General features: G+C 70.8%; 111 protein-coding genes and 1 pseudogene (1 of these 112 running past the window's edge). 53 read left to right on the top strand and 59 right to left on the bottom strand.

Features of this window, described 5'->3' with window-relative positions:
- The 3 genes in view from sdhA to sdhC are tightly spaced (at most 16 nt apart) and all read right to left on the bottom strand, a layout consistent with a single transcriptional unit that may run on beyond the window.
- A protein-coding gene (gene sdhA / locus CSR00_RS00555; RefSeq protein WP_099020439.1) for a succinate dehydrogenase flavoprotein subunit crosses the window boundary here: on the bottom strand, positions 1–597 show its beginning. 1,158 nt of this gene lie to the left of the window's left edge; only the first 597 of its 1,755 coding nucleotides appear in the window; its start codon is at positions 595–597; the stop codon falls past the left edge of the window.
- 16 nt (positions 598–613) lie between these two features.
- Positions 614–1,078, bottom strand: coding sequence for a succinate dehydrogenase hydrophobic membrane anchor subunit (locus CSR00_RS00550; RefSeq protein ID WP_099020438.1), 465 nt, complete (start codon positions 1,076–1,078; stop codon positions 614–616).
- Positions 1,075–1,491: a succinate dehydrogenase, cytochrome b556 subunit gene (gene sdhC / locus CSR00_RS00545; protein ID WP_099020505.1), complete on the bottom strand. Its 417-nt coding sequence runs from the start codon at positions 1,489–1,491 to the stop codon at positions 1,075–1,077. The genes CSR00_RS00550 and sdhC overlap by 4 nt, the downstream gene beginning before the upstream one ends.
- Before the next feature lie 277 nt (positions 1,492–1,768).
- Between sdhC and CSR00_RS00540 the strand changes: the two genes are divergently transcribed.
- The 3 genes from CSR00_RS00540 to CSR00_RS00530 are packed head-to-tail and all read left to right on the top strand — an operon-like array spanning position 1,769 to position 4,604.
- Positions 1,769–2,194 (top strand): cytidine deaminase, encoded by a 426-nt coding sequence (locus CSR00_RS00540; protein WP_176561834.1) that lies wholly within the window; start codon positions 1,769–1,771, stop codon positions 2,192–2,194.
- A complete protein-coding gene (locus tag CSR00_RS00535; protein WP_099020437.1) occupies positions 2,191–3,501 on the top strand; it encodes a thymidine phosphorylase in 1,311 nt (436 codons plus the stop codon). The genes CSR00_RS00540 and CSR00_RS00535 overlap by 4 nt, the downstream gene beginning before the upstream one ends.
- Positions 3,498–4,604, top strand: a complete 1,107-nt coding sequence (locus CSR00_RS00530; RefSeq protein WP_099020436.1) for an adenosine deaminase — start codon at positions 3,498–3,500, stop codon at positions 4,602–4,604. Before CSR00_RS00535 ends, CSR00_RS00530 begins: the two co-directional genes overlap by 4 nt.
- Before the next feature lie 114 nt (positions 4,605–4,718).
- Here the strand turns inward: CSR00_RS00530 and satS are convergent, their stop codons facing one another.
- The gene (gene satS / locus CSR00_RS00525; RefSeq protein ID WP_099020435.1) at positions 4,719–6,002 is read right to left on the bottom strand and encodes a protein export chaperone SatS; all 1,284 of its coding nucleotides are present in this window, start codon (positions 6,000–6,002) and stop codon (positions 4,719–4,721) included.
- Positions 6,003–6,101: 99 nt separating this feature from the next.
- Between satS and upp the strand changes: the two genes are divergently transcribed.
- Complete coding sequence (upp, locus tag CSR00_RS00520) at positions 6,102–6,725, top strand: uracil phosphoribosyltransferase (RefSeq protein ID WP_099020434.1); 624 nt, start codon at positions 6,102–6,104, stop codon at positions 6,723–6,725.
- Here the strand turns inward: upp and CSR00_RS00515 are convergent.
- Positions 6,707–8,287: a phospho-sugar mutase gene (locus CSR00_RS00515; protein ID WP_407662384.1), complete on the bottom strand. Its 1,581-nt coding sequence runs from the start codon at positions 8,285–8,287 to the stop codon at positions 6,707–6,709. The two genes, upp and CSR00_RS00515, sit on opposite strands and share 19 nt — an antisense overlap.
- Positions 8,288–8,350: 63 nt before the next feature.
- On the opposite strand from CSR00_RS00515, the gene CSR00_RS00510 reads away from it, so the two are divergent.
- On the top strand, positions 8,351–9,469 hold the full coding sequence (locus CSR00_RS00510; RefSeq protein WP_099020502.1) for an AbrB family protein: 1,119 nt from the start codon (positions 8,351–8,353) through the stop codon (positions 9,467–9,469).
- Here the strand turns inward: CSR00_RS00510 and CSR00_RS00505 are convergent.
- Complete coding sequence (locus tag CSR00_RS00505; RefSeq protein WP_245905763.1) at positions 9,419–10,171, bottom strand: purine-nucleoside phosphorylase; 753 nt, start codon at positions 10,169–10,171, stop codon at positions 9,419–9,421. The two genes, CSR00_RS00510 and CSR00_RS00505, sit on opposite strands and share 51 nt — an antisense overlap.
- A 190-nt stretch (positions 10,172–10,361) precedes the next feature.
- Here CSR00_RS00505 and CSR00_RS00500 point away from each other — a divergent pair, with 190 nt between their 5' ends.
- The 3 genes from CSR00_RS00500 to galE are packed head-to-tail and all read left to right on the top strand — an operon-like array spanning position 10,362 to position 13,718.
- The gene (locus CSR00_RS00500; RefSeq protein ID WP_099020432.1) at positions 10,362–11,546 is read left to right on the top strand and encodes a M20 family metallopeptidase; all 1,185 of its coding nucleotides are present in this window, start codon (positions 10,362–10,364) and stop codon (positions 11,544–11,546) included.
- Positions 11,543–12,712 carry a M20 family metallopeptidase gene (locus CSR00_RS00495; protein ID WP_099020431.1) on the top strand — a complete coding sequence of 390 codons (1,170 nt, stop codon included), beginning with the start codon at positions 11,543–11,545 and terminating at the stop codon, positions 12,710–12,712. The genes CSR00_RS00500 and CSR00_RS00495 overlap by 4 nt, the downstream gene beginning before the upstream one ends.
- Before the next feature lie 49 nt (positions 12,713–12,761).
- Positions 12,762–13,718 (top strand): UDP-glucose 4-epimerase GalE, encoded by a 957-nt coding sequence (gene galE / locus CSR00_RS00490; protein WP_099020430.1) that lies wholly within the window; start codon positions 12,762–12,764, stop codon positions 13,716–13,718.
- Between the two features lie 40 nt (positions 13,719–13,758).
- Here the strand turns inward: galE and CSR00_RS00485 are convergent, their stop codons facing one another.
- Entirely contained in the window at positions 13,759–14,232 is a 474-nt protein-coding gene (locus tag CSR00_RS00485) for a gamma-glutamylcyclotransferase family protein (RefSeq protein WP_099020429.1), read from the bottom strand.
- An 88-nt stretch (positions 14,233–14,320) separates the two neighbouring features.
- Between CSR00_RS00485 and CSR00_RS00480 the strand changes: the two genes are divergently transcribed.
- The 3 genes from CSR00_RS00480 to CSR00_RS00470 all read left to right on the top strand — a co-directional run bounded on the left by CSR00_RS00480 (position 14,321) and on the right by CSR00_RS00470 (position 18,522).
- Entirely contained in the window at positions 14,321–15,736 is a 1,416-nt protein-coding gene (locus CSR00_RS00480; RefSeq protein ID WP_099020428.1) for an NAD(P)H-quinone dehydrogenase, read from the top strand.
- Between the two features lie 92 nt (positions 15,737–15,828).
- The gene (locus tag CSR00_RS00475) at positions 15,829–17,559 is read left to right on the top strand and encodes a glycerol-3-phosphate dehydrogenase/oxidase (RefSeq protein ID WP_176561833.1); all 1,731 of its coding nucleotides are present in this window, start codon (positions 15,829–15,831) and stop codon (positions 17,557–17,559) included.
- 93 nt (positions 17,560–17,652) lie between these two features.
- A complete protein-coding gene (locus tag CSR00_RS00470) occupies positions 17,653–18,522 on the top strand; it encodes a pseudouridine synthase (RefSeq protein ID WP_099020426.1) in 870 nt (289 codons plus the stop codon).
- Here CSR00_RS00470 and CSR00_RS00465 read toward each other — a convergent pair.
- A complete protein-coding gene (locus tag CSR00_RS00465) occupies positions 18,509–19,012 on the bottom strand; it encodes a DUF2834 domain-containing protein (RefSeq protein ID WP_099020425.1) in 504 nt (167 codons plus the stop codon). The two genes, CSR00_RS00470 and CSR00_RS00465, sit on opposite strands and share 14 nt — an antisense overlap.
- 198 nt (positions 19,013–19,210) lie before the next feature.
- Here CSR00_RS00465 and CSR00_RS00460 point away from each other — a divergent pair, with 198 nt between their 5' ends.
- Complete coding sequence (locus CSR00_RS00460) at positions 19,211–19,570, top strand: RNA-binding protein (RefSeq protein ID WP_099020424.1); 360 nt, start codon at positions 19,211–19,213, stop codon at positions 19,568–19,570.
- Positions 19,571–19,598: 28 nt separating this feature from the next.
- Here CSR00_RS00460 and sigC read toward each other — a convergent pair whose 3' ends face one another.
- Entirely contained in the window at positions 19,599–20,159 is a 561-nt protein-coding gene (gene sigC, locus CSR00_RS00455; RefSeq protein WP_099020423.1) for an RNA polymerase sigma factor SigC, read from the bottom strand.
- A 139-nt stretch (positions 20,160–20,298) separates the two neighbouring features.
- Between sigC and CSR00_RS00450 the strand changes: the two genes are divergently transcribed.
- Positions 20,299–22,668 carry a heavy metal translocating P-type ATPase gene (locus CSR00_RS00450; RefSeq protein ID WP_099020422.1) on the top strand — a complete coding sequence of 790 codons (2,370 nt, stop codon included), beginning with the start codon at positions 20,299–20,301 and terminating at the stop codon, positions 22,666–22,668.
- On the opposite strand, the gene CSR00_RS00445 is transcribed toward CSR00_RS00450, so the two are convergent.
- The 5 genes from CSR00_RS00445 to CSR00_RS00425 all read right to left on the bottom strand — a co-directional run bounded on the left by CSR00_RS00445 (position 22,665) and on the right by CSR00_RS00425 (position 31,704).
- Positions 22,665–23,174, bottom strand: coding sequence for a hypothetical protein (locus CSR00_RS00445; RefSeq protein WP_099020421.1), 510 nt, complete (start codon positions 23,172–23,174; stop codon positions 22,665–22,667). The two genes, CSR00_RS00450 and CSR00_RS00445, sit on opposite strands and share 4 nt — an antisense overlap.
- A gap of 212 nt (positions 23,175–23,386) precedes the next feature.
- A complete protein-coding gene (locus CSR00_RS00440) occupies positions 23,387–25,351 on the bottom strand; it encodes a cytochrome c oxidase assembly protein (RefSeq protein ID WP_099020420.1) in 1,965 nt (654 codons plus the stop codon).
- Between the two features lie 123 nt (positions 25,352–25,474).
- A complete protein-coding gene (locus CSR00_RS00435; RefSeq protein WP_176561832.1) occupies positions 25,475–26,227 on the bottom strand; it encodes a zf-HC2 domain-containing protein in 753 nt (250 codons plus the stop codon).
- 61 nt (positions 26,228–26,288) lie between these two features.
- Positions 26,289–27,047, bottom strand: coding sequence for an endonuclease VIII Nei2 (gene nei2 / locus CSR00_RS00430; RefSeq protein ID WP_099020501.1), 759 nt, complete (start codon positions 27,045–27,047; stop codon positions 26,289–26,291).
- Between the two features lie 22 nt (positions 27,048–27,069).
- Entirely contained in the window at positions 27,070–31,704 is a 4,635-nt protein-coding gene (locus CSR00_RS00425) for an ATP-dependent helicase (RefSeq protein WP_099020418.1), read from the bottom strand.
- 149 nt (positions 31,705–31,853) lie between these two features.
- On the opposite strand from CSR00_RS00425, the gene CSR00_RS00420 reads away from it, so the two are divergent.
- A complete protein-coding gene (locus CSR00_RS00420; RefSeq protein WP_099020500.1) occupies positions 31,854–32,219 on the top strand; it encodes a heme-binding protein in 366 nt (121 codons plus the stop codon).
- A gap of 46 nt (positions 32,220–32,265) precedes the next feature.
- On the opposite strand, the gene CSR00_RS00415 is transcribed toward CSR00_RS00420, so the two are convergent.
- Positions 32,266–32,937 carry a TetR/AcrR family transcriptional regulator gene (locus CSR00_RS00415; protein WP_099020417.1) on the bottom strand — a complete coding sequence of 224 codons (672 nt, stop codon included), beginning with the start codon at positions 32,935–32,937 and terminating at the stop codon, positions 32,266–32,268.
- Between the two features lie 52 nt (positions 32,938–32,989).
- Between CSR00_RS00415 and CSR00_RS00410 the strand changes: the two genes are divergently transcribed.
- Complete coding sequence (locus CSR00_RS00410) at positions 32,990–34,468, top strand: cytochrome P450 (protein ID WP_099020416.1); 1,479 nt, start codon at positions 32,990–32,992, stop codon at positions 34,466–34,468.
- Positions 34,469–34,480: 12 nt separating this feature from the next.
- Here the strand turns inward: CSR00_RS00410 and CSR00_RS00405 are convergent, their stop codons facing one another.
- The 4 genes from CSR00_RS00405 to hglS form a co-directional block, all read right to left on the bottom strand.
- The gene (locus CSR00_RS00405) at positions 34,481–35,470 is read right to left on the bottom strand and encodes a zinc-dependent alcohol dehydrogenase family protein (protein ID WP_099020415.1); all 990 of its coding nucleotides are present in this window, start codon (positions 35,468–35,470) and stop codon (positions 34,481–34,483) included.
- Positions 35,471–35,587: 117 nt separating this feature from the next.
- Positions 35,588–36,391, bottom strand: a complete 804-nt coding sequence (locus tag CSR00_RS00400) for an SDR family NAD(P)-dependent oxidoreductase (RefSeq protein WP_099020414.1) — start codon at positions 36,389–36,391, stop codon at positions 35,588–35,590.
- Between the two features lie 50 nt (positions 36,392–36,441).
- Positions 36,442–38,028: an L-piperidine-6-carboxylate dehydrogenase gene (gene amaB, locus CSR00_RS00395; protein ID WP_245905753.1), complete on the bottom strand. Its 1,587-nt coding sequence runs from the start codon at positions 38,026–38,028 to the stop codon at positions 36,442–36,444.
- The gene (gene hglS, locus CSR00_RS00390; protein ID WP_407662383.1) at positions 38,025–39,272 is read right to left on the bottom strand and encodes a 2-oxoadipate dioxygenase/decarboxylase; all 1,248 of its coding nucleotides are present in this window, start codon (positions 39,270–39,272) and stop codon (positions 38,025–38,027) included. The genes amaB and hglS overlap by 4 nt, the downstream gene beginning before the upstream one ends.
- A gap of 96 nt (positions 39,273–39,368) precedes the next feature.
- Here hglS and CSR00_RS00385 point away from each other — a divergent pair, with 96 nt between their 5' ends.
- Positions 39,369–39,830 carry an Lrp/AsnC family transcriptional regulator gene (locus CSR00_RS00385; RefSeq protein WP_099020412.1) on the top strand — a complete coding sequence of 154 codons (462 nt, stop codon included), beginning with the start codon at positions 39,369–39,371 and terminating at the stop codon, positions 39,828–39,830.
- A gap of 246 nt (positions 39,831–40,076) precedes the next feature.
- Here the strand turns inward: CSR00_RS00385 and CSR00_RS30485 are convergent, their stop codons facing one another.
- Positions 40,077–40,493 (bottom strand): hypothetical protein, encoded by a 417-nt coding sequence (locus tag CSR00_RS30485; protein WP_176561831.1) that lies wholly within the window; start codon positions 40,491–40,493, stop codon positions 40,077–40,079.
- 75 nt (positions 40,494–40,568) lie between these two features.
- On the opposite strand from CSR00_RS30485, the gene CSR00_RS31700 reads away from it, so the two are divergent.
- Positions 40,569–40,685, top strand: a complete 117-nt coding sequence (locus CSR00_RS31700) for an Rv1535 domain-containing protein (RefSeq protein WP_407662382.1) — start codon at positions 40,569–40,571, stop codon at positions 40,683–40,685.
- Between the two features lie 63 nt (positions 40,686–40,748).
- Here the strand turns inward: CSR00_RS31700 and CSR00_RS31695 are convergent.
- From CSR00_RS31695 to CSR00_RS00355, 4 genes and pseudogenes are all read right to left on the bottom strand, one after another.
- Positions 40,749–42,950: pseudogene (locus tag CSR00_RS31695) on the bottom strand (cation-translocating P-type ATPase); the annotation flags it as partial.
- Positions 42,951–45,113: 2,163 nt separating this feature from the next.
- A complete protein-coding gene (locus CSR00_RS00365) occupies positions 45,114–45,611 on the bottom strand; it encodes a NifU family protein (protein WP_245905762.1) in 498 nt (165 codons plus the stop codon).
- Positions 45,608–47,545: a ferrous iron transport protein B gene (gene feoB / locus CSR00_RS00360; RefSeq protein WP_099020409.1), complete on the bottom strand. Its 1,938-nt coding sequence runs from the start codon at positions 47,543–47,545 to the stop codon at positions 45,608–45,610. Before feoB ends, CSR00_RS00365 begins: the two co-directional genes overlap by 4 nt.
- Entirely contained in the window at positions 47,542–47,802 is a 261-nt protein-coding gene (locus tag CSR00_RS00355; protein ID WP_099020497.1) for a FeoA family protein, read from the bottom strand. The genes feoB and CSR00_RS00355 overlap by 4 nt, the downstream gene beginning before the upstream one ends.
- A 164-nt stretch (positions 47,803–47,966) precedes the next feature.
- Here CSR00_RS00355 and lat point away from each other — a divergent pair, with 164 nt between their 5' ends.
- Positions 47,967–49,334 carry an L-lysine 6-transaminase gene (gene lat / locus CSR00_RS00350; RefSeq protein ID WP_099020408.1) on the top strand — a complete coding sequence of 456 codons (1,368 nt, stop codon included), beginning with the start codon at positions 47,967–47,969 and terminating at the stop codon, positions 49,332–49,334.
- Here lat and CSR00_RS00345 read toward each other — a convergent pair.
- Positions 49,327–49,890 (bottom strand): restriction endonuclease, encoded by a 564-nt coding sequence (locus CSR00_RS00345; protein ID WP_099020407.1) that lies wholly within the window; start codon positions 49,888–49,890, stop codon positions 49,327–49,329. The two genes, lat and CSR00_RS00345, sit on opposite strands and share 8 nt — an antisense overlap.
- 71 nt (positions 49,891–49,961) lie before the next feature.
- The gene (locus CSR00_RS00340; RefSeq protein WP_099020406.1) at positions 49,962–50,855 is read right to left on the bottom strand and encodes a type IV toxin-antitoxin system AbiEi family antitoxin; all 894 of its coding nucleotides are present in this window, start codon (positions 50,853–50,855) and stop codon (positions 49,962–49,964) included.
- Between the two features lie 161 nt (positions 50,856–51,016).
- Between CSR00_RS00340 and CSR00_RS00335 the strand changes: the two genes are divergently transcribed.
- Positions 51,017–51,649 carry a TIGR03085 family metal-binding protein gene (locus tag CSR00_RS00335; protein WP_099020496.1) on the top strand — a complete coding sequence of 211 codons (633 nt, stop codon included), beginning with the start codon at positions 51,017–51,019 and terminating at the stop codon, positions 51,647–51,649.
- On the opposite strand, the gene CSR00_RS00330 is transcribed toward CSR00_RS00335, so the two are convergent.
- Complete coding sequence (locus CSR00_RS00330) at positions 51,633–54,344, bottom strand: molybdopterin-dependent oxidoreductase (RefSeq protein WP_099020405.1); 2,712 nt, start codon at positions 54,342–54,344, stop codon at positions 51,633–51,635. The two genes, CSR00_RS00335 and CSR00_RS00330, sit on opposite strands and share 17 nt — an antisense overlap.
- Entirely contained in the window at positions 54,341–55,174 is an 834-nt protein-coding gene (locus CSR00_RS00325; protein ID WP_099020495.1) for an FAD binding domain-containing protein, read from the bottom strand. Before CSR00_RS00325 ends, CSR00_RS00330 begins: the two co-directional genes overlap by 4 nt.
- A gap of 136 nt (positions 55,175–55,310) precedes the next feature.
- On the opposite strand from CSR00_RS00325, the gene CSR00_RS00320 reads away from it, so the two are divergent.
- From CSR00_RS00320 to CSR00_RS00305, 4 genes are all read left to right on the top strand, one after another.
- The gene (locus tag CSR00_RS00320; RefSeq protein ID WP_099020404.1) at positions 55,311–55,748 is read left to right on the top strand and encodes an SRPBCC family protein; all 438 of its coding nucleotides are present in this window, start codon (positions 55,311–55,313) and stop codon (positions 55,746–55,748) included.
- The gene (locus CSR00_RS00315; RefSeq protein WP_245905752.1) at positions 55,745–56,083 is read left to right on the top strand and encodes an ArsR/SmtB family transcription factor; all 339 of its coding nucleotides are present in this window, start codon (positions 55,745–55,747) and stop codon (positions 56,081–56,083) included. The genes CSR00_RS00320 and CSR00_RS00315 overlap by 4 nt, the downstream gene beginning before the upstream one ends.
- 86 nt (positions 56,084–56,169) lie before the next feature.
- The gene (locus CSR00_RS00310) at positions 56,170–56,556 is read left to right on the top strand and encodes a hypothetical protein (protein WP_099020402.1); all 387 of its coding nucleotides are present in this window, start codon (positions 56,170–56,172) and stop codon (positions 56,554–56,556) included.
- A 230-nt stretch (positions 56,557–56,786) separates the two neighbouring features.
- The gene (locus tag CSR00_RS00305; RefSeq protein ID WP_099020401.1) at positions 56,787–57,755 is read left to right on the top strand and encodes a ribosomal RNA small subunit methyltransferase A; all 969 of its coding nucleotides are present in this window, start codon (positions 56,787–56,789) and stop codon (positions 57,753–57,755) included.
- A 78-nt stretch (positions 57,756–57,833) separates the two neighbouring features.
- On the opposite strand, the gene mbp1 is transcribed toward CSR00_RS00305, so the two are convergent.
- Together mbp1 and CSR00_RS00295 are read right to left on the bottom strand one after the other, a co-directional pair.
- Positions 57,834–58,073 (bottom strand): microaggregate-binding protein 1, encoded by a 240-nt coding sequence (gene mbp1, locus CSR00_RS00300; protein ID WP_099020494.1) that lies wholly within the window; start codon positions 58,071–58,073, stop codon positions 57,834–57,836.
- Positions 58,074–58,436: 363 nt separating this feature from the next.
- Entirely contained in the window at positions 58,437–58,637 is a 201-nt protein-coding gene (locus CSR00_RS00295; RefSeq protein WP_141564206.1) for a hypothetical protein, read from the bottom strand.
- A gap of 320 nt (positions 58,638–58,957) precedes the next feature.
- Between CSR00_RS00295 and CSR00_RS00290 the strand changes: the two genes are divergently transcribed.
- Both CSR00_RS00290 and CSR00_RS00285 read left to right on the top strand, forming a co-directional pair.
- On the top strand, positions 58,958–59,395 hold the full coding sequence (locus CSR00_RS00290) for an ATP-binding protein (protein WP_099020399.1): 438 nt from the start codon (positions 58,958–58,960) through the stop codon (positions 59,393–59,395).
- Positions 59,392–60,180, top strand: a complete 789-nt coding sequence (locus CSR00_RS00285; RefSeq protein WP_099020398.1) for an RNA polymerase sigma factor SigF — start codon at positions 59,392–59,394, stop codon at positions 60,178–60,180. Before CSR00_RS00290 ends, CSR00_RS00285 begins: the two co-directional genes overlap by 4 nt.
- On the opposite strand, the gene CSR00_RS00280 is transcribed toward CSR00_RS00285, so the two are convergent.
- The 4 genes from CSR00_RS00280 to CSR00_RS00265 all read right to left on the bottom strand — a co-directional run bounded on the left by CSR00_RS00280 (position 60,136) and on the right by CSR00_RS00265 (position 63,579).
- Positions 60,136–60,606: an STAS domain-containing protein gene (locus CSR00_RS00280; protein ID WP_141564205.1), complete on the bottom strand. Its 471-nt coding sequence runs from the start codon at positions 60,604–60,606 to the stop codon at positions 60,136–60,138. The two genes, CSR00_RS00285 and CSR00_RS00280, sit on opposite strands and share 45 nt — an antisense overlap.
- A 208-nt stretch (positions 60,607–60,814) precedes the next feature.
- Positions 60,815–61,138 (bottom strand): hydroxyisourate hydrolase, encoded by a 324-nt coding sequence (gene uraH, locus CSR00_RS00275; protein WP_099020396.1) that lies wholly within the window; start codon positions 61,136–61,138, stop codon positions 60,815–60,817.
- A 30-nt stretch (positions 61,139–61,168) separates the two neighbouring features.
- Positions 61,169–61,684: a 2-oxo-4-hydroxy-4-carboxy-5-ureidoimidazoline decarboxylase gene (uraD, locus tag CSR00_RS00270; RefSeq protein ID WP_099020395.1), complete on the bottom strand. Its 516-nt coding sequence runs from the start codon at positions 61,682–61,684 to the stop codon at positions 61,169–61,171.
- Complete coding sequence (locus tag CSR00_RS00265; protein ID WP_099020394.1) at positions 61,681–63,579, bottom strand: PbuX/PucJ/PucK family nucleobase permease; 1,899 nt, start codon at positions 63,577–63,579, stop codon at positions 61,681–61,683. Before CSR00_RS00265 ends, uraD begins: the two co-directional genes overlap by 4 nt.
- Before the next feature lie 34 nt (positions 63,580–63,613).
- Here CSR00_RS00265 and CSR00_RS00260 point away from each other — a divergent pair, with 34 nt between their 5' ends.
- Positions 63,614–64,165: a nucleotidyltransferase family protein gene (locus CSR00_RS00260; RefSeq protein ID WP_099020393.1), complete on the top strand. Its 552-nt coding sequence runs from the start codon at positions 63,614–63,616 to the stop codon at positions 64,163–64,165.
- 11 nt (positions 64,166–64,176) lie between these two features.
- Here the strand turns inward: CSR00_RS00260 and CSR00_RS00255 are convergent, their stop codons facing one another.
- From CSR00_RS00255 to CSR00_RS00205, 12 genes are all read right to left on the bottom strand, one after another.
- The gene (locus CSR00_RS00255) at positions 64,177–64,506 is read right to left on the bottom strand and encodes a PASTA domain-containing protein (RefSeq protein WP_141564204.1); all 330 of its coding nucleotides are present in this window, start codon (positions 64,504–64,506) and stop codon (positions 64,177–64,179) included.
- Between the two features lie 102 nt (positions 64,507–64,608).
- Complete coding sequence (locus CSR00_RS00250; protein WP_141564203.1) at positions 64,609–64,947, bottom strand: PASTA domain-containing protein; 339 nt, start codon at positions 64,945–64,947, stop codon at positions 64,609–64,611.
- A gap of 261 nt (positions 64,948–65,208) precedes the next feature.
- Positions 65,209–66,198, bottom strand: coding sequence for a malate dehydrogenase (locus tag CSR00_RS00245; protein ID WP_099020390.1), 990 nt, complete (start codon positions 66,196–66,198; stop codon positions 65,209–65,211).
- 19 nt (positions 66,199–66,217) lie between these two features.
- The gene (locus tag CSR00_RS00240; RefSeq protein ID WP_099020389.1) at positions 66,218–66,535 is read right to left on the bottom strand and encodes a hypothetical protein; all 318 of its coding nucleotides are present in this window, start codon (positions 66,533–66,535) and stop codon (positions 66,218–66,220) included.
- 24 nt (positions 66,536–66,559) lie between these two features.
- On the bottom strand, positions 66,560–68,356 hold the full coding sequence (locus tag CSR00_RS00235) for an acetyl/propionyl/methylcrotonyl-CoA carboxylase subunit alpha (RefSeq protein WP_099020388.1): 1,797 nt from the start codon (positions 68,354–68,356) through the stop codon (positions 66,560–66,562).
- Between the two features lie 209 nt (positions 68,357–68,565).
- The gene (locus tag CSR00_RS00230) at positions 68,566–68,823 is read right to left on the bottom strand and encodes a hypothetical protein (protein WP_245905751.1); all 258 of its coding nucleotides are present in this window, start codon (positions 68,821–68,823) and stop codon (positions 68,566–68,568) included.
- Positions 68,824–69,327: 504 nt separating this feature from the next.
- Positions 69,328–69,678, bottom strand: a complete 351-nt coding sequence (locus CSR00_RS29915; protein ID WP_141564202.1) for a hypothetical protein — start codon at positions 69,676–69,678, stop codon at positions 69,328–69,330.
- 296 nt (positions 69,679–69,974) lie between these two features.
- Positions 69,975–70,385, bottom strand: a complete 411-nt coding sequence (locus CSR00_RS00225) for a SufE family protein (protein ID WP_099020386.1) — start codon at positions 70,383–70,385, stop codon at positions 69,975–69,977.
- Positions 70,385–71,293 carry a sulfurtransferase gene (locus CSR00_RS00220; protein ID WP_099020385.1) on the bottom strand — a complete coding sequence of 303 codons (909 nt, stop codon included), beginning with the start codon at positions 71,291–71,293 and terminating at the stop codon, positions 70,385–70,387. Before CSR00_RS00220 ends, CSR00_RS00225 begins: the two co-directional genes overlap by 1 nt.
- Positions 71,294–71,348: 55 nt before the next feature.
- Positions 71,349–71,978 carry a Maf family protein gene (locus CSR00_RS00215; protein WP_099020384.1) on the bottom strand — a complete coding sequence of 210 codons (630 nt, stop codon included), beginning with the start codon at positions 71,976–71,978 and terminating at the stop codon, positions 71,349–71,351.
- Complete coding sequence (locus tag CSR00_RS00210; RefSeq protein ID WP_099020383.1) at positions 71,975–72,253, bottom strand: acyl-CoA carboxylase epsilon subunit; 279 nt, start codon at positions 72,251–72,253, stop codon at positions 71,975–71,977. Before CSR00_RS00210 ends, CSR00_RS00215 begins: the two co-directional genes overlap by 4 nt.
- A 57-nt stretch (positions 72,254–72,310) precedes the next feature.
- Entirely contained in the window at positions 72,311–73,948 is a 1,638-nt protein-coding gene (locus CSR00_RS00205; RefSeq protein WP_099020382.1) for an acyl-CoA carboxylase subunit beta, read from the bottom strand.
- 104 nt (positions 73,949–74,052) lie between these two features.
- Here CSR00_RS00205 and CSR00_RS00200 point away from each other — a divergent pair, with 104 nt between their 5' ends.
- On the top strand, positions 74,053–74,571 hold the full coding sequence (locus CSR00_RS00200; protein WP_099020381.1) for a PH domain-containing protein: 519 nt from the start codon (positions 74,053–74,055) through the stop codon (positions 74,569–74,571).
- Between the two features lie 12 nt (positions 74,572–74,583).
- Here CSR00_RS00200 and CSR00_RS00195 read toward each other — a convergent pair whose 3' ends face one another.
- On the bottom strand, positions 74,584–75,285 hold the full coding sequence (locus tag CSR00_RS00195; protein WP_099020380.1) for a GtrA family protein: 702 nt from the start codon (positions 75,283–75,285) through the stop codon (positions 74,584–74,586).
- 95 nt (positions 75,286–75,380) lie between these two features.
- On the opposite strand from CSR00_RS00195, the gene CSR00_RS00190 reads away from it, so the two are divergent.
- Together CSR00_RS00190 and purE are read left to right on the top strand one after the other, a co-directional pair.
- A complete protein-coding gene (locus tag CSR00_RS00190) occupies positions 75,381–76,592 on the top strand; it encodes a 5-(carboxyamino)imidazole ribonucleotide synthase (RefSeq protein ID WP_099020379.1) in 1,212 nt (403 codons plus the stop codon).
- A complete protein-coding gene (purE, locus tag CSR00_RS00185) occupies positions 76,589–77,110 on the top strand; it encodes a 5-(carboxyamino)imidazole ribonucleotide mutase (protein ID WP_099020378.1) in 522 nt (173 codons plus the stop codon). The genes CSR00_RS00190 and purE overlap by 4 nt, the downstream gene beginning before the upstream one ends.
- Before the next feature lie 20 nt (positions 77,111–77,130).
- On the opposite strand, the gene CSR00_RS00180 is transcribed toward purE, so the two are convergent.
- Positions 77,131–77,325, bottom strand: a complete 195-nt coding sequence (locus tag CSR00_RS00180) for a hypothetical protein (protein WP_099020377.1) — start codon at positions 77,323–77,325, stop codon at positions 77,131–77,133.
- Between the two features lie 204 nt (positions 77,326–77,529).
- Between CSR00_RS00180 and CSR00_RS00175 the strand changes: the two genes are divergently transcribed.
- Positions 77,530–78,699: an acyl-CoA dehydrogenase gene (locus CSR00_RS00175; RefSeq protein ID WP_099020493.1), complete on the top strand. Its 1,170-nt coding sequence runs from the start codon at positions 77,530–77,532 to the stop codon at positions 78,697–78,699.
- A 37-nt stretch (positions 78,700–78,736) separates the two neighbouring features.
- Here CSR00_RS00175 and CSR00_RS00170 read toward each other — a convergent pair whose 3' ends face one another.
- From CSR00_RS00170 to CSR00_RS00155, 4 genes are all read right to left on the bottom strand, one after another.
- Positions 78,737–79,558 carry a biotin--[acetyl-CoA-carboxylase] ligase gene (locus tag CSR00_RS00170; protein ID WP_099020376.1) on the bottom strand — a complete coding sequence of 274 codons (822 nt, stop codon included), beginning with the start codon at positions 79,556–79,558 and terminating at the stop codon, positions 78,737–78,739.
- A 77-nt stretch (positions 79,559–79,635) separates the two neighbouring features.
- Positions 79,636–79,965 carry a hypothetical protein gene (locus tag CSR00_RS00165; RefSeq protein WP_099020375.1) on the bottom strand — a complete coding sequence of 110 codons (330 nt, stop codon included), beginning with the start codon at positions 79,963–79,965 and terminating at the stop codon, positions 79,636–79,638.
- A 164-nt stretch (positions 79,966–80,129) separates the two neighbouring features.
- Entirely contained in the window at positions 80,130–80,852 is a 723-nt protein-coding gene (locus CSR00_RS00160; protein ID WP_099020374.1) for a TIGR03089 family protein, read from the bottom strand.
- A 129-nt stretch (positions 80,853–80,981) separates the two neighbouring features.
- The gene (locus CSR00_RS00155; RefSeq protein ID WP_099020373.1) at positions 80,982–82,454 is read right to left on the bottom strand and encodes an LCP family protein; all 1,473 of its coding nucleotides are present in this window, start codon (positions 82,452–82,454) and stop codon (positions 80,982–80,984) included.
- A gap of 67 nt (positions 82,455–82,521) precedes the next feature.
- Here CSR00_RS00155 and rfbD point away from each other — a divergent pair, with 67 nt between their 5' ends.
- From rfbD to manB, 3 genes are read left to right on the top strand one after another with little or no spacing between them, the layout of a single operon-like run.
- Entirely contained in the window at positions 82,522–83,442 is a 921-nt protein-coding gene (gene rfbD / locus CSR00_RS00150) for a dTDP-4-dehydrorhamnose reductase (RefSeq protein ID WP_099020372.1), read from the top strand.
- Positions 83,439–84,326 carry a glycosyltransferase family 2 protein gene (locus tag CSR00_RS00145; RefSeq protein ID WP_099020371.1) on the top strand — a complete coding sequence of 296 codons (888 nt, stop codon included), beginning with the start codon at positions 83,439–83,441 and terminating at the stop codon, positions 84,324–84,326. Before rfbD ends, CSR00_RS00145 begins: the two co-directional genes overlap by 4 nt.
- Positions 84,323–85,456 carry a mannose-1-phosphate guanylyltransferase ManB gene (gene manB / locus CSR00_RS00140; RefSeq protein WP_099020370.1) on the top strand — a complete coding sequence of 378 codons (1,134 nt, stop codon included), beginning with the start codon at positions 84,323–84,325 and terminating at the stop codon, positions 85,454–85,456. The genes CSR00_RS00145 and manB overlap by 4 nt, the downstream gene beginning before the upstream one ends.
- Here manB and CSR00_RS00135 read toward each other — a convergent pair.
- From CSR00_RS00135 to cofD, 3 genes are read right to left on the bottom strand one after another with little or no spacing between them, the layout of a single operon-like run.
- The gene (locus CSR00_RS00135) at positions 85,438–85,980 is read right to left on the bottom strand and encodes an NUDIX hydrolase (protein WP_099020369.1); all 543 of its coding nucleotides are present in this window, start codon (positions 85,978–85,980) and stop codon (positions 85,438–85,440) included. The two genes, manB and CSR00_RS00135, sit on opposite strands and share 19 nt — an antisense overlap.
- Complete coding sequence (locus CSR00_RS00130) at positions 85,977–87,341, bottom strand: coenzyme F420-0:L-glutamate ligase (RefSeq protein ID WP_099020368.1); 1,365 nt, start codon at positions 87,339–87,341, stop codon at positions 85,977–85,979. The genes CSR00_RS00135 and CSR00_RS00130 overlap by 4 nt, the downstream gene beginning before the upstream one ends.
- Entirely contained in the window at positions 87,338–88,333 is a 996-nt protein-coding gene (gene cofD / locus CSR00_RS00125; protein WP_099020367.1) for a 2-phospho-L-lactate transferase, read from the bottom strand. Before cofD ends, CSR00_RS00130 begins: the two co-directional genes overlap by 4 nt.
- Before the next feature lie 382 nt (positions 88,334–88,715).
- Here cofD and CSR00_RS00120 point away from each other — a divergent pair, with 382 nt between their 5' ends.
- Positions 88,716–89,054, top strand: coding sequence for a WhiB family transcriptional regulator (locus tag CSR00_RS00120; RefSeq protein ID WP_245905759.1), 339 nt, complete (start codon positions 88,716–88,718; stop codon positions 89,052–89,054).
- Between the two features lie 135 nt (positions 89,055–89,189).
- Here the strand turns inward: CSR00_RS00120 and CSR00_RS00115 are convergent, their stop codons facing one another.
- Positions 89,190–89,609: a metallopeptidase family protein gene (locus CSR00_RS00115; RefSeq protein WP_099020492.1), complete on the bottom strand. Its 420-nt coding sequence runs from the start codon at positions 89,607–89,609 to the stop codon at positions 89,190–89,192.
- 398 nt (positions 89,610–90,007) lie between these two features.
- Between CSR00_RS00115 and CSR00_RS00110 the strand changes: the two genes are divergently transcribed.
- The 4 genes from CSR00_RS00110 (at position 90,008) to manA (ending at position 94,347) form a co-directional block, all read left to right on the top strand.
- Positions 90,008–90,445 (top strand): DUF3499 domain-containing protein, encoded by a 438-nt coding sequence (locus tag CSR00_RS00110; RefSeq protein WP_099020365.1) that lies wholly within the window; start codon positions 90,008–90,010, stop codon positions 90,443–90,445.
- 132 nt (positions 90,446–90,577) lie between these two features.
- Positions 90,578–91,978 (top strand): phosphomannomutase/phosphoglucomutase, encoded by a 1,401-nt coding sequence (locus tag CSR00_RS00105; RefSeq protein ID WP_099020364.1) that lies wholly within the window; start codon positions 90,578–90,580, stop codon positions 91,976–91,978.
- On the top strand, positions 91,975–93,096 hold the full coding sequence (locus tag CSR00_RS00100; RefSeq protein WP_099020363.1) for a TobH protein: 1,122 nt from the start codon (positions 91,975–91,977) through the stop codon (positions 93,094–93,096). Before CSR00_RS00105 ends, CSR00_RS00100 begins: the two co-directional genes overlap by 4 nt.
- Before the next feature lie 24 nt (positions 93,097–93,120).
- Positions 93,121–94,347 (top strand): mannose-6-phosphate isomerase, class I, encoded by a 1,227-nt coding sequence (gene manA, locus CSR00_RS00095; RefSeq protein WP_099020362.1) that lies wholly within the window; start codon positions 93,121–93,123, stop codon positions 94,345–94,347.
- A gap of 14 nt (positions 94,348–94,361) precedes the next feature.
- Here manA and CSR00_RS00090 read toward each other — a convergent pair whose 3' ends face one another.
- A complete protein-coding gene (locus CSR00_RS00090; RefSeq protein ID WP_099020361.1) occupies positions 94,362–94,562 on the bottom strand; it encodes a hypothetical protein in 201 nt (66 codons plus the stop codon).
- 206 nt (positions 94,563–94,768) lie between these two features.
- Between CSR00_RS00090 and CSR00_RS00085 the strand changes: the two genes are divergently transcribed.
- From CSR00_RS00085 to CSR00_RS00035, 11 genes are all read left to right on the top strand, one after another.
- Positions 94,769–96,025 carry an alkane 1-monooxygenase gene (locus tag CSR00_RS00085; protein ID WP_099020360.1) on the top strand — a complete coding sequence of 419 codons (1,257 nt, stop codon included), beginning with the start codon at positions 94,769–94,771 and terminating at the stop codon, positions 96,023–96,025.
- Entirely contained in the window at positions 96,022–96,183 is a 162-nt protein-coding gene (locus tag CSR00_RS00080; protein ID WP_099020359.1) for a rubredoxin, read from the top strand. Before CSR00_RS00085 ends, CSR00_RS00080 begins: the two co-directional genes overlap by 4 nt.
- A 12-nt stretch (positions 96,184–96,195) precedes the next feature.
- Entirely contained in the window at positions 96,196–96,384 is a 189-nt protein-coding gene (locus CSR00_RS00075) for a rubredoxin (RefSeq protein ID WP_099020358.1), read from the top strand.
- Positions 96,385–96,494: 110 nt separating this feature from the next.
- Positions 96,495–97,067 (top strand): TetR/AcrR family transcriptional regulator, encoded by a 573-nt coding sequence (locus tag CSR00_RS00070; RefSeq protein ID WP_407662381.1) that lies wholly within the window; start codon positions 96,495–96,497, stop codon positions 97,065–97,067.
- A gap of 128 nt (positions 97,068–97,195) precedes the next feature.
- Positions 97,196–98,650 (top strand): adenosylhomocysteinase, encoded by a 1,455-nt coding sequence (gene ahcY / locus CSR00_RS00065; RefSeq protein WP_099020356.1) that lies wholly within the window; start codon positions 97,196–97,198, stop codon positions 98,648–98,650.
- 139 nt (positions 98,651–98,789) lie between these two features.
- Positions 98,790–100,115: a lipase family protein gene (locus CSR00_RS00060; RefSeq protein WP_099020355.1), complete on the top strand. Its 1,326-nt coding sequence runs from the start codon at positions 98,790–98,792 to the stop codon at positions 100,113–100,115.
- Positions 100,116–100,143: 28 nt separating this feature from the next.
- Positions 100,144–100,773: a dTMP kinase gene (locus CSR00_RS00055; protein ID WP_099020491.1), complete on the top strand. Its 630-nt coding sequence runs from the start codon at positions 100,144–100,146 to the stop codon at positions 100,771–100,773.
- A gap of 91 nt (positions 100,774–100,864) precedes the next feature.
- Positions 100,865–101,551, top strand: coding sequence for a two-component system response regulator MtrA (mtrA, locus tag CSR00_RS00050; RefSeq protein ID WP_099020354.1), 687 nt, complete (start codon positions 100,865–100,867; stop codon positions 101,549–101,551).
- A gap of 46 nt (positions 101,552–101,597) precedes the next feature.
- Positions 101,598–103,271 carry an MtrAB system histidine kinase MtrB gene (mtrB, locus tag CSR00_RS00045; protein WP_099020353.1) on the top strand — a complete coding sequence of 558 codons (1,674 nt, stop codon included), beginning with the start codon at positions 101,598–101,600 and terminating at the stop codon, positions 103,269–103,271.
- On the top strand, positions 103,268–105,031 hold the full coding sequence (lpqB, locus tag CSR00_RS00040; RefSeq protein ID WP_099020352.1) for an MtrAB system accessory lipoprotein LpqB: 1,764 nt from the start codon (positions 103,268–103,270) through the stop codon (positions 105,029–105,031). The genes mtrB and lpqB overlap by 4 nt, the downstream gene beginning before the upstream one ends.
- Before the next feature lie 282 nt (positions 105,032–105,313).
- Positions 105,314–106,408, top strand: coding sequence for a GGDEF domain-containing protein (locus CSR00_RS00035; RefSeq protein ID WP_099020351.1), 1,095 nt, complete (start codon positions 105,314–105,316; stop codon positions 106,406–106,408).
- 79 nt (positions 106,409–106,487) lie between these two features.
- On the opposite strand, the gene CSR00_RS00030 is transcribed toward CSR00_RS00035, so the two are convergent.
- Positions 106,488–107,138 (bottom strand): MerR family transcriptional regulator, encoded by a 651-nt coding sequence (locus CSR00_RS00030; protein WP_176561830.1) that lies wholly within the window; start codon positions 107,136–107,138, stop codon positions 106,488–106,490.
- 88 nt (positions 107,139–107,226) lie between these two features.
- Here CSR00_RS00030 and CSR00_RS00025 point away from each other — a divergent pair, with 88 nt between their 5' ends.
- From CSR00_RS00025 to secA, 4 genes are all read left to right on the top strand, one after another.
- Positions 107,227–107,877, top strand: a complete 651-nt coding sequence (locus CSR00_RS00025) for an NAD(P)-dependent oxidoreductase (protein ID WP_176561829.1) — start codon at positions 107,227–107,229, stop codon at positions 107,875–107,877.
- A 58-nt stretch (positions 107,878–107,935) separates the two neighbouring features.
- Entirely contained in the window at positions 107,936–108,568 is a 633-nt protein-coding gene (locus tag CSR00_RS00020) for a ComF family protein (RefSeq protein WP_099020349.1), read from the top strand.
- 355 nt (positions 108,569–108,923) lie between these two features.
- On the top strand, positions 108,924–109,604 hold the full coding sequence (gene hpf, locus CSR00_RS00015; RefSeq protein ID WP_099020348.1) for a ribosome hibernation-promoting factor, HPF/YfiA family: 681 nt from the start codon (positions 108,924–108,926) through the stop codon (positions 109,602–109,604).
- Positions 109,605–109,764: 160 nt separating this feature from the next.
- Positions 109,765–112,650 (top strand): preprotein translocase subunit SecA, encoded by a 2,886-nt coding sequence (secA, locus tag CSR00_RS00010; RefSeq protein ID WP_099020347.1) that lies wholly within the window; start codon positions 109,765–109,767, stop codon positions 112,648–112,650.
- A 60-nt stretch (positions 112,651–112,710) separates the two neighbouring features.
- Here secA and CSR00_RS00005 read toward each other — a convergent pair.
- Positions 112,711–113,114: Rv3235 family protein (locus tag CSR00_RS00005; RefSeq protein WP_099020346.1), on the bottom strand; the 404-nt coding region annotated here is incomplete at its 5' end.

The raw sequence follows: 113,114 nt of genomic DNA, 5'->3' as shown, positions 1-113,114 counted from the left end.
CACCGCCTTGGCGTGGAACACGTGGATGTCGCCGGTGGCCAGCTCGTAGGCGATCACCCCGGTGGCCACCGGGCCGTTGGGGGTGTCGGTCAGCGCGACATCCAGCGCGTAGAACTCGTTGAAGAACTGGACGTCGTGCTTGACGCAGCTCTGGTACAGCGTCTGCAGGATCATGTGGCCGGTGCGGTCGGCGGCGTAGCAGGCCCGCCGGACCGGCGCCTTGCCGTGGTCGCGGGTGTGCCCGCCGAAGCGACGCTGGTCGATGCGGCCCTCGGGGGTCCGGTTGAACGGCATCCCCATCTTCTCCAGGTCGAGCACCGCGTCGATGGCCTCCTTGGCCATGATCTCCACGGCGTCCTGGTCGGCCAGGTAGTCACCACCCTTGACGGTGTCGAAGGTGTGCCACTCCCAGTTGTCCTCTTCGACGTTGGCCAGCGCGGCGCACATGCCACCCTGGGCGGCGCCGGTGTGGCTACGGGTGGGGTAGAGCTTGGTCAGCACGGCGGTGCGCACACGGGGGCCGGCCTCGACGGCCGCGCGCATCCCGGCGCCGCCCGCGCCGACGATGACGACGTCGTAGCGATGTTCATGGATCATTTCGAGCGTTCTCCCGTCACGCGATGTTGGCGTCGAACGTCAACAGCACATAGGTACCCAGCACCAGGGTGAACACCATGGACAGCGCCAGCAGGGTGTTCAGCCAGAATCGGGTGGAGTCTTTGCGGCTGTAGTCGGCGATGATCGTGCGCATCCCGTTGCCGCCGTGCAATTGGGCCAGCCACAGCAGCAGCAGGTCCCAGGTCTGCCAGAACGGTGACGCCCAACGCTGCGCCACGTAGTTGAAGTCGATGCGGTACACGCCGTCGGACCACATCAGCATGATGAACAGGTGCCCCAGCGCCAGGAACACCAGGACGACGCCGGAGAACCGCATGAACAGCCAGGCGTACTTCTCGAAGTTGGGCATCCCGGCGGCGCGGCGCGGGGCGCGGGGGTTGTCCAGGCCGGCCGGCCGGTCGTAGCTGGTCTCCAGCACCGGGGCGACGGGACGTTCGCGGGGCAAGTCGGGGGCGCTCACAGGAACCTCTCCGCCATGTGCATACCGATCACGGTCAGCGCCGGCACCATCACCAGCAGCCAGATGACGGCGACGCCGACCAGCATCTTCTTCTGATGCCGCGGGCCCTCCGACCAGAAGTCCACCAGGATCACCCGGATGCCGTTGAGGGCGTGATAGAGCACCGCGGCGACCAGGCCGATCTCCATGAGCCCGATGATGGGCGTCTTGTAGGTGGCGATGACCTCGTTGTAGGCCTGCGGGCTGACCCGGACCAGCGCCGTGTCGAGCACGTGCACGAACAGAAAGAAGAAGATCGTCGCCCCGGTGATCCGGTGCAGAACCCAGGACCACATTCCCGGATCGCCTCGGTACAGGGTGCGGCGGCGCGGCTTATCCTGTTTGGCCGGCTGTGCCGGTGCCGCTGTGCTCATCAGCGCCTCCAACGCCATCGGTGGACGCCGGGGATCCGTCGCGCGGACCCCGGCGTGGCGGTTGTCCTGATGTCACCCATCTCATCTGCGCAAGTTACGGACACAAGTTCAATGGGGAACCGTCGGGTGGACTCTAATCCCATTTGCGGGTTCGAACGAATTGCCCGACGGTCTGTGCAGGGCGTTGCACCGGACTACTTAGGTTCACCTAATCGAGTTGGGCGAGATGGGCGGGAGCATGGTGAATGCATTCAGAACGGATCGATGCGGGGGTGTCATGTCAGCCGAGGTGAACTGGATTTCCTTGCGGGACAAGGCAGTAGAGGTTTCTGTTCGGGCCTATGCGCCGTATTCGAACTTTCCGGTGGGTGCCGCGGCCCTCGTCGACGACGGACGCGTCGTGGTGGGCTGCAATGTGGAGAATGTCTCATATGGCCTGGGTCTCTGTGCCGAGTGCGCTGTGGTCTGCGCCCTGGTCTCCGGCGGTGGCGGGCGGCTGGTCGCGCTGGCCTGCGTGGCCGCCGACGGCGCACCCCTGATGCCGTGCGGGCGTTGCCGCCAGGTGCTGTTCGAACACGGCGGGCCCGGGCTGCTGATCGACCACCCGGCGGGTCCGGTACCGCTGGCCGAGCTGTTGCCGCACGCGTTCGGCCCCGCCGACCTGCGGCGCGGGTCCGGTTCCGACGAGGGGCAAAGTCAGTGACGCAGTTCACATTCGACGCCCCGACGGTCATCCGGACCAAACGCGACGGGCACCGGCTCTCCGGCGCCGCGATCGACTGGGTCATCGACGCCTACACCCGTGGCGCGGTCGGCGACGAGCAGATGGCCGCCCTGCTGATGGCGATCTTCCTGCGCGGCATGGACCGCGAAGAGATCGCCCGGTGGACGGCCGCGATGATCGACTCGGGTGAGCGGCTGGACTTCTCCGACCTGCGCCGCGGCGACGGCTCGGGCCGGCCGCTGGCACTGGTGGACAAGCACTCCACCGGCGGGGTGGGGGACAAGATCACCATTCCGCTGGTGCCCGTCGTCGCGGCCTGCGGGGCCGCGGTGCCGCAGGCGGCCGGGCGGGGGCTCGGGCACACCGGCGGCACCCTGGACAAACTCGAGGCCATTCCGGGGTTCACCGCCGAGATCTCCAAAGAGCAGGTGCGCCAACAGCTCTGCGATACCGGTGCGGCCATCTTCGCCGCCGGTCAGCTCGCTCCGGCCGACCGCAAGCTCTACGCGCTGCGCGACATCACCGCCACCACCGAATCCCTGCCGCTGATCGCCAGCTCGATCATGAGCAAGAAGCTCGCCGAGGGCGCCAACGGTCTGGTCCTCGACGTCAAGGTCGGCGCCGGGGCCTTCCTCAAGGACCCCGCCGAGTCGGTGGAACTGGCCCGCACGATGGTCGAGCTGGGCGCCGCGCACGGCGTGCCGACCCGGGCGCTGCTCACCGACATGGCGGTCCCGCTGGGCCGCGCGGTCGGCAACGCCGTCGAGGTCGCCGAATCCCTGGACGTGCTCGCCGGCGGCGGACCTCCCGATGTCGTGGAGCTGACCCTGGCCCTGGCGCGGGAGATGCTCGCGCTGGCCGGGCTCGACGGGCGCGACCCCGCCGAGACGCTGCGCGACGGCAGCGCCATGGACAGTTTCCGCGCGATCGTGGCGGCCCAGGGTGGCGACCTGTCGGCACCGTTGCCGATCGGTGCTCACAGTGAGACCGTCACCGCACCCGTGAGCGGCACAATGGGAGACATCGACGCATTGGCGGTGGGCATGGCGGTATGGCGACTGGGGGCGGGGCGTACCCAACCCGGCGAACGGGTGCAGCCCGGCGCCGGCCTGCGCATCCACCGCCGCCCGGGGGAGCCCGTGGCCGCCGGCGAGGCACTGTTCACCGCCTACACCGACACCGCCGAGCGGCTGGCGCCCGCGCTGGCCGAACTCGAGGGTGCATGGCAGATTGCGGACGTGGCGCCCCGGCCACGGCCCCTGATCATCGATCGGATCGCGACATGACTGCACTGACCGCCCCCGCCGGCCCGTTGGACCCCGCCCTGATCCACCAGGCCCCCAAGGCCCTGCTGCACGACCACCTCGACGGCGGCCTGCGGCCGGCCACCGTCCTGGACATCGCCGGGCAGGTCGGCTACGAGGACCTGCCCGCCACCGACGTCGAGTCGCTGGCCACCTTCTTTCGCACCGCCGCCCACAGCGGGTCGCTGGAGCGCTACCTGGAGCCCTTCGCTCACACCGTGGCCGTCATGCAGACCGCCGAATCGCTGCACCGGGTCGCCTTCGAGTGCGTCGAGGATCTGGCCGCCGACTCGGTGGTCTACGCCGAGATCCGCTTCGCGCCCGAACTGCACATCGACACCGGGCTGACGCTGGACGAGGTCGTCGAGGCGGTGCTGGCCGGCTTCGCCGACGGGGAGAAGGCGGCCTCGGCCGACGGCAAGACGATCGTGGTGCGCTGCCTGGTCACCGCGATGCGGCACGCGGCGCGCTCCCGTGAGATCGCCGAGCTGGCGGTCCGGTGGCGTGACCGCGGGGTGGTCGGCTTCGACATCGCCGGTGCCGAGGCCGGCTACCCGCCCACCCGTCACCTCGACGCGTTCGAGTACATGCGCAACCACAACGCCCGGTTCACCATCCACGCCGGTGAGGCGTTCGGTCTGCCCTCGATCCACGAGGCCATCGCGTTCTGCGGGGCCGACCGGCTCGGGCACGGGGTGCGCATCGTCGACGACATCGAGCGGCGCCCCGACGGCACCTACCACCTGGGCCGGGTCGCCTCACTCGTCCGTGACAAACGCATCCCGCTGGAGCTGTGCCCCAGCTCCAACGTGCAGACCGGGGCGGTCAAATCGATCGCCGAGCATCCCTTCGACCTGCTGGCCCGGCTGCGTTTCCGGGTCACCGTCAACACCGACAACCGGCTGATGAGCGACACCACCATGACCCAGGAGATGGCCCGCCTGGTGGAGGCGTTCGGCTACGGGTGGAGCGATCTGGAACGCTTCACCATCAACGCGATGAAGTCGGCGTTCATCCCGTTCGACCAGCGCCTGGCACTGATCGACGAGGTGATCAAACCCCGCTACGCGGTGCTCATCGGCTGATCCCCGGGCATTGACCCGGTACTCAGTGCGCCGCCGACCGTGGATCTTCGCTCTGGTTACCGGATCAATCCCGACGGGTGGGTGCCGCTCGACGGGTGGGTGCCGGGCGGCGGGTCACTCGCGCCGCAGCCGCGATTCCAGGAACCGTTCGAGGCGCTCGAACTCCTCCACCACCTCGGCGTAGGGGGGCCGCGGCCGCCGCCGGGAATCGGGGTCGCCGACGTAGCCGATGAACGTCGCCAGCGGGCTGTCGGCGGCCAGCGCGTCGTCCACGACGTCCTCCTCGGAGTAGTCGCCGACATCCTGGAGCAGTTCGACCGCCAGGCCCAGCTGCTCGCGGTCGACCGCCTCGGGCCCGTCGGCCAGGTCGTCGGCCAGTCCGGTCAACACGTAGACGTTCTCGTCGGCGACCGAGACGTCCAGCGAGCCGTCGGTGGCCGCGGTGCGGATGTCGTCGTAGGTCGACAGGTCCGACAGGTCGTGATCGTGTTCGTCGGCCAGGTAGCGGGCCAGCGCCCGTTCCGAGCCGAACACGCTGATCCGGCCATTGCGGCCGAGGAAGATCGGCCGGTCGTCGAGATAGCAGCGCAGCGTGAACAGCGTGCCCGAGGCGGTCATGATCCGGATCGGGTCGATACCGACCTTGAGCCAGAAGTCCTCGTCCCCGCCGAGCACCATGCCCCCGACGGCCCCGACTTCCTCGGCGGCCTCCTCGGTGGCGTCCTCGTCGGTGTCGGCCCCGGCCAGCGACTCCTCGCCGGCGAGGAGATCCTCGTCCAGATCGTCGGGGTCCACCGGAGCCGGCTCGTCGAGCTCGGCCTGCGCCTTGGCCGACTCGGCCCGGTCCACCTCGGGGGTGCTGACGACCTCGTCGATGGCCCCGACCACGTTGTCCCAGCTGCGGCCGACGGTGGCGGCGATACCGTTCCAGCGTTTGAGCCCCGCCTTGCCCTTGAACTCCTCGAGCCCGCCGTTGACCGTCGACAGCGACGGGTTGCCGTTGAAGAACTTCGTCACCGCGGGCAGCTCGCACACCGAACCGATCGACGACGCGATGGCCAACGCCCCGGCCAGGGCGGCCACCGACTCCTCGGTCGGCTTCTCGGCCAGCAGCTCCTCGACGGCCACGAGGTCGAAGCGGTGCTGCTCGTCGGGATCCAGCCGGTGCGCGTTGACCCCGGTGGTCGCCTCCCACGCCGGGTGGTCGGTCAGATCGTTGTCCCGGTCGGTGCGCACGAACGCCGCCAGGTCGGCGACGCTGTGGAAGGCGTAGACGTCCTCGTCCCTGCCCAGCAGCGCCTCCCATTCGTCGCCGGCGTCGCGCCAGCGCGGAGCCCACAGCGTGTAGAGATCTCCGGCGGTCAGTCCGAGGCGGATCGGCACAAGCTCAGCAGCCATGCGGCACAGAATAACGACGCCGGCTGGAGCGCCGGCCCGCACGTCGGTCCCCGCGCCGAAGATGTGCCACCCGCACCGGCCGCATTAGGGTCGTCGGCTATGGACGTCCGCGTCGTCGATCACCCGCTGGCCGCCAGCCGGCTGACCACCCTGCGCGACGAGCGCACCGACAATGCCGCCTTCCGCGCCGCGCTGCGGGACCTGACCCTGATGCTGGTCTACGAGGCCACCCGGGACGCGGCCCGCCGGCCCGTCACCGTGCGCACGCCGCTGGCCCAGACCCAGGGCTGTGCGCTGGCGCGGCCGCCGCTGCTGGTGCCGGTGCTGCGCGCCGGGCTGGGCATGGTCGACCAGGCGCACGCGCTGATCCCGGAGGCCCGGGTGGGGTTCGTCGGCGTGGCGCGCAACGAGGAGACCCACCAGCCCACCCCGTACCTGGAGTCGCTGCCCGCCGACCTCAGCGACCAGCCGGTGCTGGTGCTCGACCCGATGCTGGCCACCGGCGGTTCCATGGCCCACACCCTGCGGCTGCTGGCGGCCCGGGGCGCCGCCGACGTGACGATGGTGTGCGTGGTCTGCGCCCCGGAGGGCATCGCCGCCGTCGGCGAGGTGGCCCCGCACGCCAGGCTGTTCACCGCCACCGTCGACGAGGGGCTCAACGAGATCGCCTACATCGTGCCGGGTCTCGGCGACGCCGGGGACCGTCAGTTCGGTCCCCGCTGAAGCAGCGCGGCCACCTCGGCCCCGGCCGCCGCGGCGATCTCCTGCGCGCGGGCCCGGGCCGGCGCGACGTCGTTGCCGGGGCGGCCTTCGGGCTCCAGGTGCACCTCGAGGTAGCCCTTGATCTTCGGTTCGGTGCCCGACGGGCGGATCGCCACCCGCACCGGCCCGCCGGTGAAGATCAGCGCGTCGGTGTGCAGCGGGCCGGGCGCGGAGAGCAGGTCGACGGTGGCCCCGGCGAACCCCGCGACCGTGGCCGGCGGATCGGCGCGCAACCCCGCCATCACCGCGGAGGCGTCGGCCACCCGTGCGTTGAGCGCCGTGCTCAGGTGGACGCCGTGCCGGCGGGCCAGGACGTCCAGCGCCGCCGGCACCGAACCACCCTGCGCGCCCAGGGTCGCCACCAGGTCGCACGCCAGCACCGCGGCGCTGATGCCGTCCTTGTCGCGCACCGCCGCGGGGTCCACGCAGTGGCCGATGGCCTCCTCGTAGGCGTAGCGCAGCGTGTGCCCGGGCAGATCCGCGTCCGCGCGGGCCAGCCACTTGAAGCCGGTGAGGGTCTGTACATGGCGGACGCCGTAGCCGGCCGCGATGGCCGCCAGCATCCGCGAGGACACCACCGTGCTGGCCACCACGCTGGCCGCCGCCACGTCGGGGTCCAGCTGCGAGAGCAGATAGTCGCCGAGCAGCCAGCCGGTTTCGTCGCCGGAGAGCATGCGCCAGCCGTGCGGGCCGGGCACGCCGACGGCGCAGCGGTCGGCGTCGGGGTCCAGGGCCACGGCGATGTCGGCGCCGACCTCCTCGGCCAGGGCCAGCACCGCGTCGGCGGCACCGGGCTCCTCGGGGTTCGGGAACGCCACGGTCGGGAAGTCCGGGTCGGGGCTGAACTGCTGCGGCACCACGTGGATGTCGTCGAAGCCGGCGCGCCGCAGTGTCGCCACGGCGACCTCGCCGCCCACCCCGTGCAGCGCCGTCAGCGCCACCCGGGGCCCCGCGGCGTGCCCGATGCGGGTCTCGGCGGCCCGCTCGATGTAGTGATGGACCAGGTCGGTGCCGGTGGCGGTGACGGGGCGGCGGGGTATCCGGGCGGCCGGTGGCGCGGCGGCCATCGCGGACTCCACGGCGGCGTCGCTGGGCGGGATGATCTGCATCCCGCCGTCCAGGTACAGCTTGTAGCCGTTGTCGGTCGCCGGGTTGTGCGACGCGGTGATCTGCACCCCGGCCGCCGCGCCCAGCCGGCGCACCGAGAAGGCCAGCACCGGCGTCGGCAGCGCGTCGGGCAGCAGCACCACCGAGAACCCCTGGGCGGCGAACACCTCGGCGGCGGCGAGGGCGAACTCCGCGGAGTGGTGGCGGGCATCGTGGCCGACGACGACCGTCGCGCCGGCCCGGCCGGCGTCGGTCAGCGTGGTGGCCACGGCCCAGCTGGCGGTGGTCACCGTCGTCACGTTCATCCCGCCGGGGCCCTCCCGCATCGGCCCGCGGAGCCCGGCCGTGCCGAAGGTCAGGGGTTTCTCGGCGCTCACGGGGTTCGATTGTGCCGCCCCCGCGCGCGGTTCGGCCAGCGCCGGCCGGGGCGGCGATACTGGTCGGCGGAAGCCGCGACGACCCGGAGGTGAGCCACCGTGCTGCGCACCGTCCGCCGATGGCTCGGGCTGACGGCGGTCACCGTGGCCGCCACCGCGGGTCTCGGGGCGCTCGGGGTGCCGTCGGCGGGATTGTTCGCCGCGCTGGTCGTGGGCATCGCGCTGGCGCTGGCCGGCCTCGCCCCGGCCCGGGTGCCGCGGCCCGCCGGGCTGGCCGCGCAGGGGGTGCTGGGGGTCTACATCGGGACCATGGTGCGGCCCGATTCGCTGGCCAGCGTCGGCGCGCACTGGCCGATCGTGACCGCGGTGGTGCTGGCCACCCTGGCCGTCAGCGTGGCCGGGGGCGCGCTGCTGGGGCTGCACCGCGATGTCACGCCGCTGACCGGGGCGTTGGCGCTGACCGCGGGCGGGGCCTCGGGCCTGGTGGCCATCGCCCGCGAACTCGGTGGCGACGTGCGCATGGTCGCCGTGGTGCAGTACGTGCGGGTCGGGCTGATCACCGCCAGCATGCCGGTGGTGGTCACCCTGGTCTTTCGCCCCGACCTGGGACACCCGGCCGACCAGCCGGACGCGGCGCCGGACGGGGCCGCGCCGGCCTGGTTCGTCAGCCTCGCGCTGGTGGCGCTGCTCGCGGCCGTCGGGATCGCGCTGGGCCGGCTGGTGCGGTTGCCCGGGGCGGGGCTGCTGGGCCCGCTGGCGGTGACGGTCGGCCTCGAACTGGCCGGGCTGTCGATGGGGGTGTGGGTGCCCGCACTGGCCGTGCAGGTCGCCTATGTGGTGATCGGCTGGCAGGCCGGGCTGGCGTTCACCCGCGAATCCCTGCGCGCGGTCGGCCGGGCCCTGCCGTTGGCGCTGACCCTGATCGTGGGGCTGTCGGTGGCCGCCGCGGGCCTCGGGGTGCTGCTGGCGCGCGTCAGCGGCTGCACGCTGCTGGAGGGCTACCTGGCCACCAGCCCCGGCGGCATCTACGCCGTGCTGGCCACCGCCGTGGACACCGGCTCGAACGTCACGTTCATCGTCGGGGCGCAGGTTCTGCGGGTGCTGGCGATGCTGTTCGCGGCCCCGGTGATCGCCCGGGTGGTGGTCGCGGTCACCGGCGGCCGGCGGGCCTCACAGCCGGGCGATCACCGCGGCGAGCAGCTGGCCCATCGCGGCCGCTGACCGGCGGCCCGCCTCCAGCACCTCGTCGTGGCTCAGCGGCGCCCCGGTCATCCCGGCGGCCAGGTTGGTCACCAGCGACACCGCCAGCACCTCGGCGCCGGCGGCCCGCGCGGCGATCGTCTCGTGCACGGTCGACATGCCCACCAGGTCGGCGCCCAGGGTGCGCAGCATCCGGATCTCGGCGGGCGTCTCGTAGTGCGGGCCGGGCAGCCCCGCGTACACCCCTTCGGCCAGGGTCGGGTCGATCTGGCGGGCCAGCGTGCGCAGCCGCGGCGAGTAGGCGTCCACCAGGTCGACGAACTGGGCCCCGACCAGCGGCGAACGGGCGGTGAGGTTGAGGTGGTCGCTGATCAGCACCGGCTGGCCCACGCGGTACTCCGCGCGCAGCCCGCCCGCGGCGTTGGTCAGCACCACCGTGCCGGCCCCGGCCGCGCAGGCGGTCCGCACCGGATGCACCACCCGCGCCAGGTCGTGTCCCTCGTAGGCGTGGATGCGGCCGAGCAGGATCAGCGCCCGCCGCGGGCCCACCTGCACCGACAGCACCCGGCCGCCGTGGCCGGCCGCCGCCGGTGCGCTGAAACCGGGCAGCTCGGCCATCGGGACGGCCGCGGCCGGCTCACCCAGGGCGTCGACGGCCGGTGCCCATCCCGAGCCCAGCACGACGGCGACGTCATGGTGATCGACACCGGTGCGCGCGGCGATGGCGGCGGCGGCGTCGGCCGCCCACCGGGCCGGTTCAGGGACCGTCTCCGAGCCCGGTTCGGGGGCCGTCTCCGAGCCCGGTTCGGGGGCCGTCTCAGGGGCGTCTGCGCTCACAGCAAGGCAGCGTAGCCGCGTCGCCGGCCCCCGGTCCGGACCCGTGCGGCACAGGCGGCGGTGCGATACTGCTGTGATGCCCGCTGTCTCCGCGTCGTCGACGGTGTCCGATGTCGTCACCCGCCGTGGCAGTGATCTGCTCGAGCTGTCGCACTCGATCCACGCCGAACCCGAGCTGGCGTTCGCCGAACACCGCAGCTGCGCCAAGACCACGGCGCTGGTCGCCGAGCGGGGCTTCGAGATCACCGCGGCCGCCGGCGGCCTGGACACCGCGTTCCGCGCCCGGTTCGGCGACGGCCCGCTGGTGGTCGGGGTGTGCGCCGAGTACGACGCGCTGCCCGGCATGGGCCACGCCTGCGGGCACAACATCATCGCGGCCTCCGCGGTCGGGGCCGCGCTGGCGCTGGCCGAGGTCGCCGAGGAGCTGGGGCTGACGGTGGTGCTGGTGGGCACGCCCGCCGAGGAGGCCGGGGGCGGCAAGGCGCTGCTGCTGGCCGCCGGTGTGTTCGACGACATCGCCACCACCGTCATGTGCCATCCGGGTCCCGCCGACATCGCCGGCGCCCGTTCCCTGGCCCTCTCCGAGGTGGCGGTCACCTACCGCGGCCGGGAATCGCACGCCGCGGTCGCCCCGCACCTGGGGCGCAACGCCGCCGACGCGGTGACCGTCGCCCAGGTCGCCATCGGGCTGCTGCGCCAGCACCTGGCCCCCGGCCAGATGATGCACGGCATCACCACCGACGGCGGGCAGGCCCCCAACGTCATCCCCGCCCACACCGCCATGAAGTACTACATGCGGGCCACCGACTCGGCGTCCCTTCAGGCCCTGGAACAGCGGATGGCGGACTGTTTCACGGCCGGCGCGCTGGCCACCGGCTGCGAGCACGACGTCGTCGAGTCGGCCCCGGTGTACCGCGAACTGGCACCCGACCCGTGGCTGGCCGATGTGTTCCGGGAGGAGATGCGCACGTTGGGTCGTGATCCGGTTCCCGCCGACCTTGAGGCGTCGCTGCCGCTGGGCAGCACCGACATGGGCAACGTGACCCAGGTGATGCCCGGCATCCATCCGGTGATCGGCGTCGACGCCGGCGGCGCCTCGGTGCACCAGCCCGAGTTCGCCGCGGCCGCCGCGGGCCCGTCCGGGGACCGGGCGGTGCTGGAGGGGGCGGCAATGCTGGCGCGCACCGTGGTGCGGCTGGCCGAGACCCCCACCGAACGCGACCGGATTCTGGCCGCCGCCGAGCGCAGGGCGGCCTCATGAGTGTGGTCGACGCCGCCGAGTCCTGGCTGGCCACCCACTGCGACGACCTCGTCGAGTGGCGCCGGCACCTGCACCGTCACCCCGAACTGAGCCGCCAGGAGTTCGCCACCACCCAGTTCGTCGCCGAGCGGCTGGCCGACGCCGGGCTCAACCCGAAGGTGCTGCCCGCGGGCACCGGGTTGACCTGCGACATCGGCCCCGAGCACCGGCCCCGCATCGCGCTGCGCGCCGACATGGACGCGCTGCCGATGGCCGAGCGGACCGGCGCCCCGTACGCCTCCGGCGTGCCCAACGTCATGCACGCCTGCGGCCACGACGCGCACACCGCGATCCTGCTGGGCACCGCCCTGGCCCTGGCCCAGGCGCCGGAGCTGCCGGTGGGCGTGCGGCTGGTGTTCCAGGCGGCCGAGGAGATGATGCCAGGCGGCGCGGTCGACGCGATCGCCGCCGGTGTGCTCACCGGGGTGTCGCGGATCTTCGCGCTGCACTGCGATCCCCGCCTGGCGGCCGGGCGGGTGGCCACCACCGTCGGGCCGATCACCTCGGCGGCCGACCACATCGAGATCACGCTGCACTCGGCGGGCGGGCACACCTCCCGCCCGCACCTGACCTCCGACCTGGTCTACGGGCTGGGCACCCTGATCACCGGGCTGCCCGGGGTGCTGTCGCGCCGGGTCGACCCGCGGCACAGCACGGTGATGGTCTGGGGCGCGGTCAACGCCGGCGTCGCGGCCAATGCCATCCCGCAGACCGGGTCGCTGGCGGGCACCATCCGCACCGCCAGCCGGCAGACCTGGCTGGAGCTGGAAGCTATTGTGACCGAAACGGTTTCGTCGCTGCTGGCGCCGCTGGGCATCGAGCACTCGCTGCAGTACCGCCGGGGCGTCCCGCCGGTGGTCAACGAGGAGGTCTCCACCCACATCATGATCCACGCGATCGAGGCGATGGGTCCCGACGTACTGGCCGAGACGGTGCAGTCCGGCGGTGGCGAGGACTTCTCCTGGTACCTGGAGGAGGTGCCCGGGGCGATGGGCCGGCTCGGGGTCTGGAGCGGCGCCGGGCCGCAGCTGGACCTGCACCAGCCGACCTTCGACCTCGACGAGCGGGCGCTGGCCGTCGGGGTGCGCACGATGGTCAACATCGTCGACCAGTGCGCGGCGTTCTGACCCGCCGACACCACTCGCCGTCACCCGCCGGCCGGACCAGGAAGGACCCATGAAGCTTCTCGTCACCGGGGGAGCCGGCTACGTCGGCAGCGTCTGCGCCGCCGTGCTGCTCGAGCACGGCCACGAGGTGGTGGTGCTCGACGACCTGTCGACCGGTCACGCCGACGCGGTGCCCGCCGGGGCCGCCTTCGTCGAAGGTGACATCGCCGAGGACGCCGCGGGTGTGCTGACCGGTGGCGGCTTCGACGGCGTCCTGCATTTCGCGGCCAAATCGCTTGTGGGGGAGTCGGTTTCGGCGCCCGAGCGGTACTGGCACGGCAATGTCGTCAAGACGCTGGAGCTGCTGGAGGCCATCCGCACCGCGGGAGTGCCCCGGCTGGTGTTCTCCTCGACCGCGGCCACCTACGGCGAGCCCGAGTCCGTGCCGATCACCGAGACCAGCCCGACCCGCCCCACCAACGCCTACGGGGCCACCAAGCTGGCCATCGACCACGCCATCACCTCCTACGCGGTCGCGCACGGCCTGGCCGCGACCAGCCTGCGCTACTTCAACGTCGCAGGCGCCTACGCCGGTCTCGGGGAGCGGCACACCACCGAGACGCACCTCATTCCGCTGGTGCTGCAGGTGGCCGCGGGCCGCCGCGAGGAGATCCTGGTGTTCGGCACCGACTGGCCCACCGCCGACGGCACCGCGGTCCGGGACTACATCCACGTGCGTGACCTGGCCGACGCGCACGTGCTGGCGCTGCAGTGCGCGCGGCCGTCGGCGCACGGGATCTACAACCTGGGCAACGGGACCGGGTTCTCGGTGCGTGAGGTGATCGACTGCTGCCGACGGGTGACCGGGCGGCCGATCCCGTCGCGTGACGTCGAACGCCGCGCCGGTGACCCGGCGGTGTTGATCGCCTCCAGCGCGGCGGCGACGGCCGAGCTGGGCTGGCGGCCCCGGCACACCACGCTCGAGGAGATCGTCGCCGACGCCTGGGAGTTCACCCGCACCCGGTGAGCTCAGGCGCCGACTGCGGCGCTTAGGCTGGCGCGGGGGCTCAGGTGCCGGGACCGATGTTGCGCGCCGGCCGGGTCCGCAGCTGGTGGACGTAGTCGTCGGGGGCCCCGGCGATCTCTGCGGCCTCGGCCATCACCCCGAGGTAGCGCGCCGAGGGCATACCGCCCTCCCAGGCGTCGAGCACATACAGCCAGGCCAGCACCGGGTCGGTGTCGGTGTCGGAGGTCTCGCGGTCCACGCGGCAGCGGATCTTCTTGTGGACGCCGAACTCGGAGCCCTCCCAGCGGTCGAGGTTCTCCTCGTCCTCCCTGGTCATGTCGTAGAGCACCACGAACACCCGCGAGGCCGGGTCCTGGACCACCGTGGCCAGCGCACCCTCCCAGCCGATGTCCTCGCCGCCGAACGTCAGCCGCCAGCCGTGCAGCCATCCGGTACCGGCCATCGGCGAGTGCGGCGCGCGCTGCAGCATCTGCTCTGGATGCATGTTGGACCCGTAGGCGGCGTAGAGCGGCACGGACGAAAGCTTAGACAACAGGTTGCCAGTCGGCGGACAACCGGGAGTCATCGCTCACCGCCGGATGCGGTGGCCTAGGTTTTAAGGCGTGCCAACGCGGATTGTGATCATCGGTGGAGGCCCCGCAGGTTACGAGGCCGCGCTGGTGGCGGCCGGGTTCGGGGCCGACGTCGCGCAGGTGACCGTCATCGAGGACGACGCCATCGGCGGCGCCTGCGTGCTCTACGACTGCGTGCCGTCCAAGGCGTTCATCGCCTCGACCGGGGTGCGCACCGAGCTGCGCCGGGCCGCCGGGCTGGGCTACGAGATCGGTATCGACGCCGCCAAGATCACCCTTCCGGAGATCAACAACCGGGCCATGACGCTGGCCCGGTCGCAGTCCGCCGACATCGGCACCCAGCTGCTGCGCGCGGGCGTGACGGTGGTGCACGGGCGCGCCGAGCTGGTCGACGACGTCGCCGGGATGGCCCATCACCGGATCCGGGTCACCACCAACGCCGGCCAGGTCGGTGTGCTCAAGGCCGACGTGGTGCTGATCGCCACCGGGGCCACCCCCCGGATCCTGCCCAGGGCGGTGCCCGACGGGGAGCGCATCCTGACCTGGCGGCAGGTCTACGACCTGCCCGAACTGCCCGAGCACCTGGTGATCGTCGGCTCGGGGGTCACCGGTGCGGAGTTCTGCAACGCCTACACCGAGCTCGGCGTGGACGTCACCGTGGTGGCCAGCCGGGATCAGATCCTGCCGCACGAGGACAGCGACGCCGCCGCCGCGCTGGAGCAGGTGTTCGCCGAGCGCGGGGTGACGCTGGTCAAGAACGGTCGCGCCGACGCGGTGGTGCGCACCGAGACCGGTGTACGCGTCGAGCTGGCCGATGGCCGGGTGGTCGAGGGCAGCCACGCGCTGATGAGCATCGGCTCGGTGCCCAACACCACCGGGCTGGGGCTGGAGCGGGTCGGCATCGAACTCAAACCCAGCGGCCACATCCCGGTGGACCGGGTCTCGCGCACCACCGCCTCGGGCATCTACGCCGCCGGCGACTGCACCGGCCTGTTCCCGTTGGCCTCGGTGGCCGCCATGCAGGGCCGCATCGCGATGTATCACGCACTGGGCGAAGGGGTCTCGCCGCTGCGGCTGCGCACGGTGGCCTCGGCGACGTTCACCCGGCCCGAGATCGGCGCCGTGGGCATTCCGCAGGCCGCGATCGACGACGGCAGCGTGCCCGCGCGCACCCTGATGCTGCCGCTGTCCACCAACGCCCGCGCGAAGATGTCGCTGCTGCGCCACGGCTTCGTCAAGATCTTCTGCCGGCCCGCCACCGGCGTGGTCATCGGCGGGGTGGTGGTGGCCCCGATCGCCTCCGAGCTGATCCTGCCCATCGCGCTGGCGGTGCAGAACCGGATCTCGGTCACCGACCTGGCCCAGACGCTGTCGGTGTATCCGTCGCTGTCCGGGTCGATCATCGAGGCCGCGCGGCGGCTGATGGCCCACGACGATCTCGACTGAGCGATCCGGACCGGGCGATCCGGACCGGGCCCGCGGCCGCCCCGGCAACCACGTAGCCTGGTGCGCGTACTGACGAGTAACGAGGAGTGCGCGTGAGCGAGCCGGCACCGGATTCGTTCCTGAGCCCCGCTGCCAGGAAGCACGCCTGGGAGCGCCTGGGATCCGAGCAGTTCGACGTCGTCGTCGTCGGCGGGGGCGTGGTCGGGGCGGGCAGTGCGCTCGACGCCGCCACCCGCGGCCTCAAGGTCGCGCTGGTCGAGGCGCGCGATTTCGCCGCCGGCACCTCGAGCCGATCCTCGAAGATGTTCCACGGCGGCCTGCGTTACCTGGAGCAGCTGGAGTTCGGGCTGGTGCGCGAGGCCCTGCACGAGCGGGAACTGTCGTTGACGACGCTGGCCCCGCACCTGGTCAAGCCGCTGCCGTTCCTGTTCCCGCTGACCAAGCGCTGGTGGGAGCGGCCGTACGTGGCCGCCGGCATCTTCCTCTACGACCAGCTGGGCGGTTCGAAATCGGTTCCGCCGCAGAAGCACCTGTTCAAGGCGGGCGCGCTGCGGCTGGCGCCGGGGCTCAAGCGCAGCTCGCTGATCGGCGGGATCCGCTACTACGACACCGTCGTCGACGACGCCCGCCACACCATGACGGTGGCGCGCACCGCGGCGCACTACGGGGCGGTGGTGCGGTCGTCGACCCAGGTGGTCGCCCTGCTGCGGGAGGGTGACCGGGTGGTCGGCGTGCGCGTCCGCGACTCCGAGGACGGGTCGGTGCGTGAGGTGCGCGGCCACGTCGTCATCAACGCCACCGGGGTGTGGACCGACGAGATCCAGGCCCTGTCGCACCAGCGCGGCCGGTTCCGGGTGCGGGCCTCCAAGGGGGTGCACGTCGTGGTGCCCCGCGACCGCGTCGTCAGCGAGGTGGCCATCATCCTGCGCACCGAGAAGTCGGTGCTGTTCGTCATCCCGTGGGGCACCCACTGGATCATCGGCACCACCGACACCGACTGGAACCTCGATCTGGCCCACCCGGCGGCCACCAAGGCCGACATCGACTACATCCTCGACCACGTCAACACGGTGCTGGCCACCCCGCTGACCCACGACGACATCGACGGCGTCTATGCGGGCCTGCGCCCGCTGCTGGAGGGGGAGAGCGACGACACCTCCAAGCTGTCGCGTGAACACGCCGTGGCGGTGCCCTCCCCGGGGCTGGTGGCCATCGCCGGCGGCAAATACACCACCTACCGGGTGATGGCCGCCGACGCCGTCGACGCCGCCGCGGAGTTCATCCCGACCCGGGTGGCCACCACGATCACCGAGAAGGTGCCGCTGGTCGGCGCCGACGGCTACTTCGCGCTGATCAACCAGACCGAGCACGTCGGCGAGCGCTACGGCCTGCACCCCTACCGGGTGCGGCACCTGCTGGACCGCTACGGCTCGCTGATCGACGAGGTGCTGGAACTGGCGGCCGACGACCCCGAGCTGCTCACCCCGATCACCGAGGCGCCGGTGTATCTGAAGGTCGAGGCCGCCTACGCCGCCGCGGCCGAGGGCGCGCTGCACCTGGAGGACCTGCTGGCCCGGCGGATGCGGATCTCGATCGAATACCCGCACCGCGGGGTCGACTGCGCCTGCGAGGTCGCCGAGGTGGTGGCGCCGATCCTGGGCTGGTCGGACGCCGACGTCGACCGCGAGGTGGCCACCTACACCGCGCGGGTGGAGGCCGAGGTGCAGTCCCAGGCGCAGCCCGACGACGCCTCGGCCGACGCGCTGCGCGCCGCCGCCCCCGAGGCGCGCGCCGAGATCCTCGAGCCGGTGCCACTCAACTAGCAGGACCGACCCGCGAGCGTGCGCATCCGTACGGCCTGCCGCCAGAAACCGTATGGAAGCGCACATCCGCGGAGCGGGGAGACCATCGAGACCATGACGCGACGACCCCCACCGCTTCCGGTGCGCGACGGCCTGGGCCCGGCGCGGCTGCGGGTGCGCTGCGGATCGGTGCTGGCCGAGTTCGAGGAGCGGTTCGGGCCCGCGGGCGCGGCGAAGGTGCTCACCGGGCAGGTGGTGTGCGCCGACGGCTCCGTCGTGGACGCGACGACAATCCTGCCGGCGGGGGCGCACGTCTATCTGTACCGGGAGCTGCCCGACGAGCCCGTCGTGCCGTTCGCCGTCCCGGTGCTGCACCGTGACGAGAACCTCGTGGTGGTGGACAAGCCGCACTTCCTGGCGACCATGCCGCGCGGCCGCCACGTCGCCCAGACCGCGCTGGTGCGGCTGCGCCGCGAACTGGAGTTGCCCGAGCTGAGCCCGGCGCACCGGCTGGACCGGTTGACCGCCGGGGTGCTGGTGTTCACCACCCGTCGCGACGTGCGCGGTGCCTACCAGACGCTGTTCGCCCGTGGCCTGGTGGACAAGGTGTATCTGGCGGTGTCGCAGGCGCCCGAACACCTGGCCGCCCCCGTGGTGGTGCGCAACCGGGTGGTCAAGCGGCGCGGGCAGCTGCAGGCGCGCGTCGAGGACGGCGAACCCAACGCCGAGACGCTGATCGAGCCGTGGGGCCGGGGTCTGTACCGGCTGCACCCGCGCACCGGGCGCACCCACCAGCTGCGCGTGCACATGGCCGGCCTCGGGCTGCCGATCGCCGGGGATCCGCTCTACCCCGACGTCCGCGACGTCGCGCCCGACGACTTCTCGAACCCGCTGCAGCTGCTGGCGCACAGCCTGGCGTTCGACGATCCGCTCACCGGGCGGCCGCGCCGGTTCGAGACGATGCGGCGCCTCAGGCCCGGCTGAGATGTCCCGGGGTGCCGGCCTTCTGGTGACGGCGCTGGCGCTCGATGGTGGCGAAGTAGAACGCGTAGGCGAACGCGCAGCTGGTGAACAGGCTGGAGACGAAGAACAACCAGGGGTGGCGGATGCCGCGCCGCAGTCCGTCGACGATGGTGAACAACGGCAGCAGGATCACGTTGATGATCGTGTAGTCCTGGCTGGCCGAGGCGGCGGCGGGATTGACGTAGCCCAGCTGGATGAACTGCTGCCAGCTGCCGGGGCCCCAGATCGGGTTGCCGCCCTCCACGGCGTAGTCGGCGACGAACTGGTGGTTGAAGTAGTAGCCGAGCGCGATCGAGGCGATGCCGACCAGGTAGAAGACGATCTCCAGCGGCGAGAACAGCGGCTGGTGCCCGCTCCCGGTGCTGACCCGGGAGAAGATCTGCGGGTTGGCGCGCAGGATCCAGGCGATGACGGCGACGCCGAGGACGGCGTGAACGATCAGCGAAACCATGGTCGGAGTATGCCGGGATCGACACCAGGTTTTGTCAATTTTGACATTTCTGGCGCGGGTCCCCGGGCCCGTCCCCGGGGCCGGTGTCCGGCGGTGGGACCCAACGGCTCGCGCCCGGTGGGTGCGGCGGTCATCATGGACACACCACGCAGCGCCGGCACTCCGCCGGGCTGCGTTTCTCAACCCGAAGGAGAGCGGATGGGGAGCAGATCGCGGCGCATCGCGGCCGTGTGGGCGGTGGCCGTCGTCGGCGGGGCCGGCCTCGCGGTGACCGGCGCCCCCACCAGCGAGGCGATCTGCGGCTCGATCGGCGGCCGGCACGTCGACGTCAGCGGCTGTTCGGACCCGCTGTGGGAGATGAACTACGTCGACCCACCACCACCACCTCCTCCGCCGCCCCCGCCGCCGACGAGCACGACGGCGCCGGCCTCGACATCCACGACGCCACCCCCGCCGCCGCCACCCCCGCCACCACCGGTCTATGTGCCGCCGCCGGCACCCAATGTGGCGGTGTGCGCCGATGTCGGTCGACGGATCAGCGTCGGCGGCTGTATCTGAGGGCCGGCGGACCCGAGATCCCCGGCGCTCAGCCGGTCAGGTCGTCGCGCCGCCGGTCATTCACGGCGTCGAGCAGGTCCTCGCGCGCCCGCGCCACCCGGGAGCGGATGGTGCCCACCGGGCACCCGCACACCTCGGCGGCCTCGGCGTAGGACAGTCCCAGCACCTGCGTCAACAGCAGGGCGTGCCGGCGATCGGAGTCCAGTGAGTCCAGCAGCAACCGGATCTCGACGATGTGCTCGAAGCCCCCGACCGGCCGCGCCGACTCCAGCACCTTCTCCATGTCGACCACGAACTGTGCGCGGGGCCGGCTGTTGCGGCGGCGGATGGAGTCGACCACGACCCGGCGGGCGATCGACAACAGCCAGGTGCGCGCCGAGGAGCGGCCGGAGAACCGGGGCAGCGCCGAGATGACCCGCAGGAACGTTTCCTGGGTCAGGTCGTCGGCCGAACCCGGATCACCCAGGTAGGCAACGGTGCGCCAGACGTCGCGCTGGGTGGCCCGAATGAAGTCCTCCAGGGCGGCGGCGTCACCGCGGCCGGCCGCCAGCGCTAGCAGGGTAATTTGGTCCTCGCCGCCCGTTGTCACAAGAATTGACAGTAAGCGATGCCGACCGGGAACTCACCCGGGGGCCCGGACGACCAATAAGGACGGGCGCGGCGTGCGCGTCCGGGAAATCGTCCCGGGCGGCCGCGCCGGCACACGAAGTACGAGGAATGGCCGGAACATGACGCAAACCGTGGCGGTCGCTGCGGAGGACGGGAACGGCGTCCGCCGGATACGGCTCGACGTGACCGGCATGACATGCGGGTCATGCGCCGCCCGGGTCGAGAACAAACTCAACAAGGTCGACGGCGTGCGGGCCTCGGTCAACTACGCCACCCGGGTGGCCACCATCGACGCCGCGTCCGGCGTGGGTGTCCCCGAGCTGTGTGAGGTGGTCCAGCGCGCCGGCTACGAGGCCGAGCAGCGCCCCGACGCGGTGATCGCCTCCGAGGACGATCCCGACGCCCGGCAGGCCCGCAACCTGCTGCTGCGCCTGTCGGTGGCGGCGGTGCTGTTCATCCCGCTCGCCGACCTGTCGGTGATGTTCGCGTTCGTCCCCTCCACCCGGTTCACCGGCTGGGAGTGGATCCTGACGGCGTTGGCGGCGCCGATCGTCACCTGGGCGGCGTGGCCCTTCCACCGGGTGGCGCTGCGCAATCTGCGGCACGGCAACGCGTCGATGGAAACGCTGATCTCGATCGGCGTCACCGCGGCCACCGGCTGGTCGATCTACACGATCTTCTTCGACAACCACGTCCGTGTGACCACCGGTGTCTGGCAGGCCCTGCTCAGCAGCGACGCCATCTACCTGGAGGTCGCGGCCGGGGTGACCGTGTTCGTGCTGGCCGGGCGCTACTTCGAGGCCAAGGCCAAGTCCCGGGCCGGGGGAGCGCTGCGGGCGCTGGCCGCGCTCGGCGCCAAGAACGCCACCGTGCTGCTCGCCGACGGCACCGAGATGGTGATCCCGGCGGCCGAGCTCAAGGAGGGCCAGCGGTTCGCGGTGCGGCCCGGCGAGTCGGTGGCTGCCGACGGGCTGGTCATCGAGGGGCGGGCCGCCGTCGACGTGAGCGCCATGACCGGCGAGTCCAAACCCGTCGACGTCGAACCGGGCGCCACGGTGGTCGGTGGCACGGTGGTCCTCGACGGCCGGCTGGTCATCGAGGCCGCGGCGGTCGGACCCGACACCCGCTTCGCCGGGATGGTGCGCCTGGTCGAAGAGGCTCAGGTGCACAAGGCCGAGGCGCAACGCATCGCCGACCGGATCGCTTCGGTGTTCGTGCCGGTGGTGCTGGTCATCGCCGCGCTGACGGTGGCCGGCTGGCTGTGGGCCGCCGGGGACACCGACGGAGGGCTGGACAAGGCCATCTCCGCCGGGCTGGCGGTGCTGGTGATCGCCTGCCCCTGCGCGCTCGGCCTGGCGACCCCGACGGCGCTGATGGTCGCCTCCGGTCGCGGCGCCCAGCTGGGCATCTTCCTGAAGGGTCACCGCGCGCTGGAGGCCATCCGCGCGGTGGACATCGTGGTGTTCGACAAGACCGGGACGCTGACCACCGGGCGGGCCGCGGTGACCGGCGTCGAGGCTGCCGCCGGCTGGGATCCCGACGAGGTGCTGGCCGTCGCCGCGGCCGCCGAGTCCGGCTCCGAGCATGTGCTGGCATCGGCCATCCTGGAGGCCGCCCCGGAGGCCATCCCGGAGGTCGACGTGGAGCGCTCCGGCGTGGTCGAGGAGTTCCAGGCGTTCTCCGGCAACGGGGTCACCGCCCGCGTGGACGGGCAACACGTCGCCGTCGGGCGGCCGGCGTGGGTGGCCCGCGGCCGGGTCGTTCCCGCGACCGTGGCCGCCGCCCGCAAGTCGGGTGAGGCGCGCAGCGAGACGGTGGTCTTCGTGGCCGTCGACGACCAGGTGTGCGGAGCCATCTCGGTGGCCGACAAGGTCAAGGACTCCGCGCCCGGGGCGGTGACCGCGCTGCACCGCGCCGGACTGAAGACGATGCTGCTCACCGGCGACAACACCGCCACCGCGGAGGCGATCGCCGCCGCCGTCGGGATCGACGACGTGATCGCCGAGGTGCTTCCCGAAGGCAAGGTGGACGCCATCGAGCGACTGCGCGAGCGGGGGCATGTGGTGGCCATGGTCGGCGACGGGATCAACGACGGACCCGCCCTGGCGCGCGCGGACCTGGGCCTGGCGATCGGGCGGGGCACCGACGTGGCCATCGGTGCGGCCGACATCATCCTGGTCCGCGAGAGCCTGGACTCGGTGCCGACCGCGCTGGGGCTGGCCCGCGCCACGATGCGCACCATTCGCACCAACATGGCCTGGGCGTTCGGCTACAACATCGCGGCCATCCCGATCGCGGCCGCCGGGCTGCTCAACCCGCTGATCGCCGGGGCCGCCATGGCGTTGTCGTCGTTCCTGGTGGTGTCCAACAGCCTGCGGCTGCGCAGCTTCGCGGCCGGACCCGCCGACACCCCCGGATCCGGCGCCGGCGAGCACAGCGCGGCGCCCGCAGCCGGAACCGATTCGGTCCTGGAGCCGGCCCGGTCCTAGAGCTGGCCGCGGCGGGAGTGCGTTGCGGTGGCGGCCCGCATGTCGGGCTGAGAATCGTCGATCGGCGTCAGCACGAGCCGCAGCCAGCCGACCGTGAGCACCGTGGCCGCCAGCCATCCCGCCGCCGCCCACCATCCCGCGACGGTCATCGGGCCGGTGTGATGCCACCAGAACGACCCGCCGCCGGCGACCGCGGCGATGCCGCACACGTAGACCGCCGCGCAGCTCCAGCGGAACCGCCTGCGCAGCAGCGCCGTCGCGGTGGTCAACCCGGCGAGGGTGAACAGCGCCGCGGTGATGGCCGCGATACCGCGCCCGCTCTGCGAGGGATCCGACCGGTCGGGCGTCACCAGCCACAGTGCGGCCGCGGCGGCAACCAGCAGCGCGGCCACCGCCAGGCCGGCGATCCGCTGCACCGCGCCGACGTGGATGTCCTCGAGCACGCGCTGCTCGATGTCGCGCAGGGCGCGTCGGGTGTCCGGGTCGTCGCAACGGTGTTGCGTCATGACTCGATTCTCGCACGTCGACCGGGTGTGGTACTCCCGCCGCGGTCCCCGTCCCCGGATTCGGCGAACGCCGCGGGACCCATTCCGCCCCGGTGTCGGACACGCTGATGCCGCTGCATCGGTGCACCGTCCTTCTCTCGGTAATCCCTTACCGGGATACTGTCGGCGGGCGGCGCCGACGAGTTCCCGGGCGAGTTTCCCGGGGCGGGTCGTCATCGGCGGTCGCGGGCCAGCTCGGCGAGCATCCGGTTGTAGGCATCGAGGTCGTCCTCGTAGCCGCGGTCACTGTGCCGGTCGTGGCGGGCGCCCGCCCGCCGGTCCTGCCGGGCCCACTGCGCGACCAGCGCCACCACCACGATGATGACCGGCAGTTCGCTGGAGCCCCAGGCGATCGCGCCGCCGAGGTGCTGGTCGTCGGTCAGGCTGGTCACCCAGGGCACGTCGAGGCTTCGGTAGAAGTAGTCGCCGAGGTTGGTGTCCATGGTCATCGTGGCAATGCCGAAGAAGGCGTGGAACGGCATCACGGCGAACATCAGACCCAGCCGCCCCAGGAACGGCAGCCGTTTGGGGCCGGGGTCGATGCCGATGATGCCCCAGAAGAACAGGTAGCCGCTGAGCAGGAAGTGCACGCTCATGAACTCGTGGCCCCAGTGGTAGCGCACCAGGGTGTCGAACAGCGGGGTGAAGTACACGGCATAGAGCGATCCGACGAAGATCGCGAACGCGGTGACCGGGTGGGACAGGAAACGGGTGAACCAGGAGTGCACGAACCACAGCACCCATTCCCGGGGCCCGGGCGGCTGACCGGTGGTGGCGGCCGGCAGCGCACGCAGCGCCAGGGTGACCGGGGCGCCCAGCACCAGCAGCACCGGGATGAACATGTTCAGCGCCATGTGCTCACCCATGTGCACGCTGAACATCGCCGAACCGTAGGCCCGCACCCCGGAACTGGTGGCCAGTAGCAGTGCCACGCAGCCGGTGACCCAGGCCACGGTCCGGCCGGTCCGCCACTGGTCGCCGCGGCGGCGCAGCCGGAAGACCGCGAACAGGTAGACGCCGGCCAGGGCGATCGCGGCGGTGCCCAGCAGCGGGTCGAACCGCCACTGGGTGGCCAGGGTGACGGGCCCGGGCGGCTCGGTGAGCGTGTAGCCCAGGAAGACGTCCCACGAGGTGAACGGGTGGATCAGGAACCGGGGCGGAGCCTGCACCGCCATCGCCGCGAGGGCGCCGATGACGGCCGACATCGCCAGGCATGCGCCCGCCGCGGCCGGTGGGCCCGCCTGCCGCCCGCGCAGCAGCATCACCAGATCGGTCAGCCACACCGCGGCCAGCAACACGCCGGCGACGACGGCGAGGCGGCCGTAGTCGGTGGCCCACAGTGCGGTGCCCTTGATCGCCAGCGGCAGCAGGATCGCCCCGTAGATCAGCGCCACGGCCCCGGCGGTCACCTGCAGCAACAGCACCCGGCGGCGCTGGGCCTCGGCGGCGGGGCTCAGCAGCGCGGCGGCCTTGGTTCCGGCCAGCACCGCGACCGCGACGGTGAAGACGATGGCGGCGCTGGTGGCCACGTCGTGATCGGGGCCCTGGCCCTCGTTGCCGGTGACCGGGACGGCGATCAGAGCCGTGGCCGCCGGGATCACCAGCAGCAGCTGGCCGACCCAGCGCACGCTGAACCGCACGCCGACGGCGACCACCGCGGCGAACACCGCCGCCGCGCACCAGCCGCGGGCCGATTCCGACGCCGCGACGGCGTCGGAGAGCATCGAACTGGTGAGCAGTCTGGTTGCCGGTGCCCCGGCGCGGGCGGCCGCCTCCACGACCGTCATCCCGAGGGCCAGCACCAGCCAGACGGGGGCGACGCGCTCGACGAACAGGTGCACGCGATATGCGACGGGATCGAGGCGGCCGTCGTCGTCGGGCCGGGCGACCACCACGATGTAGACGAGCGCCCCCAGGCACAGGGCGCCGGCCAGCATGGCCCCGAAGTGGCCGATCAGCTGTGCCGCGCTGGTCGCGGCGCCGGGATAGGTGTCGCCGGTCTCGGTGAAGCGCCGCGGCCCGGAGACCAGCGCGTAGCCCAGCAGCGCGAGCGCGACGGCGCCCGCTCCCGCCGGTACGGCCAGCGCCGCGAGCCGGGCGGGTCGCGGGGTCGTGTGCTGCGTGGTGCTTGCGGTCATTCGTAGGTTCTTCTCGCGGTCGGCGGTGCGGTGGCCGTCGGCCCGTCCTGGGTACCGGCCTTCGCCGCGAGAGTCCGCGGTCGGTTCGAGTCTACGACCGGTCGTCGTATCAGCGGCCGGGGGTCAGGCGGCGGAGTCGCCGCGCGGCCACGGTTGCGCGCGCCGGTCGCCGTGCTTGTCGTTGGCGCGCGCGGCGGCCGGAGCACCCGGAGTGGGCACGCGGTGTTCGCGTCGCCACACCAGCCCGGCGAGCAGGGCCGCGGCGAGCACGGGCAGGTGACTGGCGATCCGCCCCGCGGTGACCTGGCCGCTGAGCTGGTCGGCGACCACGAAGTAGCCCAGCACGACCACGTAGACCGCCAGCACGCAGGCCAGACCGGGGATCAGCCGGGCGCGGAACGCCGCGGCCAGCGTCACGGCACACACGGCCGCCGACCAGGCGGTGGACTCGTGCAGCAGATGCAGGCCCGAGGCGGCGCCGTGCTGGACGCCGCCGACCATGCCGAAATCGGTGCCGGCGGCCTGCGCGGCGACCAGCCCGAGCTGCAGGATCCCGATCCCCGCCAACGCCCAGTTCAGCCAGCCGCCGGGCCGGTCCCGTGCCGCCGCGCTCGCCGGTGGGGGTGTCGAGACGGTGGCGCGGACGGCGCGCGGGCGCCCCGGTACCGGGGGTGCAGGGGCTGCCGGGGATGCCGCGATCGGGTCGTCGGCGCCGGCCAGGTGGCGCAGCTCGACGGTGAACCGGCGCGCGTGCTCATACCAGGCGCGGCAGCGGGGGCAGTTCTGCAGGTGCTCCTCGACGCGCGCGGAAGGCACGGGTTCCCGCTCGCCGTCGATGCGGGCCGACAGCGCCTCCCTGGCCACATCGCAGTCCACGTGTCCATCCTCGCGCATCGGGCCTGCGATGTCGCGCACCTGGTGGCCGGCGACCCGGCGCTCACCGCTGGCAGTGCGGGCACCAGTAGGTGACCCGGTCACCGGAGAGGTCGGCGTCGACGAGGGTGCCGCAGCGCCGGCACGGCCGGCCCGCGCGGCCGTAGACCCACAGCTCCCGGTTGCGCCGGGTGTCGCCGGTGGTGGTCCTGCTGATCCGCATCCGGTTCAGCCACAGCATCTGCTGGGCGCGGGTGACCAGCCGCAGCGGGTCGGCGAGCTGGCCCACCGGCGTACCCGGCCGCAGTCCCGCCAGGAAACACAGTTCGTTGGCGTAGACGTTGCCGACCCCGGCCAGCACCCGCTGATCCAGCAGCGTCTCGGCCACCGGCCGGTCGGGGTCTGCGGCGAGATTGGCCGCGGCGGCCGGGGCGTCCCAGTCGGCGCCGAGCGGGTCGGGGCCCAGATGGGCCACGGTGTCGGTGTCGGTGCCGCGGTCCAGGATCTCCAGCACCCCCAGGTCGACGCCGAATGCCCGGGCGGGCGGCGTCTCGGCCTCCAGGACGATCCGGATCCGGTGGGCGGCGGCCCGGGGTGCGCCGATCTGCCAGCTGCCGTCCATCTTGAGGTGCGAGTGGATGCTGGCCGGACCGACCCTGATGAACAGATGCTTGCCCCGGCTGACCACCTCGTCGACGGTGTGGCCGCTCAGATCGGCGGCGGCGAAACGCGGCACCCGCACGTCGCAACGGGTCAGGGTCTTGCCGGCCAGCGCCTCGCGCAGTACGGCCGCGGTGCGAAAGACCGTGTCTCCCTCGGGCATCATCGAACCTCGCCGTCAGACTTCACCGCAGCCGCAGCCCGCGCGGTGTGCGGCTGAACCCGGCCCTCACCAGCGCCGAGGCCACCGCGGCATGCTCCCGGGACGGCTCGGGGTCCAGCACGGCCGCACCGTCGATCCGTTCGACCAGCAGTGCCGGCAGCCGCCGGTCGCCGACCAGACCGGCCAGCGCGGAGGCGGCGGCGTCGAGTCGGGCCGGGTCGTCGGTGAAGTTCAGCAGCGACCGGCCGCCGCGCTCGACGAACCACGCCAGCGCCCCGTCGACGAGCACCACCAGCGCGCCGGCCTTGCGGCCCGGCCGGTGCGCCGGGGCGGCCGACTCGTCGGTGTCCCGGCCGCGGCCCGGCCAGGGCAGCGCCGCCCCGAACGGGTTGGCGGGGTCGCAGGCGGCCAGCACCACCGCGGTGGGGGCCCGCTGATCGTCGTCGATGCTGTCGGCGAAGGTGCGCAACCGGTCGACGGTGGCGGCCATCGCGAACTGTGCCCCGCCGAGGGACTCGACGAAATAGCCGCGCTGGCAGCGCCCGGCCTCTTCGAGTGCCGCGAGCACCTTGTAGAGGGTGGCGAATCCGCCGGTGACGTTCTCGGTGGCCACCGGTCCCTTGGTGAGCACCCCGTAGCGGGCCAGCAGCAGGTCGGCCTGAAAATGAGCGCGCACCGTCGAATCGGGCTCGATCTCGGGCAGCAGCGAGAAGCGCCCGGCCACTGTGGGGTCGACCCGGCCGCCCTGCGGGGTTCCGGCCCGCGACACCGCGTAGCGGCTCAGCCGCGGGGCGCGCCGGTGCCGGTGGGCCGGGGTCGCCGGCCGGCGGGAACCGGGCCGCGCGCCGCCGGACAGCACCGCCCGCACCGGTGCGAAGGTGTCACCGGTGACGTACCCGGACCAGATCAGTTGCCACAGGGCCGTTTTGACCGCCTCGGTGTCGCCGGCCGCGACACCGGACCCGGCGTCGGTGCCAGCGCACAGTTGCCGGAAGAAGTAGGCCCCGCCCCCGGACAGGGCGTCGAGGATGGCGTGATGGCGCTCGGTGAGTTCCAGATCGTCCGGGGCCGCCAGGGACAGGGGGGCGGTGTCGGCGAGATGGAACACGACCCAGCCGTCACCGCCCGAGAGTGGGCCGGCGCCCGACCAGATCACCTCGCCGGAGGCCAGCAGTTCGTCGAGCATGGCGGGCTGGTAGTCGCGCACCCGCTGACCGAACACCAGCGGTTCGACCGCCGAGGCGGGCAGCGGCACGCCGGCGAGCTGGTCGATCACCGCCGCCAGGCCGTCGATCCCCGCCGCCAGGCCGTCGATCCCCGAGGTGGCCGCCGGCCCGACCAGTTGCCAGGAGGGCAGAAAACGGGCATAGGCGTCGGTACTCACGGGCTCGACCTGCGCGCGCAGGGCCGCCAGGGAACGGCGCCGCAGGATGCGCAGCACCTCCACGTCGCACCACTGTTCGCTGCCCACCGCCGCGGCGGGCACGTCGGTGAACTCGCCGCGCACCAGTCGGCCGTCGGCGACCAGGCGGCCCAGCACGTCGGCGGCCACCCGCAACCCCAGGCCGAACCGGGCGGCCGCGTCGGCGGTGGTGAACGGCCCGCGGGTGCGCGCGAACCGGCCCATCAGCTCGCCCAGCGGATCGGGCACCGATTCGGTGAAGGCGGCCGGCACGCCGACGGGCACGGCCGCGCCGACCCCGTCGCGCAGCCGGCCGATGTCCTCGGCGGCCACCCACCACTGGCCACCGGCGAAGGACACCGTGAGTGCCCGGCGGGCCTCGCGCAGACCCTCCAGCCAGGCGCCGACGTCGTCGGCGCGGCTGCGTTCGGTGATCTCGTCGAGCGTCAGTGGGCCCAGCAGCCGCAGCAGGTCGGCGACCCCCTCGGCGTCACGGGCCGCGCGTTCGGAGGTCAGGTGCTGCAGCTGCCGGCGGGTCGACTCGATCACGTCGGCGTCAAGCAGCTCGCGCAGTTCGACGCGGCCGAGCAGTTCGGCCAGCAGCGTCGTGTCCAGCGACAGGGCCGCGGCCCGGCGTTCGGCCAGCGGGCTGTCGCCCTCGTACATGAACGCACCGACGTAGCCGAACAGCAGCGACGCCGCGAAAGGCGAGGGGGTGGCGGTCTCGACCTCCACCAGCCGGACCCGACGCTGGGCCACCCCGGCCATCAGCGCGGTCAGCGCCGGCACGTCGTAGACGTCCTGCAGGCACTCGCGGACGGCCTCGAGAACGACCGGGAAGTCGGGGTAGCGGCGGGCCACGTCTAGCAGCTGCGCGGCGCGCTGGCGCTGATGCCACAGCGGGGAGCGTTTCCCGGGATGGCGCCGCGGCAGCAGCAACGCCCGCGCGGCGCACTCACGGAAGCGGGCGGCGAACAGTGCCGAGCCGCCGACCTCCGCGGTGACGACGGCCTCGATCTCGTCGGGGTCGAAGACGAACAGATCGGCGCCGGGTGCGGTGGCCGGGTCCCCGGTGGTGTCGGGCAGTCGCACGATGATGCCGTCGTCGGAGGCGGTGGGTTTCTCGTCGATGCCGTACCGCTCGAAAAGGCGCTTACCGATCGCCAGCGCCAACGGTCCGTGTACCCGAAGACCGTAGGGGGAGTGCAGGATCACCCGCCAATCGCCCAGCTCGTCGCGGAACCGCTCCACCACCAAAGTGGTGTCGGTGGGAACCGCGCCGGTGGCCTCGCCCTGCTCGTCGAGCAGACGGTGCAGGTTCTCGGTCGCGAACGCATCGAAACCGATCTCGGCGCACCGCCTCTCGAACTGCTCGGGCCCCAGCCGGGCCAGTTCCCCGGTGAACGCACCGACGGCCGCCCCCAGCTCGGCGGGCCGGCCCACGCTGTCGCCGCGCCAGAACGGCAGCCGCGCCGGCTCGCCGGGGGCGGGTACCACCAATACCCGGTCGTGGGTGATCTCGGTGATGCGCCAGCTGGTGGCGCCCAGGGAGATCACGTCACCGGGACGGGACTCGTAGACCATCTCCTCGTCGAGTTCGCCCACCCGCGAGGGTTTCCCGGACTCGGCGCTGCCGGCCAGGTACACGGTGAACAGGCCGCGGTCGGGGATGGCGCCGCCGGAGGTGACGGCCAGCCGCTGGGCGCCGGGACGGGCGGTCAGGGTCCCGGTGTCGCGGTCGTAGACCACCCGGGGCCGCAGTTCGGCGAACTCGGTCGACGGGTACTTGCCCGACAGCAGATCCAGCGTCGCCTCGAACGCGCTGCGCGGCAGGGCGGCGAAGGGGGCGCTGCGGCGGACGGTGTCGAACCACACGTCGGCGCTCAGCGGTTCCAGCGCGCACGCGGCGACCGTCTGCTGGGCCAGCACGTCGAGCGGATTGGCGGGCACGCTCATGGTCTCGATCTGACCGGCCAGCATCCGTTGCACGCTGACCGCGCAGCCGATCAGGTCGGTGCGGTGCTTGGGGAACAGCACGCCCTGCGAGATCTCACCGACCTGGTGCCCGGCGCGTCCGATGCGCTGCAGTCCGCTGGCCACCGATGGGGGGGCCTCGACCTGGATGACCAGATCCACCGCCCCCATGTCGATGCCCAGCTCCAGGCTGGAGGTGGCGACCACGGCCTTGAGCCGGCCGGACTTGAGCGCCTCCTCGACCTCGGCGCGGGCCTCCTTGGACACCGAGCCGTGATGCGCGCGGGCCAGCACCGGTTCGGCGCCGTGGGTCTGCCCGCTGGCCATGATGTGGGCGGGGGCGCCGCCGGCGACACCGGGGTTGTGGCCGCCCAGCTCGGCCCCCAGCCGTTCGGCGTGAATCTCGTTGAGCCGCGCGGTGAGCCGCTCGGCCAGTCGCCGGGAGTTGGCGAAGACGATCGAGCTGCGGTGGGATTCGACCAGGTCGACGATGCGTTCCTCGACGTCGGGCCAGATGGAGTTGTTCTCCAGGTTGGCCATGTCCGGGACCGGCACCTGCACCGTCAGATCGAAGGTCTTGGCGGCCGGCGGCGCCACCACCGACGTCGGCGCCGAACCCGACAGGAACCGGGCCACCTCCTCGGCGGGGCGGACCGTCGCCGACAGCCCGATCCGCTGTGCCGGGGCCGGCAGCAGGGCATCCAACCGCTCCAGCGACAGCGCCAGGTGTGCGCCGCGTTTGGTGCCGGCAACGGCGTGCACCTCGTCGACGATGACGGTCTGGACGTGGGTCAGGGCGTCGCGTGCCGCCGAGGTCAACATCAGGAACAGCGACTCCGGCGTGGTGATGAGGATGTCCGGCGGTGAGGTGATCAGGTGGCGGCGCTGCGCGGGCGGGGTGTCGCCCGAGCGCACGCCGACGGAGATGTCCGGCGGCGGCAGGCCGTGGCGCTGGGCCACCCGGGCGATGCCGGTCAGCGGGGTGCGCAGGTTGCGTTCGACGTCGACGGCCAGCGCCTTCAGCGGCGACACGTAGAGCACCCGGGTGCGGGCCGCGGGCGCGGGGGCCGGATCGTTGGCACTGGTCAGCCCGTCGATGGCCCACAGGAACGCCGCCAGCGTCTTACCCGACCCGGTCGGGGCGATGACCAGCGTGTTCTCGCCGTCTGCGATGGCCCGCCACGCCTGCGCCTGGGCGGGGGTGGGCTCGACGAAGGTGCCCGCGAACCATTCCCGCGTCAGTGCACTGAAGCGGTCGAGCGGATCGGAGGCGCGGGCCACCTGTTCATGGTGCCAAGAGGCACCGACAGGCGGGGCGCCAAGTGGCACCGACAGGCGGGGTGCCAGGCGCCGAGATGGCAGCCGCGCGGCCGTGGCCGCCGTCGCGGATAAGCTGTGCGCTGCACAGCTGGTCTGACGAAGGAGTGATCATGTCGTTCACCGTCCGGGGCGTTTCCGCCGGAGTGGTCGGGGCTGCGGCCGCGGCGCTCTTCCTGGGTTCGGCGGGGACGGCGGTCGCCGAGCCGCCACTGCCGCCCAACTGCACAGCGGCCGACGCCGCCGGCATCATGACCGGCGTGTCCGCGGCGACGTCGGCGTACCTGTTCACCCATCCCGACGTCAACGCGTTCTTCACCGGGCTGCGGGGGCAGTCGCGTGACGACCTGCGCGAGGAGGTGGTGGCCTACATGGACGCCCATCCGCAGGTGCACAACGAGCTGCGGGCCATCCGGCAGCCGATCACCGACTTCCGCAACCGGTGCGACGAACCGCTGCTGGAAGCCGCCGCGTACTGACCGACCGGGGCCGGGCCGGTTCGCGCCGGCCCGCTGCAGCGGTGCGCTACCGCGCCTCGGGTGCCACCGCGACGGCCAGGCTCTGCGGGATCCCGGGGACCCGCATCACGGCGTCGAGCAGGGCGTGTGCGCAGGAGTCGGCGACCCCGCCGGCCTGCAGCGACGGGTCCAGGATGCGCTGGCGGCACATCTCCAACGTGAACGCCAGCCACCCGTAGACGATCACCCGAAGGTCGCGTTCGACCTTCGAGTCCAGATCCGGTGTGACCGTGGCGATCGCGTCCATGATGCGCTGCATCTGGCGGGTGTTGTCGACGTCGTCGATGCCCAGCAGGATCGGATCGGTACGGCCCATCCCGACATGCGCCGCCCAGGACCCGTGCGGATGGGCCTCGTGGTACTCCACGTAGGCGAGCACGCCGGCGCGCAGCCGCTCGAACAGGCTCTGGCCGGGCTGCGCCTGGGTGCTGGTGGCGGCGAACAGCCGTTCCCCCTCGGCGCGGACCACCTCGGCGAAGAAGGCGCGCTTGTCCGGGAAGTAGTGGTACATCAGGGCGCGCGAGACGCCGGCGCGTTCGGCGATCTCGTCGATGCGGACGTCGTCGTAGGGGCGTTCGCCGAACACCTGGGCGCCCAACGCCAGCAGTTCGTTGCGGCGGTCGTCGGGGGACAGGCGCCGCCGCGAGGGCCGCGAGGGCCGGGCCCCGGATGCGGACATGCCTGCCATCCTACTACTTGACACATGTACAACAACGACGCAGGCTGGATTCATGAGAGCCCCCGTCGACGTCGCGGGTGGCAGGGCAGCCGGCGGGGCCGGCGGCAGGCCCCTGCAGGATCCGCGCATCCCACACCCGCCGCGGCGGGTGCCGCTGATCGGCGACATCCTGGCCGTCCGCGCCGACGAGCCCACCCAGTCGGTGGTCGGGCTCTCCGGCAGGCTCGGGCCGATCTACGAGTTCAGGTTCCTCGGCGCGCGGTATGTGGTGGCCTCCGGCGCCGAGGTGGTCACCGACCTCAACGACGAGAAGCGTTTCTGCAAGCACCTGGGTCCCGAGATCGTGGCCCTGCGGGTGATGGGCGGGGACGGGCTGTTCACCGCCTACAACGACGAACCCAACTGGCGCGCCGCACACACCCTGCTGATGCCGGCCTTCACCCAGGCGGCCATGCGCGGCTACCACCCGGTGATGCTCGACGTCGCCGCTGAACTCACCGCCAGCTGGGACGCCGCGGCGTCGTCGGGCCGGACGGTCGACGTGTCGGCCGACACCACCCGCACCACCCTGGAGACCATCGGGCGCTGCGCCGCGGGCTACTCGTTCGGGGTGTTCGACACCAACGCCGGCTCGGCGCCGCACCCCTTCGTCGAGCACATGGTGGCCGCGCTGCGCGGCGCCGACCGGCTCGGGTTGCTGCGGGCGACCTTCCTGCCGCGGTTCCTGGCCGATCGCTACGAACGCGTGGTCGGCCGGCATGCCGCCTACCTGCACGCGGTGGCCGACGAGATCGTGGCGCGCCGGCGCGCGGAGGGCCTGGGCCACCACGGCGACCTGCTGGAGATCATGCTCGCCCCCGACGCGCGGGGCCGGCCCGCGCTGGACGAGGCCAACATCCGCTACCAGCTGATCAACTTCCTGGTGGCCGGCCACGAAACCACCTCGGGTGCTTTGTCGTTCGCCCTGTACTACCTGTCGAGAAACCCCGACGTGTTCGCGCGGGCGCGGGCCGAGGTGGACCGGGTCTGGGCAGACGGCGAACCGGACTTCGACCACATCGCCAAGCTGCGCTACGTCCGCCGGGTGCTCGACGAGGCGCTGCGGCTGCAGCCCACCGTCCCCGGCTACTACCGCGCCGCCCGCGAGGACACGCTACTGGCCGGGACCTACCCGATGCGCAAGGGCGAGTTCGTGCTCGCGCTGGTCGGCACGTTGCACCGTGACCCGCACTGGAGCGGGCCCGGACTGAAGCCGGTCGACGAGTTCGACCCGGACCGCTTTGCCCCCGAGCACGTCAGGGCGCGCCCCGCGCATCTGTACAAGCCGTTCGGCACCGGTGAACGTTCGTGCATCGGTCGCCAGTTCGCCCTGCACGAGGCGGTGCTCATTCTGGGTACCTTGATCCGCCGCTACGACCTGATCGCCGACCCGGACTACGACCTGGTGATCTCCGAGCGCCTGACGATGATGCCCAGCGGCTTCCGGCTGGGGTTGCGCCGGCGATCCGGGCCGCCCCGAGCGCAACCGTAGCCGCCGGCCCGCCTAGCCGCGCCCCACCTGCACCACCACCTTGCCTGCCGCACCGTGGTTCTCGACGAGGTCGAGGGCCTCCTCCGCGGTGTCGAGGGTGAACACCCGAGGATCGATACGCGGTGTCAGCCGCGCGGCGTCGGCCAGTGCGCCCGCCTGTCGGACGATCTCGCCGTGGTGCTCGCGGTGGCGGCCGGTGAGCAGGGGCAGCAGGGTGAACACCCCCGAGTAGCTGGCACCGCGAAACGACAACGGAGCCAGACTGTGCGTCCCCCATCCCAGTGAACTCACCACCCGGCCGGTGTAGTGCCTGACCGCGAGGAACGAGGCGTCCAGCGTAGCGCCCCCGACGTTGTCGAACACCACGTCGAATCCCTCACCGCCGGTGTGGCTGCCCACGTAGTCCTCCACGGTGGTCGACGTGTAGTCGATGGGTGTCGCGCCGATCTGCCGGATCACCTCCTGGCTCGCCGGGCCACCGGTGGCGAAGACCTCCGCGCCCCGGGCCAGCGCCAGCTGCACCGCGAGGTAGCCGACTCCGCCGGAGCCACCGTGGATCAGCACCCGTTCGCCCTCCGCCACAGCGGCGCGGTCGGCCAGGGCCTCCCACGCGGTGGTGAAGCCCAGCGGCAGGGCCGCCGCCTGCCGCATCGTCAGTGACCGTGGCTTCGGTGCCAGCAGCCTGCCGTCCACCGCGATGAGTTCGGCCAGGGAACCCGGTGCGCCACCGACGCCGCCGGTCATCCCGAACACCTCGTCTCCGGCCCGGAAGGTCTCGACACCCGGCCCGACCGCCTCGACGATCCCTGCCGAATCGATCCCGAGGACGGCCGGCGTCGTCACCTGTGCGTGTGGCGCCTGCCCGCGCCGGATCTTGGTGTCGAGCGGGTTGAGCCCGCTGGCGATGACCCGGACGAGCACCTCGCCGGGGCCGGGCACCGGAACGGGTGTCTCCACAACCTGCAGTGGCGCATTGACTTCCGGTAGGACGACGGCGCGCATGTGAACCTCCTCGCTGATGATCCACCCGCGGCCCCGGCAACCACCGTGCCCGGGAGTTGCTCCGGGTCATTCTGCACCCGCGGGATCGCCCCCGCGAGCGATCACCCCGGGACGCCCCTAGTCCAGGGAGCGCTGATAGCGGCGCATGCCCTCGATCCAGCGGTCGTAGTCGGCGCCCTTCATCCGGTACATCGGGATCACCTCGGGGTGCGGGGTCACCAGGAAGCGGTTCTGCCGCACCGCATCCAGCGTGTCGGCGGCGACCCGTTCAGCCGTGATCACCTCGCCGGACTGCAGGATCGATGCCGCACCGCGCCGGGCGTCGGGATCCTCCGCGGTGCGGACCGCCTCGAGCAGGGGCGTGTCCACCCCGAGCGGGCACACGCAGCTGACGCCGATACCGCTGTCGCCGTAGGTGATTGCCAGCCATTCGGCGAACCCGACCGCGGCGTGCTTGGACACCGCATAGCCGGCCGCGCCGATCTGGCTCAACAGTCCGGCGGCCGAGGCAACCGCCACGAAGTGGCCGGCGCCCACCGAACACCAGTGCGGCACCAGCAGCCGGGCGGCGCGGACATGGGCGCGCAGGTTCACCTCGAGGATGCGGTCCCAGTCGTCCTCGGTGGCCAGGCCGGGAGCACCGATGATCCCGGCGTTGGCGACGTAGGTGTCCACCGGGGTGAACTCCTCGCTGGCCATGCTCAGCAGCGCCGAGATGTGGTCGGGATCGGCGGCGTCGGCGCGCATCGCGATGGCGGCCCCGCCGGCCGCGCGGATGTCCCCGGCGGCGCGATGCGCCCCGGCCTCGTCGACATCACCGACCACGACGCGCGCTCCGTTGGCTCCGAAGGCCATCGCCAGCGCCCGGCCGATGCCGGACGCGCCACCGGTCACGACAACGGTGCTGTCTTCGATCCGCATGGACCCTGCATACCACGGCGCGGGGGCCGATGGGCCGGGCCGCGCCCCGCTCAGCCGAACTGCACGCCCTGGGCCAGCGGTAGGTCCGAGGAGTAGTTGACGGTGTTGGTGGCCCGGCGCATGTAGGCCTTCCAGGAATCCGATCCCGATTCGCGGCCGCCGCCGGTCTGCTTCTCGCCGCCGAACGCGCCGCCGATCTCGGCACCCGAGGTCCCGATGTTGACGTTGGCGATGCCGCAGTCCGATCCGTCGGCGGCCATGAACCGTTCCGCTTCACGCATGTCGGTGGTGAAGATGGCCGACGAAAGCCCCTGCGGCACCGCGTTGTTCATCGCGATGGCCTCGTCGAGGCTGTCGTAGGTGAGCACGTAGAGAATCGGCGCGAACGTCTCGGCGTGCACGATCGCGGTCTGCGCGGGCATCCGCACCACCGCGGGCGTGACGTAGTAGGCGCTCTCGTCGTATTCGGGACCGGGGCTGACCCGCTCACCGCCGATGATCTCACCGCCGTCGCTGCGCGCCTGCTCCAGTGCCCCCACCATGTCGCGATAGGAGCGGGCGTGGATCAACGGCCCCACCAGGGTGGACTCGGCCGAGGGGTCGCCCACCGGCAGGCTGCGGTAGGCGGTGGTGATCCTGTCCACCAGGGTGTCGGCCACCGAACGGTGCGCGATGACCCGACGCAGCGAGGTGCAACGCTGCCCGGCGGTCCCGGCGGCGGCGAAGACGATCCCGCGCACCGCCAGGTCCAGGTCGGCCGACGGCGTGACGACGGCGGCGTTGTTGCCGCCCAGTTCCAGCAGCACCTTGCCGAAGCGCTGGGCCACCCGCGGACCGACCTGCTGTCCCATCCGGACCGACCCGGTCGCCGAGACCAGCGCGATGCGCGGATCGTCGACCAGGGCCTCGCCGATCTCGCGTCCGCCCTGCAGCAGCCGGCCCACCTCGCGGGGCGCGCCGACGTCCGCGGCCGCCCGCTCCAGCAGCGCCTGACAGGCCAGCGCGGTCAACGGCGTCAGTTCCGAGGGCTTCCAGACGACGGTGTCGCCGCACACCAGGGCCACCGCGGTGTTCCAGGCCCATACCGCCACCGGGAAATTGAACGCGGTGATGACACCGACGACGCCGAGGGGATGCCAGGTCTCCATCAGTCGGTGCCCCGGTCGCTCGGACGCGATCGTGCGGCCGTACAGCTGGCGGGACAGACCGACCGCGAACTGACAGATGTCGATCATCTCCTGGACCTCACCGAGGGCCTCGGAGGTGATCTTGCCGGCCTCGATGGTGACCAGATCGGCGACATCGGCGTTGTGTTCGGTGAGCAGTTCGCCGAGCCGTGCCACGAGCGCCCCCCGCACCGGGGCGGGGGTGACGCGCCAGGTCGTGAATGCCTCGGAGGCCGCGGCGATCGCGGCCTCCGCCTGCGTGGCCGAGGTCTCGGGAACCGTGAAGAGCACATCGCCGGTGATCGGGCTGCCCGACGGCAGACCGGGCCGGCCGGGCGCGTCGAGCTCGGCGTGGGCGCCGACGGCGCGCAGGGCCGCGCGGGCCCGTTCGCGCAGCGCGTCGGCGGTGGGCAACTCGGTCTGCACGGTGGCCGGCCCGGTGGTCTGCATGCTGTCGGCCCGTGTGGTCATGATGCCGCCTTCTCGTAGAGCTCGTAGGGATCGTAAATCTCGCGGCCGATGGCGCCGGCCATCCACTCGTGGGTGTAGGCAGTGCCGTTGCGGCTGTCGGTGCCGACCGTGGCCGTCTCGTCGGCGGTGCCGACCGTGGCCGTCTCGTCGGCGGTGCCGACCGTGGAGTCGGTGTCGAGGTTGGACCGGAAGATGCCGGCCGCCGAGGCCGGCAGGAAGTCCTCGTAGACGACCGGGCGCGCCGGATCGCCGCCGTGGTAGTAGGCCAGGCCATCGGCGGCCAGCCCGGCGTCGCTGTCGGGGAAGTGGCGGGCCCACACCGCCGCGGCGGCGCCGGGATCGGCCGAGCCGGACAGTTCGGCCATGGCCTGGTCGTAGCGGGCGCGCCCGGCCGGGGTCAATGCCACGCCGCGCGCCTCGACCTCGCCGAACCGCACCCGCAGGGCCCCGTCGGCGACGGTGCCGTCGGGCTCGCGGAACCGGCGAGGCTCCGCCAGCGCGCGAAACGAGGTCTGACGCAACAACACATCGGGTCCGCCGGTGCGCGGCGGGCCCTGGATGCGCTCGATCATGGTGATCCCGCGCGCGGTCATCCTGGCGTACAGGTCGTCGATGTCGAGCACCCGCGGGGTCAGATGGTTGATATGAGTGGTGTCCACCCCCGCGATGTCGGCGGCCACCGCGGACACCGTGGACAGTTCCTCGTACCAGGCCCGGTCGATCGGCGCCCGGGACAGCGCGAACGCCGCCACGGCGCGGCCCACGAAATCCTCGGCCACCTCTCGCCCGCATCCGCCGTCGGCGGCGATCCGGCGGGCGTCGGCGAGCAGCTCGGGGTCGAACAGCCGGCGGCCGGCGAGGAACCGTTGCACCCGGGCGCCCAGATCGGCGTCGAAGAACCGGCGGTCCCCGCTGGCGAGCATGGAGGTGAACACCCGAAACGGGTTGTGGGCCAGTTCCTCCGATTCCACCGGACGGAACGCGGTGGAGACGACGGGGACCGGTGAGGCGGCGTCGCGCAGGTCGTAGAAGCCCACCGGGTACATCCCGAACGCGCCGAAGAGGTCGGCGACGTCGGCGAGTTCGGCCGGTGTGCCCACCCGGATCGCGCCGTGCCGTTCGGCGGTCACCCGTTCCAGCGATCCAAGTCGCTCGGCGCCGGGGTGGGCGGTCAGGTAGTCACGGTTTACCTCCGAGCTGACCTCGACCAGCGTGGTGTAGGCGGGCACCTCCGCGCCGTACATCTCCGAGAGCGCGGCGGCGAAGCGGGCGCGCAGCTGCCAGGTCACCAGATGAGCGCTCGGGTTCACGGTCGGGTGCTCCTGCGATAGTCTCCGGCCATGGTCGCCGCGGAGGAGCTCGACGAAATCGACCGCATCCTCGTGCGCGAACTCGTCGACGACGGACGGGCCACGCTGGCCCACCTGGCCTCCGCGGCCGGGTTGTCGGTGTCGGCGGTGCAGTCACGAGTGCGGCGCCTGGAGTCTCGCGGCATCATCGCGGGGTACGCGGCGCGGGTCAACCCGGAGGCGCTGGGACAGCAGCTTTCGGCGTTCGTGGCGATCACCCCTCTCGATCCGTCGCAGCCCGATGACGCGCCCGCCCGGCTGGAGCACATCCGCGAGGTCGAGGCGTGCTATTCGGTGGCCGGGGAGGACAACTACGTGCTGCTCGTCCACGTCGAGTCCGCGCGGGCCCTGGAGGGTCTGCTCCAGCGGATCCGCACCGCGGCCAACGTGAAGACGCGCAGCACCATCATCCTACAGACTTTCTACTGCGATCGGCGAAACATACCGGAATAGTTCCGTCATAATGCAGGAAATCTGGGAATTTTTGTTCTCAATGTCTGGCTGGACTGAATCATGTCGTCTCGTGAACGCGTCATGTCGACGCCGGAGTTGCCCGCCCTACGGCGACAACCGGGGGCGGCGCCCACCGGCACGCGACCGGGGGCGAACCAGTCCCGAGTCGGGTGTTCTCGTGCTGTCGCTCGAAGGCGGGCATCTTGACACCCACGTCTTCCGCGGGCCGAGTGGCCCACGGAATCCCTAGGGCTTGCGGGGTGGCTGGGTGGCTGCCGTCTTCTTAGCTGCCGCCTTCTTGGCCGGGGCCCTTTTGGCTGGGGCCTTTTTGGCCGGCGCCTTCTTGGCCGCGGGTGCGTTCCCGCCGGGCGCCTTCGCGGCGGGAACGTTCTCTTCCGGTGGAGCCGTTTCACTGGCCGGCGCCGGACCGGTCTCGTTTCGACTGGCCAAGGCGTGGCCGACGCCAAGGCCGACGGCCACGGGCCACGGGATCAACTCGGTGACCCCGAGCACCGCAAGCGCACCATAGAAGGCCAGATGATTTGGGGGCGGTACGGAAACCTTCCCCACTAGCGGCAGATTGACCGAGAAACGCCTGGCCTCCCGCACCACGCGGGTCACGTCGTGGTGCGATGCCACAAAGTTACGAGCTGAGTCCAACATTTCACTTCCCGTTCAGTTAGGTAACCCTTCCTTTACGGGCTACTCCGGGTTAACATCGGTGGTGTGAGCGAAGTCATGCGTAACGTGGGTTCGGATGCCTTGGTCGACACTGGTGTTCGACTGTTCACTCCCGTCGTCGAACACGTTTACGCCGTCTTGCTGCGTGTCGGCGTCCTCACCGTCGAAGACTGACGTCTGCAGCTTGCCGGCGAGGTGGTCCATGACGCCGGGCAGAGCCTTGGTGACCGCTCCCGCCGCCAACGCCGCCGCAGCCGCCTGACCCCAGCCGATCGGTCCCACCGGGGTACAGCCGAACACCTGGCTGACGCCGGGGGTGCTGATGATGCCCGCCATCATCGTGACGGTGCTCAGATTGGTGGCTACCACCAGCGGGCCGTGGGAATCGCTCAGCGTCTGCATCATCTGAGTCAGCACCAGACCGATCAGTCCGACGGTCGAGGCCCGTGCCGGGGATCCGACCGGCAGCGCCAGTGCCCAGGCCAGAGTTCCACCCAGAGTGGTGAACACGCCCCGTACCGCGACCGCTCGCCAGATCGTCGCCTCGTCGTGTGCCACCTCATCGTCGCTGCGCAGCTGAGGGCTGACCGCCACGGCCGCCGCCGGCAGCGCATCGGTGAGCATGTTGACCAGCAGCATCTGACGGGCATTCAGCGCCGGGCGGCCCATCAGTGCGCTGGTGATCAGTCCGAAGATCACCTCCCCGGTGTTATGGCCCAACAACATCGACACCGCAGACTGGACCCGGCGCCACAGCTGCTCGCCTTCGTCGAGGGCCTCGACCAGGGCACCGATCTGACCGCCGAGCAGCATCACGTCGGCCGCCATCCGGGCCGGGTCACTCCCCGCGGACACCACGCCGACGCCCACCGATGCAGCGCGTATAGCGGCTGCGTCGTTGGCCCCGTCGCCGACCATGGCGGTGACCTGCCCGGCGGCCTCCAACGCCTGCACGACCTCGACCTTGTGCTCCGGCGCCATCCGGGCGAACACCCGATACCGTTGCGCGGCCTGGCGGCGTTCGGGAGCCGTCATCGCTTCCCAGGAGGTACCGGTGAGCACCTCCTCGCTGGTGACACCCATGCCGAGCTGACTGGCGATCACCTGCGCGGTCACCGGATGGTCACCGGTGATCAGTTTCACGGCGATCCCACGGCGCTGCAGTTCCTCCAGCAACGGCCGCGAACCCGGACGCGGCGTATCGGCGAGGCCCAGCAGCCCCAGCGGCACCAGCTCCGAGTTGCACAACGCCTCGAAGGCTGCCGCGTTGCTTCGGGCCGCCGCGGCGTCGGCGGCGCTGACGGTGCGCTCGGCCACCGCCAACACCCGTAACCCCTCGGCAGCCATCTCATCGAGCACAGTCTCCAGATGCTGTCGCTGCGCTTGGGTTCCGTCGATGGCGGGTAGCAGCCGTTCGGGGGCGCCCTTGGCGACCAGCCGGCGACCGGTCAGGGCCGCGGCGAACGGCCGGTCGGATTGGAAGGGCAGAAAGGCGTCGAATGCGCCCGGGTGCAGGCCGCGTTCCTCAGCCGCCTCTTGGACGGCCTGGTCGGTGGCGTGCGCGGTGCGGCGAGTTCCATCGATGATCATGGTCTGAGCCGCCGCGGCAACCACCTCGTCGTCGCTGACGCCGTCCAGCGTGCGCACCGAGGTCACCTTCAGGTGGTTCTCGCTCAACGTTCCCGTCTTGTCGAAGCAGACCGCCTCCAGCCGAGCGAATGCCTCGATCGCCTTGGGATTTCGAATCAGGACCGAGGAACTGGAGAGTCTGCGTGCCGAGGCGGACTGCGCCAACGTCACCACCAGAGGTAGGCCCTCGGGCACCGCGGCCACCGCGACCGAAACCGTGCCGGAGGCGGCCTCGTGGACGGGGGTCCCACGCAGCAGGCTGAGCGCACCGACCAGGCCGCCGCCGGCCAGGCTCCACGGCAGAGCGCGCCGAGTGATGCGGCGCAGCTGCGCGGACAGCCCGACATCGCCGGACCTCTGCGGCGACATCGCCAGCGCGCGGCGCACCGCGGTGGCAGGGCCGGCGGCGGTGACGATCGCGACGGCACGACCGGCAACCATCGTGGTGCCGGCGAACAGCATTCCGCTGCGTTCGGCCATCGTCACGCCCGGGGTTTCCTCGGTGTTCTTGGTGACCGGTAGCGATTCGCCGGTGAGTGCGGACTCGTCGACTTCCACCCCGTCGGCCTCCACCAGGCGGGCATCGGCGGGCACCACTTCGCCCGCACGGACCTCGATGAGGTCGCCGGGGCGCAGTCGCGTTGAAGTCACCTCTTCGGTCTCGGTGCTCGCGTTGCCCGCCCGTGCGGGCACGACAAACCGGCGTGCCAATGGCTCCTGCACCGCCAGCAGCCGGTTCAGGACGTGCGCGGCGTGGACAGTCTGCTGGGCGGAGATGCCCGAGTTGACCACCAGCACCGAGGCCACCATGACCGCATCCAACGGCGAGCCGAGCAGGGCGCTGGCCGCCGCACCAGTGGCCAGAATCGGCGTGATCGGATCGGACAAGTCCTCGCGGATCGCCTCGGCGTAGTCACGCAATGCCTGCCAGCCGGACCCGAGAAGCCGGCCCGGGACCGACTGCGCCAGCATCGCGAGCCGGCCGTCGCCTGCGCTGTCGTCGTCCTTGGGCGGGGGCAGCAGCCGCGCGACTTCCGCGGCCGGCATTGCGTACCAGTCGTGGCCCGGCTCAGGCTGTGGCAACGGCTCGTCGAACACCTTGCGGCCCTGGTTGAATCCGGCCCACAACCCGGCGGCAGCGGTCAGATCCACCGAAGCCGGTCCGCTGCCGGCCACCGTCGGGATGAGCATCAGTGCGCCGAGCACCGAACTGCCCGCCGAGATCGACCGTCCCTTGTTGGCAGCGTCGCGGGCCATGGGGATGGTGCGCATCATTCGCCACGCGGCGGCCAGGTCCGGTACCAGCAGGTCGGCGCCCCAGGGCGGGGCGGTACCGCTGCGCAGGACGCCGATTGCCACGTCCGCCTCCAGCGCTGCCGCGTCACCGCCCTGGGACAGCAGTGCCACGGTGCTGCCGTGGGAGCGCAGTTCGGCCACCATCGCGGCGAGAGTGTCCTCCACCGAGTGGCCGGGCGGATGAAGCTCGTCGAAGCCCTGGCGCAGCGAGTGCAATCCATCGTCAGCCAGCGAGATCACCCGGGCCCCGGCGCGGCGTGCCTCGGTGATCAACGCGGCCGCCAGTGGGTCGCGCACGGCGCTGACGAGGGCCTCGCCCCGGGGCGGGTGGCCACCGGGGATCCCCGACATCGGATTCCAGCCGGGCGACAACAGGCCGTCCTCCAGCGCCCGGGCCGCCGCGGTCCACGCCGCCGACCGTTCGGTTCTTGCCACGCCGCGGACCCGGCTGACGGTCAGCTGATCGGTGTAGAGAATCCGGGGATCGAACACCACGGTGTCGATTTCGGCGAGCCAACGCAGCGCCTGGGAGTGCAGAACCAGGCCGCCCCGGGCGTGTAGTCCACGTCCAATCGCGCACGAAAACGACTCGCGTACGGTGCGCACCGCGCGCGGGGCAGCCACTTGGGTGGCTTCGGCGGCAGTGGCGGCTCCGGCGGTGAGTCCGAGCAGACCGGCCACGCCCAGCCCGACGTCGACCGAGGCCTCGGCGTACCGGGCCCCGGTCCGTGCACGCAACCCCTCCCGGCCCTGCCGGGCGGTCAACACGTCACCGGACTTGGCGGCCAGTTCGGTCAGCATGGGCTCCATCTGCCGCCAGGCCCGACGTCCGTTGAGGGCCTCCGCTGCCTGCATCGCGCGGGTCAGGGTTCCGGCGACCATCGTGGAGGGCGAGGCGGCCAGGGTCGCGGAGGTTGTGGCCACGGCCGCGAAGGCCAGGTCGGCGCCCTCGACGCCGAGCCGATCCTCGATGAGGCGCCGGACCCGCGGATGGTAGTCGGCAACCGTGAACGGCGCCGTGAGCAGTTTGGGCACCAGGCGCAGCGGCAACACCCCACCGGCCAGTGCCGCGCCCAGTCCGGTCGATGACAGGATGGCGCCGGTCAGGCGGCTGGCCATGATCGCGTCGTCGCCCGGCAACGAAACCGGACGGGTGCGAGCGTTCCGCGGGCCAGCGGCGGCCTCGGCGGCGACGACCGCGTCGACAAGCGCCCGTTCCGAGGGGCCCCGCCGGCCGACGGTGACCACCGCCCGTCCGGTGGGGCCGTTGATGTGCACACCCGTCACGCCGGGAACATCACGCAGTGCCGTGACCACGGCGTCGGCCAGCGCCTGGCCGCCGTCGGCGAGGCCGCGCACCTCGACCCACCGGGCGTTGCCCGTGGTGCTGCAGCGGCGCACCGGCGGCGCACCGACGGCCTCACCCAGGGCACCGGCCACCGACTGGGTGGCCGCCAGCGTGTCGGCCGCGGTCCCGGCAGCGGCTGCGGTGAGCGACGCCGACACCACGCCCCCGGCCGCGCGGCCCAACTCCAGTGCGGTCTCACCGCCGACCAGCGCGGCACCGGCCACGGCCTGGGCGACGCGCCACGGTGCGCCCAACAGTCCCATTTGCCACCTCTCCATGCGCGCGGCCCAGTCTACGAGGGCCCCAGTATCCTCCCAGCTCGTCGCACTTCATGCGTTGGTGGCGCGAACCTTTCGGACTTGTGGAAACTTCGGTTGCACGGCGTTGGCCACCACGTTGCGCAACGTGGTGGAGCGCAGCGTGCAGTGCCCGCAGGTGCCGCTGAGCCGGACCGTGAGCGTGTCATCGTCCAGCGAAACCACTTCGATATCGCCGCCGTGTGAGCCGACGTAGGCTGCCACCTCGCGCGAGAGCACGTCGCTGATCTGGTTGAGCACGGTGGAATCGCCGCCGGTGCCCTCGGACAGGGCGGCAAACAACACCGAGCGCACCCGAGGGCCGTCCTGTATCCAGGACCGCCCGGGTGAGAGTCGGGTGCGGATCTCCCCGGTGCCGATCACCAGCTCGGCCAGCGTGCCGTCGTCGATCAACCCGCTCATCGCAGACGTGGGTGCGGTGAGCGCCGAGGTGTCGGCCACCCAGCGCAGCGCCAGCGGGTCGGCCGTGGCCTCGGGATGGAGCCGAACGGGCGCGGCGGCGCCCATCATGCCACCCACAGCGTGATGTAGCGCGCGACGAAGGCGCCGATCCAGGCGACGGCGAACATGTAGGTGAACGCGACCACCGGCCAGCGCCAGGAGTTCGTCTCGCGGCGGATGACGGCGACCGTCGACATGCACATCAGCGCGAACGCGAAGAACACCAGCAGGGCCACCACGGTGGGTGCGGTGAACACCAGTTCGCCTTGGTGGGGCCCGGCGGTGTAGACAGCATTGCGGATGGCATCGATCGGATTCTCCGGGTCGCCGGCACCGAAGATCTGGCCCAGGGTGGCGACGAAGACCTCGCGGGCAGCCAGGGCGCCGATCAGCCCGACGCAAATGCGCCAGTCGAACCCGAGCGGATCGAACAGCGGCTGAATGAACTTGCCGATCGATGCGGCGAAGGAGTTGTCGACGACGAACGCTGCGGCGGCGGTGGGGTCCATTCCGGCGGTCTCGGTCGGGCGCGGAGGCAGGTTGAGCAGGAACCAGAGGATCACCGACGTGGCGAGAATGATCGTGCCGGCCTTGCGCAGGAACGCCTTTGCCGAGTCCCACATGCTCAGCAGCACCGATTTGATCGATGGGAATCGGTAGGGCGGCAGCTCCATATAGAACGGCAGCATGTCTCCACCGAGGATGCCGCGCTTGAAGATCCAGGCGGTGGCCATTGCAGCCAGCGCGCCCAGCACGTAGAGCCCGAACATCGCCAGACCCTGCACCGATACCGGGCCGATCCGGGAGGCCGGGTCGACGAGTAGTCCGATCAGCAGGATGTACACCGGGAGGCGCGCCGAACAGGTCATCAAGGGCGCTGCCATGGTGGTGGCGATGCGGTCGCGTGAGGACGGCAGGGTCCGGGTTGCCATGATTCCGGGGATGGCGCAGGCCACCGACGACAGCATGGCGACGAAGGCCCTGCCCTCCAGCCCGGTGGTGGCCATCACCCGGTCCACCAGGAACGCGGCCCGGGCCATGTAGCCGATGTTCTCCAGCAGCGAGATCAGCAGGAACATCAGCACGATCTGCGGGATGAACACCAGCACCGCGCCGACACCGCCGATGACGCCGCCGCCGAGCAGGCCGGCCAGGGTCTCGTTGGGGACGTTGTCGGCGACGAGCGTCGCCGCCCACCCGAAGAACTGTTCGATGAGGTCCTGCAGTGGTGCGGCCACGGTGAAAATGACCTGGAAGAACATGAACATCACCGCGATGAAGATTAGCGATCCCCACAGCGGGTGTAGCAGCAGCCGGTCGATCATCGCGCTGCGACGGTCGGCCTCCGGGGGCCTGTACTGGGCGGCGGTGAGTATCGACGAGATCCACGCGTTGAACTCGGCATCGTCGCGCGGTGGCGGAATGGGCACCCGCGACCAGGTGGACGGATTGTGCAGGACCTCGCGTAGCCTGTCGAAGCCCTTGCCGCGGCTGGCCACCACTCCGACTACCGGGACCCCCAGCGCTCTGGAGAGGGCGTCGACGTCGAGCCGTCCCCCTCGGCCGGCCAGCTCGTCGGTCATCGTCAGGATCACCATGGTGGGCCGGTCCAGCGACAGTACCTGGGCCACCAGCGACAGGGAGCGTTCCAGCACGGTCGCGTCGACGACGACGGCCAGCGCGTCGGGTGCCGAGATCCCGGGCAGCTCTCCGTGCAGCAGGTCGGCGACCACCTGCTCGTCGGGGCTGGATGGGTGCAGGCTGTAGGCGCCGGGCAGGTCTTCGACAGTGAATTTGGTGGTGCCGTGTTCACAGATGTACCGCGCGGTGCCGACGCTGCGTGCCACGGTCACGCCCGGGTAGTTGCCGGTGCGGAAGCGCATTCCGGTGAGGTGGTTGAAGACGCTGGTCTTGCCGGCGTTGGGGCTACCGACCAGGGCGATGCGTCGCTGACCGTCGGGTGCGTCGATGGCTCCGCCCGGGTGGCATGCGGGTGAGGTCACGGCGTGACCTCCACCTGAATGTGACACGCCTCGTGGCGACGCAGGCACAAGTCGTAGCCCAAGATGCGGTAGACCGTCGGGTCTCCGAGGGGCGCCACGCGGAGGGGTTGGACGGCGTTGCCGGTTCGAAAACCCAGGTGACGCAACCTCATCGACACGTTGGCCGGAGCGGCCTCGGCGATGCCATGGATTAGAGCGGGGGTGCCGACTGCCAGTTCTGACAGCCGGGTCAGCGGAGCTGACGGGGTGGGATTCATGGTCATCCTTACGCCTGTATCGAATTATTTCGGGATTAGGACAGGTTAACCATGCTTGGGCGTTTGGGCATCTAGTCCTTGGTTCTCTCGCAGAGGCCTTTTGGCACCGAAATATATCCCGCTACGTTTGAATGTAGGAGTAATAATTCCCCTATACTGGCTATATGACCGATGTTATTCCAGATCAAAGCGCTCTTCGGCCTGACGGCCTGGCCACCGGCGTGACCCCCGAGGACGTCCATGCCGTGCTGGCCCGGCGGATTCTGGCCGACGGGCTGGACCTCGTCCTCGACCTGGAACGCTCGCGCGGCTCGTATCTGGTGGACGCCCGGACCGGCCGTCGCTACCTCGACATGTTCACCTTCTTCGCGTCCTCGGCGCTGGGCATGAACCATCCCGCGCTGGCCGACGACGCCCCGTTCCGGGCCGAGCTGGCCGCCGCTGCGGTCAACAAGCCGAGCAACTCCGACGTCTACACCGTGGCGATGGCCCGCTTCGCCGACACCTTCGCCCGGGTGCTCGGTGACCCGGCGCTACCGCACCTGTTCTTCGTCGACGGCGGCGCGCTGGCGGTGGAGAACGCGCTGAAGGTGGCCTTCGACTGGAAGAGCCGGCGCAACGAGTCCCGCGGCATCGACCCCGCCCTGGGCACCCGGGTGCTGCACCTGCGCGGCGCGTTCCACGGCCGCAGCGGCTACACGCTGTCGTTGACCAACACCGACCCGGCCAAGGTCGCACGGTTTCCCAAGTTCGACTGGCCCCGCATCGACGCGCCCTACCTGCGCGCCGGCGCCGACACCGACACGATGGCGGCGCTCGAGGCCGAGTCGCTGCGGCAGGCCCGCGCGGCGTTCGAAGCCCACCCGCACGACATCGCCTGCTTCATCGCCGAGCCGATCCAGGGTGAGGGCGGCGACCGGCATTTCCGGCCGCAGTTCTTCGCCGCGATGCGGGCGCTGTGCGAGGAGTTCGACGCCCTGCTGATCTTCGACGAGGTGCAGACCGGCTGCGGGATCACCGGCACCGCCTGGGCCTACCAGCAGCTCGGCGTGCGCCCCGACATCGTCGCGTTCGGGAAGAAGACCCAGGTGTGCGGGGTGATGGCCGGCGGGCGTGTCGACGAGGTACCCGACAACGTGTTCGCGGTCAGTTCGCGGATCAACTCCACCTGGGGCGGCAACCTGACCGACATGGTGCGGGCCCGGCGCATCTTCGAGACCATCGAGGCCGAGAACCTGTTCGCCCACGCGGGCGCGGTCGGGCGTCATCTGCTGGGCCGGCTCGCCGAGCTGGCCGAGGAGTTTCCCACCACCGTGCTCGACGTCCGCGGACGCGGGTTGATGTGCGCGTTCAGCCTGCCCACCGCGGCCCAGCGGGATGCGCTGATCGCGCGGCTGTGGCAGTCGCAGGTGGTGATGCTGGGCAGCGGCGAGACCAGCGTGCGGTTCCGCCCGGCCTTGACGGTGTCGTGCGCGGAGGTCGATGCCGCCGTCGAGGCGGTACGCGACGCGCTGCGCGCGCAGCTCAGCTGAGCCGTTCCGGGTCGGTCAGCCGGCGCAGGGTCGACTTCAGTCGGGGCAGGTCCGGCCCGCCCACGAGCGTGCACCCGTGCCGTTCGGCCAGTCGGCGCGCCGCGGCGGTGAAGTCCTGATTGGACACCACCATGGTGCGGCTGCAGTCCTGCATCGGCGCCCCGGCGACAACCTCCTGCACGGCCCCGGGACCGACCGGGCGGGACACCCGCTTGCACTGCACCGCGATGCGGTCCGGACGCTTGCCGACGATGAGGTCCACCCCCCAGTCGCCGGTCAGCGGGGTCATGATCACCGGCACCCCGCACGAGCGGGCGACGTGGGCCACGTAATCCTCGAACTCGGTGCCGGTCATCTCGGCGGTCGGGCCGCGGGCCTCGGCGGCCGACGGGGTGAACGCCCCGGACAGCGCGCCCGAGACGAACCGCGGCGCGGCGAGCAGCAGCGCCGGCGTGCCGGCACCGACGGCCACGCTGCTCACCGGTGACAGGCCCGCGGCATAGGCGGCGATCGCCACGACCGCGCCGAGCAGCGCGTACACCTTCCACCGGGTCACGGCCAGATCGTAGGCGGGTGCACCGACAGGGCCGTCGAGCCGTCGATTCAGACGTCGATTCAGGCGTCGATTCAGACACTGTGCCGGCCGTTTCCCCGCGAACGGCGGTCTGAGGTCTGAATCGATGCCCCGGCCAGCGCCCAGGCCCGCCGCACCCGGGCGACGATCTCCCGGCGGCTGTTGCCGGCGACCACCCGCACCACGATCCAGCCCTGCCCGCTGATGTACTCCGCACGCAGGATGTCACCGTTGTACTGCGTCCGATCCGTGCGGTGATGGTCCCCGTCGTACTCGGCGGCGACCTTGATCTCGGGCCAGCCGGTGTCGAGGAAGTACCGCGGCCGACCATCGGGCCCGAGGACCGGGATCTGCGTCTGCGGACGGGGAAAGCCGGCGTCGACGAGAAGTAGCCGCAGCCATGTCTCCCGGGGTGATTGGGCCCCGGCGTCGACCCGCTCCAACACCGCGCCAAGACGCCGCACACCCCGCACATTCGGGTGGCACGCTGCCACCTCGGCGATCTCCTCGCGGGTGATGTGGGTGGCGTTCATCAGGGCGTCGAGCCTGGCGACGGCCGTCCCCGCGGGCCCGTGGCGCCCCAGATCGAACGCGGTGCGCGCTGCCGTCGTCACCGGAATGCCGCGCATCCGGAACACCTCGCCGGCGCGCAGCGTCTGGTTGCGGGCGATGATTCCGGGCGGTGCCTTGTTGTTCACGTGGTTCAGCTCGATCGTGACGTCCTCGTCCACCCACCGCGATCCCAGCAGTGCCGCCGCGGCGAGCCCGCCGACCACCGCGCGCCGCCGCGACCACAGCCAGGCCGCGGTGATGCGGTCCGCCAGGCCCAGTCGTTGGTCCTTGAGCGCGTACACATCCGGAAAGACCCGCACGCAGCGGCTGCTGAGCTGGTGCCGGGTGAGCAGACCCGCCGCGCGTACCTCGGTGCCCAGGAACACCCTGTCCATGGCGCAGCAGCGTGCCAGCGCGCACAGCGTCGCGCGTTCGGCCGTCCACAGGCTGCGTGCCCGCGTCGACCCAGACGTCAGGCCGGTGTTGTCCGTCCTAACGGCGGTCTGAGGTCTGAATCGATGCCGCGAGATTCGCCCCCGGGTCCAGAATGGGGGACATGACAGTTTCCCAGCGTGAACGGGCCGCACTCGTCGAGACACTCAAAGCCGTTGGCCCGCAGGCCCCCACCCTGTGTGAGGGGTGGACCGCCCAGGATCTGGCCGCCCATCTGGTGCTGCGGGAACGCCGCCTCGATGCCACCCCGGGCATTGCGTTCGCCCCGCTGGCGGGCTACACCGCGAAGGTGCAGGATCGCATCGCCGCCGGAACCCCGTGGGAGGAACTCGTCGGGCAGGTCGCTTCCGGGCCGCCGTTGTATTCGCCGTTCAAGCTGCTGGACCCGCTGGTCAACGCCACCGAGATGTTCGTCCACCACGAGGATCTGCGCCGGGCCGCCGCGGACTGGCAGCCCCGCGAACTCGATGCCGAGACGCTGGCCGCGGTGCGTCGCCCGATCCCCATGCTGGCCAGGGTGGCGCTGGCGAAACTGCCGGTGCGGGTGACGCTGAAGACCCCGGACGGGCAGACCCTTGCCACCGCGGGACGCGGCCAGGACGGTGAGGGTGTGGTCATCACCGGGGATCCCGCCGAGCTGCTGCTCTGGGAGTTCGGCCGTGACGCGGTGCGCGTCGAGTTCTCCGGGGCCGCCGAGGCGGTGGCCGCAGCGCGCGGCGCTAAGCGCGGTCTGTGACCGCCCGCCAGACCCGCGCCGGAGTCATCGGCAGCCGCCGTAGTCTGATCCCCGCCGCGTCGAAGATCGCATTGGCCAGCGCCGGCGCCACGGGGTTGTAGGGGGATTCGCTCATCGACTTGGCCCCCAGCGGGCCCAGCTCGTCGTAGGTGTCGGCGAAGAGCACGTCGGTCACCGGAACGTCGGCCAGCTGCGGAATGTGGTAGTCGCGCAGGGTGGCGGTGGTGACCACACCGTCCTTGACCAGCATCTCCTCGAACAGCGCCGAGCCGATCGCCTGGGCGACGCCACCCTCCACCTGGCCGCGGCACTGTTGCGGGTTGATGACCCGCCCGGCGTCGGCGGCCTGCACCGACTGCAGGATCACCACTTCGCCGGTCTCGGTGTTGACCGCGACCCGAAACCCGTGCACGTTGAACGCCACCGAGCGCGGGGTGCCGTCGTGGTGGGCCGTGGCGGAGAACGTCCTGCCGGCGGTCAGCTCGGCGAAGTCGATGAAACGGTCCCCGCACTGCACGCCGTGTGCACCCAGTGCGCAGGCGTCCGGGCCGGTGCCGGTCAGTTCCCCGGCCGCGCTGACCAGCTCCCGGCGCAGTTCGCGGCAGGCCCACTGCACGGCGCGGCCGGCGACCACGGTGCCGGCCGACCCGAACGCCCCGGTGTCGTACCCGCCGGTGTCGGTGTCGGACTGGCGCAACGTGATCCGGTCAGCGGTGGTGCCCAGGACCGTCGCGGCGATCTGGGTGTGCACGGTGGAGGTGCCGTTGCCGAACTCCGCGGTGCCCACCGCCAGCGTGTAGCTCCCGTCACCGTTGGCGGTGACCGTCGCGTCGGCGAAATGCCCGCGCGGCGGAATGGTCGCGATCATCGCGACCGCCATGCCGTCGCCGACCCGCCACTGCCGGCCGGGGGGCGCTTCGGCGCCGTTGCCCTGCCTCAGCGCCGATTCGACGAGGTCCAGACACTGGTCGAGCCCGTAGCTGCCGAACGTCAGGTCGTCGCGCTCGACGTGCGCGCCGACGAAGTCGTCGCCCGGCACCACCACGTTGCGGCGGCGCATCTCGAACGGGTCGATGCCCAGCTCGGCGGCCAGCTCGTCGACGGCCGACTCGATGGCGAAGATCATCTGGCCCAGCCCGTAGCCGCGGAACGCGCCGGAGGGCACGTTGTTGGTGTAGACCGCCTGGGCGTCCACCCGCTTGTTCGGGCAGCGGTAGACGGCGACGGATTCCCCGCAGCCGTGGAACATCACCCCGGGGCTGTGGTTGCCGTAGGCCCCGGCGTCCATCAGCACGTCGACACCCAGGGCGGTCAGGATTCCGTCCGCCCCGGCGGCGGCGGTGACGGTCACCCGGTAGGGGTGGCGGCAGGGCGCCCGGGTGAACTCCTCGGCACGGCTGAACTCGTGGCGCACCGGTCGTCCCAGCCGCCGCACCGCCAGGGCCACCAGATCCTCGGCGAGCATCTCCTGCTTGGCGCCGAAGCCGCCGCCGACACGTTTGCTGAACACGTGCACCTGGTCGCGGTTCAGGCCGAACAGGTGGCACAGTTCGTCGCGGACCAGGAAGGGCACCTGCGAGCTGGTGCGAATCACCAACCGGCCCTGATCATCTCGCCAACCGGTGCAGCCCTTGGTCTCCAGGTGGACGTGCTGTATCCGGGGGGTCTGCCAGGTTCCGGTGACCACCGTCCCGCCGGCCGCGCGGGCGGCAGCCACTCCGTCCTGCAGATCGCCGATGCCGCCGTGCAGTTCGGCGACGACGTTGCGGGAGGCGTCGGCGATGCGCGCGTCCGCCTTCTTGTCGGCATGCAGCCGCGGTGCCCCCGGCCGGCGCGCCGCCTCGGGGTCGAACACCGCCGGCAACTCCTCGTAGTCGACGACGACGGCGCGGCAGGCGCGTTCGGCGGTGGCCATGTCGTCGGCGACCACGGCGGCGACCCGCTGGCCGACGAAACGCACGGTGTCGTCGAGCACGTAGGTGTCGTCGGGGTCGTCGAGCCGGCTCTCGTGCCGGGCGGTGGAGAAGGCCACCCTCGGGCTGTCGTGGTGGGTGAGCACCAGGTGGACCCCGGGCATGGCCGCCGCGGCGGTGGTGTCGATCGCGCGGATCCGCGCGTGGGCCACCGGGCTGGCCAGCACCGCCAGATGCAGCAGCCCGGGTGGGGCGAAATCCATCGTGTACGGCTCGGTCCCGGTGACGACGCGGACGCCGGCGGGGGCGCCGATGGAGCGGCCGACATCGGCCCCCTGCGCGGGTTTCTCGGTGTTCGCGCGACCGGCCAGTGCGTCGGTGATAGCCCGGTATCCGGTGCAGCGGCACAGGTTGTTCTTGAGGTTGCGGGGCAGGTCGGCGAGCTGGTCGGCGTTCAGTGCCGAGCAGGTGGTGACCATCCCCGCCGTGCAGAAGCCACACTGAAAGCCCGCGGCCTCCACAAACTTCCGCTGCATCGGATGCAGATCCTCGGCGGTGCCGAGCCCGGCCACGGTGGTCACGTCCCGACCGTCTGCGCGGTAGGCGGGATAGATGCAGGAGTGCACCGCCGCGCCGTCGACGAGCACCGAGCAGGCGCCGCAGTCACCGGCGTCGCACCCCTTCTTGACCTCGAAGTGACCGTGCTCACGCAGGAAGGTGCGCAGGCACTGGCCGGCCCGCGGCCGGTCCGGCAGCTCGGCACCGTTGACTCGGATACTCATCGCAGCTCGGTGCGGATCTGTTCGGCCAGAACCAGGGCGACCGCCCGGCGCCAGTCGGGATCACCGTGGGCGTCGACGGTCCAGGCGTGTTCGGGAATGGCCGCATGGGCGGCAAGCAGTTGCGCGGGGTCGGGGACGGTCGGGAACCGGAACACCCACGGGCGCACGGTGGCCGCCGTGATGACGATGGTGCAGTGGCCGCCGTCGTCGGGGGATGAGCGGCGGCCGGTCACGACGACGCCGGAGCGTCCCAGTGGGGAGGGGGCGAGCTTGCGGAACGCGGTCTGCGCGCGCAGGGACTCCGCGGGCAGGTGTACCGACCGGAGGACCTCGCCCGCTCCGAGCCGGTTGGTGGCGGCGCCGGTGACGAAGTCGGTGACGGGGATGCGGTAGTCCGAACCGTCCGGGCGCCAGACGGTCAGGGTGGCATCGAGGGTCGCGGCCAGGGAGATCATCGCCCCGGCGGGAAAGGACAGGCAGATGTTGCCGCCGACGGTGGCGGTGCGCCAGATCTTGAACGAGGCCAACAGCGCGGTGCAGCACTGGTGAAACAGGGGGGCGGCGGTCCATTCGGGGCGGAGGGTGGGCAGCCGCGGGGACAACGCGGAGACCTCGCCCACCGTGCAGGTGGCGGCCAGTTCGATACCGTTGTCGCTCAGGTGGATTGGCTCCCACCCCAGTCGCGTGATGTCGACGAGCCGGCTGAGGTGATGCTGCGGTTCGGAGAACAGCCAGGTTCCGCCGGCCAGGACCGCGTCGCCGGTGCGCAACGGCCAGATCTCGTCGCGCCGGCTCGGCACGTCGACGGTGCCGATGGTGTTGAGGTCCACGATCGCCACGCTAGCCAAGGCCGCACCACGGCGCATGTCCAGCGAATTCGAGCCGTCTGCAATCCGTGGGTTGCATTTGCGGGCTCCAAGTGCAAGCGTGGAGTTGCATAGTTCGAGTCGCCGCGAGGAGAAACCCATGTCCGAGTTCGACATCACCCGCACCGTCGAGATCCACGCCCCCGCCCGCCGGGTCTGGGCCGCCCTGACCGACCCCGCCAAGATCGCGCTGTGGTTCGGCGACACCGCCGAGTTCGACGCCCGGCCAGGGGGTCGAGCGGTGTTCGGGTGGCGCGAACACGGCGGTGACTTCCACGCGCGGGTCGAACGCGTCGACGAGCCCCGCACCCTGGTGTACCGGTGGGCCCGGGACTTCGGCGTCGACCCGGCCCCGGGCAACTCGACGCTGGTGCGATTCGAGCTGGAGGAGATTGCCGGCGGCACCCGGCTGACCGTGATCGAAACCGGGTTCGAAGACCTCGACGATCCGCGGGGCGCCCACGACGGCAACGCCGAGGGATGGCGCAACGAACTGGCCGAGCTGGTCGCCTTCTGCGAGGCAGTGGTGGCCTCGTGACCCGCACCGGTGGTGCGGCCGTGCCGCCCGTGCCTTCCGTACTGGCCGTGCTCGCCGACGAGACCCGCTGGCAGATTCTCACCGAACTCGGGCGCGCCGACCTGTCGGCCAGCGCGCTGGCCGGCCGGTTGCCCGTCAGTCGGCAGGCCATCGCCAAGCATCTCGGGGTGCTCGCCGACGCCGGTCTGGTGGAGTCCTTCCGGGACGGCCGGGAAATCCGCTACCGGGCGCTCGGGGCGCGTCTGAGCGCACTGGCCGGTGAACTGGAGGCGATCGGGCGGCAGTGGGATCGCCGGTTGGCCGCCATCAAGCGCATCGCCGAAGGCGCGGACTGATCGGCCGCGGCCCAGGTCACCCCCGGTTTGGCGGCGTCTTTCGGCGGGAACCCCACCACCCTCCGACAACGAGGACAATGGTGGCTATGCGAAGGCTGCAACCGAGAGCTCCCGGCGACCACCTGGGCCGCGACGGCGGCAGCGTCGGCGCGGCCGTCCGGTTCGCGGTCTGGACCGCGGCGGCCGCGGTGGTGTTCTTCGTGGTCGCCGCCCTCTGGGTGAGCACGTGCGGGGTCGCCTCCGACCTGGATACCGCCGCGTGCGGGGTGCCCCAGCGCATGGTGCTGGGGCTGGGCACCCCGCTGATCCTTCTGGTGGGCGCACTGTATGCGTTCGTCCGCACCTACCGGGTGTGGCGGGAGGACGGCATCTGGTGGGGATGGCAGGGTGCCGGGTGGTTCCTGCTGACGGCGATGTTGCTGACCCTGACCCTCGGGTTTCCTGCCCTTGCCGGCCCGGCGTTGGGTAATTGATGTCAGTTCAGGCAAATTCTTACTGACGCGTTAACTTGAGTTCCTGACGGCGTCCGGCGCAGCGCCGCCGGCCCAGCCTGGGGTGTTAACCACCAATTCCGGCAAACGACATACAGTCGACTCACAGCGGGGACATAATTGACCACACGGTAAAGGCTCACCGCGATCGGGTCGGGAACGGTGGAGTCCGGGGCAACCGGGCGGTGGGCGTTCTTCGTGGAGGTGTCCGGATGACTGTTCGCCTGTTGACCTCGGCCGAGGTCAAGAAGCTGGAACGAGTAACGCGCGCCGATCGGCACTCGGCGCCGCACCGGTTCTTCGTGCGCGACGCCGAGACCGTGCGGCGCATCGCCCGCGAGTCCCACGCCAAACCCGACGATGTCGTGCTCGAGATCGGCGCCGGGCTGGGCACCGTCACCCTCGGGCTGCTGGAGCGCCACGCCTCGGTGATCGCGGTGGAGTCCGATGATCAACTGGCCCAACAACTTCCGGTGGTGGCCGCCGACCACACCCACTCCGAGATCCACCGGCTGACCGTCTACAACGCCGATACCGGTGCGCTCAGACCCGAGGATCTGCCGGCGCAGCCCACGATCATCGTGGCCAACTTCCCCGGGGCCCACGACGTGGATGTCCTGCCCACGCTGCTGGGCCGTTTCCCGACGGTGCGTTCGGTGATCCTGCTCGGGCAGTCGCGCGCGGTGTCGCACCTGCTGCCCGGATCGGGCACCGACCACGAGCCGCTGGCCCTCAAACTGGCGTTCTTCGGGCGGATCCGTAACTCCGCGGCGGTGTCGCCCTCCGAGTTGTCGCCGCGGCCCCGTGCCGGGTACGCGCTGGCGCGGTTGGACCGCAAGCCCGCCCGGCCCTGGCCCAGCGACGACGCGTTCCGCCGGTCGGTGTTCGAGCTGATCGACATCGCCTTCTCACACCGGCGCCGCTCGGCCCGTACCGCGTTCGCACAGTGGGCCGGCTGCGGCGCGGAGTCGGCGCGCAGGCTGCTGGCCGCCAGCATCGATCCGGCACGCCCCGCCGAGACCCTCGACATCGAGGACTTCGTCCGACTGCAGCGGCGGTGGGAAACCCTGGAGGCCAGCGAGCCGGGGGAGCACCGCACGACCGCCTGGGGTGGCGGGGGTGCGGTCCCGGTCGGCGTCTCCGTCCCGTCGGGCGGTCACCGGCACCGCACGGCAAGCTAGACCCGGAGACGAACTCGGCGGGCGCGCATCCCGCGCACCCGCCGATTCCGGTTGGTGAGAGCCGACGGCTCCTGGCGCCTACTGGTAGTTCTCCTGGCGCTTCTCGGCGGCCTCCGCGCCGGCGCGTGCAGCGTCGGCCTCGGCCTCCTTCTCTGCCGCGTTGCGCTGGGCCTCGGCCTTGTCCTGCTGGACCTTGCCCTCCTGGACCATGTCGTCGCGGCCGGTGACCGTTCCGACGGCCTCCTTGGCCTTGCCCTTCACGTCCTCGACAACGCCCTTGACGGCCTCTTCGGGTCCGCTGTTCTTGTCGTCGGTCATGTCCACCTCTCAGGGAATGGCTGGGTCTTTCACCGATGCCGGAGAAGGGGTCGAGCGGTCCGCGGCCGAATGGCCGCGCACGCCAGCCTCTTTCGCCCACTTCTTGAGCTGCCAGATGTCCCGTCAGAGCGGGCTGCCTTCTCCTGGAGTCGCCCTGCTCGCGCAGGTCGTCGTGGGGATCGTCGTCCTCGACAGAGGGACTCGGCCTCCCCGCCTCCTCGATGGTGGGACCGTTGGCGTCCCACGCCTGCAGGATTTCCCCGCCGGTGCCGAACTCAAACGCGGTGTCCCGTGGGCGCGCCGGTGTCGATGGTCACATCGGCGTCGGCGGCCGGTGCCGGGCCGGAAGCCGCCGTCACCGCCTCAGCGGTGCTCGTCCTCGTCGGAGCCCTCCACGACCAGCTGCTGTTCCTGCCAGTCGGCGGGGTCGCTTTCCAGCGGGAGCGCACCCGAGGGGACCTCGGTGTCGGTGTCCTCGGCGCTGCCGGGCTGTAACTGCTCGGCGGCGTCGTCGGCGGGCACCTCGATGGGAACGTCGTCGGGGGTCGCATCACTGCCGTGCATGCCCTGCAGCCTACTCAACGTGCCGATCGCGTGGGTGGGCAGATCGTTGGGCACAGGTGGGCGGCCGGGGTTTTGCGCCGGTCGTCGACGGGGTATGTCTGCGACACGATGACGTTGCTGATGACTTACCCGAGCCGTTTGCTCACCCCGGATGAGCGTATCGACCTGCCCGAGCCGGGGGCAGGTCCGCGCCGGTCCCCGAACCCGGCGGGTGCGCGCAGCGTGCCTCGGCGGGAGCTGCCTCCGTCGGGGCCGTCGTGATGATCGGTCGCCCACGGCGCTGGGGTAGTCTCGGTCCGATACCGCCGGGAGGCCCGCATATGTCCGACGCTGACAGCCCCGACCACGTGCGCACCGACGGTGCGAGGGCCGTCGAAATCCGCATCGCCGCTCAGCTGGAGAATCTCGCGGTGGTGCGCACCCTGATCGGGGCCATGGGAACCTTCGAGGACCTCGATCTCGACGCCGTGGCCGACCTGCGGCTCGCCGTCGACGAGGCTTGCACGCGGCTCATCCGCTGCGCCGCGCCGCAGTCGGCGCTGGTGCTGGTGATCGACCCGCGCCCGGACGAGCTGGTGATCACCGTGTCGGCGTCCAGCGACGAGGAAGACATCCTGACACCGGGCAGTTTCAGCTGGCACGTGCTGACGTCGCTGACCGACGACGTGCAGACCTTCCGCGACGGCGCCGAGCTCGACGGGCCTTCCCCGGTGTTCGGCATCTCGCTGACGACGAGACGCGTGAGTCCTGCCAGGTGACACCCCCCGCGTCCCGCGGATCGTCCTCACGATCGAGTTCTGAATACGCCGACGTGCCGGAGATGTTCCGGAAGTTGGCGGATCTCGACGAGGGGTCGACCGCCCACCAGCGACAGCGCGACACCATCGTCGAACGCTGCCTACCGCTGGCCGACCACATCGCCCGTCGCTTCGACGGCCGCGGCGAACCGCGCGACGATCTGGTGCAGGTCGCCCGGGTCGGCCTGGTCAACGCGGTGATCCGCTTCGACGTCGACGCCGGATCGGACTTCGTGTCCTTCGCGGTCCCGACGATCATGGGCGAGGTCCGCCGGCACTTCCGCGACAACAGTTGGTCGGTGAAGGTGCCGCGCCGGCTCAAGGAACTCCATCTGCGGCTGGGCGGCGCCACCGCGGAGCTCTCACAACGGCTGGGCCGGGCGCCCACCGCCACCGAACTGGCCGAAGAGCTGGACATGGACCGTGACGAGGTGGTCGAGGGCCTGGTCGCCGGCAGCTCCTACAACACGCTGTCCATCGACAGCGGGGGCGGCGGCAACGAGGACGCGCCCGCGATCGCCGACACACTCGGCGACGTGGACACCTCGCTCGACCAGATCGAGAACCGGGAGGCGCTGCGTCCGCTGCTGGAATCGCTGCCCGAGCGCGAGCGTGCGGTGGTGGTGCTGCGGTTCTTCGAATCGCTGACCCAGACGCAGATCGCCGAGCGCATCGGCGTCTCGCAGATGCACGTCTCGCGGCTACTGGCCCGCGCGTTGGGGCGCCTGCGCGACCAGCTTCAGTGAGGGTGCCCGCCGGCGGTGCAGCAGCCCGTGGGCGGTCCGCAGATCCTCGGCGGCCGGAAGCGCGCCGTCCCGGTCGCACACCCGCAGCACCCTCGTGACGGCGGGACTGGTCACCATCGCCCACCGCACGCCGGCGTCACCGCAGGCGCCGTCGATGCCCTCCAGCGCGCGGAACCCCTCGATGCCGAAGAACTTCAGGTGCCGCAGGTCGAGCAGAAGATCGGTGCCACGCCCCGCCGCGGCGCGTGCGCAGTCCGCCAGGTCCGTGGCGTTGACGGCGTCGATATCGCCGACGGCACTGATCAGCGTGTAGTCGGCGAGCTCGCGCACGGCCAGTTCGGCACTGTGACAAGAGATTCGGTGACAGGTGACGACCTGTCGGCCCGAGCCGGCGGTTGTCGTGGTTGTCGAGGTCGGTGAGGACATGTGCGACTCCATCAGTCGAATAGCGTTATTCGTTCCGTGGGTCACGTCGGGTGTTCAAAGCCCATACGGCGGGGAGGGAACTCGGCCCCTCAACGTGAGCGAAGTAGGCCTGAGGCTCACCGCCGGTGACGTTTCCGGTTACGGCGGCTGTGAACTCAACCTGTCTTGACCTTACGCCCCTCGGTGCCCGGCCGACAATCGTCCGCGGTCAACTACCCCGGTAGGTCGAGTAGGCGTAGGGGGAGAGCAACAGCGGCACATGGTAGCGACCCCCGGGGTCGGTGACCTCGAAGGTGATGACCACCTCGGGGTAGAAACCGGTGACGCCCCGGGCGGTGAAGTAGGCGCCGGTGTCGAACCGCAGCCGGTATGTCCCGGACAGCTCCCCGGGGGCCAGCCCGGCGATGCGCCCGTCGTCGTCGGTGTGCGCGGCGTTCACCACGGTGCCCGCGCCGTCGGTGAGGGTGACCGCCACGCCCGCGGCGGGCGCGCCGGTCACCGCGTCGAGCACGTGGGTGGACAGATGTGTCATCAGGCGATCATGCCCCGACCCGCGCGCCGCTCACACGTCCGCCGGTGGTTCGCTGAGCAGCCGTTGCAGGCGCAGCCGGTTGATCTTGGCCAGCTCCATGCGCATCACCCGGCGTTCGGTCTCGGGGTCGTTGCCCAGCCGCTCGGTGAGGATGTCGAGCAGTTCCTCGGCGGAGCGGCCGCTGGCGCACACCAGGTACACGTAGCCGAACTTGTCGTCGTACTCGCGGTTCTTCTCGGCCAGCGCGGCGCGCACGTCGTCGCCGGCGTCGGCGACCCGGGCCTGTTCCCGGGCCGACGAGGGGTTGTCGGCCCGGGCGCCGATGCGGGGGTGCCCGTCGAGGGCGGCGTCGATCTCGGCGTCGGGCAGCTCGGCCAGCACCCGGTCGGCACGGTCGAGCAGCGCCTCGACGTCCCGGAACGGCGCGCCGGCCAGCACCCGGCGGGCCCAGATCGTCGAGGAGCACACCCCGAACAGCAGGTGCATGCGCTGACGGTCGCTCAGTGCGTTGAAGCCGTCCAGTCCGAGGGCCCCCTGGGTGCTCACTGCACCTCGTTGAGCCGGCTGAACCGCGCCGAGGCGATCGGGTTGGCGTCGGCGACCAGATCCTCGAACCGGTAGTTGGCGATCTTGGCCGCCTCGATCAGCGCGAACGCCTTTTCGGTGGCCGGCGGGTTGTCCATCCGCGACCAGCCGTTGCGCAGCACCCGGTCGAAGCGCTCGGTTTCCCGGGCGCAGATGATCAGCGGGAACCCGAAGTGCTCCCGGTAGGCGCTGGCCAGCTCGACGACGTCGTTGTGGTCGTCCTCGTCGAGGTTGGACAGCGCGGTGTGGTCGACGGCCAGCGCGTGCCCGGTCTCGTCCTCGGCGCCCAGGTCGTGGAAGGCGTTGAGCAGCTCGGACTGCTGCTCGGAGGAGCCCGTGAGCACCGCGTCCTGGAAGGCCTCCCGCAGCGCGCGGGTGTCGGTGAACGGGCGCTGGTCGAAGGCCCGGTCGATGGCCCACGGCACATCCTGCACGACGTGGCCGAACACCTCGGTGAAGCGTTCCCTGGTCATCGCGTTGACCTCGTCGAGGCTGATCGAGCCGCCGCCGGCCACCCGCGGGCCGTGCGAGCCGGTGTGGAAGAACACGATGTTGAGCAGGATCGCGCTGACGGCGCCGATGCTGATGCCGCTGCCGAAGATCAGGTCGATACCCGAGGGCATGCCCTGGGCGATGTCGGGGTAGGCGGTCACCCACAGCGCCAACGCCAGGCTGGTGGTGACGATGATGAGATTGCGGTGGTCGGTGAAGTCGACCTTGCCCAGGGTCTGGATGCCGACGACGGCGACGGTGGCGAACAGGGTCAGCGCCGCACCGCCCAGCACCGGGCCGGGTATGGAGGCCACGATCGCGGCCACCTTGGGCAGGAAGCCCAGCAGGATCATGAACCCGCCGGCGGCGGCCACCACCCAGCGGCTCTTCACCCCGGTCAGCCGGACCAGGCCGACGTTCTCGGAGAACGCGGTGTAGGGGAAGGAGTTGAAGACGCCGCCGATGACGGTGGCCAGGCCGTCGGCGCGCAGCACGTTGCCGATGTCGGAGGCCTTGATGCGCTTGCCGACGATCTCGCCGGTGGCGTAGGTGCTGCCGGTGGACTCCACCGCGGTGATCATCAGCACGATGATCATGGTCAGGCAGGCCACGAAGTCGAACTTGGGCATGCCGAACAGGAACGGCGGGGTGAAGCCCACCGCGGAGGCCTCGCCGACCTTGGCGAAGTTCATGTCGCCGAGCGCGAACGCGACCGCGCACCCGATGACCAGGCCCAACAGCACGGCGATGGTGGCCAGGAAGCCGCGGAACAGGCGCTGGATGGCGACGATGATCGCGACGGTGCCCAGCGCGTAGAGGAACCAGCGGATGTTGGTGGGGTCGACCTCGCCGGTGTGCGGGTTGGTGACCGCGTCGTGGGCGCCGACGGGCACCAGGCACAGCCCGATGATGGTGATGAGGGTGCCGGTGACCACCGGCGGGAAGAATCGCAGCAGCTTGATGAAGATCGGGGCGATCAGGAACGTGAAGATGCCCGCGACGATCACCGCGCCGTAGACGTAGAGCAGGCTGGGCGCGCCACCGCCGTGGGCCAGACCGATCGCGATGATGGGGGAGACCCCGGCGAAGGTCACGCCCTGCAGCAGCGGCAGCCGCACCCCGACCTTCCAGAACCCGACGGCCTGGATGATGGAGGCGATGCCGCAGGTGAACAGGTCGGCCGTGATCAGCTTGACCAGGTCTTCCGGTGGCAGGTCGATGGCCCCGGCGATGATGATCGGCACCAGGACGGCGCCGGCGTAGAACGCGACGACGTGCTGGAAGCCGTAGGTCGCCAGCTTGGGCAACGGCAGCACCTCGTCGACCGGGTGCACGCGCTTGGGGGTGAGGGTCGGAGCCGACATGGACCTAAGAATCGCCCCAGATGACAATGTTCGCATGTCGAAGCGGGTGCGAGCTGCGGGGATCGTGCTGGCCGCGGGCGCCGGGACGCGCTTCGGCATGCCCAAAGTGCTTGCCGCCGAGGGGGAGTGGTTGCGGCGTGCCGTCGGCGCGCTGACCGGGGGTGGCTGCGGGGAAGTGGTGGTGGTGTTGGGGGCCGCCGTCGTCGACGTGCCCGCACCGGCCCGGACGGTGATCGCCGAGGATTGGGCCTCGGGGATGAGCGCCTCGCTGCGCGCCGGGCTGTCGGCGATCGAGGCCGGCGACGGCGACTACGCCGTCATCCAGCTGGTCGACACCCCCGACATCGGCGCCGGTGTGGTGGCCCGGGTCCTGCAGGCTGCGTCGGCCGCCCCGTCCGGGATCGCCCGGGCCGCGTACCGCGGGCATCCCGGCCATCCCGTCGTGATCGCGCGCCGGCACTGGCCCACGGTGCTGGCGTCGCTGGCCGGGGACCGGGGAGCCCGGGAGTTCCTAGGAACCCGCGACGACGTGGTCAGCGTCGAGTGCGGCGACCTGGCGTCGGGGGTGGATGTGGATCGCGGGTAGGGTAAGCCGGCTCAGCACCCGGACACGGAGTTGGGCCGCGCGATGCCGACGTAGACCCTCCGATTCTCCTTGACTTCCACGCCCGCTTTCGGCACCTGCCAGCAGACCATCCAGTTGGTGAGGTTGTGGATCTCTTGGGAGTATCCGTCGACGATGCTGGGGATGATCCTCAGGTTCGCGCCGTCGAGCGAGTGTATTGCCTGTGCTGCGTTCTCGAGGTTGCTGCCGGTGACGCCGGGCATCTCCCATGCCGGAGCCGCGTGCGCCTGGCCGGCGAACGCGATCATCGCGGCCAGCAGCGCAGAAAAGGCGCCGGCAATCGTCGAATTGCGCCTGGACACTCGGTGAACCTCCCACTTCGTCGACGGACCCCCGACGGTACAACGCGCACCGCGGGTCGTCTCGAAAGTCGGTGGATCGTTGGCTTGGCGGGCCGCGGAAGCTCAGCGGCAGCCCTCGGTGGGCCGCACGACCAGCAGAACGACCCGCGCGGGAGTCTTCGCGTTTCTCTGCCTGGCCGTGCCACCGGGGCCGGGGGAGGACCGGCAGACGTCCCAGTTCGTCAGGTTGATCTGGTCCTGGGGATAGCCCTTGAGGTTCCTGGTGACGAATTGCACCTTCACGTTGCCCGCCGCGGCTTGGATCACTTTTTGCGCCCGATACAGGCTCATATCGCGCACGTCCGGCATCGTGAACGACGGGGTGGCCGCCGCTGCCGACGGAAGGCCGACCGTCCCGGCCAGCAGGAACGAAGCCATGAAAAGAACCGCGGCGGTCCGCATTGTCGTGGGTCCTTTGCGGCGTCCATTCCCCCCAGATGTGCGGTTTCGGCGGAACCGAATCGTATTCGTCGGGATTACGCCGCCCAAGTCAATCCCGTGATTGCCGGATTTCGTGCTCATTTCCCTCCCTAAGCATGCCGGTTCATTCTAGCGGCGGGATCCAAGTAACTATTCGCAGATGCATCACTTCGCCGAGACGGTAGCTAAACAGTCATATTGAAGACGCGAAGAGCCTTCTTGTGACCGACCCAAACCGTGATCTCAGAGCAAACCTAGCGCGGCGACCGCGTCCCGTTCGGCTCGCAGTTCGGCCACCGAGGCGTCGATGCGGGTCCGGGAGAATTCGTTGATGTCGAGGCCTTCGACGATCTGCCACTCGCCGCCGACCGAGCGGCACGGGAACGAGCACACCAGCCCCTCATCGACGCCGTAGGCGCCGGGCGAGGGCAGCGCCACCGACGTCCAGTTGCCCTCGGGCGTGCCGTGCAGCCAGTCGTCGATGTGGTCGATGGCGCCGTTGGCCGCCGAGGCCGCCGAGCTGGCTCCGCGGGCGTCGATGATGGCGGTGCCGCGGCGGGCGACGGTCGGGATGAACTCCTCGGTCAGCCACTGCGTGTCGGCGGCGTAGTCGGCACCCGAGCGATCCCCGACGATGGCGTGGAAGATGTCGGGGTACTGGGTCGGCGAGTGGTTCCCCCAGATCGTGATCCGCGAGATCTGGGCCACGGGGACCTGCGATCGACGCGACAGCGCGGCGATGGCGCGGTTGTGGTCGAGGCGGGTGAGGGCGTTGAACCGGTCGGTGGGGATATCGGGGGCATGAGCGGCGGCGACCAGGGCGTTGGTGTTGGCGGGATTGCCGACCACCAGGACCCGCACGTCGGCGGCCGCGCCCTCGTTGAGCGCCTTGCCGGCGGTGGCGAAGATCTGGGCGTTGGCGCCGAGCAGGTCCGCGCGCTCCATGCCCTTGGTTCGAGGCTTCGCGCCCACCAGCAGCGCAACGTTGGTGCCGTCGAACGCCTTGACCGGATCGTCGTGGATCTCGGTGCGCACCAGCAGTGGGAAGGCGCCGTCTTCGAGCTCCATCACCACCCCTTCGGCGGCGTGCACGGCGCTGGGCAGTTCCAGCAGGCGAAGCACCACCGGGGTGTCGTGGCCGAGCATGGCGCCGGCGGCGATGCGGAACAGCCCGGCGTAGCCGATCTGTCCCGCTGCTCCGGTGACGGTGACGACGACGGGGGGCTGTGTCATGCGGGTGGGCTCCGTTCCCTTAGAGAATTCCCAGCGATGCGGCGAAGCGGCGCACCGTGTCGGCCGCCTGCCGGGTGGCCTCGTGGCCCGGTCGGGTGCGTACCTCGATGATCCCAGTGCCCGGGTCGAGCGTCACCTCGGCGAGCAGCTCACCCGTAGTGGGTTCGCACACAGCCCAGGAGTACAGCGTGTCCGAGTCCCATTGGGCCGTGCGGTGGTCGATATAGGCGGGATCGCGCTCGCCGAGCTCGGCCAGCGCCGAGCTGTCGTCGATGCGTTCGTCGGCCCGCAGTGCGCGCAGGTACCAGGTCCCGGCGTTGATCTCGACGGGTTCCACTGTGTCGACGGGTGCTCGCGGGTGTCAGTCCTTGAGCTCGCAGACCACGGTGCCCTGCGTGATCGCCGCGCCGGCGGCCACCGACAGACCGGTGACCGTGCCGTCCTTGTGGGCGGTGACGGGGTTTTCCATCTTCATGGCCTCCAGCACCACCACCAGGTCGCCCGCGGTCACCTGCTGGCCCTCTTCGACGGCCACCTTCACAACGGTGCCCTGCATGGGCGCGGTGACGGCGTCGCCGCTGGCCGCCGCGGCGCCGCCGCCGGCACGCTTGCGGGCCTTCGGCTTCTTGCGGATCGCGCCGGAGTGCGCCCCCGCCCCGTTGCCGAGGGCGATGTCGCCGGGCAGGGACACCTCGAGGCGGCGCCCGCCGACCTCGACGATGATCTTCTGCCGCGGGGTGGCCTCCTCCTCGTCGACCTGCCCGCCGCCGGTGAAGGGTTCGATGGTGTTGTCCCACTCGGTCTCGATCCAGCGGGTGTGCACGCTGAAACCGTTGTCGTCGCCGATGAACGCGGGATCGCTGACCACGGCACGGTGGAACGGGATCACCGTGGCCATGCCCTCCACGGTGAACTCGGCCAGCGCCCGTCGGGAGCGCTCCAGCGCCTCCTGCCGGGTGGCTCCGGTGACGATCAGCTTGGCCAGCATCGAATCGAACTGCCCGCCGATCACCGATCCGGTCTCCACGCCGGAGTCCAGCCGCACGCCGGGGCCGGCCGGCGCCTCGAACTTGGTCACCGGGCCGGGAGCCGGCAGGAAGCCGCGGCCGGCGTCCTCGCCGTTGATGCGGAACTCGAAGGAGTGGCCCCGCGGCGTCGGATCCTCGCTGATGTCGAGTTTCTCGCCGTTGGCGATGCGGAACTGCTGGCGCACCAGGTCCAGACCTGAGGTCTCCTCGGTGACCGGGTGCTCCACCTGCAGGCGGGTGTTGACCTCCAGGAAGGAGATCAACCCGTCCTGGCCCACCAGATACTCCACGGTGCCCGCGCCGTAGTAGCCGGCCTCCTTGCAGATCCGTTTGGCCGACTCGTGGATCTCCTTGCGCTGGGCGTCGGTCAGGTACGGGGCCGGGGCCTCCTCGACGAGCTTCTGGAAGCGGCGCTGCAGCGAGCAGTCACGGGTGCCGGCGACGACGACGTTGCCGTGCTGATCGGCGATGACCTGCGCCTCGACGTGGCGCGGCTTGTCCAGGTAGCGCTCGACGAAGCACTCGCCGCGTCCGAACGCGGCCGTCGCCTCGCGCACCGCCGAGTCGTAGAGCTCGGGGATCTCCTCCAGGGTGCGGGCCACCTTCATGCCGCGGCCGCCGCCGCCGAAGGCCGCCTTGATCGCGATGGGCACGCCGTGTTCCTGGGCGAAGGCGACGACCTCGTCGGAGTTCTTGACCGGGTCGGGCGTGCCGGGCACCAGCGGGGCCTTCGCGCGGGCCGCGATGTGGCGTGCGGTCACCTTGTCGCCGAGGTCGCGGATGGACTGCGGGCTGGGGCCGATCCAGATCAGCCCGGCGTCGAGGACGGCCTGCGCGAAGTCGGCGTTCTCGCTCAAGAACCCATAGCCCGGATGGATGGCGTTGGCACCGGACTTGGCGGCGGCGTCCAGCAGCTTGCCGAAGTCCAGGTAGGACTCGGCGGAGGTCTGACCGCCGAGCGCGAAGGCCTCGTCGGCCAGTCGCACGTGGGGAGCGTCGGCGTCGGGTTCGGCGTAGACGGCCACGCTTTGCAGGCCGGCATCCTTGGCCGCACGGATGACCCGGACGGCGATCTCGCCGCGGTTGGCGACAAGAACCTTGGAGATGCGCGAGCTGGCATGACTGGGCACGGGTGCCTCCTCGTGGCGGGGGTCGTTCAGGCGTGTCTAAGAAACGTCTTTAAGAATCTATGGGGGCAGTTTAAGTGCTGCATCTGTGACGCGGGCAGCCGGTGCCATTACCCGTGAGTAACTCCGCTATGACGGGCGTGAGGTGACGGTCGATCGCGGCTCGTCGGTGGAGCCGCGAATGGCTCCAGGCACGTCGGTGACGGGTCGAGTCACCAACCGCCGGGCCACGGAGACGCGTTCGGATTCCACGGCCCGCGGAACGCGCGCCCCTTGGTGCCTCGGCCCGGCTGGGCCTGGATCGAGTCACGGACCTCGCCCTGGGCGCGGACCTCACCGGGTTTGCTGCTGCGCACATCGCCGTACGTCGAGTCGGTCCGGATGGCACCCCTCGACGCCTCTTCGGCCTGGCGGCTGCTCACGTCGGTGTCGGGGTACACGACGTCGGCGGTGGCCGTTGCCGCCCCCACGATCACGGCGCCCGCTGCAATGCCAAGAGACGCTGAACCAATTATGCAGACCCTCTTCCACCGCCACTGCCGGCTCGCGGCGTCGCCCGTCATTGCTGGCCCCCCTGGCAAATGCATCTGTGGTGCTACCTCTCTCGTCCGCAAAGATACCAGCCGGCCGAGCCGCAAAAATGTGAGATACCTGGGGATATGAGTCCAGGATACCGACGAGACAGGCGATTCCGCGGTCGTGATGTTCCCCAGTCGCGGCGCTGTGAAGCGCGAGAAAGGAGACCGCTGGCGGCCGGGTATCCCGACTGTCAATGCGATCCTGTGGACGCCAGCAAGCTCGAGCAGTGGCCCGTGAACCGCTGGAACCGAACACGCGCTTATCGGGTCCGAGATGGCCGGGCATTCGAGGTCGTTGCGCACCTGGCTCTCGGCAGGTTCGCTCGAGGCGAGTGGGCGCACACTGAGGCTGCTCTGCGTCAGATGGGGCCAGACGGTGAGGCGGCGGTCAACTGGTCACCAGCCGCCCGGCCACGGCGAGCCGTTCGGATTCCACGGCCCGTTGAAGGCGCGCCCCTTGGTGCCCCGACCCGGCCGGGCCTGCATCGAATCGCGAACCTCACCCTGCGCGCTGACCTCTCCTAAATTGCTGCCGCGCACCTCGCCCTGTGTCGAGTCGGGGCGCGTCGCCCCCCGCGACGCCTTGTCCGCTTGCGGGCTGCTCACGTCCGTATCCGGTTGCACGATATCCGCATTTGCTGTACCGGCTCCGAGTCCGGCGGCGATCGCGGGGACTGCCAGAGAAGCCACGACTCCCAGGGAAAACTTCTGCCATCGCCCGAGCTTGCTCTCGGCGTTTTCCGTCATTTGTGCTCCCCCTGGCTGATTTTGGTGCTCGTGATAGCGCTGTGAGAACGATACCAGTTAGCTGCCAATTCGATATGTGAGTTAGCTGAGGATATGACTTCGGTGGGCATTTGGGGCAGGTTGTTGCGCATTCCACTCCTGTACACCGCAATGGTCACCGACGCCACGGAACGTTGTCGTCCTGCTCTGTCGATCGCCGCGCGTCTCGGCGGCGTTACATACATTGCGGATGCGCTGTGAATTCGACATGAATTCGATTCCGCCGAGCGCGGTATTCGTCGGAAAGCCAGGGTGCGCTAACGCAGGTGCCGCTTGATCCGCGCCAGCATCGCCGACATGCCGCGCAGCCGCAGCGGACTGATCAGCGCCGCCAGCCCGAGATCGGTGTAGAAGTCGTCGGGAACGGCCAGGATGTCGGCCGCCGACTGCTCATCCAGCCCGGTGGCCAGGATCGAGGCGAACCCGCGGGTGGTGGGTGCCTCGGCGGGCGCGCTGAAGTAGAGCCGGACGCTGGCCGGGTCGCTGGCGTCGACGTGCATGAACAGCGGCGTCTGGCACTCGGGCACCGGCTCCATCGCTGCCTCTTCGAGCCACGACGGCATCGCCGGCAGCTCGTTGGCGAACTCCAACAGCAGCGTCAGCTTGTCCTGGCCGGTCACCTCGGCGAAGTCGGACACCACCTCGGCCAGCGGGGCGGGCATCGGCATCAGGGCGTCCCGGGGGCCTCTCCCGGCTCCTCACCCGCGACGATCGGCACCCGCACGGTGTTGCCCCACTCGGTCCAGGAACCGTCGTAGTTGCGCACGCCGGGAACGCCGAGCAGATAGGTCAGCACGAACCAGGTGTGGCTGGAGCGCTCCCCGATGCGGCAGTAGGCGATCACCGACTTGTCGGCACCCTCGGGCGCCAGAACGAAGTCGTAGACCTTCTCCAGCTCGGCGCGCTTGCGGAACCGGCCGTTCTCGTCGGCGGCCTTGGCCCACGGCACCGAGACCGCGGTGGGAATGTGGCCGCCGCGCAACGCGCCCTCTTCGGGATAGTCGGGCATGTGGGTGCGCTCACCGGTGTACTCCTGCGGAGACCGGACGTCGATCAGGGTCTGGCGGCCCAGCGCGGTCAGCACATCGTCCTTGAAGGCCCGGATCGGTGCGTCGTTGCGTTCCACGACCGGGTAGCCGGTGGTGGTCTTGGTGGGCACGTCCAGCGTGGTGTCGCGGTGATCGGAGATCCACAGATCGCGCCCTCCGTTGAGCAGCCGGACATCCTCGTGGCCGAACAGGGTGAACACCCACAACGCGTAGGCGGCCCACCAGTTGCTCTTGTCGCCGTAGATCACCACGGTGTCGTCGCGCGAGATGCCCTTGCGGTTCATCAGGTCGGCGAACTGCTCGCCGGTGATGTAGTCGCGGACACTGGGGTCGTTGAGGTCGGTGTGCCAGTCGATCTTGACCGCACCGGGAATGTGGCCGATGTCGTAGAGCAGGACGTCCTCGTCGGATTCGACGATGGCCAGGCCCTTGGAGCCCAGATGGGCCGACAGCCAGTCGGCGGTGACGAGGCGTTCGGGATGGGCGTAGTCCTTCAGCGCGGGGCTGGGATCGGCAGGTAGTGGCACGGGGACGAGCCTACCGGTGCGTTCGGCCGCTGCGCGGGGTGACGGTCTGCGTCGGTCAGCCGTCCGCCCACAACTCGGCGACCGACAGCCCCACGCGCTGCAGCAGCCGCCGGGTCAGCGGCAGGCTGAGCCCGATCACGTTCGACGGATCACCCTCGATCCGGTCGACGAACCAGCCGCCCCGGCCGTCGAGGGTGAACCCGCCCGCCACCCCCAGCGGCTCGCCGGAGTTGACGTAGGCCGTCAGGTCCGCCCCGGTCGGCGAACTGAAATGCACGGTCGTGCCGGCGGTTTCGCACGCCTCGTCGACCACTTCGCCGTCGCGCAGCCGCAGCAGGCAGTGACCGGTCAGCAGTTCCGCGGACCGGCTCGCCATGCGTTCCCACTGCGCCAGCGCGGCCCCGGCGGTGCCGGGTTTGCCGCACAGCGCACCGTCGAGCAGCAGCATCGAATCACAGCCGATGACAACGCAGTCCGCGGCCACCTCGGCGTTCAGGCGGGTGCCCACGTCGTGCGCCTTGGCCTCGGCCAGGGCGGAAACCACCCGTTCGGCCGGTGCGGCGCCCTGCGCGGCGATGACGGCGTCCTCGTCCACGCCGGACACCACGACCAGTGGTTCGATCCCGGCGTGGCGCAGCACGCCCAGCCGGCCCGACGAGGCCGACCCGAGCACGACCCGGGTCATCGACGCATGTGGGTCCGCTCCAGCAGGGTGACCCGTTGCCAGCTGGTGACGGTGTACCGCAGCTTGTCCACCGGGTGGCCCCACGGGTTGAGTTCCTGCGGACCCGGGGCGTGCTGGCCGCCGCCCGCCGAGGCCAGGACCAGGGCCAGCGCGGCGACCTCGTCGTCGGTGGGGTTGCCCTTGAGCACCTGGATCTCGGGCACCGGCGGGGTGGGATCGTCGATGGTCATCTCCCGGGGGTCGCTGACCTCGATGATGTCGGCGTCGTGAAGCATCGCGGATGTCCTCAATGTCGTTGGTGCGCAGGATTTCCGGAAACGGGCGGACCAGTCTTACAGCGGGATGTTGCCGTGCTTCTTCGGCGGCACCTGGACGACCTTGCGTTCCAGCAGTCGCAGCGCGGTGGCGATGTAGCCGCGGGTGTGCGACGGCGGGATGACGGCATCGACGTAGCCCCGTTCGGCGGCGACGTACGGGTTGACCAGGGTGTCTTCGTAGTCCTGCTGCAGCTGCAGGCGCAGCGTGTCGACGTCCTCGCCGCTCTGGGCGGCCTCTTTGAGCTGGGGGCGGTAGACGAAACCCACCGCGCCCGAGGCGCCCATCACCGCGATCTGGGCCGTCGGCCAGGCGACGTTGACGTCGCAGCCCATGTCCTTGGAGCCCATGACGCAGTAGGCGCCGCCGTAGGCCTTGCGGGTGATGACGGTGATCTTGGCGACGGTGGCCTCGCCGTAGGCGTAGAGCAGCTTGGCGCCGCGACGGATGATGCCGTTGTACTCCTGCTCGGTGCCGGGCAGGAAGCCGGGGACGTCGACGAGCATCACGATCGGGATGTTGAAGCAGTCGCAGGTCCGCACGAAGCGGGCGGCCTTCTCCGAGGCGTAGATGTCCAGGCAGCCGGCGAACTGGGTCGGCTGGTTGGCCACGATGCCGACCGGGCGCCCGTCGATGCGGCCGAACCCGATGATGATGTTGCCGGCGTAGCCCTCCTGGATCTCCAGGAACTCGTCGTCGTCGAGGATCCGGGTGATCACCTCGTGCATGTCATAGGGCTGGTTGGGGGAGTCCGGGATCAGGGCGTCCAGCTCGAGGTCCTCGTCGTTGAGGTTGTCCTCGATGGCCCCGGGCTGGGCCGGGGCCGGGTAGCGCGGCGGCTCGGCGTAGTTGTTCGGCGGCAGGTAGCTCAGCAGGTCGCGGACGTAGTCGAAGGCGTCCTGCTCGCCGGAGGCCACGTAGGTGGCGGTGCCGGACTTGGCCATGTGGGTCTGCGCGCCGCCGAGCTGCTCCATGGTGACGTCCTCGCCGGTGACGGTCTTGATGACGTCGGGGCCGGTGATGAACATCTGGCTGGTCTGGTCGACCATCACGATGAAGTCGGTCAATGCGGGCGAGTACACGTGCCCGCCGGCGGCCGCACCCATGATCAGCGAGATCTGCGGGATGACGCCGGAGGCCAGGATGTTGTTGCGGAAGATCTGGCTGTAGAGGCCCAGCGAGACGACACCCTCCTGGATGCGCGCGCCGGCGCCGTCGTTGATGCCGATCAACGGCCGGCCGGTCTTGATGGCCAGTTCCTGGACCTTGACGATCTTCTCGCCGTAGACCTCACCGAGGCTGCCGCCGAACACGGTGGCGTCCTGGCTGAAGATGCAGACCTCGCGGCCGTCGATGGTGCCGTAGCCGGTGACCACACCGTCTCCGGTGGGGCGGTTCTTGTCCAGCCCGAAGTTGGTGCTGCGGTGTTTGGCCAGCGCGTCGAGCTCGACGAACGACCCTTCGTCCAGCAGCGCGTGGATGCGCTCGCGGGCGGTCAGCTTGCCCTTGGCGTGCACCTTGTCCACCGCGGCCTCGCCGACGGGGTGGTGGGCCTCCTCGGCGCGCCGACGCAGGTCGGCGAGCTTGCCGGCGGTGGTGTGGATGTCTGGGGTGGCCTCGGCGGCGCTCGTGGAGGGATCGCTAACGCTCGTCATGGCGTCGATGCTATCGGCACGACGGTTCAGCGTCGCTGCACCCCACTCCGGTCGCGGCTTCCGGCCCCACTCCCTGGGCCCGTCCGGGCCGGTACGCTTCGTCCGTGGGATACCCCGACAACGTGCTGGCCAACGACGAGCAGGTGGTCCTGCATCGCCATCCGCACTGGAAACGGCTGGTCGGGCCCGTGCTGGTGCTCCTGGTGGCCACCGCGGTGGCGTCCTTCGCGGCCGCCTACGTGCAGTCGCTGAACTGGGCGTCCAACGCGAGGACGGTCGTCTCGCTGGTGGTGTTGGTGATCTGGGTGGTGCTGATCGGCTGGCTGACCCTGTGGCCGGTCTTCACCTGGTGGACCACCCACTTCGTCATCACCGACCGGCGGGTGATGTTCCGGCACGGGCTGATCACCCGGTCCGGCATCGACATTCCGCTGGCCCGGATCAACAGTGTGGAGTTCGAGCACGGGCTGCTCGACCGGATTCTGCGGACCGGGACGCTGATCATCGAGTCGGCGTCGCAGGATCCGCTGGAGTTCTACGACATCCCGCAGGTCGAGAAGGTGCACTCACTGCTGTACCACGAGGTGTTCGACACGCTCGGCTCCGAGGAATCGCCCAGCTGAGACTTCGCCGGGTCAGGATGACCTGGGCACCCGGCCCGGGTCGTCCTGCCGCCAGACCCGCCGACGCGGGCGCAGCGGCGTGACCACGCTGTCGGTGGGCGCGGCGAGGGTGCGTCCGTCCTGGTCGACGCGCTCCCGGTGGGCGTGGCGCGCCTCGTACTCGTCCTCCAGCACCTCGGCGAACCCGCCACCGGTGAGCGTGGACTCCAGCTCCTTCTCCGGGTCGCGGTCGATCTGGTCGGGGAACACCCAGCGCCGGAACGCCCAGAACCGGAACGCCATCTGCAGCAGGTTGCCCAGGATGTAGGCGGAGACGAAGTCGGCGATGTTCTCGACCGTCAGCGACACGTCGGGCACGCGCAGCTGCAGCACATAGCTCGACACCCACAGCGGCGCCATCGACAGCAGCACCCCGACCCCGCTGAACGCGAAGAACAGCAACGCCTCGTGGTGGCGTTCCCGGCCGCCGCGGTCCCGGAAGCTCCACTCCCGGTTGAGGATGTAGGAGGCGATCACCGCAACGATGCCGGCGATGATCTTGGCGGTGACCGGCTTGGGCTCGAGCACCGTGAGTTTGAGGGTGTAGAAGATCGTCGAGTCGATCACGAACGTCGTCGCGCCGACGATGGCGAACTTGATCAGTTCGTGATGCCGCTCGGCGAACGGCCGCACCACCCGGGGCAGCCGCTCGATCGTGGCATCGGCGAAGGACACAGATAGCGAGTGTACGGACCGCGGGCAACGGGTGCGTAATCGTCAAACGCTGCCGCGGGGCGCCGGACACGGGCTGCGGCGCTGGTCATGACACCATATGGGCCGTGCGAAGAACCCCCGAAAACGTGCCCGTCGTCGCCATCGTGGGCGGCGGACAGTTGGCCAGGATGACCCACCAGGCCGCCATCGCCTTGGGCCAGAGCCTGCGGGTTCTCGCCGTGGATCCCGCCGACCCGGCCGCGCAGGTCTGCCCGGACGTGGTCCTGGGATCCCACACCGACCTCGACGCCCTGCGCCGGGCCGCCACGGGTTCGACGGTGCTGACCTTTGACCACGAGCATGTGCCGACCGAGCTGCTCGACATCCTCGTCGGCGACGGTGTGGCCGTCGCCCCGCCCCCGCAGGCGCTGGTCCACGCCCAGGACAAGCTCGTCATGCGGACCCGGCTGGCCGAGCTCGGTGCCCCGGTCCCGCGGTTCACCGCCGTGCACAGCCCCGACGAGGCGGCCGGGTTCGCCGAGGACGTCGGCGGTCCGGTGGTCCTCAAGACGATCCGCGGCGGCTATGACGGCCGCGGGGTGGTGATGGCCGACGATCCCGACGCGGCCCGGGACCGCGCGGCCGGTTTCCTGGCCGACGGGGTGGCGATTCTGGCCGAGGAGAAGGTGGCGATGCGCCGGGAGCTCTCCGCGCTGGTGGCCCGCTCACCGTTCGGGCAGGGCGCGGCGTGGCCGGTGGTGGAGACCGTGCAGCGCGAGGGCATCAACGTCGAGGTGATCGCCCCGGCGCCCGGCCTGTCCGAGGACCTCGCCGCGCGGGCCGAAGGCCTGGGCCTGCGGCTGGCCCACGAGCTGGGCGTGGTCGGGGTGTGCGCGGTCGAACTGTTCGAGACCGTCGACGGCGCACTGCTGGTCAACGAGCTGGCGATGCGCCCGCACAATTCGGGGCACTGGACCATGGACGGGTCGGTGACCAGCCAGTTCGAGCAGCATCTGCGGGCCGTGCTGGACTATCCGCTCGGCGAGACCGCACCGCGATCGGCGGTAACGGTGATGGCCAACGTGCTCGGCGCCCCGCAGACACCGGCGATGAGCGTCGACGAGCGGATGCACCACCTGTTCGGGCGGATTCCCGATGCCAAGGTGCACATGTACGGCAAGGGTGAACGCCCGGGACGCAAGCTCGGACACGTCAACGTGGTCGGGCGCCCGGGCGAGACGGTGGCCGCGGTGCGGGAACGCGCCGCCCGTAGCGCACACTGGATGTCGCACGCGCAGTGGACCGACGGATGGGATGGACACGCATGAGCAGCCCGAACGGGCAGGCAGCGCCCCGCGTGGGGCTCATCATGGGCAGCGACAGCGACTGGTCGGTGATGGCCGAGGCGGCCGAGGCGCTGGCCGAGTTCGACGTGCCGTTCGAGGTGGGGGTGGTCTCGGCGCACCGCACGCCGGCGCGGATGCTCGACTACGCGCAGACGGCGGCCGGACGGGGGATCGAGGTGATCATCGCCGGGGCGGGCGGCGCGGCGCACCTGCCGGGCATGGTCGCCTCGGCCACCCCGCTGCCGGTCATCGGTGTCCCGGTGCCGCTGGCGCGGCTGGACGGCCTGGATTCACTGCTGTCGATCGTGCAGATGCCGGCCGGTGTGCCAGTGGCCACGGTGTCGATCGGCGGCGCGCGCAATGCCGGCCTGTTGGCGGTGCGAATCCTGGGTGCGGGCGATGCGCAGCTGCGCTCCCGGATGAGCCGGTTCCAGGCGGAGCTGGAGCAGATGGTGCTTGCGAAAGACGATGCGCTGCGGCAACGCCTGCTCGGGGAGTAGGGGTCTTCGATGTCCGGAGGTTACGACGCCTGCAGGACGGCCTCGCGCGGCTCCATGCTCAGCGTGTACTCGACGACGGGAAGGTGTCCCGACTCGGCGGCGTGCATGCCGGCATCGACCACGGCGGACGCGCGCAGCCAGTGCGCCTTACCCGTCCACCCGCACTCGCACTCGGCGCTGCGGCGGAGCGGTCGACCCGTCACGTTGATCTGCATGCCTGCACGGTACCCAGCCCACCTAAGTGCCAACCACGACCAGCCTGAGGCTTTCCTGAGATGTGTCGAGGATGTTATTTCGCCGAGATCTTCGGCCCTCGGTGACCAAATCGTTATGTTTGCCAGTTTTGCACCACGACGTGCGGACTTCGTCGCCCGACGAGGCCGCGGTAAAGTTACCGACGAGTAGCTAAGGAGGCCATGATGGCTGGTTGGGCAGGTAATCCATCGTTCGATCTGTTCCAGTTGCCCGAGGAGCATCAGGAGCTGCGGACGGCGATCCGGGCGTTGTGCGAGAAGGAGATCGCTCCGCACGCCGCCGATGTCGACGAGAACTCCCGTTTCCCGCAGGAAGCCCTCGACGCGCTGAACGCCTCGGGTTTCAGCGCGGTGCACGTGCCCGAGGAGTACGGCGGTCAGGGCGCCGACTCGGTGGCGGCCTGCATCGTCATCGAGGAGGTCGCCCGCGTCGACGCCTCGGCGTCGCTGATCCCCGCGGTCAACAAGCTCGGCACCATGGGGTTGATCCTGCGCGGCTCCGACGAGTTGAAGAAGAAGGTGCTGCCCTCGATCGCCTCCGGCGAGGCGATGGCGTCCTACGCGCTGTCCGAGCGCGAGGCCGGCAGTGACGCAGCCGGGATGCGCACCCGCGCCAAGGCCGACGGTGACGACTGGATCCTCAACGGTGCCAAGTGCTGGATCACCAACGGTGGCAAGTCCTCCTGGTACACCGTGATGGCGGTCAGCGACCCCGACAAGGGCGCCAACGGCATCTCGGCGTTCATGGTCCACGAGGACGACGAGGGTTTCACGGTGGGCCCCAAGGAGCGCAAGCTCGGCATCAAGGGCTCGCCGACCACCGAACTGTACTTCGAGAACTGCCGCGTCCCCGGCGACCGGATCATCGGGGACCCGGGCACGGGCTTCAAGACCGCGCTGGCCACCCTGGACCACACCCGGCCCACGATCGGCGCCCAGGCGGTGGGGATCGCCCAGGGCGCACTGGACGCGGCCATCGAGTACACCAAGGACCGCAAGCAGTTCGGCCGCCCGATCAGCGACAACCAGGGTGTGCAGTTCATGCTCGCCGACATGGCGATGAAGGTCGAGGCCGCCCGGCTGATGGTCTACTCGGCCGCCGCGCGGGCCGAACGCGGTGAGGGCAACCTGGGCTTCATCTCCGCGGCGTCGAAGTGCCTGGCCTCCGACGTGGCCATGGAGGTCACCACCGACGCGGTGCAGCTCTTCGGTGGCGCCGGCTACACCGTGGACTTCCCGGTGGAGCGGATGATGCGCGACGCCAAGATCACCCAGATCTACGAGGGCACCAACCAGATTCAGCGGGTGGTGATGAGCCGGGCCCTGCTGCGCTGAGCCGGCCCGGTCACCCGTCCGGCGCCGCCGGCGCGGTTCAACCGTCCGGCGCCGCCGGACGCAGGTGGGTGATATCGCCGGCCGCCACGGTCACGGTCCGGGTACCGTCGTCGATCAGCAGGCGCCCGGACGCGTCGACTCCCGTTGCGGTGCCGACGATCTGGGCGTCACCGGGCAGCATCGCGCGCACCGGCGTTCCGATCGTCGCGCTGGCCCGGGCGTAGTCGGCGACCAATTGGGCGTCGGCGCCGCGTGCCGCCCGCCAGCGCCCGATCCGTGCGTGCAGGGTGCGCAGCACCGCGATCGCCAGCTCGGTGCGGTCCACCCCGTCCCGGCCGAGCATGGCCAGGGAAGTGGCCACCGGGTCGGGTGCCTCGTCGGACGTGAGGCTGACGTTGAGTCCCAGCCCGACGACGATCACCGGGCCGGGATGGGTCACCTCGGCGAGGATGCCGGCCAGTTTTCCGCCGCCCACCAGCACATCATTGGGCCATTTCAGGCGCGCCGCCACGCCGCACTGCTCGCGCACGGCGTCCACCACGGCCAGCCCGGTCAGCAACGGGAGCCAACCCCAGGCATCGGTGGGCAGACCGGCGACCGGTACTCCCACCGACAGGGCGATCTGTGAGCGTGGCGGCGCCGACCACCGCCGGCCGTGCCGGCCCCGTCCCGCGGTTTGATGCTCGGCCAGCAGGGCGGTGCCGGCGATGTCCTCCCCGGCGGCCGCGCGGGCCGCCAGATCGGCATTGGTCGACCCGGTCTCGTCGACGACGTCGAGGCGCCGCCACTGCGTGGCCGGCGCGAGCAGGGCGGCGCGGAGGCGATCGGTGTCGAGGGGAGGTCGGTCGGGGGCGGACACGCGTGCGAGCGTAGCCAGCCGCTCTCGCGCGGGCGGCGGCGGCTCTTGGTGTACCCGGCTCTTGGTGTACCCGGCAGTCAGGTGCGGTGGGCAGTCGGTGCCGCGGTGATCGTCTCCACCGACAACGCCGCCTGCTGGCAGCGCCGTTGGTCACGGTTGAGGCAGCCGAATCCGTAGACGAACGACATCATCGCCACGAGCGCCCACGCGTTGCCCAGCGCCCATTCCCAGGCCAGCGCCGTGGGCGCGGAGACCATCCAGTAGATCGCCACCATGACCAGCGGGTAGCCGAGCGTGACGTAGAAGCGGCCGTCCGCACTGGCGGTCCAGGCGGGATGGCGACGATTGTGCAGGTGCCAGGCGAGCAGGAGTGCGACCGCGGCGAGCGCGGTGATTGTCGAGACCATCGGCACGAGCCCTTTCGCTGGACCACTCCGCCGTGCGACGGTGCCGAAGATCGTCAACAGCTCTCGATAGCGCAGCCGCACGCGTTTGCTGAAACGCTACGCTACCGATATTTGAGTGACCTCAGCTCCACCTTAGAGCAACCTGAGATCCGGAAACGCAGTGGTCAGGGCAATGTGCGGGTCACCTTCTCGGTCACCCGCCGGCGCTCCTGCAAATCCGGCTGCGGATTCGCCACCTGCACCAGCGAACCGTTGGCGGCAAACACCGCCAGCAGGTGGGTGACCACATCGTCGGGGGTGTCCCAGCCGTGGGTGGAATACACCCGATCGCCGCTCGTCAGGGGCTCGGCGGCGGTGCGCGCGGCGGCCAGCACCTCCTCGGGGGAGCGGTCACCCAGCGCCGGTCCCGGTGACCGTTCAGCGACCACCTGATCGCCGTGAACCCGCACCGCGGTGGCGTAGTCGGTGACACCGACGGGCAAATCGGGGGCGGGTTTGCCGAACGGGTCCAGCGACAACACCGCCACCTCGCCCATCCCGCCGCCGGCGTCGATGGCCGCGTCGGCCTCGTCGAGCCGGTCGGCCGTGCACAGCGCGATATCGGCCTCGCCCGGTTGCAGAACCGTCTGGGCGCCCACATACCAGACGCCCAGCAGCACCGCCGCGGTCTGCCAGTGCGCCGGCAGCAGCACCGCCACCCGGCTGTCGGGCCCGGCGCCGAGCTCGTCGCGCAGCAGGTTGGCGGTCTTGGCCGCCCAGTTGGCCAGGGTGACCGCCGACAGCTCGACACGCTCCCCGGTGGCGTCGTCGTAGTAGGTGATCCGCGGCCCGACGGGGTCCGCGGCGAGCATCGGGTCGATCAGCGCCGCCGCGAGGTTGGTGGTCATCCGGAAGAGCTCCTTACCTCGTGTGCTTTCGCGGTCCTAGGGCGAGATGGAGCCCATGGTCGTGCCCGGCAGCCACGGGAGGAACCTCCACGACCGTGACGTCCATCTCGGCGTAGCCTCACGCAGGCGTCAGTTGACGCACTGGGGATCGTCGGAACCGGCGGTGATGATCGGCGACGGTGCGACGGTCTGGGCGGCCGCCTGGTCGACGGTGGCGGCGTCGGCACCCGCCGTCGAGGCGTCCGAACTCTCCAGCCCCGAACCGGGGCCGGTGTAGTCGTCGGCGAGCACCACCCGCACCGTGCCGGCGGGCACCGCGTCGTCGGCGGCCACCGGCAGCCCGCCCAGGCTCTCCGAGACCGCCTGGGCGCCCAGGTCGTCGGTGCTGTGGGCCAGCACCTGTGAACCCGACGGGTGCGGGCTCTCGGTGTTGCCGACGGTGCCGCCGGTGAAGCCCCGGGCGGTGAGCACCTCCGACACCGCCGCGGCGAGCCCGTTGATGTCGGTGTCGTTGAGCACGTCGACCGTCGTCTTGTCCGGGGCGTAGGACAGCGCCTGGGTGTTGCCCTCGTCCTGGTCGTGCAGCAGGCTGGTGACCCACTTCTTGACCTCGTCGGGATCGATGCGCACCACGCTCTGCATGCCGTCGTCGCTCCAGCCGGCCTCGTCGAGCACCGGGATGGTGGCGAACGCGACGTTGCCGGCGGCCAGTTTCTGCAGCTGGTCGACGAAGTTCATGATGTCCCAGCCGTCGGAGAGCACCACCGAGCGCTGCACGGCCTGCTGCAGCCGGTTCAGGGTGGCCGGGCTCGACAGCGTCTTGCCCGAGATGACCTGGTGGGCCAGCGAGGCCATCACCACCTGCTGGCGCACCACCCGGTCCAGGTCGCCGCGGGGCAGGTCGTGGCGCTGCCGCACGAAGCTCAGCGCCTGCGGGCCGTTGAGCCGCTGCCAGCCGGCGGGGAAGTCCGCACCCGACAGCGGTTCGTACACCGGCTCCTTGAGGCACACGTCGACACCGCCGAGGGCGTCGGTGATCAGCGCGAAGCCGAGCAGGCCGATCTCGGCGTAGTGGTCGACGGTCACGCCGGTCAGGTCGGCCACCGTCTTGATCAGCGCCTCACGCCCGGCCTCCACGCCGCGTCTCTCACCCTCGACGGGGTCCATGCCGTCCTGCTCGATCAGCTGCTTCATGGTGTCGAGCTTGACCTCGCCGTACACCCCGTTGATCTTGACCTTGCCCAGCCCTGGGGCCTGCACATAGGAGTCGCGGGGGATCGAGATGGCCGTCGCCGACTTCCCGTTCTTGGGGATGCGCACCAGGATGATGGTGTCGGTGTTGGTGGCCTCCTCGTCTCCGGCGCGCAGGGTGGCCAGCTCCTCCGGGGACAGCGGGTTGCCGTGGGCGTCGGTGCGGCTGTCGACGCCGACGAGCAGGATGTCGATGGCGCCGTCGTCCTCGCCGCCACCACCGAGCGCGGCGGCGCTGATGTGATTGATGCCCTCCTCGAAGGAGCGGATCTTGCTCCACGCCACACCGGTGCCGACGACGATCGTGACGGCGATCACGGTGGCGACGACGCGCAGCAGGCGGACGGGCATCAGCCCAGGCTACTGGCGAGGACGCCGCCAGCCGGGTAGCCGAGCCCGGCGTGCCAGACTCGCAACCATGTCCGAGACTGCTTCCGGGACCGCTTCCCGGGGACCCGCCCGGATCGTCATCACCGGAGCCTCCGGTCAGGTCGGCCGGTTCCTGGCCGCCGAGGCCGGCCGGCGCGGGCACGGCGTGCTGGCCCTGGGCTCCGCAGACTGCGACATCACCGATCCCGGGGCCCCCGAGCGCTACGTGGAGGCCGGCGACGTAGTGGTCAACTGCGCCGCCTACACCGACGTCGACGGTGCCGAGAGCGACGAGGCCGCCGCCTACGCCGTCAACGCCACCGGCGCCGAGAACGTCGCGCACGCCTGCGCGCGCGCCGGCGCCCGGCTGCTGCACATCTCCACCGACTATGTGTTCGGTGGTGGGGTGTTCGGCGGTGGGCCCGTCCCGCCGCGGCCCTACGAGCCCGGTGACGACACCGCGCCGGTCAACGCCTACGGCCGCTCCAAGCTGGCCGGGGAGCTGGCGGTGCTGGCGGCCATGCCCGACGCCGTCGTGGTGCGCACCTCCTGGGTCTACACCGGCGCCGACGGCACCGACTTCGCCGCGGCCATGCGCCGGCGCGCCGAGCGGGCCCAGCCCACCGAGGTCGTCGACGATCAGGTGGGCTCGCCCACCTACGTCGCCGACCTGGTGGCCGCGCTGTTCCAGATCGCCGGCGCAGCGATCCGCGAACCCGTCCTGCACGCCGCCAACGCCGGCGCGGCGAGCCGTTACGAGCAGGCCCGGGCCGTCTTCGCCGAACTCGGCGCCGACCCGGAACTGGTGTCGCCGATCGACAGTGCGCGCCACCCCCGTCCCGCGCCCCGCCCGGCGTACTCGGCGCTGGGCGGTGAGGTCTCCGCCGCGGCCGGGCTGACGCCGTTGCGGCCGTGGCGCGACGCACTGGCCGAGGCGCTGCGCAGCCGACCGCTACCCTCTACGCCGTGACGGACCAACTGCCGGTGGTGACGGTGACCTATTCGCCGGGTTCGCATCTGGAGCGGTTCCTGTCGTCGTTGACCGTGGCCACCGACCGGCCGGTCACCGTGGTGATGGCCGACAACGGGTCCACCGACGGCGCCCCGGAGGCCGCCGTGGAGCGCTACCCGTACGCCCGGCTGTTGCCGATGGGCGCCAACCTCGGCTACGGCACCGCCGTGAACCGGGCCGTCGCCGCGTTGACCGGGGAGGCCGCCGAAGCGGAGTTCGTGGTGATCGCCAACCCCGACGTGGTGTGGGGCCCGGGCAGCATCGATGCGCTGCTGGAGGCCGCCCAGCGCTGGCCGCAGGCCGCGGCGCTGGGCCCGCTGATCCGCGACCCCGACGGCTCGGTCTACCCGTCGGCACGGCACCTGCCCAGCCTGATCCGCGGCGGGATGCACGCGGTGGTGGGGCCGGTGTGGAAGAACAACCCGTGGACGGCCGAATACCGCCAGGAGCGGCTGGAACCCAGCGAACGCCCGGTCGGCTGGCTGTCGGGGTCCTGCCTGCTGGTGCGCCGGGCCGACTTCGACGCCGTCGGAGGCTTCGACGAGCGCTTCTTCATGTACATGGAGGATGTCGACCTGGGCGATCGGTTCGGCCGCGCCGGTCGGCTCAACGTGTACGTGCCCTCGGCCGAGATCCTGCATGATAAGGGCCACGCCACGGGGCGCGACCCGGCCCGCAACCTCGCGGCACACCACGAAAGCACGTATACGTATCTGTCGGACCGCCACGGCGGATGGCAACGGGCACCGCTACGGGCCACCATGCGGGCCGCGCTGGCGGTTCGGGCCCGGCTGGCCGTACGCCGGTCCCGGCGGGAGCGCAGGAAGGGGGAGCGTCGATGACAGGGTTCACCGTGCGCGGAGGCACCGGCTTCGGTGGGGCAGGCGCGGAGCCGAACTTCGACCCGGACAGGGTCGACGCCGTCATCCTGGTCGGCGGCAAGGGCACCCGGCTGCGCCCGCTGACGTTGTCGCTGCCCAAGCCGATGCTGCCGACGGCGGGCGTGCCGTTCCTGACCCACCTGCTCGCCAGGATCGCCAAGACCGGCATCAAACACGTGGTGTTGGGCACCGCCTACAAGGCGCAGGTGTTCGAGGCCGCCTTCGGCGACGGTTCCAAGCTGGGCCTGGAGATCGAGTACGTCTTCGAGGAGGAGCCGCTGGGCACCGGCGGCGGCATCGCCAACGTCGCGTCCACGTTGCGCGGCGACACCGCGGTGGTGTTCAACGGTGACGTGCTCTCCGGCGCCGACCTCGGGCAGCTGCTGAACTTCCACTACGACCATGACGCCGATCTGACCCTGCATCTGGTGCGGGTCGGCGATCCGAGGGCGTTCGGCTCGGTGCCCACCGAGGACGGGCGGGTCACGGCGTTCCTGGAGAAGACCGAGGATCCGCCGACCGACCAGATCAACGCCGGCTGCTACGTCTTCAAGCGCAAGATCATCGACATGATCCCGACCGGCCGGGAGGTGTCGGTGGAGCGGGAGGTCTTCCCGGCGCTGCTGGCCGACGGTGTGCACGTCTGCGGCTATGTGGACACCAGCTACTGGCGGGACATGGGCACCCCGGAGGATTTCGTGCAGGGGTCGGCCGACCTGGTGCGCGGGATCGCGCCGACCTGGGCGCTGGGCGGGCAGAGCGGCGAGTCACTGGTGCACGACGGCGCGTCGGTGGCCCCCGGTGCGGTGCTGGTGGGCGGCACGGTGGTCGGCCGCGGCGCCGAGATCGGGCCCGGGGTGCGCCTGGACGGAGCGGTGATCTTCGACGGAGCCCACATCGAGGCCGGCAGCCGGATCGAGCGCACGATCATCGGGTTCGGGGCCCGCGTCGGCCCGCGCACCCTGATCCGCGACGGCGTCATCGGCGACGGCGCCGACATCGGGGCGCGGTGCGAACTGTTGCGTGGCGCCCGGGTGTGGCCCGGCGTGACGATTCCCGACGTCGGGATCCGCTACTCCAGCGACATCTGAACCGCCCGGCCGACCAGGGTGGCCAGGGCGTGATCGGTGTCGGGGGGCAGCGCGTCCACCGGCCACCACGCCAGGTCCACCGACTCCTCGCTGATCCTCGGCTGGGCCCCGGCGGGGGCGTGGGCCACGAACTGCAGATCCAGATGCCGGGTCGGGACCCCCAGCGAGCAGGTCAGCGCATGAACGTGGATGTTGGCCAGGCGCGGGTCCAGGCGCAGTCCCTCGATCCCCGACTCCTCGGTGGCCTCCCGCAGGGCGGCGGCGCGGATGTCGGCGTCCTCGGGTTCGCAGTGCCCGCCGAGCTGCACCCAGCGGCCCAGCCGCGGGTGCAGGGTCAGCAGCACCTTCGAGCCGGTGTGGTCGAGCAGCGCGGCCGAGGCCGTCACGTGTCCGGGCTCGCAGGCCCGCTGACACGAGTCGGACCGGGCCAGCACGAATCCCAGCACCGCCTGCCGCAACGCCTCGTCCTCGGCCACCGGGGTGAGCTCGGTGAGAAGCTCGATCACCGACTCCCGCACGCTCACAGCCGCACCATCAACCCGTCGGTGGCGGCGGGCTCGCGCGGTGGCGCCTCGGCCTCGGGATAGCCGACGGCGACCGCGCCCAGCGGCTCCCAGTCCTCGGGCAGCTGAAGTTCGGTGCGCACCAGATCGGGGGTGAAGATGGTCGAGCCGATCCAGCAGCTGCCGACGCCGCGCACCGCCAGGGCCACCAGCAGCCCCTGCACGGCGGCGCCGGCCGCCACGGTGAACATGGTGTGCTCGGCCGCCGTGCGGGCGGGGTCGGGGTAGTGGTGGGCCCCGTCGGGGACCATGAACGGGATGACCACCTCCGGCGCGTCGTAGAGGATCTGCCCGCGCGCCACCCGGCGCTCGACCTCGTCGGCGGGTCTGCCGTCGGCGGTCAGGTCGGCGCGCCACCGTTCCTTCATGGCGTCCAGCAAGCCGGTGCGCCGCCGCGGTGTGCTCAGCCAGACGAAGCGCACCGGCCGGGTGTGGTGGGGGGCGGGCGCGGTGAGCGCCTCGGCGACCGCGTCCTCGATCAGCCCCGGGGGAACGGGGTCGGCGCGGAACCGCCGCACCGACCGCCGCATCAGCTGGGCCTGCCGGCGGCCCAGGTCGACGGATTCGGCGGTGCCCAGCCAGAACAGGTCCTCCTCGCCGGGGCGCAGCAGTGCCCGGCCGGTCGAACCGTCGTCGCGCAGCCGCAGCCCCCGCACCACCGCCACCGGAACCCCGGTCAGCTTGCCCTTGACCAGATCGGCGGCCGCGGCGATCTCGTCGGCGACCGCGATCTCGGTGACCACCAACTCGTTGCCGTGCCGGTCCACGGCCCCGGCGTAGCCGTGCAGCACCGGGATGCCGGCCGAGCCGATGGCCGCGTCGATCTGCCCGGTGCGCCAGGCCCGGCCCATGGTGTCGGTGATCACCACGCCCACACCGACCCCGAGCGCGGTCCGCAGCCCGGACCGCAGGGCGGCGGCGCTGCCGTCGGGATCAACGGGCAGCAGCGCCAATTCGTCGGCACCGATGTTGGATCCGTCCACCCCCGCGGCGGCCTGGATGAGTCCCAGGGCGTTCTCGGTGATCAGGGTGCGGCCCTTGCGGGCCAGCACGCGTACGGCTTCGTCGTCGATCAGCTTGCGGCGCAGCCGGTCCCGTTCCTCCGGGTCGGTCGGTGCCGGCACCACCCGGCCCTCGCACTTGGAGACCACCTTGCTGGTGACCACCACGACATCGCCGTCGCGCAGCCAGGGGGCGGCCGCGGCGACCGCGGCGGTCAGGTCGTCGCCGGGGCGGAACTCGGGCAGGCCGGTGACCGGCAGGATCTCGATGGTCCCGGCCGTGCCGTGTTCGGGGCCGGCCCCGGGCCCGGGGTGGCTCACCGGGGTTCCACGGCCACGCCGGCCAGTTCCATTCCCGCGCGCACCATCTCGGCGGTGGCGCCCGGATCCGACATCAGCAGGGGGATGCCGCGCACCGCGAGGCCGTCGACGTCGGCGTGGTCGTCCTCGGAGACCAGCCAGCCGTCGAGGATGCCCGTTCCCGAGCGGGCGCCGTAGTGTGCGGCCACCGCCGTCGAGGTCGACTCCACCCCGATCACGCTGAGGCATTCGTCGGCCATGCCGCGCAACGGTTTTCCTCCGATGATGGGGGAGTAGCCGATCACGGGGGCGCTGGTGGAGCGAAGCGCCCCGCGGATACCGGGCACCGCGAGGATCGCGCCGATGCTGACCACCGGGTTCGACGGGGCGACGAACACGATGTCGGCCTCGGCGATGGCCGCGGCCACATCCGGGCCGGCGGTGGCCTTCTCGGCGCCGACGAAGGCGAAGCTGTGGGTGGGTACCTGGGCGCGGTAGCGCACCCACCACTCCTGGAAATGGATGGCGCGCCGCTCACCGGATTCGGGATCGGTGATCACCACGTGGGTCTCGCTGCGGTCGTCGCTGGCCGGCAGCAGCCGGGCGCCGGGCCGCCACCGGGTGCACAGCGCCTCGGTGATCTGGGAGAGCGGGTAGCCGGCGCGCAGCATCTGGCTGCGCACCAGATGCGTGGCCAGGTCGCGGTCACCCAGGCCGAACCAGTCGGGTTGCACGCCGTAGGCGGCGAGTTCCTCCTTGGCGTGCCAGGTCTCGTCGCGGTGACCCCAGCCCCGCTCGGGGTCGATACCACCGCCCAGGGTGTACATGCAGGTGTCCAGATCCGGGCAGATGCGCACTCCGTGCATCCAGGCGTCGTCGCCGATGTTCACCACGGCGGTCAGGTCGTGGGTGGTGTCGTCATCGTTCGCGAACTGGCCGAGCCCGAGCAGTTTTTGGACACCGAGCAGAAACCGCGCGCCGCCCACGCCGCCAACCAGTACCGTCACCCTCACCCGAACGAGAGTAGGCGTCGCGCCGGCGGGGCCGGTACGCCGGTGCCGGCTGGGTGGGGCCGGACACGCCGCAAACTGTGTCACGGAATGGCGGCGAGGAATAACAGTGAGAAATCACTCAGGACACGCCCAGGTGTCGACACGCCGTTTTGTCGGAGGAAAGTGGTATGAAATTCCGTTCTAGCGCTTGACCTGGGCTCTCCGCGCGTGTCTAATCACATCAGTGTCATTTCCCGGTTGGCCGACCGGTTCCAGTGTCGCAGACCGAGATTCGATCACCTGTTCGAATCGAGATGGCCACAGCACAATAGCGGGCGACATTCACGGATTGACCAACTAAAAGGTGAGGAGGCGGAACATGTCCATAGAGCACCTCTTCGGCATGGGAAACACACCGCACACCAGCATCAACCGTGCGGCGGGGGAGGCTATTGATGACAACGGGGGGCGGCCACTTCTGAGCGTGGTTCCCGATGTCTTCGACCCGGCGGCGGAGACTGCTGAGAGCGAGTGGCAGGACCGCGCGCTGTGCGCGCAGACCGATCCGGAGGCGTTCTTCCCGGAGAAGGGCGGTTCCACCCGTGAGGCCAAGCGCATCTGCCTGGGATGTGAGGTGCGCGACCAGTGCCTGGAGTATGCGCTGGCCAATGACGAACGCTTCGGCATCTGGGGCGGGCTCTCCGAGCGCGAACGCCGGCGTCTCAAGCGCGGCATCATCTGATCCGACATGTGATCCGATTTAGACCCAACACCTGACCCGGCATCCGATTCGGGCGTCCCGCGGCGAGCGTGGGTGTGGGGTACCGAGCGTTACGGCTCTCGGTGCCCGACACCCACGCTCGCCGCGTTGTTGCCCCTAGTCGTCGATGCTGGGATCGATCACCGACGGATCGACTCCCAGGTAGGTGGCCACCTGGGCCACCAGGATGTCGCGCAGCAGCTCCGAAAGCTCCAATGTGTCCTTCGCTCGCCGCTCAATCGGCCTGCGGAACAACACAATTCGCGCGCGCGTGGCGTTTCCGCGGACGTCGACGCCCGCTGGGATCAACCGGGCCAGCGCGACCGGGCCGTCGGCCACCACCTCCGGCGGGAACTGGACGTTGTGAGGGTCACGGGGGGAGATCCGGGGGATCTCGTCGACGGCGACATCCAGCGCGGAGACCCGCTCGTGCCAGCGGCGCTCGATGGGTTCGTAGGCCTCCAGCACCGCCATGTCGAAGCGTTCGGCGCGGCTGCGCCAGCCCGGAACGGACGGCGGCAGCAGCGGGCCGCGCATGTCACGGCCGTGCCGGGCGCCCGGACGCCGACTCGGCCGGCCGTGCAGGAAGCCGCGTGGATCAGCCACCCGCGAATCGTAGCGGTCCGGGGCCGCGGCGACGGCCGGTAGCCGACCGGCATGGGTCACGGGTGACCAAGTGGCAGAGGGTCACGGGTGACCAAGAGGCAGGGGGTCACGGGTGGCCAAGTGGCAGAGGGCCACCGTTGACTAAGTGGCAGAAGGTGCAGAACATACGGAAGAGACTGTTGGGGCGTTGGTGAATGGCACGGCTCAATACGCGGCCCGACACGGGGCGCGCTCGGCGCAACGCCGGGTGAGGTCACAGTTCGGTAGTGGGCGCGCACCTGCGCGTGTCCGCCCCTCGGCGGACCGCGCCGCGCGATAGCCTCACGGGCGTGAATGTTCCCCGTCGCTGCTGCAGGCCCGGGTGCCCTCACTATGCGGTGGCGACGCTGACGTTCGTCTACTCCGACTCCACCGCGGTCGTGGGGCCGCTGGCCACCGCACGCGAGCCGCACTCGTGGGACCTGTGCGTGGGGCACGCCGGCCGGATCACCGCTCCGCGCGGTTGGGAGCTGGTCCGCCACGCTGGTCCGCTGCCCACCCATCCCGACGAGGACGACCTGGTGGCACTCGCAGACGCCGTGCGCGAGGGCGGTGACGGGGTGCCCACCGGGGGGCCGGTCGCGGGCTTCTCCGATCCGGCGCCGCAGTCGCACGTGCATGCCCAGGGCCCCGCGGCCGGGCGGGTGATGGCCTCGCCGGCGCACCGGCCCGGCAGCGTCGGTCGACGCCGTGGCCATCTTCGGGTGCTGCCCGACCCCACCGACTGACCCCGACTGAGCCTGCCTGACCCGGCGTTCGTCGCCAGATCGTCACCCGTGTGCACCTGATCCGTCGTGCTCTGCGACTAGGCTGACGAAGAACCCGTCGGGTGTCAGCGAAAGTGTCGTCGAAAGGCTGCGATGTCTCGATCCGCCGAGGCGGTTGCCCACGTGATCAAGGCGTACGACGTCCGTGGTCTGGTCGGCACGGAACTCGACGCGTCGTTCGTCGGTGAGGTGGGAGCCGCGTTCGCCCGGCTGGTCCGCGACGAGGCGGGCCGCGTCGTCATCGGACACGACATGCGGGAGAGCTCACCGGGGCTGGCGGCCGCGTTCGCCGACGGTGTGCTGGCCCAGGGACTCGACGTCGTACGGGTCGGCCTGACCTCGACCGACGAACTGTATTTCGCCTCCGGACTGCTGGACTGTCCCGGCGCGATGTTCACCGCCAGCCACAATCCGGCCGCCTACAACGGGATCAAGATGTGCCGGGCCGGGGCCAAGCCGGTCGGGCAGGACACCGGCCTGGGGATCATCCGCGACGACCTGGTCGCCGGTGTGCCCGCCTATGACGGTCCGGCCGGTTCGATCAGCGACCGCGACGTGCTCGCCGAGTACGGCAGCTATCTGCGCTCACTGGTCGACCTGGACGGCCTGCGTCCGCTGCGGGTCGCCGTCGATGCCGGCAACGGCATGGCCGGACACACCGCACCGGCGGTGCTCGGGGAGATCCCCGCGCTGACCGTGTTGCCGTTGTTCTTCGAGCTCGACGGGACGTTCCCCAACCACGAGGCCAACCCGCTGGAACCGGCCAACCTGATCGACCTGCAGCAGTTCGTGCTCAAGACCGGTGCCGACATCGGGCTGGCCTTCGACGGCGACGCCGACCGGTGCTTCGTCATCGATGAGCGCGGCCATCCGGTGTCGCCGTCGGCGGTCACGGCCATGATCGCGGCGCGCGAGCTGGGGCGTGAGATCGGGGCTTCCGTCATCTACAACCTGATCACCTCGCGGGCGGTGCCCGAGCTCGTCGTCGAGCGCGGCGGCACCCCGGTGCGCTCGAGGGTGGGACACTCCTTCATCAAGGGGCTGATGGCCGACACCGGCGCCATCTTCGGCGGCGAACACTCCGCGCACTACTACTTCCGGGACTTCTGGGGCGCCGACTCCGGGATGCTGGCGGCCCTGCACGTGCTCTCGGCGCTGGGCCAGCAGGACCGTCCACTGTCCGATCTGACCGCGGACTACCAGCGCTACGAGAGTTCGGGCGAACTGAACTTCCGGGTCAGCGATCCGCAGGCCTGCGTGGACGCGGTGCTGCGGACTTTCGGCACCCAGGTCCAGCAGCTCGACCACCTCGACGGCACCACCGCCGACCTCGGCGAGGGCGCCTGGTTCAACCTGCGGATGTCCAACACCGAACCGCTGCTGCGGCTCAACGTGGAGGCCCGCACCGGCGACGAGGTCGCCGCGATCGTCGCTCGCGTCTCGCAGATCATCGAGGCCGCACCGCCGGCGGTGGCGGCGGGTTCGGCGCCGTGAGTGCGACGCGGGCGGTCGTCGACCTCGACGACACCGAGGGACTGATCGCCGCCGACCGCGACGGCCTGTTGCGGGCCGTGGCGATGGCCGGTGCCCAGGTCCGTGCGGCGGCGGCCGCCGTCGAGGAGGGCGCGCTGGACAGTGTGCGCGGCGCCCGGCCGCGGGCGTGGATCTGGCTGTCCCGCCGCGGCCCGGCCGAATCGGCGGGCGCGCTGCTGACCGCGCTGCTGGGCGGCGCGGCCGGCCAGCCGATGGTGCTGTGCACCGAGGTGCCCCCGTGGATCGGCCCGCTGGACGTGCTCGTCCTCGCCGGCGACGACCCGGCAGACCCGGTGCTGGTCAACGCCGCGGTCACCGCGGTCCGCCGGGGAGCGCGGGTGGTGGTCTGCGCCCCGTACGAGGGCCCGCTGCGCGAGGCCACCGCCGGGCGGGTCGGCGTGCTGGAACCGCGGCTGTGGGTCCCCGAGGAGTTCGGTCTGTGCCGGTATCTGGCCGCGGGGATCGCCACCGTGCAGGCCGCCGGGGACAGCTCCGGTGACGCCGGTGACAGGGCCGGGGACAAGCGGGCCGGCGCCGATCTGTCGGCGATGGCCGACGCGCTCGATGCCGAGGCGCTGCGCAACTCCGCGGCGCGCGAGCTGTTCACCAACGCGGCCAAGTCGTTGGCCGAACGGGTCTCCGGGCGGGCCACGGTGCTGGCCGGGGACAACCCGGCCACCCTGACGCTGGCGCAGCACGCGGCGACGGCCTTTCTGCGGATCGCCCACCAGGTGGTCACCCCCGCGGGGCTGGCCGATGCCCTGGTGGCGGTCCGCGGCGGCGGAACGGATTTCGGTGTCGGCGGCGACGACCGCGACGCCGAGCTGGCCGCGCTCTTCCACGACGAGGAGCTCGACGGGCCGCTGCCGCAGCGGCTGCGGGTGCTGGCGCTGACGCTGGGCAGCGAACGACAGGTGGTGACGGCACGGGTGGCCGGCCACAACGACATCGACGTGGTCGGGGCCGAAGACGTTCCGGACACGGCACCGGTCGACGCGGGGCGGCCGGAACAACAATTGGGGCTGTTGGCACTGCGGCTGGAGATGGCCGCGGTCTACCTGCGCCTGGCGCGGGGATAAGGGCGGGAAACGGCAGGTCGACTGGTGGAGCTGTTACGCGGAGCGATACGTACATACGCCTGGGGGTCGCGGACCGCGATCGCCGATTTCACCGGCAGGGCGGTACCCACGGCGCATCCGGAAGCCGAGCTGTGGTTGGGCGCCCACCACGGGGACCCCGCCTTCGTCGAGACCCCGGAGGGGGAGCGCTCGCTGATCGACCTGGTGTCCTCCGACCCCGAGGGGCAGTTGGGCCCGGTGGTGCGGGCCCGCTTCGGCGACGCCCTGCCGTTTCTGGTCAAGGTGCTCGCCGCCGACGAGCCGCTGTCGCTGCAGGCCCACCCCAGCGCCTCGCAGGCCGTCGAGGGCTACCGGCGCGAAGACAGCCTGGGCGTGCCGCTGAACTCGCCGGTGCGTAACTACCGCGACCGCAGCCACAAACCCGAACTGCTGGTGGCGATCGAACCGTTTGCGGCCCTGGCCGGGTTCCGGCCGGTGGCCCGCACCGTGGAGTTGATGCGGGCGCTGGCCGTCTCCGATCTCGACCCCTACGTCGACCTGCTCGACGGACAGGCCGACGCCGACGGGCTGCGTGCGCTGTTCACCACCTGGATCACCGCGCCGCAACCCGACCTCGAGGTTCTCGTGCCCGCGGTGCTGGAAGGGGCCGTCAACTACATTCGTTCCGGGGCAACGGAATTCGCCGAGGAGGCCAAAGCGCTGCTCGAGCTCGGCGAGCGTTACCCGGGGGATGCGGGCGTGCTGGCGGCAATGCTGCTCAACCTGATCGAGCTCGAACCCGGCGAGGCGATCTACCTGGCCGCCGGGAACCTGCACAGCTACCTGCACGGGGTCGGTTTCGAGGTGATGGCCAATTCCGACAACGTCCTGCGGGGCGGGCTGACCCCCAAACACGTCGACGTCCCCGAACTGCTCCGGGTGCTCGACTTCACTCCCGCACCGCAGGAGTCACTGCACCCGGCGCTGGAGCGCGACGGGTTCGAGGTCACCTACCGCACCCCCGCGGCGGAGTTCGCGGTGTCGGTCCTCGAACTCTCCGGGGAGGATCTGGGCCACGAGGTCGACGCGGCGTGCTCACATGACGGCCCACAGATCCTGGTCTGCGCCCAGGGCGGCGCGGTGGTCAGCGGCAAGGCCGACACCGTCACCCTGCAGCGCGGTCAGGCCGCCTGGGTATCCGCCGACGACGCCCCCATCCGGGTGTTGGCCCAGGCGCCCACCAAACTGCTCCGCGCGACCGTGGGTATCTGAACTCCCGGACCGCTTCACGCCGTCTGCGGCACCGCGCCGGACCCGTCGCGGACCTGCAGTGACGACATGCCAGTGGCGGCATCGCCAGTGACGCCATCGCCACTGACGGCATAGCCAGTGACGACACCGCCAGTGACGACATAGCCCAGTGACGACACCGCCTCGCCCTGCCCGACGGTGGGGTTGACGCCGACCGCCGTGTCGCCGGACGACACGGATCCCGGCCGGGAACGGCCGCGGGCCGCGCTCGGCTCCGATCACCTCCGCGTGCCGCCACCGGAGAACTCTCGGCTGACCTGACGCGGCGTCGGGAAGACGAGTCTTCACGTGGCGAAGGGCGCCGGCCGCGCGATCGTCTTTACAAACAATCATCAAATGTCTAGACTTCGGACAAATCAGTGCATAAGGTAAACCGCACGGCATGACCGGCATCACACTGGAGGGAAACGTGACAGCACTTGAGTCCGACGCGCAGAGTGTCGAGCAGTGGCGGGACAAGAAGAGGTATCTGTGGCTGATGGGGCTCATCGCCCCGACGGCATTGCTGGTGATGATGCCGGTGGTCTGGTTGTTCAACGACCTCGGCTGGCACACCGCGGCGCTGTTCCCGTTCTGGATCGGCCCGATGCTGCTCTATGTGATCCTGCCGTCGCTGGACCTCAGGTTCGGCCCGGACGGGCAGAACCCCCCGGACGAGATGATGGAGCGGCTGGAGAACGACAGGTACTACCGCTACTGCACGTACGCCTACCTGCCGTGCCAGTACGCCAGCGTGGTGCTCGGCGCCTACCTGTTCACCGCCTCCGACCTGAGCTGGCTGGGCTTCGACGGTGGGCTGAACTGGTTCGCCAAGATCGGATTGGCGCTGTCGGTGGGGATGCTCGGCGGTGTCGGGATCAACACCGCCCACGAGCTCGGCCACAAGAAGGACTCGCTGGAGCGCTGGCTGTCCAAGATCACCCTGGCCCAGACCTGGTACGGGCACTTCTACATCGAGCACAACCGCGGCCACCACGTGCGGGTGGCCACCCCGGAGGATCCGGCCTCGGCCCGCTTCGGTGAGAGCTTCTGGGCGTTTCTTCCGCGCAGCGTGTGGGGCGGGCTGAAGTCGTCGTGGCAGCTGGAGGCCGCCCGACTGCGCCGGGCCGGCAAGAGCCCGTGGCACCCGTCCAACGACGTGCTCAACGCCTGGGCGATGTCGGTGCTGCTGTGGGGTGTGCTGACCGCGGTGTTCGGGCTCGGCGTGATCCCCTTCATGCTGATCTCGGCGGTGTTCGGGTTCAGCCTGCTGGAGAGCGTGAACTATCTGGAGCACTACGGCCTGATGCGGCAGAAGACCGCCAGCGGGCGCTACGAGCGCTGCACGCCCCAGCACAGCTGGAACTCCGACCACATCGTGACCAACCTGTTCCTCTACCACCTGCAGCGGCACAGCGACCACCACGCCAACCCGACGCGCCGCTACCAGACGCTGCGCAGCATGGACGGCGCGCCCAACCTGCCCAGCGGGTACGCGACGCTGATTTCGCTGACCTACTTCCCGCCGCTGTGGCGGCGGATGATGGACCACCGCGTGCTTGAGCACTACGACGGCGACATCACCCGGGTCAACATCGCCCCGCGCCGGCGCGCGAAGATCCTGGCCCGCCACGGGGTCATCGAGGAGTCGGCGGCATGAGTGCCTACCGCTGCCCGGTCTGCGACTACGTCTACGACGAGGCCAAAGGGGCTGCCCGGGAAGGCTTTCCGGCCGGAACCCCGTGGGGACAGATCCCCGACGAATGGTGCTGCCCCGACTGCGGGGTGCGCGAGAAGATCGATTTCGAACCTGTCTAGGAGCACATCACCATGTCAGAGACCGACTACAAGCTGTTCCGCTGCATCCAGTGCGGCTTCGAGTACGACGAGTCCAAGGGCTGGCCGGAGGACGGTATCGCCGCCGGAACCCGCTGGGACGACATCCCCGAGGACTGGAGCTGCCCGGACTGCGGCGCGGCCAAGTCCGACTTCGAGATGGTCGAAATAGTCCGATCATGACTACTGTCCCCGTTGTGAGCACTACGCGCGGGTCCGCACGGGGGCCCGGACGTGGCCCCGGCCGCCCGGCCGGGGCGCCCGTCCGGGTCTCCTATGCGGAAGCCTCCCGGGTGCTGCTGCGCGATTCGGTGCTCGATGCGATGCACGATCTGCTGCTGGGCCGGGACTGGTCGGCGATCACCCTGGCCGACGTCGCCAAGGCGGCGGGCGTGAGCCGGCAGACCATCTACAACGAGTTCGGCTCGCGCCACGGCCTGGCGCAGGGCTACGCGGTGCGGCTGGCCGACCGGCTGGCCGGCGCCGTGGGCGCGGCGATCGACGATAACGTCGGCGACATCCATGCGGCGTTCCTGCACGGCTTCCGGTCCTTCTTCACCCAGTCGGCGGCGGACCCGCTGGTGATCTCGCTGCTCACCGGCGCGGCCAAACCCGACCTGCTGCAGATCATCACCACCGACAGTGCGCCGATCATCACCCGGGCCTCGGCCAAGCTGACCGATTCGTTCATCCACAGCTGGGTGCAGGCCAGTCCGGAGGACGCCGGCGTGCTGGCCCGCGCGATCGTGCGGTTGGCGATGAGCTACGTGTCGATGCCGCCGGAGGCCGACCACGACGTGGCCGCGGACCTAGCCCGATTGATGACGCCGTTCGCCGAACGCTACGGTGTAATCGATACTCCTTAGCCGGCAGAGCGCCTCTAGCGCCTGTCCCGCGAGCCCGCAGGCTTTGAGTGTTGCGCGGCTGCCGCACAGGTTCGACCGGTGTGGGCGGCCGCGTCTGACGACGATTCCGAACGACAAAGGGGCTCTTCATGACGCTGACTGCAGACGTCCGCAACGGCATCGACTACAAGGTCGCCGACCTGGCGCTGGCCGAGTACGGCCGCAAGGAGATCCGGCTGGCCGAGCACGAGATGCCGGGGCTGATGGCGCTGCGCCGCGAGTACGCCGAGGTGGCGCCGCTCAAGGGGGCGCGGATCTCGGGATCCCTGCACATGACGGTGCAGACCGCGGTGCTCATCGAGACGCTGGTGTCCCTCGGGGCCGAGGTCCGCTGGGCCTCCTGCAACATCTTCTCCACCCAGGACCACGCCGCCGCGGCGGTGGTCGTCGGCCCGCACGGCACCCCGGAGGAGCCCTCGGGCACCCCGGTGTTCGCCTGGAAGGGTGAGACCCTGGAGGAGTACTGGTGGGCCGCCGAGCAGATGCTGACCTGGCCGGGGGAGCCGGCCAACATGATCCTCGACGACGGCGGCGACGCCACCATGATGGTGCTGCGCGGCGCCGAGTACGAGAAGGCCGGCGTGGTGCCGCCGATCGAGGACGACGACCCCGCGGAGTGGAAGGTCTTCCTGACCGTGCTGGGCGAGCGCTTCGAGCAGGACAAGACCAAGTGGACCACGATCGCCGAGTCGGTCAAGGGGGTCACCGAGGAGACCACCACCGGTGTGCTGCGGCTCTACCAGTTCGCCGCCGCCGGCGAGCTGGCGTTCCCGGCCATCAACGTCAACGACTCGGTCACCAAGAGCAAGTTCGACAACAAGTACGGCACCCGGCACTCGCTGATCGACGGGATCAACCGCGGCACCGACGTGCTGATGGGCGGCAAGAACGTGCTCATCTGTGGTTTCGGTGACGTCGGCAAGGGCTGCGCGGAGTCGCTGAAGGGTCAGGGCGCCCGGGTGGCGGTCACCGAGATCGACCCGATCAACGCGCTGCAGGCGCTGATGGAGGGCTTCGACGTGGTGACCGTGGACGAGGAGATCGGCCAGGCCGACATCGTCATCACCGCCACCGGCAACAAGGACATCATCACCCTCGACCACATGAAGGCGATGAAGGACAAGGCCATCCTGGGCAACATCGGCCACTTCGACAACGAGATCGACATGGCCGCGCTGGAGCGCTCGGGCGCCACCCGGATCAACATCAAGCCGCAGGTCGACGAGTGGCAGTTCGACAGCGGCAAGTCGATCATCGTGCTCTCGGAGGGTCGCCTGCTCAACCTGGGCAACGCCACCGGCCACCCGTCGTTCGTGATGAGCAACAGCTTCTCCAACCAGGTGATCGCCCAGATCGAGCTGTGGACCAAGAACGACGAGTACGACAACGAGGTCTACCGGCTGCCCAAGCACCTCGACGAGAAGGTCGCCCGCATCCACGTCGAGGCTCTCGGTGGTGCGCTGACCAAGCTGTCCAAGGACCAGGCCGAGTACATCGGCGTCGACGTCGAGGGCCCCTACAAGCCGGACCACTACCGCTACTGAGTCTCGCGGCCCGTTCGTGACGCCGGGGCGACCGCCACAGCGCGGTCCGTCCCGGCGTTACGTTTTTGTCCGCGGCTGACACCTACGGAATCCGAAGGACCGCGCGTCCCGCGATCCGGCCCTTTGTTACTCTGCGGTAATGTTCCGGGTCGGGGTGGTCCTGCACGTTGCGCTGTTCGGGTTCGTGACTGTCTGCGCGGCAACCACTTTCACTGCTTTCGCACCCGGCGCGCAGGCCGACGACTGGTACCCGTACTACAACGAAGACGAATACACCGCGTTCTACACACCACCGGATCCGTTGCCGCCCGGCCTGCCCGGCGACCTGGTGCGCACCGAACCGTCGCGGCTGGTGCTCGAACCCTCCGGGCAGCTGGGTGCCATCATGGCCACCGGCACCCGGATCATGTACCGCAGCACCGACGCCCGGGGTAACCCCAACGTCGTCACCGGCACCTATTTCGAACCGTTCAACGACTGGCCGGGCCGCGGGCCGCGTCCGCTGATCGTCTACGGCCCCGGCACCCAGGGGCAAGGCGACCAGTGCGCGCCGTCGCGCCAGTTCAACCAGGGCATCCACTGGTCGCCCTACCTGGACTTCACGTTCAACTACGAGGAGATGTTCGTGGCCACCATGGTGGCCCGCGGGTTCGCCATCGTGATGACCGACTACGAGGGGCTGGGCACCATCGGACCGGTGCACACCTACGTCAGCCGGCTGGCCGAGGGCTTCGCCATACTCGACGCCGCCCGTGCCGCCAAGAAGCTTCCCGGCACGTCGCTGAAACCCGATGGCCCACTGGTCTTCTGGGGCTATTCCCAGGGTGGTGGAGCCGCCGCCTCGGCGGCCGAGCTGGCCTCCAGCTACGCACCCGACCTCGACGTCGTCGGCACCTACGCCGGGGCGCCGCCGGCCGATCTGAAGGAACTGTTCCCGTTCGCCGACGGGTCGATGCTGGTCGGGGTCGTCGGCTACGCGCTGAACTCGGTGATCGCCGCCTACCCCGAACACGCCGACGCGATCCGCGCCACCCTGACCCCGCGCGGCGAGGATCTGCTGTTCAAGGTCAAGGACCAGTGCATCGCCGAGACCGTCGCCAAGTTCATGTTCCGCCACCTGCAGCCCTACTTCAACGCCCCGATCGGCGAACTCGTGCGCGAAGAACCGTTCTCCAGCCTGTTCGACGAACAGCGCATCGGCCGGCTCAAACCCAACGCCCCGGTCCTGATCAACAGCAACCGCTACGACCCGCTGGTGCCCTACACCGCGGCCAACCAGCTGGGCCGGGACTGGTGCGCCCAGGGCGCCGACGTCGAATTCCGCACCAACGAGCAACCGCCGTTCCTGAACAAGGCGGTCATCAACCACGCCCTGCCGATGCTCGTCGACGGGGAGCCGGCGATGCAGTGGATCGCCGACCGGTTCAACGGGGTGCCCACCGCGCCGAACTGCGGGCGGTTCTGATCTCGGGTACGCCACTAGGCTCGTGCGGGTGTTCATCGTCATCGAAGGCCTCGACGGCGCCGGCAAGCGCACCCTGACCCAGGGGCTGCGGGGAGTGTTCGAGGCCGAGGGCAGGTCGGTGGCCACCCTGGCCTTCCCGCGCTATGGACAGTCGGTGCCCGCCGACGTCGCCGCCGAGGCGCTGCACGGCGATCACGGAGACCTGGCCGAATCGGTCTACGGCATGGCGGTGCTGTTCGCGCTGGATCGCGCCGGGGCCGCCGAGCAGCTCGCCGAACTGCGGCTGCGCCACGACGTGGTGATCCTGGACCGCTACGTGGCCTCCAACGCCGCCTACAGCGCGGCCCGGCTGCGCCAGGACGCCGACGGGGAGGCGGTGCGGTGGGTCTACCGGCTGGAGTATCAGCGGCTGCGGCTGCCGTTCCCGGACTGGCAACTGCTGCTGGATGTTCCGGTGGAGTTGGCCGCGGAGCGCGCCACGCACCGGGCCCGGCACGAGGTCGGCCGTGACCGCGACGTCTACGAACGCGACGACGCCCTGCAGCAGCGCACCGGTGCCGTCTACCGGGGGCTGGCCGAGGCCGGCTGGGGCGGCCGCTGGCTGCGGGTGGGCCCGCACGCGCAGGCCGCCGAGGTGGTCGCGGCCCTGCGCGGCTGACCCGCGAACACCGCGGTCGGGGATGCTCCGCCCCTGTTCGGGGACGAGACACGCGTGTGGCATCCGGGATTTATCACAATCTGGTGACACCATGGACACCATGAGGCAGAGGATCCTTGTCGTCGACGACGACCCGTCGTTGGCCGAGATGCTGACCATCGTCCTGCGCGGGGAGGGCTTCGACACCGCCGTCATCGGCGACGGCAGTCAGGCGCTGACCGCCGTGCGGGAGTTGCGGCCCGACCTGGTGCTGCTGGACCTGATGCTGCCCGGCATGAACGGCATCGACGTGTGCCGGGTGCTGCGCGCCGATTCCGGGGTGCCGATCGTGATGCTGACGGCCAAGACCGACACCGTCGACGTCGTGCTGGGTCTGGAGTCCGGCGCCGACGACTACGTGATGAAGCCGTTCAAGCCCAAGGAACTGGTGGCGCGGGTGCGGGCCCGGCTCCGTCGCAACGAGGACGAGCCCGCCGAGATGCTGTCGATCGCCGACATCGACATCGACGTGCCGGCCCACAAGGTGACCCGCAACGGGGAGCAGATCTCGCTGACGCCGCTGGAGTTCGACCTGCTGGTGGCGCTGGCACGCAAACCGCGCCAGGTGTTTACTCGTGATGTGCTGCTCGAACAGGTGTGGGGTTACCGTCACCCCGCCGACACCCGTTTGGTGAACGTGCATGTCCAGCGCCTGCGAGCCAAGGTCGAGAAGGATCCGGAGAATCCGCAGGTGGTGCTGACCGTTCGAGGAGTGGGATACAAGGCCGGCCCGCCGTGACCCCTGACGGCCACGCGGCCGAGCGACACCACCGGCGGGCGCACCGATGATCGGGCGTTCGAAGCGGCGCACGCGGGGCCGGTGGGGGCGCTCCGGTCCGATCGTGCGCGGGGTGAGCGCGTTGAGCCGGGCCGTCGGCGTCCTTTGGCGCCGCTCGCTGCAGCTGCGCGTGGTGTCGTTGACGCTGGGGTTGTCGCTGGCGGTCATCCTGGTTCTCGGATTCGTGTTGACCAGCCAGATCACCGACCGGGTGCTCGACGCGAAGGTGCGCGCGGCCACCGAGGAGCTCGACCGGGCCCGGACCACCGTCAGCGGAATCGTCGGCGGTGAGGAGACCCGCTCGCTGGACAGCAGCCTGCAGCTGGCGCGCAACACCCTGACCTCCAAAGTGGGTACCTCCTCGGGTGCCGGCCTGGCCGGTGCCTTCGACGCGGTGCTCGTCGTGCCCGGCGACGGTCCGCGCGCTGCCACCGCGGCCGGGCCGGTGAGCCAGGTGCCCATGGCGTTGCGTGACTTCGTCGCGGCCGGGCAGGTCAGCTACCAGTACGCCACGGTGCACACCGACGGATTCACCGGCCCGGCGCTCATCGTCGGCAGCCCGGCGCCCTCGCAGGTGACCAACCTGGAGCTGTACCTGATCTTCCCGCTGAACAACGAGCAGCGCACCATCGGTCTGGTGCGCGGCACGATGGCCACCGGCGGCGCGGTGCTGCTGGTGCTGCTGGCCGGGATCGCCCTGCTGGTGTCGCGGCAGGTGGTGCTGCCGGTGCGGTCGGCCTCACGCATCGCCGAGCGGTTCGCCGAGGGGCATCTGGCCGAGCGGATGCCGGTGCGCGGCGAGGACGACATGGCCCGGCTGGCGGTGTCGTTCAACGACATGGCCGAGAGCCTGTCGCGCCAGATCACCCAGCTGGAGGAGTTCGGCAACCTGCAGCGCCGGTTCACCTCCGATGTCAGCCACGAGCTGCGCACCCCGCTGACCACCGTGCGCATGGCCGCCGACCTGATCCACGACCACGCCGAGGAACTGGATCCCGCGCTGCGCCGGTCCACCGAACTGATGGTCGACGAACTCGACCGTTTCGAGACCCTGCTCAACGATCTGCTGGAGATCTCCCGGCACGACGCCGGTGTCGCCGAACTGTCGGTGGAGGCGGTGGACCTGCGCTCGACGGTCAAGAGCGCGTTGGACAACGTCGGGCACCTCGCCGACGAAGCCGGCATCGAGCTGCTGGTCGACATGCCCGACGGCGAGATCATCGCCGAGGTGGATGCCCGGCGGGTGGAGCGCATCCTGCGCAATCTGATCGCCAACGCCATCGACCACGCCGAGCACAAGCCGGTGCGGATCCGGATGGCCGCCGACGAGGACACCGTCGCGGTCACGGTGCGCGACTACGGGGTGGGCCTGCGGCCGGGGGAGGAGAAGCTGGTCTTCAGCCGGTTCTGGCGCTCGGACCCGTCCCGGGTGCGCCGCTCCGGCGGAACCGGGCTGGGCCTGGCGATCAGCATCGAGGACGCCCGCCTGCACCAGGGCCGGTTGGAGGCCTGGGGCGAGCCCGGCAAGGGGGCCTGTTTCCGGCTCACCCTGCCGCTGGTGCGCGGCCACAAGGTGACCACCAGCCCGCTGCCGCTCAAGCCGATGGCGCCCGACCGGGTCAGCGCCCGGCGCAGCCAGCCCGCGTTGCGGCAGCCACAACACGCCGGAGACAGCGTGTGAGACGCCTGCTGTGCCTGCTGCTGCCCGTCCTGGTCGCGGTGTTGAGCGGCTGCGCCGGTGTGCCGGACTCGTCAGCCCCGCAGGCGCTGGGCACCGTCGAGCGCCCGGCCCCGCCCAGCCTGCCCGAACCCACTCCGGGGATGGACCCCGACGTGCTGTTGCGCGAGTTCCTCAAGGCCACCGCCGACCCGGCGAACCGGCATCTGGCCGCGCGGCAGTTCCTCACCGACTCGGCGTCGCAGTCCTGGGACGACGCGGGCAGCGCACTGCTGATCGACCAGGTCGTCTTCGTGGAGACCCGCGGGGCCGACAAGGTGTCGGTGACGATGAAGGCCGACATCCTCGGATCGCTGTCGGACATCGGGGTGTTCGAGACGGGCGACGGGCCGCTGCCCGACCCGGGGCCGATCGAGCTGATCAAGACCTCCGACGGCTGGCGCATCGACAAGCTTCCCAACGGCGTGTTCCTGGACTGGCAGCAGTTCCAGGAGACCTACAAGCGCCACACCCTCTACTTCGTCGATCCCACCGGCACCACGATGGTGCCCGATCCCCGTTACGTCGCGGTCTCCGATCCCGACCAGCTGGCCACCGAGCTGGTGTCCAAGCTGATCGCCGGTCCGCGCCCGGAGATGGCGAACACGGTGCAGAACATGCTGGGCCAGCCACTGCGGCTGCGGGGCCCGGTGACCCGCGCCGACGGCGGCAAGACCGGTGTCGGGCGCGGCTACGGCGGAGCCCGGGTCGAGCTGGAGAACCTCTCGACGACCGACCCGCACAGCCGCACCCTGCTGGCCGCGCAGATCATCTGGACGCTGGCCCGCGCCGACATCAAGGGCCCGTACGTGATCGAGGTCGATGGTGCGGCGCTGGATGACCGCTTCGCCGACGGGTGGAGCACCTCCGACGTGGCGGCCACCGACCCGGGCGCGGCCCGCGGGGCTTCCGCGGGGCTGCATGCGCTGATCGGCGGGCAGCTGATGTTCCTCGACGGGCAGACCTCGTCCCGGGTGCCGGGCTCCTTCGGCACCCTGCCCGACCAGAAGGCCGCGGCGCTCTCGCGCGACGGCCACCAGGCGGCCGCGGTGGTGACCCAGCGTCCCGGCGCCCCGGACATGACCTCCGCGCTGTGGATCGGCCCGCTGGGGCGGGCCGCGATCGAGGCCACCGACGGGCGTAGCCTGTCGCGGCCGACGTGGGCCCTCGACGACGCGGTGTGGGTGGTGGTCGACGGCAACAACGTGCTGCGGGTGTTCCAGGAGGCGGCCACGGGCCAGCCGGCCAGCATCCCCGTCGACTCGACTGCGGTGTCGACCAAGTTTCCCGGCGCCATCGGAGAACTGCAGTTGTCCCGCGACGGCACGCGGGCGGCACTGGTCATCGAGGGGCGCGTGGTGCTGGCCGGGGTGGAACAGACCCAGGGTGGTGAGTTTGCGCTGACCTACCCGCGCCGGCTGGGCTACGGGCTGGGGTCCTCGGTGGTGTCGTTGTCCTGGCGCACCGGTGATGACATGGTGGTCACCCGCAACGATCCCGCCCACCCGGTGTCCTACGTCAACCTCGACGGCGTCAATTCCGACGGCCCGGCCGAGAACCTGATCACGCCGGTGACCACCGTGGCGGCCAACCCGTCGACGGTCTACGTCGCCGACCAGCGGGGCATCAAACAGCTCTCGGGTACCGGCGCCGAGGACGACCAGACCTGGGATCAGGTGCGCCCGTTCATGGTTGCCGGGGCGGTGCCGGTGCTGCCCGGCTGAGACCGCCGGGATCGGTGAATTGTCGGCCGGCGAGCCGAGAGCCACGTTGGCCGCATGAGCGCGGTCTGGTCGAGCTCCGGTGGCCCGGCATCGAACGCGCTGCGTCCGCCGGACGCGTCTCGTTTCGCCCGCTGAATACGCTGACCGGAGCCGATCTCCTGCGGTCGCCGCGGGTCGTGGTCCCGGTTAGCATTCGCCCGGGAAGCCCGTGATGACGCGGAGGGCCAGCAGAAGGCCGCGGAGGGCCGCAGGCGGCCGCAGAGGGCCGTGGAGGGCCGTGGAATGGGTGAGCGCGAATTCGCGATCGCGACCATGGTCCTGCGCGCCACCGGCTATCTCGGCGTGTTGCGGGTGTTCATCGGCCTGTTGTGCATCGGCCTGGGACTGCTCAGCGCCGTCGAGCAGGTCCAGCACCTGCAGCCCCTGGGGCCGCACGGGCTGATCCTTCGCGGCGTCCATCTGGCCGCGCTCGTGTCCGCGCTGGCGTTCGGAGCCTGGTGGCTGCTGACCCCGTGGCCCGGCCACCGGCGGGCGATCGCGTTCGCGGTGTGGGGCGACGTCGCGCTGGCGGCCTCGGCCGCCGTGCTGGCCGCACCGCAGGCCCGGCTGTCCTGCACCGTCTACATGTGCCTGATCGGGGTGTTCATCGCCGTACTGCTGGGTTATCGGATGCTGTTGGTGCACTGCGCCTTCGCCACCGCGACGATCGTGGCGCTGACGTGGTGGGCCGTGCGCTATGACGGTGTCGGACTGGCTGAGCTGTCGCTGTATTTCGCCCCGGCGCTGGCGACGGTGGTCGCGATGCCGGTGATTGCCGCCGTCGTGGTCGAAGGCACCCGGCGGGGTCTGGGTGCCACCGCGCATGCGGCCAGCCGCGATCCGCTGACCGGCCTGCTGAACCGCCGAGGGCTCTACGCCGCAACCGATCTGATGCTGGCTCGGTGCGCGCCCAGCGCGATCGTCGTGGTGGCGGTGATCGACCTGGACGGGTTCAAACGGGTCAACGACGACCACGGGCACGGCACCGGAGACGCGACGCTGCGCGCGCTCGCCGAGCAGTTGAAGGCCGCGCTCCGGGCCGACGACATCGCCGCCCGGGTCGGGGGCGACGAGTTCGTGCTGGTGGCCACGCTTGCGTGCGAGACCGACCTGGACGGCTTCGTCGACCGCGTGCGCGAGCTGACCGCGCAGGGCGCGGACTCCTCGGCGGTGAGCATCAGTGTGGGGGTCGCCTGGCAGCGCGCCGACACACCCGAGCTGACACTGGACGCGGTCCTTCCCCGTGCCGACGAAGCGATGTACCGCGCCAAGCGGACGGGCGGTCGTGCGGTTGTCGTGGTCGAACCGCCGGCCGCCGGGCTGGACCTCGACGTGTGACCTCGACATGTGACCCTGACGTGTGACCTCGACGTGTGACACGGGCCGGGGAGGGTGGCGGGGGAGCGTGACCCGGCCGTCAGGTCGAGGTGTCGCCGTAGCGCTTCCGGGCGAAGTGTTCCTGGGCCATCCTACGCAGGGCGGCCATCGCCTGTTCGAGGATCACGGTGCCCGCGACGACCCGTTCGATCAACAGTTCGTCGGCCAGATCGTCAGGCGCATTGGCGATTTCAGCCGAGGCGAGGTTCTCCACGGCGTCGGCATAGGGGTCCAGCAGGGCGGCGACGGCGTCTGCGGAGCCGACATCGGGTGCCGTGCTGTCGCGAAGGCTCGCCAGGGCGCACAGGGCTGCGCCGAGCTGCCGGCGCGCCGCGGAGTCCGGGCGTACCCGCCAACCCCGGTGCCGTAGGAACGCCTCGACCCGTTCCATCGCCGGCTGCCCGGGCGGGGACGGTTGGGGCGCGCTGGCGTCGTGTGCCGCGGCGAGCACGTCCTGCACCGTGCGGTCCTCGTCGTCGAGGGCGCCCAGCACGGCGGAGACGGCCTCGGTGCTCAGGCCACCGACCTCGATGAGCGCACGGATCAGCCGCAGCCGCCGCACGTGGCTCTCGTCGTAGGAGGCCTGGTTGACGGCGGTGGCATCGCCGCGATGCAGCAGGCCGGTACGCAGATACCACTTGACCGTCGGGGCGGTGACCCCGGTGGTCCGGCACAGCTCCGCCAGTCGCACGGGCCGAGTGTAACAACACAGATAGCGGATAGTGCTACTATCCGTCATGAACCGGATAGCGATACTATCTACAAGCGGAGGAGTGCACATGAAGGTCTTCGTCGTCGGCGCCACCGGGGCAACCGGGCGCCATGTCATCGATCAGGCGCTCGCGCGCGGCCACGAGGTCCTGGCGCTGACCCGCCAGCGGCCCGCCGGCGAGTTCCCGGACGTCGAAGTGGTGGTGGGCGACGTTCGCGATCACGAGGTTCTCCACGCCGGCCTCGCCGGTGTGGAGGCCGTCGTGAGCTGTCTGGGTGTCCGGCTCGGTCAGAACCCGGGCAGCGTCCGCTCCGACGGCACCGCCGCGCTGGTGTCGGCGATGACCGCCGCGGCGGTGCCGCGGCTGGTTGCCGTCTCCAGCGTCGGAGTGGGGGCCAGCCGGGAGTGGCAGACCCGGACCGCACGGCTGTTGTGGCCGTGGTTGGTGGGTCGCGAACGCCTGGCGGAGGCGCAACGTGCCGAGGAGCGGATTTCTGCGGCCCCGGCGGGCCCGGCCTGGACGGTGGTGCGCCCACCGAAGCTCACCGACGCCGCCGGCGGGGCCCCGGTCGACGTCGGTCCGGAGGTGCGCACCCGCCTCGGGTCCACGCTGAGCCGGGCCGACCTGGCCAGGGTGTTGCTCGACGAGCTCGCCGATGACCGGTTCACCGGCATGGCGGTCACGGCCGTGGGCACCGGGCGGCCACCAGGGCGCTGAGGCCCCGGAGCGCTGACGGGGAAGGAGACCTGTCGGACCCCTCGCGCACACTGCGGTCATGCTCGATCTGCTGCTCCCGCTGAGCTGCGGCGGCTGCGACGCACCGGGAACACGCTGGTGCGACGACTGCCGGCGGGTGCTGGCGCTCGACGAGAACGCCCCGCACGTCATCACCCCGCGCAATGACCCCGGCGTGCCGGTGCTCGCCCTGGGCCGCTACGCCGGCCCCCGAAAGCAGGCCATCCTCGCGCTCAAGGAACGGGGACGTCGCGATCTGACCGGCCCGTTGGCCCTCGCCCTGGCGGGGGGCCTCGACCGCCTGCTCGGCTGGGGTGTGGTGCAGGCGCCGCTGGCCGTCGTGCCCGCCCCGACCCGGCGCTCGGCCGCCCGCCGCCGCGGTGGGGACCCGGTGGCACGGCTCGCGACCCTGGCCACCGCCACGCACCCCGACATCGCGGTGGTGTCCGCGCTGCGCATGAAAGGTCTGGTCCGCGACTCTGTCGGGCTGGACAGCGCCGGCCGTGCGCGCAACCTCGCCGGTCGTATCCGGCTGAGGTCGGCCCTGCCGGCGGTGCCGGTGCTGCTGATCGACGACATCGTGACCACCGGCGCCACCGCCGCCGAGTCCACCCGCGTCCTGCGCGCGGCCGGGGCGCGGGTCACCGGCATGCTGGCGCTGGCCCATGCCTGACGAACCTCCGGGGGCGCCGGGCCGGCCAAGTGCCGCCCGACCCCGTTACAGAGGTCGAAAGAACTGGCAACAGGTGCGCGAAAACACTGGCAAATCTGGGTGAACTCGGACTACCTTCGGGACCAACGAACCGTGCGATCGTCCCCGGCGTCACACCCGGGCATCACACGAGGGGCGTCGGCCGGGCTTCGGCCGGGCTTCGGTCCGAGGCCCCGCTTCGCCGGATGCGGTAGGAGGTGATTTCGACCCCCAGATGCCGCAGGGTGGCGCGAATCGGCCCATCCCTCGGCGCACTCCCAACGACAGGCCAGGCACGCCTGCGCGTGCACCGCGACAAAGAAACGAGTTGTCAAGCATGTCAAGTCAATCCGTGGATTCTGCCCAGATGCTGGCCCCCGAAGAGCCGGACGCCGACGACCACGAGCTCAACGCCGAAGTGGTGGTGAAGGGACGCAACGTCGAGGTTCCCGACCACTTCCGCGTCCACGTCACCGACAAACTCGCGCGTCTGGAGCGGTTCGACCGCACCATCTACATGTTCGACGTCGAACTCGACCATGAACGCAACCGGCGTCAGCGCAAGAGCTGTCAGCACGTCGAGATCACCGCCCGCGGCCGCGGACCGGTGGTGCGCGGCGAGGCCTGCGCGGACAGCTTCTACGCCGCCCTGGAAGCCGCGGTGAACAAGCTGGAGGCGCGGCTGCGCCGTGGCAAGGACCGGCGCAAGATCCATTACGGAGACAAGACACCCGTTTCGGTGGCCCAGGCCACCGCCTCGAGCGCCGCGGCGGCCTTCGAGCCCCCGACGGGCGCCGCCGCGCCCGCCCCGTCCGTGCAGTCCGAGGACCTCCACGAACCCGGCCACATCGTGCGTGTCAAGGAGCACCCGTCCAAGCCCATGACCGTGGACGACGCGCTCTACGAGATGGAGCTCGTCGGTCACGACTTCTTCCTGTTCCACGACAAGGAGAGCGACTGCCCCTCGGTCGTGTACCGGCGGCACGCCTTCGACTACGGGCTCATCCGGCTGGCCTGATCCGGCCCGCCCAGATCCCAGCCCGGGCCGCGCCGCGGCCCGGGCTGGGGTGTCCCGGCGCCCCAGGGCGGACACCCGACGGTGCAAGTCAGCGGGGCATAACCCCGCGTCACCTACGATGGAGCGCAGAGTTGACTCCAATCCTGTAGGGGATACATCTGTGCTGTCGAAGTTGCTGCGCCTCGGTGAAGGTCGCATGGTCAAGCGCCTCAAGGGGGTGGCTGACTACGTCAACACCTTGTCCGACGACGTCGAGAAGCTCTCCGACGACCAGCTGAGGGCCAAAACCGACGAGTTCAAGAAGCGTGTCGAGGACGGGGACAGCCTCGACGACCTGCTGCCGGAGGCCTTCGCGGTGGCCCGCGAGGCCGCCTCGCGGGTCCTGAGCCAGCGCCCCTTCGACGTCCAGCTGATGGGCGGCGCGGCCCTGCACTTCGGCAACGTCGCGGAGATGAAGACCGGTGAGGGCAAGACCCTGACCTGTGTGCTTCCCGCCTACCTCAACGCGCTGTCCGGCAAGGGCGTGCACGTCGTCACCGTCAACGACTACCTGGCCAAACGCGACAGCGAGTGGATGGGCCGCGTGCACCGCTTCCTGGGTCTGGACGTCGGGGTGATCCTGTCCGGGATGACGCCCGACGAGCGCCGCGCCGCCTACGCCGCCGACATCACCTACGGCACCAACAACGAGTTCGGCTTCGACTACCTGCGCGACAACATGGCCCACTCGGTGGCCGAGATGGTCCAGCGCGGGCACAACTTCGCCGTCGTCGACGAGGTCGACTCCATCCTCATCGACGAGGCGCGCACCCCGCTGATCATCTCCGGTCCCGCCGACGGCGCCTCCAACTGGTACACCGAGTTCGCCCGCCTGGCCCCGCTGATGGAGAAGGACACCCACTACGAGGTGGACCTGCGCAAACGCACCGTCGGCGTGCACGAGCTGGGTGTGGAGTTCGTCGAGGACCAGCTCGGCATCGACAACCTCTACGAGGCCGCCAACTCGCCGCTGGTCAGCTACCTCAACAACGCGCTGAAGGCCAAGGAGCTGTTCCAGCGCGACAAGGACTACATCGTGCGCAACGGTGAGGTCGTCATCGTCGACGAGTTCACCGGGCGTGTGCTGGTGGGCCGCCGCTACAACGAGGGCATGCACCAGGCGATCGAGGCCAAGGAGCACGTCGAGATCAAGGCCGAGAACCAGACGCTGGCCACCATCACGCTGCAGAACTACTTCCGCCTCTACGACAAGCTGTCGGGCATGACCGGCACCGCCCAGACCGAGGCCGCCGAGCTGCACGAGATCTACAAGCTCGGGGTGGTGCCGATCCCCACCAACCGGCCGATGGTCCGCGAAGACCGGGCCGACCTCATCTACAAGACCGAGGAAGCCAAGTACATCGCCGTCGTCGACGACGTCACCGAGCGCTACGAGAAGGGCCAGCCGGTGCTGATCGGCACCACCAGCGTGGAACGCTCGGAGTATCTGTCGCGCCAGTTCACCAAGCGCAAGATCCCGCACAACGTCCTCAACGCCAAGTACCACGAGCAGGAGGCGAACATCATCGCCGAGGCCGGCCGGCGCGGGGCGATCACCGTGGCGACCAACATGGCCGGCCGTGGTACCGACATCGTGCTCGGCGGCAATGTCGACTTCCTGGCCGACAAGCGCCTGCGTGAGCAGGGTCTGGACCCGGTCGAGACGCCCGACGACTACGAGGCGGCCTGGGACGACACCCTGCACAAGATCAAGGACGAGGCCAGCGCCGAGGCCGAGGACGTGCGCGCGGTCGGCGGGCTCTACGTGCTCGGCACCGAGCGCCACGAATCCCGGCGCATCGACAACCAGCTGCGCGGTCGCTCCGGTCGCCAGGGCGATCCCGGCGAATCACGCTTCTACCTCTCACTGGGCGACGAGCTGATGCGCCGCTTCAACGGCGCCACCCTGGAGGCGCTGCTGACCCGGCTGAACCTGCCCGAGGACGTGCCGATCGAGGCCAAGATGGTCACCCGCGCCATCAAGAGCGCCCAGACGCAGGTCGAGCAGCAGAACTTCGAGGTCCGCAAGAACGTCCTCAAGTACGACGAGGTGATGAACCAGCAGCGCATGGTCATCTACGACGAGCGCCGCCGCATCCTCGAGGGCGAGAACCTGCAGCAGCAGGCCCACGACATGATGGTCGACGTCGTCACCGCCTACGTCGACGGCGCCACGGCCGAGGGCTATGCCGAGGACTGGGATCTGGAGAAGCTCTGGGAGGCGCTCAAGACGCTGTATCCGGTGGGGATCGACCACCACGATCTGCTTGATTCCGACGCCGTCGGCGAGCCCGGCGAACTCACCCGCGAGGAGTTGCTCGACGCCCTGGTCGAGGATGCCGAGCAGGCCTACGCCCGCCGGGAGGCCGAGATCACCGAGCTCGCCGGCGAGGGCGCGATGCGTCAGCTCGAACGCAACGTGTTGCTCAACGTCATCGACCGCAAGTGGCGTGAACACCTCTACGAGATGGACTACCTCAAGGAGGGCATCGGGCTTCGGGCCATGGCCCAGCGTGATCCGCTCGTGGAGTACCAGCGCGAGGGCTACGACATGTTCACCGCGATGCTCGACGGCCTCAAGGAGGAATCCGTCGGATTCCTGTTCAACGTCCAGGTCGAGGCCGTGCCGCAGGCCCCGCCGGTGGCGCCGGTGTCCGCACCCGAGGGCCTGGCGGAGTTCGCCCGGGCCGCGGCCCGCAGCGGCCAGGCCGCCGCCGGTGCCCAGGAGCCGGCCCGCCATGGCGCGGGCGGTGGTGCGGGCGCGGCCGTCGCCGAGGCGGGACCGCGGCACGCCGCCCCCGCCGGCCTGCGTGCCAAGGGAATCGACGACGACGAGGACAACCGCGCGCTGACCTACACCGGGCCCTCCGAGGACGGCAGCGCGCAGGTGCAGCGTCGGGGCAACGGCGCCGCCAAGCAGTCCGGGCCGACGGCCGAGACGACGGGCACCACCCGCCGGGAGCGTCGCGAGGCCGCCCGCAAGGCCGCCAAGGCGCGCAAGAACTAGCCCACCGGAGACCCGCCCCCGGAAAGCGCTCACGAGGCCGGCCTCGATGTTGGGGGTGGCTCAGCCGATGTGCAGTGCCACCATCTGCCACCCGGGGCGGCCGTGGACGGTGGGGCGCTGTTCGATGCGACAGGCGATGGCATGCATCCGCGGCCCCCGCGAGTAGACCGCGGCGACCTCGAACGCGGTCTCGGCGGCTCCGGGGCCGGCGGCGGCCTGCAGACGGACCCGGCGCAGCACGGCGGCCTGGCTGACCCGGGAGCTGTGACGATAGGCCGCGATGGAGTCGGCCAGGCCCGCGGCCAGCATCGGCCGCAGTTGGGTGGGTGGGCGCCGCAGGTCGATGACTTCGAGCACGCGGCGCAGCGATGCGTCGGCGAATGCCGCCGCGTGCCGTCGCCGGGGCGAGGGCTCGGCGGGCGGGGGGACCGCGCGCCGCGGCCGGGCCGGGCGGCGACCCCGCC

Origin of the sequence: Mycolicibacterium palauense (assembly GCF_002592005.1) — a bacterium.
Lineage (GTDB): Bacteria > Actinomycetota > Actinomycetes > Mycobacteriales > Mycobacteriaceae > Mycobacterium > Mycobacterium palauense.
This window is presented reverse-complemented; position numbering and strand designations above follow the sequence as displayed.

Bases quoted from the DNA above. Each gene is read 5' to 3' on its own strand.
- sdhC (WP_099020505.1), bottom strand. From the start codon at position 1,491: ATGAGCACAGCGGCACCGGCACAGCCGGCCAAACAGGATAAGCCGCGC.
- CSR00_RS00540 (WP_176561834.1), top strand. From the start codon at position 1,769: ATGTCAGCCGAGGTGAACTGGATTTCCTTGCGGGACAAGGCAGTAGAG.
- CSR00_RS00530 (WP_099020436.1), top strand. From the start codon at position 3,498: ATGACTGCACTGACCGCCCCCGCCGGCCCGTTGGACCCCGCCCTGATC.
- satS (WP_099020435.1), bottom strand. From the start codon at position 6,002: ATGGCTGCTGAGCTTGTGCCGATCCGCCTCGGACTGACCGCCGGAGAT.
- upp (WP_099020434.1), top strand. From the start codon at position 6,102: ATGGACGTCCGCGTCGTCGATCACCCGCTGGCCGCCAGCCGGCTGACC.
- CSR00_RS00500 (WP_099020432.1), top strand. From the start codon at position 10,362: ATGCCCGCTGTCTCCGCGTCGTCGACGGTGTCCGATGTCGTCACCCGC.
- CSR00_RS00495 (WP_099020431.1), top strand. From the start codon at position 11,543: ATGAGTGTGGTCGACGCCGCCGAGTCCTGGCTGGCCACCCACTGCGAC.
- galE (WP_099020430.1), top strand. From the start codon at position 12,762: ATGAAGCTTCTCGTCACCGGGGGAGCCGGCTACGTCGGCAGCGTCTGC.
- CSR00_RS00470 (WP_099020426.1), top strand. From the start codon at position 17,653: ATGACGCGACGACCCCCACCGCTTCCGGTGCGCGACGGCCTGGGCCCG.
- CSR00_RS00465 (WP_099020425.1), bottom strand. From the start codon at position 19,012: ATGGTTTCGCTGATCGTTCACGCCGTCCTCGGCGTCGCCGTCATCGCC.
- CSR00_RS00460 (WP_099020424.1), top strand. From the start codon at position 19,211: ATGGGGAGCAGATCGCGGCGCATCGCGGCCGTGTGGGCGGTGGCCGTC.
- CSR00_RS00450 (WP_099020422.1), top strand. From the start codon at position 20,299: ATGACGCAAACCGTGGCGGTCGCTGCGGAGGACGGGAACGGCGTCCGC.
- CSR00_RS00445 (WP_099020421.1), bottom strand. From the start codon at position 23,174: ATGACGCAACACCGTTGCGACGACCCGGACACCCGACGCGCCCTGCGC.
- CSR00_RS00440 (WP_099020420.1), bottom strand. From the start codon at position 25,351: ATGACCGCAAGCACCACGCAGCACACGACCCCGCGACCCGCCCGGCTC.
- nei2 (WP_099020501.1), bottom strand. From the start codon at position 27,047: ATGCCCGAGGGAGACACGGTCTTTCGCACCGCGGCCGTACTGCGCGAG.
- CSR00_RS00420 (WP_099020500.1), top strand. From the start codon at position 31,854: ATGTCGTTCACCGTCCGGGGCGTTTCCGCCGGAGTGGTCGGGGCTGCG.
- CSR00_RS00415 (WP_099020417.1), bottom strand. From the start codon at position 32,937: ATGTCCGCATCCGGGGCCCGGCCCTCGCGGCCCTCGCGGCGGCGCCTG.
- CSR00_RS00410 (WP_099020416.1), top strand. From the start codon at position 32,990: ATGAGAGCCCCCGTCGACGTCGCGGGTGGCAGGGCAGCCGGCGGGGCC.
- CSR00_RS00405 (WP_099020415.1), bottom strand. From the start codon at position 35,470: ATGCGCGCCGTCGTCCTACCGGAAGTCAATGCGCCACTGCAGGTTGTG.
- CSR00_RS00400 (WP_099020414.1), bottom strand. From the start codon at position 36,391: ATGCGGATCGAAGACAGCACCGTTGTCGTGACCGGTGGCGCGTCCGGC.
- amaB (WP_245905753.1), bottom strand. From the start codon at position 38,028: ATGACCACACGGGCCGACAGCATGCAGACCACCGGGCCGGCCACCGTG.
- hglS (WP_407662383.1), bottom strand. From the start codon at position 39,272: ATGTACGGCGCGGAGGTGCCCGCCTACACCACGCTGGTCGAGGTCAGC.
- CSR00_RS00385 (WP_099020412.1), top strand. From the start codon at position 39,369: ATGGTCGCCGCGGAGGAGCTCGACGAAATCGACCGCATCCTCGTGCGC.
- CSR00_RS30485 (WP_176561831.1), bottom strand. From the start codon at position 40,493: ATGTTGGACTCAGCTCGTAACTTTGTGGCATCGCACCACGACGTGACC.
- CSR00_RS31700 (WP_407662382.1), top strand. From the start codon at position 40,569: ATGCGTAACGTGGGTTCGGATGCCTTGGTCGACACTGGTGTTCGACTG.
- CSR00_RS00365 (WP_245905762.1), bottom strand. From the start codon at position 45,611: ATGATGGGCGCCGCCGCGCCCGTTCGGCTCCATCCCGAGGCCACGGCC.
- CSR00_RS00355 (WP_099020497.1), bottom strand. From the start codon at position 47,802: ATGAATCCCACCCCGTCAGCTCCGCTGACCCGGCTGTCAGAACTGGCA.
- lat (WP_099020408.1), top strand. From the start codon at position 47,967: ATGACCGATGTTATTCCAGATCAAAGCGCTCTTCGGCCTGACGGCCTG.
- CSR00_RS00340 (WP_099020406.1), bottom strand. From the start codon at position 50,855: ATGGACAGGGTGTTCCTGGGCACCGAGGTACGCGCGGCGGGTCTGCTC.
- CSR00_RS00335 (WP_099020496.1), top strand. From the start codon at position 51,017: ATGACAGTTTCCCAGCGTGAACGGGCCGCACTCGTCGAGACACTCAAA.
- CSR00_RS00330 (WP_099020405.1), bottom strand. From the start codon at position 54,344: ATGAGTATCCGAGTCAACGGTGCCGAGCTGCCGGACCGGCCGCGGGCC.
- CSR00_RS00320 (WP_099020404.1), top strand. From the start codon at position 55,311: ATGTCCGAGTTCGACATCACCCGCACCGTCGAGATCCACGCCCCCGCC.
- CSR00_RS00310 (WP_099020402.1), top strand. From the start codon at position 56,170: ATGCGAAGGCTGCAACCGAGAGCTCCCGGCGACCACCTGGGCCGCGAC.
- CSR00_RS00305 (WP_099020401.1), top strand. From the start codon at position 56,787: ATGACTGTTCGCCTGTTGACCTCGGCCGAGGTCAAGAAGCTGGAACGA.
- mbp1 (WP_099020494.1), bottom strand. From the start codon at position 58,073: ATGACCGACGACAAGAACAGCGGACCCGAAGAGGCCGTCAAGGGCGTT.
- CSR00_RS00295 (WP_141564206.1), bottom strand. From the start codon at position 58,637: ATGCACGGCAGTGATGCGACCCCCGACGACGTTCCCATCGAGGTGCCC.
- CSR00_RS00290 (WP_099020399.1), top strand. From the start codon at position 58,958: ATGTCCGACGCTGACAGCCCCGACCACGTGCGCACCGACGGTGCGAGG.
- CSR00_RS00280 (WP_141564205.1), bottom strand. From the start codon at position 60,606: ATGTCCTCACCGACCTCGACAACCACGACAACCGCCGGCTCGGGCCGA.
- uraH (WP_099020396.1), bottom strand. From the start codon at position 61,138: ATGACACATCTGTCCACCCACGTGCTCGACGCGGTGACCGGCGCGCCC.
- CSR00_RS00265 (WP_099020394.1), bottom strand. From the start codon at position 63,579: ATGTCGGCTCCGACCCTCACCCCCAAGCGCGTGCACCCGGTCGACGAG.
- CSR00_RS00260 (WP_099020393.1), top strand. From the start codon at position 63,614: ATGTCGAAGCGGGTGCGAGCTGCGGGGATCGTGCTGGCCGCGGGCGCC.
- CSR00_RS00250 (WP_141564203.1), bottom strand. From the start codon at position 64,947: ATGCGGACCGCCGCGGTTCTTTTCATGGCTTCGTTCCTGCTGGCCGGG.
- CSR00_RS00245 (WP_099020390.1), bottom strand. From the start codon at position 66,198: ATGACACAGCCCCCCGTCGTCGTCACCGTCACCGGAGCAGCGGGACAG.
- CSR00_RS29915 (WP_141564202.1), bottom strand. From the start codon at position 69,678: ATGACGGAAAACGCCGAGAGCAAGCTCGGGCGATGGCAGAAGTTTTCC.
- CSR00_RS00225 (WP_099020386.1), bottom strand. From the start codon at position 70,385: ATGCCGATGCCCGCCCCGCTGGCCGAGGTGGTGTCCGACTTCGCCGAG.
- CSR00_RS00215 (WP_099020384.1), bottom strand. From the start codon at position 71,978: ATGACCCGGGTCGTGCTCGGGTCGGCCTCGTCGGGCCGGCTGGGCGTG.
- CSR00_RS00210 (WP_099020383.1), bottom strand. From the start codon at position 72,253: ATGCTTCACGACGCCGACATCATCGAGGTCAGCGACCCCCGGGAGATG.
- CSR00_RS00205 (WP_099020382.1), bottom strand. From the start codon at position 73,948: ATGACGAGCGTTAGCGATCCCTCCACGAGCGCCGCCGAGGCCACCCCA.
- purE (WP_099020378.1), top strand. From the start codon at position 76,589: ATGAGCAGCCCGAACGGGCAGGCAGCGCCCCGCGTGGGGCTCATCATG.
- CSR00_RS00180 (WP_099020377.1), bottom strand. From the start codon at position 77,325: ATGCAGATCAACGTGACGGGTCGACCGCTCCGCCGCAGCGCCGAGTGC.
- CSR00_RS00175 (WP_099020493.1), top strand. From the start codon at position 77,530: ATGGCTGGTTGGGCAGGTAATCCATCGTTCGATCTGTTCCAGTTGCCC.
- CSR00_RS00165 (WP_099020375.1), bottom strand. From the start codon at position 79,965: ATGGTCTCGACAATCACCGCGCTCGCCGCGGTCGCACTCCTGCTCGCC.
- CSR00_RS00160 (WP_099020374.1), bottom strand. From the start codon at position 80,852: ATGACCACCAACCTCGCGGCGGCGCTGATCGACCCGATGCTCGCCGCG.
- CSR00_RS00155 (WP_099020373.1), bottom strand. From the start codon at position 82,454: ATGCCCGTCCGCCTGCTGCGCGTCGTCGCCACCGTGATCGCCGTCACG.
- rfbD (WP_099020372.1), top strand. From the start codon at position 82,522: ATGTCCGAGACTGCTTCCGGGACCGCTTCCCGGGGACCCGCCCGGATC.
- manB (WP_099020370.1), top strand. From the start codon at position 84,323: ATGACAGGGTTCACCGTGCGCGGAGGCACCGGCTTCGGTGGGGCAGGC.
- CSR00_RS00120 (WP_245905759.1), top strand. From the start codon at position 88,716: ATGGGAAACACACCGCACACCAGCATCAACCGTGCGGCGGGGGAGGCT.
- CSR00_RS00115 (WP_099020492.1), bottom strand. From the start codon at position 89,609: ATGCGCGGCCCGCTGCTGCCGCCGTCCGTTCCGGGCTGGCGCAGCCGC.
- CSR00_RS00105 (WP_099020364.1), top strand. From the start codon at position 90,578: ATGTCTCGATCCGCCGAGGCGGTTGCCCACGTGATCAAGGCGTACGAC.
- CSR00_RS00085 (WP_099020360.1), top strand. From the start codon at position 94,769: ATGACCGGCATCACACTGGAGGGAAACGTGACAGCACTTGAGTCCGAC.
- CSR00_RS00080 (WP_099020359.1), top strand. From the start codon at position 96,022: ATGAGTGCCTACCGCTGCCCGGTCTGCGACTACGTCTACGACGAGGCC.
- CSR00_RS00075 (WP_099020358.1), top strand. From the start codon at position 96,196: ATGTCAGAGACCGACTACAAGCTGTTCCGCTGCATCCAGTGCGGCTTC.
- ahcY (WP_099020356.1), top strand. From the start codon at position 97,196: ATGACGCTGACTGCAGACGTCCGCAACGGCATCGACTACAAGGTCGCC.
- CSR00_RS00060 (WP_099020355.1), top strand. From the start codon at position 98,790: ATGTTCCGGGTCGGGGTGGTCCTGCACGTTGCGCTGTTCGGGTTCGTG.
- mtrA (WP_099020354.1), top strand. From the start codon at position 100,865: ATGGACACCATGAGGCAGAGGATCCTTGTCGTCGACGACGACCCGTCG.
- mtrB (WP_099020353.1), top strand. From the start codon at position 101,598: ATGATCGGGCGTTCGAAGCGGCGCACGCGGGGCCGGTGGGGGCGCTCC.
- CSR00_RS00035 (WP_099020351.1), top strand. From the start codon at position 105,314: ATGGGTGAGCGCGAATTCGCGATCGCGACCATGGTCCTGCGCGCCACC.
- CSR00_RS00025 (WP_176561829.1), top strand. From the start codon at position 107,227: ATGAAGGTCTTCGTCGTCGGCGCCACCGGGGCAACCGGGCGCCATGTC.
- CSR00_RS00020 (WP_099020349.1), top strand. From the start codon at position 107,936: ATGCTCGATCTGCTGCTCCCGCTGAGCTGCGGCGGCTGCGACGCACCG.
- hpf (WP_099020348.1), top strand. From the start codon at position 108,924: ATGTCAAGTCAATCCGTGGATTCTGCCCAGATGCTGGCCCCCGAAGAG.